The organism is Aquisalimonas sp. APHAB1-3 (assembly GCF_048323695.1).
Classification (GTDB): Bacteria; Pseudomonadota; Gammaproteobacteria; order Nitrococcales; family Aquisalimonadaceae; genus Aquisalimonas.
Genome location: NZ_JBLWFT010000012.1, coordinates 1 through 91790 on the forward strand (window position 1 = coordinate 1; position 91790 = coordinate 91790).

Annotated in this window: 85 protein-coding genes, 2 tRNA genes and 1 pseudogene; 45 read left to right on the plus strand and 43 right to left on the minus strand. The window is 67.0% G+C overall.

Annotated features, from left to right (window positions below):
• Positions 1–397 precede the first annotated feature (397 nt).
• On the minus strand, positions 398–1840 hold the full coding sequence (locus ACNSTU_RS14565; protein ID WP_418212545.1) for an O-antigen ligase family protein: 1443 nt from the start codon (positions 1838–1840) through the stop codon (positions 398–400).
• On the minus strand, positions 1780–2718 hold the full coding sequence (locus ACNSTU_RS14570) for a lysophospholipid acyltransferase family protein (RefSeq protein WP_418212546.1): 939 nt from the start codon (positions 2716–2718) through the stop codon (positions 1780–1782). The genes ACNSTU_RS14565 and ACNSTU_RS14570 overlap by 61 nt, the downstream gene beginning before the upstream one ends.
• A gap of 98 nt (positions 2719–2816) precedes the next feature.
• On the opposite strand from ACNSTU_RS14570, the gene hldE reads away from it, so the two are divergent.
• Entirely contained in the window at positions 2817–4247 is a 1431-nt protein-coding gene (gene hldE / locus ACNSTU_RS14575; protein ID WP_418212547.1) for a bifunctional D-glycero-beta-D-manno-heptose-7-phosphate kinase/D-glycero-beta-D-manno-heptose 1-phosphate adenylyltransferase HldE, read from the plus strand.
• On the opposite strand, the gene ACNSTU_RS14580 is transcribed toward hldE, so the two are convergent.
• Positions 4232–4942: a 3-deoxy-D-manno-octulosonic acid kinase gene (locus ACNSTU_RS14580; protein ID WP_418212548.1), complete on the minus strand. Its 711-nt coding sequence runs from the start codon at positions 4940–4942 to the stop codon at positions 4232–4234. The genes hldE and ACNSTU_RS14580 overlap by 16 nt on opposite strands.
• Here ACNSTU_RS14580 and ACNSTU_RS14585 point away from each other — a divergent pair.
• Together ACNSTU_RS14585 and waaA are read left to right on the plus strand one after the other, a co-directional pair.
• Positions 4934–6043, plus strand: a complete 1110-nt coding sequence (locus ACNSTU_RS14585) for a glycosyltransferase family 9 protein (RefSeq protein ID WP_418212549.1) — start codon at positions 4934–4936, stop codon at positions 6041–6043. The two genes, ACNSTU_RS14580 and ACNSTU_RS14585, sit on opposite strands and share 9 nt — an antisense overlap.
• Entirely contained in the window at positions 6043–7311 is a 1269-nt protein-coding gene (gene waaA, locus ACNSTU_RS14590) for a lipid IV(A) 3-deoxy-D-manno-octulosonic acid transferase (RefSeq protein ID WP_290635735.1), read from the plus strand. Before ACNSTU_RS14585 ends, waaA begins: the two co-directional genes overlap by 1 nt.
• 4 nt (positions 7312–7315) lie before the next feature.
• Here waaA and ACNSTU_RS14595 read toward each other — a convergent pair whose 3' ends face one another.
• Together ACNSTU_RS14595 and ACNSTU_RS14600 are read right to left on the minus strand one after the other, a co-directional pair.
• Entirely contained in the window at positions 7316–8503 is a 1188-nt protein-coding gene (locus ACNSTU_RS14595; RefSeq protein ID WP_290635737.1) for a UbiH/UbiF/VisC/COQ6 family ubiquinone biosynthesis hydroxylase, read from the minus strand.
• A gap of 15 nt (positions 8504–8518) precedes the next feature.
• Positions 8519–9181 carry a protein-L-isoaspartate O-methyltransferase family protein gene (locus ACNSTU_RS14600; RefSeq protein WP_290635739.1) on the minus strand — a complete coding sequence of 221 codons (663 nt, stop codon included), beginning with the start codon at positions 9179–9181 and terminating at the stop codon, positions 8519–8521.
• Positions 9182–9459: 278 nt separating this feature from the next.
• On the opposite strand from ACNSTU_RS14600, the gene ACNSTU_RS14605 reads away from it, so the two are divergent.
• Genes ACNSTU_RS14605 through ACNSTU_RS14620 form a run of 4 tightly spaced genes read left to right on the plus strand, consistent with a single transcriptional unit; the run spans position 9460 to position 11828 of the window.
• Positions 9460–10182 carry a MotA/TolQ/ExbB proton channel family protein gene (locus tag ACNSTU_RS14605; protein ID WP_290635741.1) on the plus strand — a complete coding sequence of 241 codons (723 nt, stop codon included), beginning with the start codon at positions 9460–9462 and terminating at the stop codon, positions 10180–10182.
• Positions 10172–10570, plus strand: a complete 399-nt coding sequence (locus tag ACNSTU_RS14610; protein WP_290637240.1) for an ExbD/TolR family protein — start codon at positions 10172–10174, stop codon at positions 10568–10570. The genes ACNSTU_RS14605 and ACNSTU_RS14610 overlap by 11 nt, the downstream gene beginning before the upstream one ends.
• 1 nt (position 10571) lies before the next feature.
• On the plus strand, positions 10572–10979 hold the full coding sequence (locus ACNSTU_RS14615; RefSeq protein ID WP_290637238.1) for an ExbD/TolR family protein: 408 nt from the start codon (positions 10572–10574) through the stop codon (positions 10977–10979).
• A 3-nt stretch (positions 10980–10982) separates the two neighbouring features.
• Positions 10983–11828 (plus strand): energy transducer TonB, encoded by an 846-nt coding sequence (locus tag ACNSTU_RS14620; RefSeq protein WP_418212550.1) that lies wholly within the window; start codon positions 10983–10985, stop codon positions 11826–11828.
• A 134-nt stretch (positions 11829–11962) separates the two neighbouring features.
• Here ACNSTU_RS14620 and ACNSTU_RS14625 read toward each other — a convergent pair whose 3' ends face one another.
• Entirely contained in the window at positions 11963–13321 is a 1359-nt protein-coding gene (locus tag ACNSTU_RS14625; protein ID WP_418212551.1) for a DegQ family serine endoprotease, read from the minus strand.
• A gap of 93 nt (positions 13322–13414) precedes the next feature.
• Positions 13415–14377, minus strand: a complete 963-nt coding sequence (locus ACNSTU_RS14630; RefSeq protein WP_290634280.1) for a DnaJ C-terminal domain-containing protein — start codon at positions 14375–14377, stop codon at positions 13415–13417.
• A 253-nt stretch (positions 14378–14630) separates the two neighbouring features.
• Here ACNSTU_RS14630 and rpmB point away from each other — a divergent pair, with 253 nt between their 5' ends.
• The 10 genes from rpmB to ACNSTU_RS14680 all read left to right on the plus strand — a co-directional run bounded on the left by rpmB (position 14631) and on the right by ACNSTU_RS14680 (position 23367).
• Positions 14631–14867, plus strand: coding sequence for a 50S ribosomal protein L28 (gene rpmB, locus ACNSTU_RS14635; RefSeq protein WP_091646059.1), 237 nt, complete (start codon positions 14631–14633; stop codon positions 14865–14867).
• Positions 14868–14877: 10 nt separating this feature from the next.
• Positions 14878–15033, plus strand: a complete 156-nt coding sequence (rpmG, locus tag ACNSTU_RS14640) for a 50S ribosomal protein L33 (RefSeq protein ID WP_091646057.1) — start codon at positions 14878–14880, stop codon at positions 15031–15033.
• Positions 15034–15270: 237 nt separating this feature from the next.
• Positions 15271–16485, plus strand: coding sequence for an EAL and HDOD domain-containing protein (locus ACNSTU_RS14645; RefSeq protein ID WP_290637230.1), 1215 nt, complete (start codon positions 15271–15273; stop codon positions 16483–16485).
• A gap of 41 nt (positions 16486–16526) precedes the next feature.
• Positions 16527–17462, plus strand: a complete 936-nt coding sequence (locus ACNSTU_RS14650) for an ABC transporter ATP-binding protein (protein WP_418212552.1) — start codon at positions 16527–16529, stop codon at positions 17460–17462.
• A complete protein-coding gene (locus ACNSTU_RS14655) occupies positions 17459–18217 on the plus strand; it encodes an ABC transporter permease subunit (protein ID WP_290637226.1) in 759 nt (252 codons plus the stop codon). The genes ACNSTU_RS14650 and ACNSTU_RS14655 overlap by 4 nt, the downstream gene beginning before the upstream one ends.
• A gap of 38 nt (positions 18218–18255) precedes the next feature.
• Positions 18256–19605, plus strand: coding sequence for a GldG family protein (locus tag ACNSTU_RS14660; RefSeq protein WP_290635120.1), 1350 nt, complete (start codon positions 18256–18258; stop codon positions 19603–19605).
• 1 nt (position 19606) lies between these two features.
• Positions 19607–20437: a DUF4340 domain-containing protein gene (locus ACNSTU_RS14665; RefSeq protein ID WP_290637224.1), complete on the plus strand. Its 831-nt coding sequence runs from the start codon at positions 19607–19609 to the stop codon at positions 20435–20437.
• Between the two features lie 4 nt (positions 20438–20441).
• On the plus strand, positions 20442–21257 hold the full coding sequence (gene mutM, locus ACNSTU_RS14670; RefSeq protein ID WP_290635117.1) for a bifunctional DNA-formamidopyrimidine glycosylase/DNA-(apurinic or apyrimidinic site) lyase: 816 nt from the start codon (positions 20442–20444) through the stop codon (positions 21255–21257).
• A gap of 180 nt (positions 21258–21437) precedes the next feature.
• Positions 21438–22118, plus strand: a complete 681-nt coding sequence (locus tag ACNSTU_RS14675) for a polymer-forming cytoskeletal protein (protein WP_418212553.1) — start codon at positions 21438–21440, stop codon at positions 22116–22118.
• Between the two features lie 115 nt (positions 22119–22233).
• Complete coding sequence (locus ACNSTU_RS14680) at positions 22234–23367, plus strand: hypothetical protein (RefSeq protein ID WP_418212554.1); 1134 nt, start codon at positions 22234–22236, stop codon at positions 23365–23367.
• Between the two features lie 48 nt (positions 23368–23415).
• Here ACNSTU_RS14680 and greB read toward each other — a convergent pair whose 3' ends face one another.
• Together greB and ACNSTU_RS14690 are read right to left on the minus strand one after the other, a co-directional pair.
• Entirely contained in the window at positions 23416–23916 is a 501-nt protein-coding gene (gene greB / locus ACNSTU_RS14685) for a transcription elongation factor GreB (RefSeq protein ID WP_290635111.1), read from the minus strand.
• 72 nt (positions 23917–23988) lie between these two features.
• Positions 23989–25146, minus strand: coding sequence for a YncE family protein (locus ACNSTU_RS14690; protein WP_290635109.1), 1158 nt, complete (start codon positions 25144–25146; stop codon positions 23989–23991).
• Between the two features lie 227 nt (positions 25147–25373).
• Between ACNSTU_RS14690 and ACNSTU_RS14695 the strand changes: the two genes are divergently transcribed.
• Entirely contained in the window at positions 25374–26120 is a 747-nt protein-coding gene (locus tag ACNSTU_RS14695) for a flagellar brake protein (RefSeq protein WP_290635107.1), read from the plus strand.
• Between the two features lie 559 nt (positions 26121–26679).
• Here ACNSTU_RS14695 and ACNSTU_RS14700 read toward each other — a convergent pair.
• Both ACNSTU_RS14700 and ACNSTU_RS14705 read right to left on the minus strand, forming a co-directional pair.
• Positions 26680–27300: a lysozyme-like domain containing protein gene (locus ACNSTU_RS14700; protein WP_290635105.1), complete on the minus strand. Its 621-nt coding sequence runs from the start codon at positions 27298–27300 to the stop codon at positions 26680–26682.
• Between the two features lie 6 nt (positions 27301–27306).
• A complete protein-coding gene (locus ACNSTU_RS14705; RefSeq protein ID WP_290635103.1) occupies positions 27307–27951 on the minus strand; it encodes an MlaC/ttg2D family ABC transporter substrate-binding protein in 645 nt (214 codons plus the stop codon).
• Positions 27952–28053: 102 nt separating this feature from the next.
• On the opposite strand from ACNSTU_RS14705, the gene ACNSTU_RS14710 reads away from it, so the two are divergent.
• A complete protein-coding gene (locus ACNSTU_RS14710) occupies positions 28054–28323 on the plus strand; it encodes a hypothetical protein (RefSeq protein WP_290635101.1) in 270 nt (89 codons plus the stop codon).
• An 11-nt stretch (positions 28324–28334) separates the two neighbouring features.
• Here ACNSTU_RS14710 and ggt read toward each other — a convergent pair whose 3' ends face one another.
• From ggt to ACNSTU_RS14735, 5 genes are all read right to left on the minus strand, one after another.
• The gene (gene ggt / locus ACNSTU_RS14715) at positions 28335–30011 is read right to left on the minus strand and encodes a gamma-glutamyltransferase (protein WP_290635099.1); all 1677 of its coding nucleotides are present in this window, start codon (positions 30009–30011) and stop codon (positions 28335–28337) included.
• 25 nt (positions 30012–30036) lie between these two features.
• The gene (gene coaD, locus ACNSTU_RS14720; RefSeq protein ID WP_290635097.1) at positions 30037–30525 is read right to left on the minus strand and encodes a pantetheine-phosphate adenylyltransferase; all 489 of its coding nucleotides are present in this window, start codon (positions 30523–30525) and stop codon (positions 30037–30039) included.
• A gap of 75 nt (positions 30526–30600) precedes the next feature.
• Positions 30601–31173, minus strand: a complete 573-nt coding sequence (gene rsmD / locus ACNSTU_RS14725) for a 16S rRNA (guanine(966)-N(2))-methyltransferase RsmD (RefSeq protein ID WP_290635095.1) — start codon at positions 31171–31173, stop codon at positions 30601–30603.
• A 53-nt stretch (positions 31174–31226) separates the two neighbouring features.
• The gene (locus ACNSTU_RS14730) at positions 31227–32585 is read right to left on the minus strand and encodes a M16 family metallopeptidase (protein WP_418212555.1); all 1359 of its coding nucleotides are present in this window, start codon (positions 32583–32585) and stop codon (positions 31227–31229) included.
• Between the two features lie 9 nt (positions 32586–32594).
• On the minus strand, positions 32595–33986 hold the full coding sequence (locus tag ACNSTU_RS14735) for a M16 family metallopeptidase (protein ID WP_290635091.1): 1392 nt from the start codon (positions 33984–33986) through the stop codon (positions 32595–32597).
• 152 nt (positions 33987–34138) lie between these two features.
• On the opposite strand from ACNSTU_RS14735, the gene ftsY reads away from it, so the two are divergent.
• The 4 genes from ftsY (at position 34139) to rpoH (ending at position 38232) form a co-directional block, all read left to right on the plus strand.
• A complete protein-coding gene (ftsY, locus tag ACNSTU_RS14740) occupies positions 34139–35146 on the plus strand; it encodes a signal recognition particle-docking protein FtsY (protein ID WP_290635089.1) in 1008 nt (335 codons plus the stop codon).
• Positions 35147–35155: 9 nt separating this feature from the next.
• Positions 35156–35836, plus strand: a complete 681-nt coding sequence (gene ftsE / locus ACNSTU_RS14745) for a cell division ATP-binding protein FtsE (RefSeq protein WP_290635087.1) — start codon at positions 35156–35158, stop codon at positions 35834–35836.
• Positions 35837–35840: 4 nt separating this feature from the next.
• Positions 35841–36815, plus strand: a complete 975-nt coding sequence (gene ftsX / locus ACNSTU_RS14750) for a permease-like cell division protein FtsX (RefSeq protein ID WP_290635085.1) — start codon at positions 35841–35843, stop codon at positions 36813–36815.
• Between the two features lie 550 nt (positions 36816–37365).
• Complete coding sequence (rpoH, locus tag ACNSTU_RS14755; protein ID WP_290630422.1) at positions 37366–38232, plus strand: RNA polymerase sigma factor RpoH; 867 nt, start codon at positions 37366–37368, stop codon at positions 38230–38232.
• A 259-nt stretch (positions 38233–38491) separates the two neighbouring features.
• Here rpoH and ACNSTU_RS14760 read toward each other — a convergent pair whose 3' ends face one another.
• Positions 38492–38725 carry a hypothetical protein gene (locus tag ACNSTU_RS14760; RefSeq protein WP_290630424.1) on the minus strand — a complete coding sequence of 78 codons (234 nt, stop codon included), beginning with the start codon at positions 38723–38725 and terminating at the stop codon, positions 38492–38494.
• Between the two features lie 54 nt (positions 38726–38779).
• Entirely contained in the window at positions 38780–39454 is a 675-nt protein-coding gene (gene radC, locus ACNSTU_RS14765) for a RadC family protein (RefSeq protein ID WP_290630426.1), read from the minus strand.
• 150 nt (positions 39455–39604) lie between these two features.
• Here radC and coaBC point away from each other — a divergent pair, with 150 nt between their 5' ends.
• From coaBC to argB, 4 genes are all read left to right on the plus strand, one after another.
• Entirely contained in the window at positions 39605–40816 is a 1212-nt protein-coding gene (gene coaBC / locus ACNSTU_RS14770; RefSeq protein ID WP_290630428.1) for a bifunctional phosphopantothenoylcysteine decarboxylase/phosphopantothenate--cysteine ligase CoaBC, read from the plus strand.
• A gap of 2 nt (positions 40817–40818) precedes the next feature.
• A complete protein-coding gene (dut, locus tag ACNSTU_RS14775; RefSeq protein WP_290630430.1) occupies positions 40819–41274 on the plus strand; it encodes a dUTP diphosphatase in 456 nt (151 codons plus the stop codon).
• A gap of 26 nt (positions 41275–41300) precedes the next feature.
• Positions 41301–43676 carry a phosphomannomutase/phosphoglucomutase gene (locus tag ACNSTU_RS14780; protein ID WP_418212556.1) on the plus strand — a complete coding sequence of 792 codons (2376 nt, stop codon included), beginning with the start codon at positions 41301–41303 and terminating at the stop codon, positions 43674–43676.
• Positions 43677–43914: 238 nt separating this feature from the next.
• Positions 43915–44811 carry an acetylglutamate kinase gene (argB, locus tag ACNSTU_RS14785; RefSeq protein WP_290630434.1) on the plus strand — a complete coding sequence of 299 codons (897 nt, stop codon included), beginning with the start codon at positions 43915–43917 and terminating at the stop codon, positions 44809–44811.
• Between the two features lie 19 nt (positions 44812–44830).
• Here the strand turns inward: argB and ACNSTU_RS14790 are convergent, their stop codons facing one another.
• A complete protein-coding gene (locus tag ACNSTU_RS14790; RefSeq protein WP_290637173.1) occupies positions 44831–45484 on the minus strand; it encodes a DUF4124 domain-containing protein in 654 nt (217 codons plus the stop codon).
• A 35-nt stretch (positions 45485–45519) separates the two neighbouring features.
• Positions 45520–46662: an RNA methyltransferase gene (locus ACNSTU_RS14795; RefSeq protein WP_418212557.1), complete on the minus strand. Its 1143-nt coding sequence runs from the start codon at positions 46660–46662 to the stop codon at positions 45520–45522.
• Between ACNSTU_RS14795 and ACNSTU_RS14800 the strand changes: the two genes are divergently transcribed.
• Complete coding sequence (locus ACNSTU_RS14800) at positions 46661–47488, plus strand: alpha/beta hydrolase (protein ID WP_290635287.1); 828 nt, start codon at positions 46661–46663, stop codon at positions 47486–47488. The two genes, ACNSTU_RS14795 and ACNSTU_RS14800, sit on opposite strands and share 2 nt — an antisense overlap.
• Before the next feature lie 59 nt (positions 47489–47547).
• On the opposite strand, the gene pyrE is transcribed toward ACNSTU_RS14800, so the two are convergent.
• The 3 genes from pyrE to icd form a co-directional block, all read right to left on the minus strand.
• Complete coding sequence (pyrE, locus tag ACNSTU_RS14805) at positions 47548–48189, minus strand: orotate phosphoribosyltransferase (RefSeq protein WP_290637169.1); 642 nt, start codon at positions 48187–48189, stop codon at positions 47548–47550.
• Between the two features lie 106 nt (positions 48190–48295).
• The gene (gene ppc / locus ACNSTU_RS14810; RefSeq protein ID WP_290635283.1) at positions 48296–50941 is read right to left on the minus strand and encodes a phosphoenolpyruvate carboxylase; all 2646 of its coding nucleotides are present in this window, start codon (positions 50939–50941) and stop codon (positions 48296–48298) included.
• A 140-nt stretch (positions 50942–51081) separates the two neighbouring features.
• Complete coding sequence (icd, locus tag ACNSTU_RS14815; protein WP_290635281.1) at positions 51082–52842, minus strand: isocitrate dehydrogenase (NADP(+)); 1761 nt, start codon at positions 52840–52842, stop codon at positions 51082–51084.
• Between the two features lie 709 nt (positions 52843–53551).
• Between icd and ACNSTU_RS14820 the strand changes: the two genes are divergently transcribed.
• On the plus strand, positions 53552–54736 hold the full coding sequence (locus tag ACNSTU_RS14820) for an acetyl-CoA C-acyltransferase family protein (protein WP_290635279.1): 1185 nt from the start codon (positions 53552–53554) through the stop codon (positions 54734–54736).
• A gap of 91 nt (positions 54737–54827) precedes the next feature.
• Positions 54828–55613 carry an exodeoxyribonuclease III gene (locus tag ACNSTU_RS14825; protein ID WP_290635277.1) on the plus strand — a complete coding sequence of 262 codons (786 nt, stop codon included), beginning with the start codon at positions 54828–54830 and terminating at the stop codon, positions 55611–55613.
• Here ACNSTU_RS14825 and ACNSTU_RS14830 read toward each other — a convergent pair.
• The 3 genes and pseudogenes from ACNSTU_RS14830 to ACNSTU_RS14840 form a co-directional block, all read right to left on the minus strand.
• Entirely contained in the window at positions 55589–55912 is a 324-nt protein-coding gene (locus tag ACNSTU_RS14830) for a glutaredoxin family protein (protein WP_290635275.1), read from the minus strand. The two genes, ACNSTU_RS14825 and ACNSTU_RS14830, sit on opposite strands and share 25 nt — an antisense overlap.
• A gap of 130 nt (positions 55913–56042) precedes the next feature.
• Positions 56043–56987: pseudogene (gene trxB, locus ACNSTU_RS14835) on the minus strand (thioredoxin-disulfide reductase); the annotation flags it as partial.
• Positions 56988–57035: 48 nt separating this feature from the next.
• Positions 57036–57170, minus strand: coding sequence for a DUF3096 domain-containing protein (locus ACNSTU_RS14840; RefSeq protein WP_290635271.1), 135 nt, complete (start codon positions 57168–57170; stop codon positions 57036–57038).
• Between the two features lie 225 nt (positions 57171–57395).
• On the opposite strand from ACNSTU_RS14840, the gene ACNSTU_RS14845 reads away from it, so the two are divergent.
• From ACNSTU_RS14845 to ACNSTU_RS14855, 3 genes are all read left to right on the plus strand, one after another.
• On the plus strand, positions 57396–60125 hold the full coding sequence (locus tag ACNSTU_RS14845; RefSeq protein WP_290635269.1) for a cation-transporting P-type ATPase: 2730 nt from the start codon (positions 57396–57398) through the stop codon (positions 60123–60125).
• Between the two features lie 66 nt (positions 60126–60191).
• A complete protein-coding gene (locus ACNSTU_RS14850) occupies positions 60192–61571 on the plus strand; it encodes an AmpG family muropeptide MFS transporter (protein ID WP_290635267.1) in 1380 nt (459 codons plus the stop codon).
• A 183-nt stretch (positions 61572–61754) separates the two neighbouring features.
• Entirely contained in the window at positions 61755–62159 is a 405-nt protein-coding gene (locus ACNSTU_RS14855) for a tetratricopeptide repeat protein (protein WP_290635265.1), read from the plus strand.
• Positions 62160–62166: 7 nt separating this feature from the next.
• Here the strand turns inward: ACNSTU_RS14855 and ACNSTU_RS14860 are convergent, their stop codons facing one another.
• The gene (locus tag ACNSTU_RS14860) at positions 62167–63867 is read right to left on the minus strand and encodes an NAD-binding protein (RefSeq protein WP_290637871.1); all 1701 of its coding nucleotides are present in this window, start codon (positions 63865–63867) and stop codon (positions 62167–62169) included.
• Positions 63868–63870: 3 nt separating this feature from the next.
• Positions 63871–64254 carry a DUF6394 family protein gene (locus tag ACNSTU_RS14865; RefSeq protein WP_290635261.1) on the minus strand — a complete coding sequence of 128 codons (384 nt, stop codon included), beginning with the start codon at positions 64252–64254 and terminating at the stop codon, positions 63871–63873.
• 195 nt (positions 64255–64449) lie between these two features.
• Between ACNSTU_RS14865 and ACNSTU_RS14870 the strand changes: the two genes are divergently transcribed.
• Entirely contained in the window at positions 64450–65667 is a 1218-nt protein-coding gene (locus tag ACNSTU_RS14870; protein WP_290635259.1) for a response regulator, read from the plus strand.
• Positions 65668–65675: 8 nt separating this feature from the next.
• On the opposite strand, the gene nfi is transcribed toward ACNSTU_RS14870, so the two are convergent.
• The 6 genes from nfi to thiS all read right to left on the minus strand — a co-directional run bounded on the left by nfi (position 65676) and on the right by thiS (position 69653).
• Positions 65676–66341 carry a deoxyribonuclease V gene (nfi, locus tag ACNSTU_RS14875; RefSeq protein WP_418212558.1) on the minus strand — a complete coding sequence of 222 codons (666 nt, stop codon included), beginning with the start codon at positions 66339–66341 and terminating at the stop codon, positions 65676–65678.
• Between the two features lie 36 nt (positions 66342–66377).
• Positions 66378–66680 carry a DUF6763 family protein gene (locus ACNSTU_RS14880; protein WP_290635255.1) on the minus strand — a complete coding sequence of 101 codons (303 nt, stop codon included), beginning with the start codon at positions 66678–66680 and terminating at the stop codon, positions 66378–66380.
• Between the two features lie 179 nt (positions 66681–66859).
• Positions 66860–67894 (minus strand): NADP(H)-dependent aldo-keto reductase, encoded by a 1035-nt coding sequence (locus tag ACNSTU_RS14885; RefSeq protein WP_290635253.1) that lies wholly within the window; start codon positions 67892–67894, stop codon positions 66860–66862.
• A gap of 21 nt (positions 67895–67915) precedes the next feature.
• The gene (gene trmB, locus ACNSTU_RS14890; protein ID WP_290635251.1) at positions 67916–68638 is read right to left on the minus strand and encodes a tRNA (guanosine(46)-N7)-methyltransferase TrmB; all 723 of its coding nucleotides are present in this window, start codon (positions 68636–68638) and stop codon (positions 67916–67918) included.
• A gap of 10 nt (positions 68639–68648) precedes the next feature.
• Complete coding sequence (locus ACNSTU_RS14895) at positions 68649–69431, minus strand: thiazole synthase (protein WP_290635249.1); 783 nt, start codon at positions 69429–69431, stop codon at positions 68649–68651.
• A gap of 21 nt (positions 69432–69452) precedes the next feature.
• Positions 69453–69653 (minus strand): sulfur carrier protein ThiS, encoded by a 201-nt coding sequence (thiS, locus tag ACNSTU_RS14900; protein WP_290635247.1) that lies wholly within the window; start codon positions 69651–69653, stop codon positions 69453–69455.
• Between the two features lie 143 nt (positions 69654–69796).
• Here thiS and ACNSTU_RS14905 point away from each other — a divergent pair.
• The 3 genes from ACNSTU_RS14905 to ACNSTU_RS14915 all read left to right on the plus strand — a co-directional run bounded on the left by ACNSTU_RS14905 (position 69797) and on the right by ACNSTU_RS14915 (position 73165).
• A tRNA-Gly gene (locus ACNSTU_RS14905) sits at positions 69797–69870 on the plus strand.
• A 134-nt stretch (positions 69871–70004) separates the two neighbouring features.
• Complete coding sequence (locus ACNSTU_RS14910; RefSeq protein WP_290635245.1) at positions 70005–71042, plus strand: TAXI family TRAP transporter solute-binding subunit; 1038 nt, start codon at positions 70005–70007, stop codon at positions 71040–71042.
• A gap of 98 nt (positions 71043–71140) precedes the next feature.
• Positions 71141–73165, plus strand: a complete 2025-nt coding sequence (locus ACNSTU_RS14915) for a TRAP transporter permease (RefSeq protein WP_290633625.1) — start codon at positions 71141–71143, stop codon at positions 73163–73165.
• On the opposite strand, the gene ACNSTU_RS14920 is transcribed toward ACNSTU_RS14915, so the two are convergent.
• Both ACNSTU_RS14920 and ACNSTU_RS14925 read right to left on the minus strand, forming a co-directional pair.
• Positions 73162–74748: a gamma-glutamyltransferase family protein gene (locus ACNSTU_RS14920; RefSeq protein ID WP_418212559.1), complete on the minus strand. Its 1587-nt coding sequence runs from the start codon at positions 74746–74748 to the stop codon at positions 73162–73164. The genes ACNSTU_RS14915 and ACNSTU_RS14920 overlap by 4 nt on opposite strands.
• 192 nt (positions 74749–74940) lie before the next feature.
• Positions 74941–75438 (minus strand): host attachment protein, encoded by a 498-nt coding sequence (locus ACNSTU_RS14925; RefSeq protein WP_290637874.1) that lies wholly within the window; start codon positions 75436–75438, stop codon positions 74941–74943.
• A gap of 191 nt (positions 75439–75629) precedes the next feature.
• Here ACNSTU_RS14925 and ACNSTU_RS14930 point away from each other — a divergent pair, with 191 nt between their 5' ends.
• From ACNSTU_RS14930 to ACNSTU_RS14950, 5 genes are all read left to right on the plus strand, one after another.
• Positions 75630–77804, plus strand: a complete 2175-nt coding sequence (locus tag ACNSTU_RS14930) for an AsmA family protein (RefSeq protein WP_290632246.1) — start codon at positions 75630–75632, stop codon at positions 77802–77804.
• Positions 77804–78871 (plus strand): A/G-specific adenine glycosylase, encoded by a 1068-nt coding sequence (gene mutY / locus ACNSTU_RS14935; RefSeq protein WP_290632248.1) that lies wholly within the window; start codon positions 77804–77806, stop codon positions 78869–78871. Before ACNSTU_RS14930 ends, mutY begins: the two co-directional genes overlap by 1 nt.
• A 3-nt stretch (positions 78872–78874) precedes the next feature.
• Positions 78875–79150: an oxidative damage protection protein gene (locus tag ACNSTU_RS14940; RefSeq protein WP_290632250.1), complete on the plus strand. Its 276-nt coding sequence runs from the start codon at positions 78875–78877 to the stop codon at positions 79148–79150.
• A gap of 64 nt (positions 79151–79214) precedes the next feature.
• Positions 79215–79290: transfer RNA gene (locus ACNSTU_RS14945), tRNA-Phe, on the plus strand.
• Between the two features lie 227 nt (positions 79291–79517).
• A complete protein-coding gene (locus ACNSTU_RS14950) occupies positions 79518–79733 on the plus strand; it encodes a hypothetical protein (RefSeq protein ID WP_290632252.1) in 216 nt (71 codons plus the stop codon).
• Between the two features lie 130 nt (positions 79734–79863).
• Here ACNSTU_RS14950 and ACNSTU_RS14955 read toward each other — a convergent pair whose 3' ends face one another.
• Entirely contained in the window at positions 79864–80055 is a 192-nt protein-coding gene (locus ACNSTU_RS14955) for a hypothetical protein (protein ID WP_290632254.1), read from the minus strand.
• Positions 80056–80521: 466 nt separating this feature from the next.
• Here ACNSTU_RS14955 and ACNSTU_RS14960 point away from each other — a divergent pair, with 466 nt between their 5' ends.
• Together ACNSTU_RS14960 and ACNSTU_RS14965 are read left to right on the plus strand one after the other, a co-directional pair.
• Positions 80522–81934, plus strand: coding sequence for an NAD-dependent succinate-semialdehyde dehydrogenase (locus ACNSTU_RS14960; RefSeq protein ID WP_366213538.1), 1413 nt, complete (start codon positions 80522–80524; stop codon positions 81932–81934).
• Positions 81935–82021: 87 nt separating this feature from the next.
• On the plus strand, positions 82022–84112 hold the full coding sequence (locus ACNSTU_RS14965) for a 3-hydroxyacyl-CoA dehydrogenase NAD-binding domain-containing protein (protein ID WP_290632258.1): 2091 nt from the start codon (positions 82022–82024) through the stop codon (positions 84110–84112).
• 132 nt (positions 84113–84244) lie between these two features.
• Here the strand turns inward: ACNSTU_RS14965 and ACNSTU_RS14970 are convergent, their stop codons facing one another.
• The 6 genes from ACNSTU_RS14970 to ACNSTU_RS14995 form a co-directional block, all read right to left on the minus strand.
• Positions 84245–84961, minus strand: coding sequence for a DUF429 domain-containing protein (locus tag ACNSTU_RS14970; protein WP_290637636.1), 717 nt, complete (start codon positions 84959–84961; stop codon positions 84245–84247).
• Between the two features lie 27 nt (positions 84962–84988).
• Entirely contained in the window at positions 84989–85960 is a 972-nt protein-coding gene (egtD, locus tag ACNSTU_RS14975) for an L-histidine N(alpha)-methyltransferase (RefSeq protein ID WP_418212560.1), read from the minus strand.
• A 55-nt stretch (positions 85961–86015) separates the two neighbouring features.
• A complete protein-coding gene (locus ACNSTU_RS14980) occupies positions 86016–87224 on the minus strand; it encodes an SUMF1/EgtB/PvdO family nonheme iron enzyme (protein WP_290637638.1) in 1209 nt (402 codons plus the stop codon).
• Positions 87202–87984 carry a class II glutamine amidotransferase gene (locus ACNSTU_RS14985; protein ID WP_290632266.1) on the minus strand — a complete coding sequence of 261 codons (783 nt, stop codon included), beginning with the start codon at positions 87982–87984 and terminating at the stop codon, positions 87202–87204. Before ACNSTU_RS14985 ends, ACNSTU_RS14980 begins: the two co-directional genes overlap by 23 nt.
• A 191-nt stretch (positions 87985–88175) precedes the next feature.
• A complete protein-coding gene (locus tag ACNSTU_RS14990) occupies positions 88176–88832 on the minus strand; it encodes a response regulator transcription factor (RefSeq protein WP_290632272.1) in 657 nt (218 codons plus the stop codon).
• Between the two features lie 5 nt (positions 88833–88837).
• Complete coding sequence (locus ACNSTU_RS14995) at positions 88838–91138, minus strand: PAS domain S-box protein (protein ID WP_290632268.1); 2301 nt, start codon at positions 91136–91138, stop codon at positions 88838–88840.
• Positions 91139–91252: 114 nt separating this feature from the next.
• On the opposite strand from ACNSTU_RS14995, the gene ACNSTU_RS15000 reads away from it, so the two are divergent.
• A partial coding sequence (locus ACNSTU_RS15000; RefSeq protein WP_418212561.1) for an AMP-binding protein occupies positions 91253–91790 on the plus strand: 538 nt, incomplete at its 3' end.

Below are 91790 nucleotides of genomic sequence, written 5' to 3' on the forward strand. Positions count from 1 at the left end.
TGCCCCGTTGGTGTTCACAGAAGATCACGGCGCGCTCTTCACTGCTGAGGTGTCGGTATCCAGTATTCATCGCAACAGCCTACCTCCGAAGGGGTCAGGTGTTGCACTTGAAAGTTGAGCCTAAGCGGTTTCCGGAAGAGGTTCTTCGGGTTGCCGTTATCGTCGGCTTTCAACGATGCCAAGGTTGCGATGATGGTGGTATTCGCGGCTTTGAGGACACGGTTGTAGAGGAAACCGAGTTCAAAGTCGATGGCGACCCTCGAGTCCAGGCTGGCTAGGCTGACGGGGCCACTATAAGGGTACGAGCAGTAGAACGGAGCCGCTTCGATGCGGCGAGACTTCGCCCGCCGCCTTTGGTCTGTGACGTAGCGTGAAACACGCTTGAATGGCGTTAGCATCATCTGCCTCCTTGGCTCGGATGAGTGAAGGTGCCAGCGCATGCAGGTCCAAAAACCGCCGCGAGGTAGAACCAGGTCACCTGCGACGTCCAGTAAGTCTGGGTTAGCCCAGCAACCAGGAAAAGTAGCAGCGCAAGCATGGCAAAGGGTGCGATTGGGGGGCTGGTGTCAGGGTTCGCATGCCTTATGGCGCGCAGGTACTCCACCGTGAACCAGCCAATTACCAGCGCTCCGAGTATGCCGAACCGGATCAGTACGTCGATGTAGATGTTGTGAAAGTGATGAGGTGCCGCCCTCGCAGAGCGCTCGGGCAACTCGGCATTGTCGCGTACGAAGCGTGAGCCGTCTGTTCCATGGCCAAGCAGGCTGTGATCAAAGAATGCACTCAACCCCACTTGCCACTGGTTGAGGCGGATACCCATGCTGCGATCCTGGAAGAAGCCAGTCTCGGGGTCAGGACCCGCCATCAGGGCCTCCACGTCTGTCTGCACCCGTCCAATCGAATGATCCACGACGCCGCTGTAGACGATCGCCGTCGCTATTCCAATGGTGATTGAGGCAGTGGCGAGAGCGTGGGGCCACCGCAGCGTACTGTGGTACAGAGTTCGCCAAGCAGTGAGGCCGCACCAGACTGTTCCCGCTACTGCCAAAGCAAGGAATGCGCCTCGCGCTAATGAAATGAAAAGTCCCTGGATCGCGGCAAGGGCGACGACACCCCAAAGCGTGTAGTGAGCGACCCGACGTGCAGTGGTGTAGACGTGGCGGTGTACCGCGCTGCCGAATACCATGGCGGCGATCAACGCCGTGGCGCTGAGCAGACCATAGAACTGTACGTTTTCCCCGGAAATGTCTGCGCGTCCGGAGTGCGTGAAGAACCAAGGCCACCCGGCTGCTGACATATGGTAGAGCGTCCCCAGGACGAACGCGGCGAACAGGATGACATAGGCGTTATGAGGCCCCAGTCTGCTTACGGCTACGCCCCAGGCCACCAGCGGTATCAGGAACAGGCGTGAGAAGCGCCAGAGATGAGTGGTCTGCTCTTCCAGCGGAACCCCGACAGCAGTGGCTGCGTAGATCATCGATGCAGTTATGGCAGCGATCCAGGCCAGAGTTGCCCAAACGATCCGGTGACGTAATGCTTCCCTCCAGACTTGGGCGCCCGCGGTGAGAAAAGCCAAGAGTAGCAGTCCGCCACCTATGTTCTGTCCGGCCTTGGAGACACTCACGGAGAGTAGCAGCAGGATGCACCCGGCCGTCGCGAGCCAGCCGGATACTCGTAAGAACAACGAATGATGTTCGGGTGTTGAGCAGGGGGTCGTGTTCGCCGATGCCGTCACATCATCTCCCTGTTTTCCATGCGTGTTATCCATAAGTGGAGTGGTTAGGTCTGATACAGATTGGTTTCGGGCGATGCCTGCCGCTTGAACCGCCGATGCATCCACAGATACTGCTCCGGATAGCGGCGCACGGCGTCTTCGACGATGCGGTTCATGCGGGTGGCGTCCTCGACGTCGTCCTCCGAGGGGAAGTTCTCCAGCGCGGGCTGGAACTCGATCAGGTAGGTGCCGTCGTCCTTGCGGAAGAAGAATAGTGGCACCACCGAGGCCTTGGTCATCTTCGCGAGCCGGCCGAGGGCCGTGATCGTCGCGGCCGGCACGCCGAAGAACGGGGCGAATACGCTGTGCTTGCGGCCGTAGTCCTGATCGCCGGCGTACCAGATGGGCAGGCCCTTCTTCAGAGAGCGAAGCAGGCCGCGGGTGTCGTCCTTGGAGACGGCGTCGTTCACGTTGCGGCGGCGGGCCTTGAGCATGGCGTTGTCCATGACCTTTTTCTTGTTCATGGGCTTGTACATGGCGACCATGGGAATATCATCCGGCAGCCGCCGCGCGGCCAGTTCTACGCTGAGAAAGTGCCCGGAGAGCATGATCACCGGTCGGCCCGTCGCCAGTGCACTGCGGATGTGCTCCTCGCCACGCACCTCGAACGGGATCCGCTCCACCTGTGGGCCGCCGAACCACCCCAGGGCCGTCTCGACAACGGAGCGGCCGGTGGCGCGGAAGTTATCCCGCACCAGGCGTTCGCGCTCATCCGCCGACTTCTCCGGGAAACACAGCTTCAGGTTGCGCCGGGTGATCTCACGCCGTTCCCGGGCAATGTGGTACGCCAGCCCGCCCAGGGCGCTGCCCACGCGAAGCCCGAGGCGATAGGGCAGCCGGGCGAGCAGCCACAGCGCCGCGACCGTGGCCGTCTGGCCCCAGTTGTACGGATGCGCAGGGTGCTCTGGGTAGTGCTGGCGCTTCTTGCGTTTGCGTTTCGCCACACAGGGCTCCGATTCAGTGCGTTCGGGGCGGGAGTATCGCCCAGCGAGGCGCTCAATTCTGTAAAATGCTGCGTATTTTCCACGGGCGGAAGACGCAGATGCAACTCACGTTACCGGATTTCTCACAGGCCCGGGTGCTGGTCGCGGGCGATCTCATGCTCGACCGCTACTGGCACGGCAGCACCGGCCGCATATCGCCCGAGGCCCCGGTGCCCGTGGTGCACGTGGGCGGTGTGGAGGAGCGGCCCGGCGGGGCGGCGAACGTGGCCCTGAACGTGGCGGCGCTCCAGGGGCACGCCCAGGTGCTAGGGCTTACCGGGGACGACGCCGCCGCCAACACCCTGGAAGCGCGCCTGGTCGAGCAGGGGGTGACCTGTCGGCTGCAGCGGGTGGCCGGTCACCCGACGATCTGCAAGCTGCGGGTGCTCAGCCGGCGGCAGCAGTTGCTGCGCATGGATTTCGAGGAGCCCTTTGCGCCGGCGGACCGCAGCGCCATGATCGCCCCGTTCGCGGAAGCGGTGCGCGAAGCGTCGGTGGTGATTCTCTCGGACTACGCCAAGGGCGCGCTGGCGGAGTCCCGCGCCATGATCGACACGGCCCGCGACGCCGGCTGCCGAGTGCTGGTGGATCCGAAGGGCACGGACTTCGCCCGCTACGCCGGGGCGGACCTGCTCACCCCGAACCTCGGGGAGTTCGAGGCGGTGGTCGGCCCCTGCCCGGACGACGACACTCTGGTGGAACGGGCCACGGGGCTGCTGGCGGAGTACGGTTTCGGCGCGCTGCTGGTCACCCGCGGTGAGCGGGGCATGACGCTGGTCACGCGCGACGCGCCCGCCCTACATCTACCGGCCCACGCCCGCGAGGTCTATGACGTCACCGGCGCCGGCGACACGGTCATCTCCGTGCTGGCGGCAGCGCTCGCCGCCGGGTCGGAGCTGCAGGTGGCCACCGCCCTGGCCAACGTCGCCGCCGGGTTGGTGGTGGCCAAGGTGGGCACGGCCACGGTCACCCAGGCGGAGCTGCGTCACGCCCTCCACGGCCTGCGCGAGGCGGATCAGGGGCCGGTGGACGAGCCCCGTCTGCTGGAGCTTGTGGCCGATGCGCGCGCCCGCGGTGAGCGGGTGGTGTTCACCAACGGCTGTTTCGATCTGCTCCACGCCGGCCACGTCGCCTATCTGCAGCAGGCCAGCGCCCTGGGGGATCGCCTCGTGGTGGCCGTGAACGATGACGCGTCCGTGTCGCGCCTCAAGGGGCCGGAGCGGCCGCTGACGCCCGTACAGCAGCGCATGGAGGTGCTCGCCGCGCTGGCGGCGGTGGATTATGTGGTGCCGTTCAGCGAGGACACGCCGGCGCGCCTGATCGGCGCGGTGGTGCCGGACGTGCTGGTCAAGGGGGGCGATTACGACCCGGAAGCCATTGCCGGCGCGGATGTGGTGCGGGCGAACGGCGGCGAGGTGGTGGTGCTGGATTTCGTCGATGGGGTGTCGACCACCGGGATTGTGGAGCGGATTCGTCAGTCCCGTCCGTAGCCATCCATCAGCGCCTCCCAGCCGCCCTGGGCCGCCGCCTCCACGGTGGGGTCCTTGGCGATGGAGCGGCGCAGCCGGTCGAGGTTGGCCTGCTGCCATCCGGGGTCGGGGCGCTTGAGCTGCCCCTGATCCCAGTCGATGAGCCAGGGCTGATCGCGGTCGTCCAGCAGGATGTTGCGCACGTTGAGGTCCGCATGAAAGGCACCGGCCTCGTGGCACTGGCGGATGGCAACGCCCACCCGATGCCAGGTGCGGGTGCCGGCCATGCCGGCGTGGATGCGCTCATCCAGTGGGGCGGCGCCGGGAATGGTGGCGGTCACCAGATCCGCCCGGTAGCCAGGGCCCGCGCGTACCGCGCGCGCCGCCACCGGTGCCGGCACGGGCAGGCCGCGGCGGCGCAGCTCCGCCATCAGCCGCCATTCCCGGAACGGCCGCGTGCGCTCGCGGCCCGTCCAGACATAGACATCCCTGGCGAAACGCGCGACGATGCCCCCGCGCCAGTAATGGCGCAGCACCATGGGTGTGTCGGCGCAGGTGAAGAACCACGCACTGTTGCGGCCGACGCTGCTGCCGGTGACCAGACCACGGGCGTGCAGCGTCTGCGGGTCGAACAGCCACGCCGGCAGGGGATCCACGAAGCGTGGATCATGGATGGAGTGCGTCGCCCCGGATTGTTGTACGACCTGATGGTTCATACCCCAGCCATATCCTTCGCCGAACCTCCGGAACGGCTGTGCCTGTTCCGGCTCTCCGCCATCGGTGACTGCTGTCACATGGTGCCCGTGGTGCGCACGCTGCAGGCGGCGTGGCCGCGCACGCGCATCACCTGGATCATCGGCCGTACCGAGGCGGCACTGCTCGGTGATCTGGACGGCGTGGAGTGTATCACCTTCGACAAGAAGGCCGGCCGCGCCGGGCGCCGCGCCCTGAAGGCCCAGCTCGCCGGCCAGCGGTTCGATGCCATGCTGCTCATGCAGGTGGCGCTGCGTGCCAGTCTCGCCTCCCGTGCCGTGCGCGCGCCGCTGCGGCTCGGATTCGACCGCGACCGCAGCAAGGATTTGCACGGGTTGTTCGTCAACCGCCGCATCGCCCCGCACCCGAAGGCGCACGTCATGGACGGCTTCTTCGATTTCCTGCGCGCCATGGGCCTGCACGAGCGCGTGCTGCGCTGGGACGTGCCCGTGCCGGCCGACGCCCGGGCCGCTGCCGAGGCCCTCATCCCCGACGACGCCCCCACGCTGGTGATTAGCCCCTGCAGCAGCCAGCGCTTCAACAACTTCCGCAACTGGCCCGCCGAGCGCTATGCCGCCGTGGCGCGCTGGGCCGTGCGCGAGCAAGGCATGCAGGTGCTCCTCACCGGCGGGCCCAGCGACGAGGAGCGCGCCTACGCCGAGGCCATTCAGCGGGAAGCGGGCGTGCCCGTCATCGACCGCATCGGCCAGACGTCGCTCAAGGAGCTGTTCGCCCTGCTGCAGCGGGCCACCGTACTGGTATCGCCGGACTCAGGCCCCGCGCACATGGCCGTGGCCGCCGGCACGCCGGTGGTCGGGCTCTACGCCACCTCCAATCCATGGCGCACCGGGCCATATCTCAGCCAGCAGTGGGTGGTGAACCGCTACCCCGAGGCGGTGCGCGCGGAGCTCGGCAAGCGTGTGGACGACATCGACTGGGGCCGGCGCGTGCGCAAGCCCGACGCCATGGAGCTGATTACCGTGGACGACGTCCTCGAGCGCATCGGTGCGCTGCTCGCCACCGCGCCGCAGGACCGTCTCACCCTGCCAGCGGAAGGTGCGTGATGCGGCACGTCTACAGCGCTTTGCTCTACCTGTTCACGCCCCTGTTGCTGGGCTATCTCGCCTTGCGCGCATGGCGGGAGCCGGACTACCAGGCCCAGTGGGCGCAGCGGTTCGGCCTGCGGGCGCCCGATGCGCCGCGCGACGCCATCTGGGTGCACGCTGCCTCCATGGGCGAGGTGCAGGCGGCGGCGGTGTTCATCCGCCAGCTTCGTGCCACCTACCCGGAGACGCCGCTGGTGGTCACCACCATGACCCCCACGGGCGCCGCCCACGTGGCGCGGCTGTTTGGCGAGGGCGTGCACCACGCCTATCTGCCGTTCGACTATCCCCACGCGGTGGCCGGTTTCCTCCGGGCGCTGCGCCCGCGCATGGCGGTGATCATGGAGATGGAGCTCTGGCCCAACCTGTTCGCCGCCGTCAATCGCCGCGGGATTCCGCTGCTGCTGGTGAACGCGCGGCTGTCGGCGGCCAGCGCGCGGGGGTACCGGCGCGTTCGGCGGCTGATGGCTGACGTGCTGACCTGTCCCACGGCCATCGCCGCCCAGACCCGCGAACACGCGCGGCGTCTGATCCACCTGGGGGCGCCCCCGGAGCGGGTGACGGTCACCGGTAATCTCAAGTTCGATATGACCGTACCGGCCAGCGCCCGGGAGCAGGGTGAGGCCCTGCGCGGCGCCCTAGGCAGCGAGCGACCGGTGTGGGTGGCCGCCAGCACCCGCGATGGCGAGGAGGAGCTGGTGCTCCAGGCCTACGACGAGGTGCGACGCCACCTGCCGGACGTGCTGCTGCTGCTGGTGCCGCGCCATCCGGACCGCTTCCAGCGCGTGGCCGCGCTGTGCCGTGACCGGGGCTACTCGGTGGTGCTGCGCAGTAGCGAAGCCCCCTGCGGGAGTGATGCCCAGATCCTGCTGGGCGACACCATGGGCGAGCTGTATGTGTTCTACGCCGCCGCCGATGTGGCCTTCGTGGGTGGCAGTCTGGTGCCCCTGGGCGGGCAGAACGTGCTGGAGCCCGCTGCCCTTGGCCTGCCGGTGCTGGTCGGGCCCCATACGTTCAATTTCGAGCAGATCGTCCAGCAACTGGTGGCGCGGCGCGGGCTCTATCAGGTGGCGGATCCGCACCTGCTCGCCGACGCGGTCATCGAACTGTTGGAGCGTCCGGAACAGCGGGCGGACATGGGGCGGCGGGCGCTGGGGCTGATGGAAGCCAACCGCGGCGCCACCGAACGGGTCATGGCGCTGGTCGACACGTTATGGGAAAAGGCCTGACCGGCTAGCCCCAGAGCGGCAGGCCCATGGCGTGGCGCATCACCTGTTTGCGGCCCGTGGGCGCCTTGTCGGCCAGCCTCAGCACGCCATTGCCGATGCGCGTCAGCATGCCCGGCTCGCGGGTGAACAGGCGATGGAACGCATCGGTGGCAACCATCATGGTCAGCGCCCGCGCGCGGTGGCGATGCTCGTATTCAGCCAGCACCGCCGCCGCGCCGGGATCCCGCCCGCCCGCATGGGCGGTGTGGATCACCTGCGCCAGCGTCTCCACCCCCTGCAGGCCCAGGTTCAGACCCTGGCCCACCAGAGGGTGGATGGCGTGGGCGGCGTCGCCCACCAGTGCCAGGCGGCTTGCCGTGTAACAGGCCGCGTGCTGGCGGCGGATGGGGAAGCTGGCGCGGCCGAGTACGGCGGTAATGCCGCCCAGGTCTTCCGGGAAAGTGTCGACGATCTCCTGGGCGAGCATGTCGTCGTCCAGGGATTCCAGGATGCGGATCGCGTCGGGTCGCCCGTACCACACCAGCGACGCCCGGTTGCCGGTCAGGGGCAGAAACGCCTGCGGGCCATCCGGGGTGAATCGTTGCCAGGTCTGATCCTGCTGCGGCAGCTCCGTGGCCACGTTGATGATGAGCGCGCGCTGGTCGTAGTCGGTGTGGTGCACGGCAATGCCCGCGTGCTCCCGCACCATGGAGCGGGCGCCGTCGGCGCCCACCAGCAGCCGCCCGCGCAGCGTCGTGCCTGATGCCAGCCGCACCGTGACGGCGTCACCGTCGTTGGTGATCGCTTCCGGCGTCTCCGGGGCCAGCCAGTGGACGTTGGGCTGTTCGGCCAGTGCCTGGTAAAGCCCCGCCTGGATGACGCTGTTCTCGACAAACCAGCCGAACCAGTCATGACCCGTCTCGCGGGCATCGAAACGGGTCTCGCCGCCGCCCTGATCCCACACCCGCAGCCGTCGGAACGGGCACACGCGCACGTTGGTCATGAACTCCCACGCGCCGATGCGCTTGAAGAGTTCCGCGTTGGCGATGTTCACGGACGACACGCGCAGATCCAGCGGCGCCTGCGCGTCTACGTGCGGAGCGGGCTGGCTTTCGACCACGGTGACTTTGATCCCGTCCCGGGCGAGCAGCCCGGCCAGGGTGGCACCAACCATGCCACCGCCGATGATGATGACGTCCGCATCGTCCGTCATGGCGATTCAGCCGTGCTAGAAGTCGAATGCGCGGGTGCGCGGGGCGTTCACCAGCGTTGGCAGCCAGGTATCGAACAGGCTCTCCGTGGACCACTGGTCCTCGGCTACGCGCGTGATCAGCAGCCCTTCCATGATCGGCGCCTCGCCGACGATCAGCACCAGTCGGCCGCCGATGGTCAGCGAGTGGTGGAAGCCCGTGTGCAGCTCCGGCAGGCCGCCGCTGACGATGATGGAGTCGTAGCGCTTGCCGTCGTCCCAGCCGGCGGCCGCGTCACCCTGCTTCAGGGTCACGTTGCGGATGGCCTCGCGCTGCAGCCGGTCGCCCGCCGTGTCGATGAAGTCCTGATAGTAGTCAACGCTGGTGACGTGATCGGCCATGTGGGCGATGCAGGCGGTGAGGTAGCCACTTCCGGTGCCAATCTCCAGCACCTGCTCGGATGGGTAGATCTCCGCGGCCTGCAGCAGCCGGCCCTCCTGCTTGGGGGAGAGCATGACCTCGTCGTGGCCGATGGGCAGGTTCATGTCGGAGAACGCCAGATTGCGCAGGTGATCCGGGACGAAGCGCTCCCGCGGCATGGTCTCCAGCACCTCCAGGACCCGCGGGTCCAGCACGTCCCAGGTCCGAATCTGCTGTTCCACCATGTTGAAGCGGGCCTGTTCCAGGTTCATCTCGCTCATCGCCATCTCCGCTGTGTCTTGTCCATCGTGGGGGTGGGCGGCGCGCATGTTGTGCCGCGCGCGCCCGGGCATCCGCTGTGCGTTATCATAGTAGTCTACGCTTCAGGCACGGGAATCCTAAGCAGATTTCCCCGGCCCGGCAAGCAGTTGAAGGGTGTCGTGGGCCTGCGTATTCCGGGTTATCCAGTTGCAAATGATTCGCAATTAGAATAGCCTTTTGACCCTCTTCATCCATCGAATTCCGCAAGGGATTCCGTGTTATTTCGAGGTGGTTTTCCATGGCAGACCCGGCCGCGGTGACGGCGCTATCGGATCGACTGGGCGTTCTGCTTGATCTCGGTGGGCCGGTCGTCGCTGTCCTGCTTCTGATGTCCGTGGTGGGCATTGCCATCGGCCTGCTGAAACTGTGGCAGTTCCAGCGCCTGCGCATCACGCGCCTGGGGTTCGTGAACGGCTGCCTGGACGAGCTGCGTCAGGGGCGTGACGACGCCGTGCTGGCGCGTCTGGCCGATGAGCGCAATCCCGCCGCACGGGTCATGGAAACCGCAATCCGCGGCCGCCGTGACCCGGACGTACCCATGGACCTGGTCCGCGAAGAGGTCACGCGCGTGGCCACCGGTTACCTGGACGCCCTGCGCAGCTACCTGCGCGGGCTGGAGGTGATCGGCTCCCTGGCGCCGTTGATCGGCCTTCTGGGCACAGTGCTGGGCATGATCGACGCTTTTCGGCAGCTCGAGGGTGCCGGCAGTCAGGTGGATCCGGCGCTGCTCTCCGGCGGTATATGGGAGGCGTTGCTGACCACCGCCGTCGGCCTGGCCGTGGCAATCCCGGCGGTCATCCTGCTCAACTGGTTCGAAGGGCGGGTCGACCGCTTCCGGCATCGCATGGAAGATGCGGTCACCCAGGTCTTCACCCAGGGCCTGCGTGCCGGCCACGCACCGGATGCGCAGGACCAGAGCGTGGCCAGCCTGCAGTCCAAACGCGCCGCTGATGCACATTGAGTACACAGACCGCCCGCGCCGCCGCAAACCGTCGCTGACACCACTCATCGACGTGGTCTTCATTCTGCTGGTGTTCTTCATGCTGGCGTCGACGTTTACCGAGTGGCGATCACTGGAGCTGAACGTTCCGGCGGAGGCCACTGCCCCCTCCGAAGAGGAGGCACCGCCGCTGGTGGTGCGTGTGGGTGACGACAGTGTCTCCCTGGACGGTGACGGCATGGCGCTGTCCGCCGTGGCTGACGCAATCGCGGACGCCATCAGCTCGGACCCCGAGCGGGTGGTGGTTGTACGCCCCGAGGGCGACGTGCCGCTGCAGCGGCTGGTGACCGTCATGGAGCGCCTCAACCAGGTCGACGGCGTGCGCATCAGCCTGCAGCGGGAGGACTGACATGCGCCTGCCTGCACCCAATCGCCGCGAATTCGGCGAGCCGGTCATCCCGCTGATCAACATCGTCTTTCTGCTGCTGATCTTCTTCATGCTGGCCGGTACCTTCACGACACCGGACCCGTTCGACGTGGATCCGCCCGAATCCCGTGCGGGTCAGGAAGCCGACGACGGCGAAGGGGTGCTGCTCCTTGGCGCCGACGGACAGTTGGCCTTTGAAGGCGAGGAACTCGAGGGCGACGACGCCCTGATCCGCGTGCTGGAGCAGCGGCTGGAGGAGGAACCCGAATTCGAGCTGCGCCTGAAGGCGGATGGCGCTGTCGGCTCCAGCCGCCTGCTGGACCTCATGGATCGATTGCGTGACGCCGGTCTGGAGCGACTGCTGCTCCTGACCACGGAGGGTGGTGACTGAGTCATGGGCGGCTTGCGTTGGCACCACTGGCTGATCGCGCTGGTTCTGGCGCTGGTGCTGCATCTGGCGGTGCTGGGGCTGTTCCGCGACGACGAGGCGGAGCCCGAGGACCAGCGCGCACCGGGTATCGAGATCACGCTGACACCCACGGCCGGTGAGCCGGACGGCGCGGAGGACGTGGAACCCGAACCGGAACCCGAACCGGAACCCGAACCGGAACCCGAACCGGAACCCGAACCGGAACCCGAGCCCGAACCCGAGCCCGAACCCGAGCCCGAACCCGAGCCCGAACCCGAGCCCGAACCCGAGCCCGAACCCGAGCCCGAACCCGAGCCCGAACCCGAGCCCGAACCGGAGCCCGAACCGGAGCCCGAACCGGAGCCCGAACCGGAGCCCGAACCGGAGCCCGAACCGGAGCCCGAACCGGAGCCCGAACCGGAGCCCGAACCGGAGCCCGAACCGGAGCCCGAACCGGAACCGCAGGAAGTGCCCGAGGGGCTCGAGGAGGCGGAGCTCGAAGCCGACGAAACCGAGGATCAGTCGGCCGTCGAGGGCGACCCCGAGGCCATCGCCTCCTACGGTGACGAGCTACGCACCTACCTGGATCGCCGCAAGAACTATCCCCGTCAGGCGCAGATGCGCCGTCAGGAGGGGGAGGTGATCGTGCGGTTCGTGGTCAACCGGGACGGCACGGTGGAGGAGTACGAAATTATCGCGTCCTCGGGCCACGACCTGCTGGACAGCGAAGTGGAAGACCTCCTGCGCCGCGCCTCACCGCTGCCCGCCGTGCCGGACGACCTCCCCGGCGAGCGCCACGAGTTCGAACTCCCGGTGCGCTTCAGCCGTTGAGCCGCCGGTCGCGCCGCTCGTGTCGGGGGGTGGCGGACCTGAAGGTCCGCCCTACGCCTGATGCGCCGCATCCGCCTTAGGCCGTAGGGTGGACCTTCAGGTCCACCACCCCAGGACAGGCGGAAACCTCCCGGTCACCGCAATACCAGGAACAACGCCCCGCTCCCGCGCTGGATGTGCAGCAGCAACTCCCGCTGACCGCTCGCCCGATCGCGGAACTCCGCCAGCGTGCTGACCGCCTGGCGATTCACCGACAGGATGACGTCGCCATCGCGTAGCCCCGCCCGGTGTGCCGGGCTGACCGGCTCCACGGACTGGATCACCACGCGCTGCTGGCTCTCGCGCCCCTCCCGCTGCTCGCTGACGCTGAACTGGGCGCCGCTGAGCCGTTCGCTGACGCGCTCGCCCTCCAGTATCACCAGCTCCGGTTCGGCGATGCGCACCTCCAGTTCCTGCACTTCGCCGTCGCGGCGGATGCGAAGGATCACTGTCTCGCCCACCCGCAGCAGACCGATGGCGTTGCGCAGGTCGGTCACTTGCTGCACGGAGCGGCCGTTCACCGAGAGAATGATGTCGCCGGTCTCGAGACCCGCTTCCGCGGCGGCCGAGCCGCTTTCGATCTGGGTAATGACCACCCCCGAGCGCTGGCTCAGGCCGAAGGCGTCGGCCAGCTCCGGCGTCAGGTCCTGGGCGCTCACGCCCAGGCGCCCGCGCTGGACTTCGCCGTGGGCGATGAGCTGGTCCATGACCGAGCGGGTCATGTTGGACGGGATTGCGAAACCAATCCCCACGTTGCCGCCGGCGGGGCTGAGAATGGCCGTGTTCACGCCCACCAGCTCACCGCGCAGGTTGACCAGGGCACCGCCGGAGTTGCCGGGATTGATGGAGGCGTCCGTCTGGATGAAATCCTGATAGCTGGTGAGCCGCAGCCCCGAGCGCCCCAGCGCGCTGACGATGCCGGACGTGACCGTCTGCCCGAGCCCGAATGGATTGCCTATGGCGACCACGAAGTCGCCCACGCGGAGGTTGTCCGAGTCGGCGAGGGTCAGTGCCTGGAGGTCGTCCGCCGGCACCTGGATCACGGCTACGTCCGTCTCGGAGTCGCTGCCCACCACCGTGGCGGCCAGTTCCCGACCGTCGGCGAGCGTGACCGTGATCTGGTCCGCGCGCCGGATGACGTGGTGGTTGGTCAGGATGTAGCCGGCTTCCGCATCGACGATGACGCCGGAGCCCAGGCTCTGGGTGCGGCGTTCCCTTGGCTGTTCGGGCGGGAGGTCAAAAAAGCGGCGGAAGAAGGGGTCCTGCAGCAGCGGGTTCTCTGCCACCAGCGCCCGGCCGGTGGTGGCGATGTTCACCACGGCAGGCGTGGTCTTCTCCAGCATGGGGGCGAGCGACGGCAGGGGCTCCCCGTCCACTGAGGCGGGGAGTTGCGCCCAGGTGCAGGTTGTTGCAGCAAACAGCATCGAAGCGGCGAACCACCGCAGTGCTTTCATCGGTCGCGTTCTCACGTTGGTGCGGCCCGGCCTTGGGCACCCCGTGCGCGGCGGCCGCACCAACCGCGCACGCCCTGTTCAGTCAGCGAGTCGTCATACCGACAGTTTCTCGCGCGGATTCACCGGCATTTCCTCGCGCATCCGCTCGTAGAGCTCCCGTGCCGCGTCCGTCTCCGGTTTCGGCGCAACAATGCTGAGCACCACGTACTGGTCGCCCGGCGGCTTGCCCGGCAGTCCCCGCCCCTTGAGACGGAAGCGCTTGCCGCTGCTCGACCCCGCCGGAATCTTCATGTCGATCCAGCCGCCAAGTGTCGGCACCTGCAGCTTGGCGCCCAGGGCGGCCTCCCACGGGGTAATGGGCAGATCCAGCTCCACGTCTTTGCCGTTCAGGCGGTACTGGCGATGGGGGGCGATGTTGACCTCCAAGTAGAGGTCGCCGCGCTCGCCGCCGCCCATGCCGGGCTGACCCTGCCCGCTGAGCCGGATCTGCCGGCCGTGGGTGATGCCCGCGGGGATTTTCACGCGGACCTGCCGCGGCTCCACCCGTCCGTCGTCGTGACGGGTCTGCAGATTCAGGTTGCGCGACGCGCCGTGATAGGCGTCCTCCAGGGTAATGGTGATTTTCGCGCTCTGGTCCTCCCCTCGCGCGCGAAAGCCGCGGCCGCGTGCCTGATAACCCCGAGCACCGCGGAAGCCGCCCCCTGCGAAGGGGTCTCCACCGCCGAAGATCGATTCAAAGAAGTCGCTGAACGCCGAATCCGCGCCGCCGAATCCGCCGTTGCCGGCGCGGCCACCGCCAAAGTCCCAGCCGGGCGGCGGCCGGAAATCGTCGCCCTGGTGCCAGCCGCTGCCGAGCTGGTCGTAGGTGGCGCGCTTGTCCTTGTCGCCGAGCACTTCATACGCTTCGCTGAGCTCCTTGAAGCGGGCCTCGGCGTCTTTCTCCTCGCTCACGTCCGGGTGATACTTGCGCGCAAGACGCCGGTAGGCCTTCTTGATGTCGGCCTGGCTGGCGTCCCGGTCAACGCCGAGCGTCTTGTAGTAGTCCTTGTACTCCATACGCCCTGTATCACCTTCCACGCATTCCCGGAAGGCCGGTTCGTGCGCCGGCTTCGGCGGGAGTGACAAACGGTTGATTTCGCGCCTAATGGCGCCTTTCCGGAATAGACATAGGGGCATTATCCGGGCTTTCAAGGGGTGACCGGAATGGGCCGATGGGTAACGGATGCCTTGATTGGCGGCGGCGTTACTGGTATAAAACGCGGCTCTCCGTCCCCGAGGACGGCACGAACGAATTCAGGAGGCGGACACCATGTCCAAGGTATGTCAGGTCACGGGCAAGCGCCCGGCCGTTGGGAACAATGTGTCCCACGCGAACAACAAGACCCGCCGTCGGTTCATGCCGAACCTCCAGTACCATCGGTTCTGGGTGGAAAGCGAGCAGCGCTGGGTGCGGCTGCGGGTCTCGACGAAGGGTCTGCGGACCATCGACAAGAAGGGCATCGATACGGTGCTCTCCGAGCTGCGCTCGCGCGGCGAAAAGGTCTGAGGAGGTCGGTATGCGCGACAAGATTCGGATGGTCTCCAGTGCCGGAACCGGTCACTTCTACACGACCGACAAGAACAAGCGGAACACCCCCGGGAAACTTGAAATGAAGAAGTATGACCCGGTTGTCCGCAAGCACGTGATGTACAAGGAAGCGAAGATCAAGTAATCCGGTTCGCCGGACGCCTCCTGACACACAGCGGGCCCGCATTCTCCGGGATGCGGGCCCGCTGTGTGTCTGCGGTTTGCGATGGCCATGATGGTTCGGGCTGAGAACTGGGCCCGTCAGTGGTAGTGTCGGCTTCTGATACCTACGCTAAAACGGCCGGTTGAGCAGAGTCATCAGGATGACCCAGGCACCGCACCATCGTTCTGTCGCAGAGGCCGGGAGGAGGCTCCCGCGCCCATGAGCACTGTCTTCGTCGCCCGGCAGCCCGTCTTCACCCGCGATCTCCGCCTGTATGGCTACGAGCTTCTGTTCCGGGCGGCGGAGGGCGTGCAGCGCGCCGAGGTGATCGACGATGATCTCGCCACCAGCAGTGTTCTGCTCAATACGTTCACCGCAATCGGCCTGCAGGAGGTGGTTGGGCGCTACCCGGCGCTGGTGAACGTCAGCCGTGACTTTCTCGTCCGCGAAGCGCGGGAGCGTACGCTGCCGGCCCGGCGTATCGTGCTGGAACTGCTCGAGAGTATTACTGCCGAGCCCCAGGTCCTGGAGGCCATGGACGCACTGCGCGCGGCCGGATTCACCCTGTGCCTCGACGATTTCGTGCCGTCATCGGAGACCCTGCCGCTACTTGACCACGCGGACATCGTCAAACTCGAGGTGGAGGGCCGGACGCAGGAGGAACTCGCGGCGCTGGTCGAGACGGTGGAGCGCCCCGGGCTGCGGATGCTGGCCGAGAAGATCGAGAACCGGCAGCGTTTCCAGGAGTGCCTGGCGCTCGGCTTCCACTATTTCCAGGGGTATTTTCTCAGTCGGCCGCGCATGGTGCGGGGCTCGTCGGTGCCCGTGCACCGATTGCCGACGGTGCGTCTGCTTGCGGCTATCCAGCGGCCACAGCTCGATGTCGCCGACTTGGAGCGCATCATCGCCACCGATGTGGGGTTGAGCTACCGTCTGCTCCGCTACATGAACTCCGCCTACTACCAGCTCCAGCGCCCCATGGACTCCATCCGCCAGGCGGTGCTCTATCTCGGCACCCAGGAAATGCGGCGCTGGGCGTCGCTGATGGCCATTTCCGCGATGGACGACAAACCGCCCGAACTCATTTCCATGCTCACCGTGCGGGCGCGCATGTGCGAGTTGCTGGGAACGCAGTTTCATAATGGCGACAGCGACACTTATTTCACCATCGGGCTGTTCTCCGGCCTCGATGTGGTGCTTGAGGCGCCACTCAAGGACGTATTGAAGGCGCTGCCCCTGAGCCGCGATCTGCGCGATGCCCTGTTGCGTCGCAAGGGCACCGGCGGCAAGGTGCTTGACTGCGTCCTCCACTACGAGACCGGCGACTGGGACTGGCTGGAACTCAGCGGCTATCCTGCGGCTCAGGTCATCCAGGCGTACCTGGATGCCATTGCATGGTCACGGGATGCCTTTCAGCACCAGTATCCGGACTGAGTGCAGTCGCACAGGACATCGACTCTTAAGGACGGAGCAGCATGACCACCGAACCATTGCTCGTCGCCACCGCACTGGAGCGGCGCTTTGGCCAGCGCGCGGCGGTGGCTGGCATCGACCTGACCCTGGAGCGGGGCGAGGTTCTCGGCCTTCTGGGCCTTAACGGCGCTGGCAAGTCCACCACGCTGGAGATGCTGTGCGGCGTACTCGCACCGAGTGCGGGCGGCATCCGCGTCGCCGGAGTGGATCTGCTGGAGTCCCCGCGGGCGGCCAAGCGCCATCTGGGCTATCTCCCGGAGGTGCCCCCTCTGCAGCCCGATGCCACGGTGCGTGGCTATCTGCGCTGGACGGCGCGCCTGCGGCGTGTGCCCACGCGGGCCGCCTGCGCGGCGGCAGCCGACACGGCTCTGGAGCGCTGTGGCCTCGAAGAGGTTGCCGGCCGGATCATCCGTAACCTTTCCAAGGGTTATCAGCAGCGTGTCGGCATCGCACAGGCCATCGTGCACGACCCGCAGTTGATCGTGCTCGACGAGCCAACGGTTGGCCTCGACCCCCGCCAGGTGCAGGCCATCCGTGCCCTGATTCAGGACCTGAGGCAGGCCCACGGCGTGATCTTCTCCAGCCACATTCTCGCGGAAGTCCAGGCCGTTTCCGACCGAGTCACCATTCTCCACGAGGGGCGTGTCATTCATTCCGGGCCGGCCAGAGGTGATGCGCCGGGGCCGCTGCGGTTCGTGGCGCGGTTCGCGGAGCGACCGGATTTATCGTTGCTGACGGCCATCAGGGGCGTCAGCAGCGTCGATGCCGCGGGCGGCGACGGCGTGCTGCTGGAACTCGACGGCGAGCACGCCCTGGACGGGCTGGTTGCCGCGTCCGTCGCGCGCGGCTGGCGGCTGCGTGAACTGCGGCGCGAGCAGCACACCCTGGAAGACGTGTTCCTGGAGCTGACCCGGGGTGGCGGGGAGGAGGCTGCATGATGGTCCTGCGCATTGCCGCGCGCGAACTGCGGCTGCTGTTCTGCTCGCCGTTGCCGTGGATCCTGCTCGCTGTATGCCAGGTGGTTGCGGCCTGGTGGTTTCTGTCGCTGGTTGAGCAGTTCCAGAGCACCTATCAGCCCATGCTGGTGCGCACCAACAGCCCCATGGGGGTCACGGATCTGGTGCTGATGCCGTTCTTCGGCAGCGTGGTCGTTCTGGGGCTGCTGCTACTTGCCGCGGCGCTGCTTGCCATGCGGCTGATTGCGGAGGAGCGGCGCAGTGGTGGCTTGCACCTGCTTTACGCAGCGCCGCTGAGCGTTACTGAGCTGGTGCTGGGCAAATATCTGGCTGCCGTGGGGTTTCTACTGCTGCTGGTGCTCAGTTGGCTGGCCATGCCGCTGACCCTCCTTGCGGGGACGGAGCTGGATCTCGGCCGCCTTGCCGCCGCCGGCCTGGCGCTTGCGCTGCTTGGCGCGGCGTTTGCCGGGGTCGCGCTGTTTGCGTCCAGTCTCGCCACGCAGCCGGCCGTGGCAGTGGCGCTGACGGCCGGAATTATTCTGGCCCTGGTGGGGCTGGATGCGGCGCTGGACACCGGCGATGCGGTCACACGGTACGTGGCACTGCTGCCGCACTACGAGACGCTCGTGCAGGGACGGGTCGTGTCCACGGACGTGATCTACTTTCTGCTGCTGATCACTGGCTTCCTCGGCTTTACCATCAAGCGCCTGGATGGCCTGCGGCTCCATGCGGGCTGAGTCTGCCGCCGTGGCAGGACGTGAACTGGGACTGATACATGCGGATTGATCGTCGAACGCTGCGCTGGCTGCGCCTCAACAGCTTCGTCATGGGCATAGGCTTCCTCGCCGTGCTTGTTCTCGCGGCATGGCTGAGTACGCGCTACACCGTCGCCGTGGAATGGTCCACCACTGGCGGCGGCGAGTTGTCGGACAGCAGCGTCGAGCTGCTGGAAGGCATGGATGAACCGCTGGAGGTGGTTGCCTTCGTTCGCCCGGACGACTTCCTGGCCGGTCACATCGAGCGCCTGGTCGAGCGGTACCAGCGCCACCACCCCGATCTGCGTTTTCGTGCCATCAACCCGGATGCCCGGCCGGAGCTGGTGCGCCAGTTCGGTGTCGAGGGGCAGGGCGAGATGGTGGTCGAGTACCGGGGGCGTCAGGAGCAGGTCGCCGCACCCAGCGAGCAGCGCCTGAGCGCAGCGATTGGCCGCCTCGCGCATGCAGACGGGCGGCCCGTGGTCTATCCCGTGGAGCACGGCGAGCGTGACCTCGCCGGTGATGCCAACCACGACCTGGGCAGTTTCGGTGGCTACCTGGATGAGCGTGGTCACGAGCTGTCAGCCCTCAATGCCGGCGATGGTGTGCCCGATGACGCCTCGTTGCTGGTGGTGGCCGGGCCCCGCAGTGACTGGGCTCCGCCCCTGCGCGACGCGGTGACCGACTGGGTGGATGCGGGCGGCAACCTGCTGTGGCTGGTGGATGAAGACGACCGCGAACGGCTGGACTTCCTCGCGGAGGCGCTCGGCATCGCCATTCTCCCCGGAATCATCATCGAACCCCAGGCCGAGGCGTTGCTGGGCGTGGACGATCCGCGGCTGCTGTTGCTCGCCGATTACCCTCGGCATCCGGCGCTGGACCGCCTCGACGGCATGGCGCTGTTCGTCGGCGCCCGCGCCCTGGAGCTGGGCGATACCGCTCACGAGCAGTGGCAGGTCAGCCAGTTGCTGCGGAGTGATGAACGCCACTGGATCGAGCTGCAGGACCCGGACAACCCGTCGTTCGACGCCGCGGCCGGAGAACGGCGCGGCCCCCTGAGCGTGGCGCTGACACTGAGCCGGACCGGCGCCAATGACGCCGAACAGCGCGTAGCCGTGGTGGGCGATGCGGATTTTCTCTCCAACGCCTATGTGGGCAACGGCGACAACCTGCAGCTCGGCATGCAACTGGTGGACTGGCTCACCGACGGCAGTGGCGCCGGCGCCATGCCCGGGCGTGCGGCGCCCGATCAGACCCTGGAGCTGACCCGTACGCACACCATCGCCATCGGCGTCGGCCTCCTGCTGGTGCTTCCGGGACTCTGGCTGCTCGGCGCTGGCTGGGCCTGGTGGCGCCGGGTGCGGGGCTAGCATGAGGCGCCGGCTGCTGATCAATCTCGCGGTGGTGGCCCTGGCCGGCCTGCTGGCCGCGGTGGCGTGGCTGGACCTGGAGCGCGGAGACCAGTCCCCGCGGCTCACGGGGCTGAGCCCGGACGAGGTTCGCGTGGTGCGCATCCAGGACGCCGACGGCGAGACGCTGCGCATGGAACGCAGCGGGGAGGGGTGGCTGATCACGGAACCGGTGGAGGCGCCTGCCAGCCAGTTTCACGTCGAGCAGCTGCTGGAGCTCGGCCGGGCGCCCAGTGAACGCCGTTACCCGCTGGATGACGTGGACGCCCGCGAACTCGGGCTCATTCCGCCGCAGATCAAGGTGGCGTTCAACGGCACCGGCATCGGCCTCGGCGATACCGAGCCGATGGACGGGCTGCGCTACGCGGTGGTGGACGACCGGGTCCACCTGATCCCGGATGGGCTCATGCCACTGCTGGACGGGCCGTGGTGGAATTTCCTTGATCGCCACCTGCTGCCGCGCGGTGCCACCGTAACCGCGCTGGAGACCCCGGCGCTGGCCGGGCGAACGGGGGATGACGATTGGCAAGTGGATCGTGGCGATCTGGACGCCGACGAACTCGCCGAACTGGCCGCCGCCTGGAGCGAAGCCGAAGCCCTTGTGGCGCGGCCCCTGGACGATCCGCCGGACGTCGATGCCCCGGACGTGCGCCTGTGCCTCGATGAGGGCAGAGAGCGGCGGTTCGTCGCCACGGAGGAATCGGGCGAGATCCGCCTGGTCGACATGGATTCCCGCGTCGCCTACGTGCTGCCCGAGCACGTCCGCGGTTACCTCCTGGACGGTCGCGAGTAGACGCATGCCGGAACTGCCCGAGGTTGAAACCACCCGCCGCGGCGTCGAGCCCCACGTTACCGGCCGCACCATTACCGATGTGGTCGTGCGCGACCCGCGGCTGCGCTGGCCGGTGGCGGCCGATCTGCCCGACGCCCTGCGCGGGCGGGTGGTCCGGCGCGTCGATCGGCGCGCCAAGTACCTGCTCTTTCGCGCCGCGCCGGACACGCTCATCCTGCATCTTGGCATGTCCGGAAGCCTGCGGGTCGTGGAGGCGGGCACCCCGGCCGAGCCGCATGCCCATGTGGATGTGCTGCTGGATTCCGGCCAGGTGCTGCGCTACGTCGACCCGCGCCGGTTCGGCAGCCTGCTTCTGGCGCCGGGGGATGGGGCGGCCCATCCATTGCTGGCCCGCCTCGGGCCCGAACCGCTGGGTGACGCATTCACCGGCGCCTGGCTCTACGCCCGCTCCCGCGGCCGTCGGCAGGCGGTGAAAGCGTTCATCATGGATGCAGCGACCGTAGTCGGCGTAGGGAACATCTACGCGGCTGAGGCGCTTTTTCGCGCGGGGATCCACCCGGCGCGGGCGGCGGGTCGCGTGGGGCGTGCCCGTTACCACCGACTTGCCGACGCCATCCGTGCCGTTCTCGGTGACGCCATCGAGGCCGGCGGCACGACCCTGCGCGATTTCGTGGGCAGTGGCGGCAATCCCGGTTACTTCCGGCAGTCACTGTCGGTCTACGGTCGGGCCGGGGAGCCATGCCCTGCCTGCGGGACGGTGTTACGGTTGATGCGGGTCGGCCAGCGGAGCACATGTTACTGTCCGGTCTGTCAGCGTTGACGTTGCGATCGAGGGTGCATGTGTCGCAAACCGCGAATGATTGGCCCGATAACCCGGGCCGCTGTGATCCATGCCACATTCCCGACCGGACGATAAGCGTAGGCTGACGAGTCTGGATAATCGGATGCGATCGTCGACGCGACCGCTTAAGCATAGAGACGAGTGAGGAGCCAGCGTGCCATGGGGCTTTTCGGCAAGAGCGGCAAAGAGACCAAACGCCGCGGCGGCGGGACGACAATCATTGCCACCGGGACAACCCTCGTCGGGGAGCTGAAACCGGAAGGCAACCTGCACATTGATGGCCGTATCGAGGGCAATATCCGCTCGGAGTACGACGTCTCCATTGGTTCGGATGGCAGCTTCGAGGGCGACATTCAGTCTCACCGCATGGTGGTCAGCGGCTTCGCCCGCGGCCGTATCGAGTGTGACAGCCTCGAAATCGTCGAGCAGGGCAAAGTGCTCGGTGAAGTCTCCAGCCGCGCCTTCGTGATCGAGCCCGGCGGTCAGTTCCTGGGCGAAAGCCGTTCCACGGATCAGGAGGCGGTTGCTGCGCTGAGTCACTGGAAACAGAAGAGCGGCGCGTCGGCATCGGAGGAGCGGGCGGACGTGGTTGCGCCCGGACCGGAGCCCGACCCGGAACCGGAGCCGCCGGTGGATATTTCACCGGAGCCCGAGCCGGACGTGGCCGCCGCGGTCCCGGAAAGTGAGCACGCGGCAGAGCCGGATATCGGCCCGGCCCTGGGGGATGAAGACCGGCAGCCAGGCGCCGATGACGGTGCCGAGCCCGGCCGCGCCCAGGATCGGGACGACCCGCGCCAGGGGCGTGACTGGGTCGCTCAGGGTGAACGGCGGTGGCGATAACGTCGTTTGAAGTTTAGGATCGGGGGGGCCGGGGCCTGTGACGGTTCGTCCGACGCGCAAACGTCGCTGAATGGAACCGCAGGCCAAACGGAAGCAGACAATCGGGGGTGACGCTGTGGAACGTGTAATTGGACTCGATATGGGTTACGGGTTCATCAAGGCCAACGATGGCCGCGATGGAGTCCGTTTCCCCAGTGTGGTCGGCCATGCCGGTGGCGGGGGGCCCATGTCACTGGGTTTCCAGAAGCCGGATCCGACCAGCGATCTCCGGATCACCGTGGGTGGCAAGAGCTTCTTCCTGGGGGATCTGGCCATCCGCCATTCGCGCATCGCCCACCGCGGACTGTCCGCGACGCGTGCCGAAGGCGACGACCTGCGCATCCTGTTCCTGGGTGCGCTGAGTATGTTCTGCCGGGAGTCAATGAACGACTTCCAGGTGGTCACCGGTCTGCCGCCAGGGCGCATGCATCTGGCCGACGACCTGGTCTCGCAGTTGCGCGGCGACCACACCGTCACCCGTCACGTGGGCCGCAACCGTCAGGATCTCAGTATCCGCCTCGACCAGGTGGAAGTGGTGCCCCAGCCGCTGGGCACGTTCTGGTCCGAAGTGCTGGACAGCCGCGGACAGCTGCGTGGTGATTCCAATCTCCTGCGCGGCCGCGTCGGCATCATCGACGTCGGCTTCCGCACCACGGACTTCGCCACGATCGTCGAAGGCGAGTACGCGCCGGCCTGGAGCCGGACCGTGCCGCTGGGCATCTCCACCGGGTATGACACGCTCGCCGCCTCCCTGGCTACGCAGTACGGCCTGGAACGCGAGCCGTACACGCTGGACCAGGCGGTGATCGATGGCGAAGTGAATGTCTCCGGCCGTCGGGTGGATATCACCGACCTGCGCGATCAGATCCTCGGTGAAGTGGCCACCAAGCTGATGGTGGAACTGCAGTCCCTGTGGCAGCTGACCGAGTACGATGCCGTGCTGCTGACCGGCGGTGGTGCCCACGTGCTGGAGCGTTATCTGCGTCCGCAGGTCCCCCAGAGCGTGATGGTAAGCGATCCGGTGACCGCCAATGCCCGTGGGTACATGGCCTGGGGCACCTACCAGAATCTCGACGTGCAGCCGGAAGCCCAGACCACCAGCGGTGGCGGGTTCAGTACCGATGCGGCGAACCAGCCGGCGTCCAGCAATTACGAGGCGTCGCGATTCCAGCCCGAAGAGCGCGCATCGGGCGATTTCCGCCGCGAGTAAGGACTTGGCTGACAGTGCCCGGGCCGCAGGCCGCTGCCCGGGTAGTTGCTATGGGGAGTACTGCACGTCGACGATGAGGTAGTGCGCTTCGCCGTCCGGCAACGGCACGGTGACCTCGTCATCGACGGTTTTCCCAAGCACTGCTCGTGCCACTGGCGCATCGACGCTGATGTAGCCGGCATCCGCATTGAATTCATCCGGGCCGACGATGCGGTAACGAACACGCTCGCCGTCGTCATCCTCAAGGGTGATCCAGGCACCGAAGTGGATCCGTGACGGGCTGGCTGGCGTCTCCTGCACCACCGTGAGCTCGTCCAGGCGCTTGCTGAGATAGCGCACGCGACGATCGATCTCGCGGAGCTGCTTCTTGCCGTAGATGTACTCCGCGTTTTCTGAACGATCTCCCATGGCGGCTGCTTCCTGCACGGCCCGGGTTACCTCCGGGCGACGTACGCGCCAGAGCCAGTTCAGTTCCCGCTCCAGTTCGCGCCAGCCTTCGCGGGTGATGTAGGGGGACTTGCGGTGCTGTGGTGGGCGATGGCGGCTCATGTCCACTCTTGGCGGTTGCCTGATGCAGGCGCGGGATGCCGGTCAGCGGCACCCCGCGTCCGGTTGGCGTAGTCAGTCGATGACTCGTACGCCGATGCCGTGGAAGTCGCTGTCCTCATTGCCCTCGGCGGGCTGGATGATATCAACGATTTCAAGGGTCTCCACGTCCAGGATGGAGAAGCCAGGGGTCGAGCCTTTGGCGATATGTGGCATGGACACGGGGTTGGGGCCGCGCAGGGTGATGAACGCGTACCGCGAGTCCGGGGAGAAGTCCAGGATGTCCGGCGTCTCGCCCGTGTCGGGGATGGTGTCCCGAATCTCCAGCGTGTCCGCATCGATCACGATACCGTCGGAGCTCGCCCGGTTGACCATCCAGATGGCGTCGCCGTTTGGCACGTTGCGCACGCCGTGGGCGTCGATGCCCTGGCTCACGTTCGAGGCGGCCACCTCCAGCGTGTCCACATCAAGCGCATACCACAGGCCGGTTGCGGCGCCTCCCCCGTTGACGATCATGTGCTGCTCGTCCGGTGTAAGCATGGTGCCGCAGTTGACCTGGAGTTCGTTCGGCGAGAACACCGCGTCCAGGGTCATGCTCTCCGTGTCCATGACCACCAGGCCGCCGTTGTCCAGGTCCGGGCCCAGAGTGATGAATGCCCGTGAGCCGTCGGCCGTGGTGTCGTGGCAGATGGCGGCGACGTCGTTGAAATCGCCCTCGCGTTCCTGAAAAGTCGGGTCGTCGGCGATGACCAGTTCGCGCTCGATGGCGAAGCGTTCATTGTCCAGATCAGAGGAAACCTCGACCACCTTTCCGTCGCGCTCCACGTCCGGTGAGCCGATGACGTCCACGAGAATGGCGCTGTCGTCGGGGAGGAAACCGGCCATGTGGCTGCGCGGCCCGGTTTCGATAATGTCGACAACGCGGTAGTCTTCCGTCCGGATCACGGCGATGTTGCCGGTGGCCACGTTGGCGACCGTCGCGTACCGGTAGTCGGAGCTGAAGTCGATCATGTGCGGCACTTCCATGCCGTGGGCGCCGAAGTTGATGCGAGCCACTTCCTTGAGGTCCTGATCGTAGATGTGCGCCTTGTGGGTCCCCTGGTCCAGGGCCCAGATCTCGTAGCGTGCACTGTCGGCGGATGCCGACTGGAGACCGGCACCAGCGACGATTGCCGCGAGCGCGAGTGAGCCCAGTCCTTGCTGAGCCAGTCTGGGGGGAGTGTAAGTGTGCATGCCCTCTCCTGTTGCGTGGTCTGGTTCGTTTATCATTGCCGGGCGGACTTCACGGAAATGTATCGTTCAAGCCACCAGAATACACGCGCTGAAGCGCTTAAACTGGTTTTTCAAGTATAGGTTCTGCGTCTGCTGACGATAAAGGGCCAGACGCGCCGCCGGATGCGCCATCGAAGCGCGCCAGGCATTGCACGGCGGGATGCATCACGAGATAGGGGGCAGAGGAAATGATTGAAGAGGGCAGCGCATCCGAGGACAGTGATCGGTTCACGCTCACGGAGCAGCCGGACATTGTCGCTGTATTGCGTCAGTTGGCGCGCCGGCCGGAGCTGATTACGGCCTGTTTCAATCAGGGCAAGGAGAGTTTCAATACCGCTGTGGTCCGCGTCGACGCCGATCGGGGCGAGATTGATCTGGATCCCGGTCCGGAGCCCGCAGTGAACCGGCGTGCGCTCGCGGCGGGCACACTGGTCTGCATGGCGCGGGAGAACAACGTCAGCGTGCGGTTCCGGCTCAATGCCGTGCGGGAGAAGGAAGGGCGGGATGGCACGGTCTTCCGCGCGGCGCTACCGGACAGCCTCTATCGTCTGCAGCGCCGGGAGTATTTCCGCGTGCCCACCGCCGTGGCGAAGCCTGTGACCTGCCGGATTCCGGCTCCGGATGGCGAGACACACACGTTCCGCGCCATGGACCTCAGTCTCGGGGGGGTTGGCATCATTGATGCTTCAATGGATCTGTCGCTGAGCATGCGCGATGTCTTCGGTCAGTGCGAAGTGGAGATTCCCGGGAGCAGCCCGCTGGTCATGGATCTGGAAGTGCGAAACATTTCGCGACACATGTTCCGTGACGGCACGGTCGGTCGCCGTGTCGGGCTGGCCTTTCGCAACCTCTCGACCAACGGCAGCACCCTGCTGCAGCGCTATCTGCAGCGACTCCAGATTGCCCAGCGGGGTGCGCAACCCGATTTCGACTGAAATGCTGTGACAGTCTGTCCGTCAGCCGAGCCGACATGTCTCCGTTTGGAGACAGTAAAATAAACAATAGAAACAGCTAGATATGCCACTGGCCCGGAAATGTGTTGCCAATACTTGACACTCCGGGCCATACCCTCCTGTCTGCCGCTATTCAAGTATCTGTTTTTGAGTGTCTTTTTTTTCTGGCACGCGATGTGCTTACCAGGTAAGTGCCATCGCCTGGTCGTCGTGGCCCGCCTCAGTGTATGCCCTGCTACCACGACGACTTTGTGACCTTCGGTGTCCCGCGCACCCATCACCGTTGGTCACCAGGCAGCGCGTCTGCCCACCCTGACGCGTGAACCTTGCCCCCGTCTCTCGACGGGGGTTTTTTTTGTCCGCGATCACCTGCTGTGATCCGTGAATGAATGTGACCTGCCCGCGTTTGATGGTGGACGTAAACGTCCACCTACGCCTTGTGAGGGGCGTGAAACGTCGATCCACGCCTATCACGAGGGGGGTACGTGTAGGGTGGACCTTCAGGTCCACCAATAATCGGCGCGGGCGATGGCGTATCCGTTCACGGATCGCAGAACGGTCCGATCTCCCAGAACCGCCGGCACTGGAAGCGCTCTTCGCAGGCCTGCAACTGCTGCTCGTACTGGATCGCCGTGCGTTCAACGCGATTGGCCGCGCGGTCCAGGGTGTCGTTGTGTTCCCAGTTCCGGCGGCGGTAACCGGCGTGACCCTCGTGGTAGGCGAGGTAGAGGTGGCGGGGGTTGTTCTTGCTGATGCCGAGCCGGTCCTGGGTGTTCTGGTTATACCAGCCGACGAAGTCGAGAGCGTGCCTCATGTTCGTGCGGCGCGAGAACAGCGTGCCCCGCTCCTCCTGATACTCGCCCCAGACGGGGTTCTGCGCCTGAGCGAAGCCGTAGGCGGTGCTCGGGCGGCGCCAGGGGATGAAGCCCAGCAACCGGGTCCGTGGCGGCCGGGCATCGTGCCGGAACGACGACTCCTGCCGGATAAAGGCCATCTGCGTGGCGATAGGCAGCCCCCAGCGCTCTTCCGACTCGCGCGCATAGTCATACCAGCGCGGCTGATGGTCGAAGATATGGCACAGGTTGTCCGTGCGGTCCGGGGGTGTGGTGCCGCAGCCGGCAAGCAGGAGCGTGACGGTAGCGACCAGAGCGGCTGCACGCATGAGGCCCTACCGGCGTCGCTCGTTTCGTGCCTCGAGCCGGCTGACCAGCCCCTCGACACCGTCCCGGCGGATGGCACTGCCGTACTCCTGCCGGTAGTTCGTGACAAAACTGATGTTCTCGATCACCACGTCGTAGACGAGCCAGCCGTGCGCCTCCGTCTCGATCATGCGGTAGTGGACGGGCACGGACGTACCGTCGAATCGCAGCGTGGTCCGCACAGTGACGCGCCCGTGCTGATCCGGCTCCGATACCCGATCGATGCGCAGGATGTCGCCAGCGCCGCGTCCGTCCACCATGTCCAGGGCTTCATCGATATTGTCCGCGAGCATCCGCGAGTACGTGCGGACCACGTGCTCCTGGAAAGCGGCGACGAACCGCTCCTGCTGTTGTTCGTCCGCGTCGCGCCAGTGCCGCCCGAGTATCAACCGGCTCATCAGCTCGAAATGCACCCGCGGGGAGAGCACCTCGTCGATGAGGGCCTCGCCCACCGATGGATCCTCGGCGATGGCCTCATGGTGCTCGAGCAGGCTGTTGAGCGAGGCGCGGAACGTCTCTTCGACAACGGATTCCGGGGACTTGGTCACCGCGATGGCGGGCCATAGGACAATGAGCAGAACGATCAGCGGCTTGAACAGGGGTCCGTGTTGCATCGGTGACTCCGTTGGGCGGTGGCCGGAGGCGAGGGCGGTTGATTTTCGCCATCGCCCATGCCGGTCTATACTGGATCCGGAAAGGCTGTCAGGTGCCTCATTATGCTCGATGTTTACGTTTACTACCCGCGCGGGCCGAATCTCTCGCCGCCGCGCCAGCTGGGGCAGGTGCAGCAGACCCTGCGCTACGCGGATGACGGCGTACTGCCCCGGGACCGGACGCCCGGGCGTGAGGCCATTGAAGAATGGAATCGTGCGACACGGAAATCGTTGTCACGTGGCGACGTGGTCGATGATGACGCGCCGCCGGACGCGTCCGGCGGCGGAGACGATGATCGCCAGGGTGGCGATCACATTGACACCTACGCCTGACGAGTCCTGGCTTACTCCCCGGTGACCCGCGCTTCGCCGCCGCCGCGGGGATCGCTGGCTGCGTCCATGACGCCGTCCACACGATTCCAGAAGACCACCTGCATGTCTCCGTACCGACGCAGCATGGGCCGCACGGTATGGCCCTTGGCGGTCAGGGCGCGACGGGTCTGCACGGAAATGGCGCCGGGCTCGTGCTCAATCTTGTCCGGCAGGTACTGGTGGTGGAAGCGGGGGCGGGCGACCCACTGCTCCGGCTCCAGGCGGTCCGCGAAGCTGATCACTCCCAGCAGCACCTGCGTGATGATACGGCTGCCGCCAGGACTGCCGATGACCGCAACCCGGTCGTCCGACTCGACGAAGGTTGGCGTCATGCTCGACAGCGGGCGCTTCCCCGGCTCGATGGCGTTCGCCTCACCGCCGACCAGGCCGTAGGCGTTGGGCTTGCCGGGCTGGCTGGCGAAATCGTCCATCTCGTTGTTCAGCAGCACCCCGGACCCCGGCGGCATGAAGCCGGAGCCGAACGGGTAGTTGATCGACAGGGTGGCACCGACGCGGTTGCCCTCGCCGTCAATGATGGAGAAGTGGGTCGTGTCCTCCCCTTCGCGGTCCGGGTCGGGCAGGTCCTCGCTGGGCGTGGCCTTGTCCAGTTGCAGATCGGCTCCGATCGCCTCCGCATGGGCCATGCTGGTCAGGCGGGCAACGGGAATGTCGACGAAATCCGGATCCCCGAGGAAGAGCTGTCGGTCACGGTAGGCGCGGCGCATGGCCTCCACCTTCAGGTGGATGCGCTCGGCTTCCGGTTTGTTGCGCAGCTCGTGCTGGGAGAGGATGTTGAGCATGGTCATGAGGCTGATGCCGCCGGCGGATGGCGGCGCGGCGGCCGTGATGCGCAGGCCCTGGTATGTGCCTTGGATCGGCTCCCGCTCGACCACCGCGTAGTCCGCCAGGTCGTCCATGCTCCAGATGCCGCCCGCCTCGTTGGTCCCCCGGACCAGCCGCTCGGCCACGTCTCCCTGGTAGAACCCCTCCAGCCCGTCGCGCGCGATCCGCTCCAGCGTCAGCGCCAGATCGGTCTGCACGATGGTGTGGCCTTCCTCCGGGACCTCGCCGTCGTCCAGCAGGACCGCGGCTGCGGCGGGGGAGTCACGCACGGCATCCAGGCGGAACCGCATCATGCGCCGGTAGTGCTCGCCCACCTCGAAGCCGTCACGCGCGTAGCGGATGGCGGGCTCCAGGTTGGTGGCCAGGTCCAGCTCGCCGTAGTCGTCGGTGATGTGCACCAGTGCGGCCGGGGTGCCTGGGATGCCCGCGGCCAGCGGACCGTCCAGGGAGTCGCGGCCGCGCACCTCGCCGGATTCGTCCAGGTACATGTCCCGTGTCGCCCGGCCCGGCGCGGTTTCACGGCCATCCACCATGGTCTGGAAATCGTCCGCTTCCCGGTGCAGGAGCCAGAAGCCGCCGCCACCGATCCCCGAGCCGTAGGGTTCCACCACGGCGAGGGCCGCCGTCGCGGCCACTGCGGCGTCAAAAGCATTGCCGCCCTGGTCGAGTATCTCCACTGCCGCCTGCGTGGCGAGCGGGTGCGCCGTTGCCACCGCTGCCCCCGGCGGCGTGGCGGCGAACGCCTGTGCGCTGGTGAAAAACAGTGCGGCAGTGGCAATGATCCCGGCCAGTCTGGCGCGTACCATGCAGTCACTCCTGGGGTTGTGAAATTCAGCGCCGCAGTCGGGCGATCAGCGCTTCGGCGACCTTGGGATGCACGAACTTCTCGATGTCGCCGCCCAGCGCGGCCACTTCGCGGACCAGGCTGGAGGAGATGTAGGCGTACTGTTCCGCGGGCGTCAGGAAGACCGTCTCCACGTCCTGGATCAGCTGGCGGTTCATGCTCGCCAGCTGGAATTCGTACTCGAAGTCCGACACGGCGCGCAGGCCGCGCAGGATGACCTGCGCGTTCTCGGCGGCGACGAAGTGGGCGAGCAGCGTATCAAACGCCTTGACCTCGATGTTCGGCACATGATCCAGGGCAATCCGGGCCAGTTCCAGCCGCTCATCGTTGGAGAACGCTGGCTTCTTGCTGGGGCTGGGAAATGCGGCGACGCCGATGATCAGGCGGTCGAACAGCTTGGACCCCCGCTCCACCAGGTCGATGTGACCGTTGGTGATGGGGTCGAAGGTACCCGGATAGATGGCTGTAATGGTCATGCGCTCGCCCTTTGTCCTGAAAAACTCGATCGCCGGAAAAATGGCCTCTCATCAAACCATCCGCCGCGCCCGGGATCAATTCCCGTTCGCCTGCAGCAGCACGAAGCGTACGTCCCCGGCTGTTCGCTCCCGCAGGACCTGCCAGTGGGGCGGCAGTGCCGGGGCCTGTTGTCGCGCATGTTCCATGTAGATGCGGGTGTCGGCGTGACTCCAGTTGCCGGTTGCCAGCGCCTGGCAGGCGGGCTGCAACAGTGCCTCGCGGAATGGCGGATCCAGAAAGATGATGTCGAAGGGGCGGGCGGTACCGCCTGAAAGCAGCGACAGGGCGTCGCCACCGTGGACGCTGACCCGGTCGTCGGCTGCCAGCAGCCGGACATTCTCCCGCAGGGCGGCGAGCGCCCGGCGATCACGCTCGACAAGGACCACCTCTGCCGCGCCACGGGATGCCGCCTCGAACCCCAGGGCGCCGCTGCCGGCGAACACATCCAGGCAGCGGCTGCCGGGGAGGACGGGCTGGAGCCAGTTGAACAGGGTCTCGCGGTTGCGGTCCGCCGTGGGGCGCAGCCCGGCTCCGCCGGCGAAGCGCAGCCGCCGGCCGCGCCACTCGCCACCGATGATCCGCAGTTCATTGCGTGCCCGTTTCGCCATGGCCACGCAATGTACCGCCAGCCGGTCATGAATGCCACGGCCGGGTTACGGCGTCAGTCCTCCTCGGGCTCCTCGCCGTCCTCGTCCTGGGGGCCGACGATGACCGTCGTGAAACGGTCCGGGTCGAGCCAGCGCTGCAGTGCATCGCGGATGTCATCCGCGGAGACGGCCTCGACGTTGTCCTGGAACGTGTCCAGGTAGTCCAGCGGCAGGCCGTGGAAGCCGATGACGGCGACGTAGCCGAGCATGCCGCGGTTGCTGTCGAGCTGCAGGGGGAAGCTGCCGGTGATGTTGCGGACCGACCGGCGCAGCTCGTCCTCCCCGGGGCCGTCGTCGCGCAGCGACCGGACGGTGGTGTCGAGCACCTCCAGCGCCTCCTCGGTCCGGTCGGCCCGGATCTGGGTGTTCACGAAAAACGGCCCGGAGCGGGTCATGGGCTGGAACCGGCTGCCGACGCTGTACGACAGCCCGCGCTCTTCGCGCATCTCCTCCGCGAGCCGGCTGACCAGCCCGCTGCCCCCGAGGATGTGGTTGCCCACGTACAGGGGGAAGTGGTCGTCGTCGCCCCGCTGGTAGCCGATCTGCCCTTTCAGCACGTGGCTCTGGTTGGTGCTGAACGGGATATGGATGGTCTCACCGGCCTTGTCCGTGGGTTCGGGCTCGGGGATCGGGTCGGGGCGCTCGCCCTGTCGCAGGCTGCCGCCGAGGTGATCGGCGATGGTCTCCGCTTCGGCGCGGCTGATGTCGCCGACGATTGCCAGCGAGGCAGTCTCCGCAACGTAGTAGCGCTCGAAAAAGGCGCTGACGGCGTCCCGGTTCAGCTCGCCCAGGCTGTCTTCGGTGCCGCCGGGGTTGCTGGCGTAGGGGTGATCGCCGTAGATGGCCTCCCAGAACGCTTCCCTGGCGATGGACCCAGGATCGTTGCGGCTGTTGCGCAGGCTGACCAGCATGCGCCGCCGCTCGCGGTCCACCGCCGCCTCGGGAAAGTCGGGCTCCCGCACGACCGTCGTGAGTGCCTCGACCGCGGCGCTCATGGTGTCCGGTTCATTCAGGGTCCGCAGGCTGACGCTTGCGGAATCGCGCCCACTGCTGGTGGAGAAGCGCGCCCCCTGGTCCTCGAAGCGGCGGGCGATCTCGCCGGCATCCAGGCCGCCGGCACCCTCGCTCAGCAGGTTGCTGGTGAGGCTGGCCAGTCCGGGTTGATCGCCGTCGCGCGCCGAGCCCGCGTCAAAGGTGAGCCGCAGGTCCACCATCGGCAGTGTTTCGCTCTGCACGAAGTAGACATCCAGGCCGTCATCGGAGGTCCAGTGCTGGATGTCCAGCGCGGCGTGGGCCGGCGCGGCCAGCGCCAGCGCGCCCAGCGTCACCGCGACGGCAAGGAGGTTGCGGAAGTGCGTGGAAAGGCTGCGCATGATCGCTCCTCAGTATCCGGTTGTGTCGTCGGTGGGCGCCGCGCCGGGTATGCTGCCCGGCAGCGAGGGGTCGTCGCCGTTCTCGGGCTTCAGGTGGCCGACGGTCAGACGGTCATCGATCAGGTAGCGTTGCGCCACGTCGTGGACGTCTTCCTTTGTCACCGCTTCCAGCTCCGTCTCGAAGTCGCGCATGGCCTCGTGGCCGATGCCGGCGGTCTCGAGCAGACCGATTTCCATCGCCTGACCGGAGAGGGAGTCCAGGCGATAGACGTAGTCGGCGCGAAGCTGCACTTTGGCCCGCTGCAGCTCCTCGTCGGTGATGCCGTCCTCGCGCACATCGCGGATCTGCTCCCGCAGCGCGGCCTCCACGTCGTCCAGGTCCGTCTCGCCGGTGGGACGGCCCTGCAGCGTGAAGTGCGTGTCCAGCCGCGCGATGCTGCTGTAGCGTGCGCTCACCCCCGCTGCAACTTCCTCGCCGCGCACCAGCCGGCTGGGCAGGCGCGCGCTGTCACCACCATCGAGCACCTGCGAGAGCACGCTGAGCGCGTATGCGTCGCGGCTCGATTCGGCGGTGGCGAGAGAGGGCACCTGATACCCCATCATGAGGTACGGGTTGGCGTTCTCGTGGTGTACCGTGAGGCGGCGCTCGCCCATGGGCTCCACTTCTTCGCGCACCTTCTGCTCCGGGGCGTCCCGCGGCTCCATGTGGCCGAAGTACTCGTCGACCAGATCGCGGACGGCGTCGGGGTCCACGTCGCCGACTACCACCAGGATGGCGTTGTTCACCCCGTACCAGTCGTCGTACCAGTCCTCGACGTCCTGCAGGGTGAACTGCTCGATGTCCCGCTCCCAGCCAATGATGGGCTGGCCGTAGGGGCTGCTGTGCCAGGCGACGGCGTTGAAGCGCTCGTGCAGAACGCCGACGGGGTTGTCGTCCACCCGCAGACGGCGCTCCTCCTTGACCACCTCGAGCTCCCGGTCGAACTCGTCCTGATCGAAGACGATGTTGTCCAGGCGGTCGGCGCCCAGCTCCAGGGCAATCTCCAGGCGGTCGGCGCCGAGTTCCTCGTAGTAGCCGGTGAAATCCCGCCCGGTGAACGCGTTGAGCCGGCCGCCTTCCTCGGAGATGGTGCGGGAGAAGGTGCCGGTCTCCCGGGTCTCCGTGCCCTTGAACATCATGTGCTCCAGCATGTGGGCGATGCCGGTGGTGCCGGGCTGTTCGTGACTGGAGCCCACCGGGAACCAGAGCTGGTTGATCACCACCGGGGCGCGTTCGTCCGGCTTGACGATAACCGTCATGCCGTTGTCCAGTTCGAAGCTGTGGATGTCCGCAGTGGCGGCGGCTGCGGTGCCAGCCGACAGGAGCAGGCTGGCGAACAGGGCGAGACATGATCGCATCATGGTGATTATCGCTCTCTGGTGCGTGTGTATGTCGTGGCAGCGTTGTTATGGTCCGGCTGTGATCGCGCGTTGCGACCGGATTCCCCCTGAGCAGGTTGCGCCGACAGTGCTAGGATACGCAAACCGCTCACCAGAGAGTGACCACCAAAGACATGTTCGGGTTCAGAAAAGGGAAACAGGACGAGACGCCGTCCACCTCCGAAACGCCGGATGACGGCGCCCAGCGCCCCGGTCTGTTCGGGCGGCTGAAGGAGCGGCTGGGGCGGACCCGCTCGGGGCTCACCGAGGGTCTGGCGACGGCGTTTCTCGGCCGCAAGACCATTGACGACGAACTGCTCGAGGAGCTGGAGACCCGGCTGCTCATGGCCGATGTCGGTGTCGAGGCGACCACGCGGATCATCGAGCGCATGACCGAGCGTGTGCGGCGCAAGGAGCTGGGCGACATCAACGCACTCATGCAGGCCCTGCGCGCCGACATGATCGAGCTGCTCGCGCCCTGTGAAGAAGCCCTTGTGCCGGAGAACGCGGACGGGCCGTTCGTGGTACTGACCGTCGGCGTCAACGGTGTGGGCAAGACCACCACCATCGGCAAGCTCGCCAGCCGCTATCGCGGTGAGGGGCGATCGGTGCTGCTGGCCGCCGGAGATACCTTCCGCGCGGCGGCCGTGGAGCAGTTGCAGCAGTGGGGCGAGCGCACGGGCATTCCCGTGATCGCCCAGCACACGGGGGCCGATTCCGCTTCCGTGATCTACGACGCTCAGCAGGCCGCCAAGGCGCGCGGGGTCGACGTGCTCATCGCCGACACCGCCGGGCGTCTTCATACCCAGGACAATCTCATGGACGAGCTGCGCAAGGTCCGGCGCGTGCTGGGGCGGCTGGACGAAACCGCGCCCCACGAGGTGTTGCTGGTGCTGGACGCCAGCACCGGGCAGAACGCGCTCTCCCAGGCGGAGCAGTTCCACAAGGCCGTGGGTGTCTCCGGGTTGATCGTCACCAAGCTCGACGGTACGGCCAAGGGGGGCGTGATTTTCGCCATCGCCCAGCGTCTTGGCCTGCCTATTCGCTACATCGGCGTGGGCGAGCGCCCCGACGATCTGCGGCCGTTCCACGCCGAAGAGTTCGTGGATGCGCTGCTTGGCGATGCCATGGATGTGCAGTAGCCGCTGGCGATGATTTTCTTCGATAGCGTCAGTAAACAGTACCCGGGCGGCCACGAGGCACTGCGCAGCCTGTCGTTCCAGGTGGATCGCGGCGAGATGGTCTTTCTTACCGGCCATTCCGGGGCCGGCAAGAGCACCCTGCTCAAGCTGATCCCGGTGCTGGAACGCCCCAGTCGCGGGCAGATCGTGATCAACGGCATCAATCTGAATCGCCTGTCCTCGCGCCGCATTCCCTACCTGCGCCGGCGAGTGGGCATGATCTTCCAGGACCACCGGCTGCTCCACGACCGCACGGTCTACCACAACGTGGCCCTGCCACTGGTCATCGCCGGCGTGCCCCATCGCGACATCGGCCGGCGTGTGCGCGCGGCGCTGGACAAGGTCAGTCTGCTCCACCGCGAGACGGCCTATCCCGTGACCCTCTCCGGCGGGGAGCAGCAGCGCGTGGGAATCGCCCGGGCGGTGGTGACCCGGCCGCCGATTCTGCTCGCCGACGAGCCCACGGGTAACCTGGACCCGGAGCTCTCCGAGGAGATCATGGGCCTGTTCGAGGCCTTCAACCGCGTGGGTGTCACGGTACTCATCGCCAGCCACGATCTGGACCTCATCCGCCGCCTCGGGCATCGCTACCTGAGCCTGGGGGATGGCCAGCTTACCGCCGACAGCGGGCGCACGGGCCGGGGAGGCTAGGGCGATGGCGGAGCGCAGCGAACAGCGCAGCAACCGCGCCAGCACGGGCATTGGCCCCATCGGCCGGCTTCAGGCATGGGGTGCCGACCACGCCCGCGCGGCCGTGGGTGCCCTGGGGCGGCTCGCGCGCACGCGCCTGGCCAGCGGCATGACCGCGGGCGTGCTCGGCATCGCTCTGGCACTGCCGGCGGCCTTTCTGCTGTTGCTGGACAATGTCGAACGGCACGCCGGGGACTGGGACGACGGGGCGCAGATCTCCTTGTTTCTGCAAATGGACATCGGGGAATCCGCCCACCGCGAGCTCGCCGATGAGCTTGCGGGCCGCCACAGCATCGAGCGCGCCGAGGTGGTCACCCCGGACGAGGCGTTGACCGAATTTCAGGAGCTCTCTGGCATGGATGCCGCGCTGGCTATGCTCGATGACAACCCGCTGCCGCCCGTCATTGTCATCCATCCGCGGCGCGGCACCGATGCCACCAGCCTCGAGACGCTGACCAACGAGCTGAGCGACCACGGCGCCGTCGATCGGGCCCGCCTTGATCTGGAGTGGGTGCAGCGCCTGCAGGCCATCATGGAGCTGCTGCGGCGTGCCGCGTGGATCGTGGCGGGGCTGCTGGGGCTGGCCGTGATCATGGTGGTCGGCAACACCATTCGCCTCGCCATCGAGAACCGCCGCGAGGAGATCGTGATCACCAAGCTCATTGGCGGCACCAACGCCTTCATCCGGCGGCCCTTTCTCTACGAGGGGGCGTGGTACGGCGTGATTGGCGGGTTGCTGGCCACGATCCTGGTGGAGGGCGGCCGGCTGATGCTGAGCGGGCCGCTGCACCGGCTGGCAGAGCTCTACCAGACCGGGCCGCTGTTGAGCGGCCTGGGGTTCCAGGGCATTGTCGCCGTCTGGGCCGTGGGCATCGGTCTTGGCCTGGCCGGGTCGTGGATCGCCGTGGGGCGCCACCTGGCCTCCATCGAGCCGCGTTAGGGTCGTTGGTTTGGTGGACCTGAAGGTCCACCCTACGACGGTCCGGTGGTCCGGTGGTCCGGTGGTCCGGTGGTCCGGTGGTCCGGTGGTCCGGTGGTCCGGTGGTCCGGTGGTCCGGTGGTCCGGTGGTCCGGTGGTCCGGTGGTCCGGTGGTCCGGTGGTCCGGTGGTCCGATGGTCCGGTGGTCCGGTGGTCCGATGGTCCGGTGGTCCGATGGTCCGATGGTCCGATGGTCCGATGGTCCGATGGTCCGATGGTCCGATGGTCCGATGGGGCGATGGGGCGATGGGGCGATGGGGCGATGGGGCGATGGGGCGATGGGGCGATGGGGCGATGGGGCCGGTCGAGGTTGGTCGAGGTTGGTCGAGGTTGGTCGAGGTTGGTCGAGGCGTAGGGTGGACGTTTACGTCCACCACCCGCCACATGATCCCCTTGGAACCCCCGTCCCGGAACCCCATCACCCCACCCGGGGTAGTGAACTTCTCCGCCGCTTAGCACTCAAAGGTTGTGACTGCTAAACTAGTCACGGAAGCAAGCAAGGGGGAAAGCAATGGGTACTGCCCTGTCCACGGTCACAGCCAATCAACTGCCGCTGCGCGCAGGCAGTGAAGAGGCCTATATTCAGGCGGTCAACCAGATTCCCGTGCTCAGCGCCGAGGAGGAGCAGGAGCTCGCGCTGGAGTACCGCGACCAGGAAAACATCGACGCCGCCCGGCAGCTGGTGCTCGCGCACCTGCGCTTCGTGGTGCACATTGCCCGCGGCTATAACGGCTACGGCCTGCCTCTGGCCGACCTGATCCAGGAAGGCAACATCGGCCTGATGAAGGCGGTGAAGCGGTTCGACCCGGACGTGAAGGTCCGCCTGGTGTCGTTTGCCGTGCACTGGATCCGTGCCGAGATCCACGAATACATCCTGCGCAACTGGCGCATCGTCAAGGTCGCCACCACCAAGGCGCAGCGCAAGCTGTTCTTCAACCTGCGCAGCTCCAAGAAGCGCCTGGGATGGCTCTCCAACGACGAAGTGAACAACGTCGCCCGCGATCTCGGCGTCAAGCCGGAGACAGTGCTGGAGATGGAATCCCGCCTCAGCGGTCAGGACATGGCGTTTGATCCGCAGCCGGACGCGGATGACGACGACGCCGTGGTGCGGTCGCCGGCCGCGTACCTGTCGGACAATCGCATGGATCCGGCATCCCAGATCGAATCCGACGACTGGGACGGGCACCAGATCGATGCGCTGCACTCCGCTGTCGACGGGCTGGATGAGCGCAGCCGCGACATTGTCCAGCGTCGCTGGTTGGTGGAGCAGAAGACGACCCTTCAGGAGCTGGCGGACAAGTACGGCGTTTCCGCAGAGCGTGTGCGTCAGCTCGAGAAAAACGCCATGAATAAGCTGAAGGCCGCCATGGCGGCCTGACGCCGCGCGTTACCCTGTGTTCCCCTGTTGATGACTTCGGCCCCGCTCTGCGGGGCCGTTTTTGTATGGTGCATTGCGTCGCGCCGGGGGGCGTTCCGCCATTGGTGGACCTGAAGGTCCACCCTACCCCGGGAACGGCAACGCCCACAGACCCGCGGCCCCGTAGGCGTCTTAGAAGGGTGGACCGTCAGACCCGTAGGGTGGACCTTCAGGTCCACCAGATGAGCCGGTGATCCAGCCGCATTCACCAGCCCCCAGGTCAATACGACGCGGTTTCCTCCCAAGGGACAGAGACCGCCAGCCGCTCCAGCAGTGCCGCCTCATCCAGCGCGTGCAGCTCCCGCTCGCCGTCCAGCCAGGTGTCGGCGGTCATCAGCGCCTTGCGCACCCCGCTGCCGTTCTGGGGCATGAACAGGAAGACCTGCATGCCGTAGGACTCCCGCCCGACCGTGACGTCCCACTGGTGTCCCTGTTCATCCGTAATCCTGCGCATGCCGTCTACCCGCGTGGTGGTGGAGATGGGGCAAGTCTGACACAGGCGGGGCGGCTACATGAGCCCCCGCTCCGCGAACGACACCGGTTCGCCGTCACCAACGATGAAATGGTCCAGCAGGCGGATATCCACGAGTCCAAGGGCGTCTCGCAGCCTGCGGGTAATCTGTTCGTCGGCCCGGCTCGGCTCGGCGACGCCGGAGGGGTGGTTGTGGGCCGCGATCACCGCGGCGGCGTTGTGCGCCAGCGCCCGGCGGACTACCTCTCGGGGATAGACGGCCGCTGCGTCGATGGTGCCCTCGAACAGCTCCTCGAAGTGCATCACCCGGTGTCGGTTGTCCAGGAACAGGCAGGCGAACACCTCCCGCTGCCGATGCCGGAGCCGCGACTGCAGGAACGCGCGGGTGGTCTGGGGTGTCGTGAGGGCGTCGCCGCGCTCCAGGTCCGCGGCCAGATAGCGGCGCGCCATGGCCAGCACCGCCTGGAGCTGGGTGTACTTGGCGTCGCCCAGGCCAGGGCCGGCACAAAAGCTGGCGCGGTCGGCTTCCAGCAGCCCACGCAGGCCGTTGTAACGCTGCAGGAGATCCCTGGCGAGATCCACGGCGCTGCGGCCGCGGCTGCCGGTGCGCAGGAAGATGGCAAGGAGCTCGGCGTCGGAGAGTGCGTCGGCGCCGTGGGCGAGCAGCCGTTCCCGGGGGCGTTCCGCCTCCGGCCAGTCGGTAATGGCCATTGGTGTTCTCCTTCCGTGGAGTGATCGCGAGTGGGTATGCGTGCCTCCTTTTAGCCATTTGTGCTCGCACTTGCAAGCATGCACAGTACCGACGGATTTCGTACACTTTCCACCGGTCCGCGGCGGTGCCGCGCGCAAGCAGGGGACATCATGGCCGACCTCACCGGCAAACGCATACTTCTGGGGGTCTCGGGCGGGATCGCCGCCTACAAGAGCGCTGATCTGGTGCGCCGCCTGGGCGATGCCGGCGCAGACGTGCGCGTGGTCATGACCGCCGGCGCGCAGGAGTTCGTGCGGCCGCTGACGTTCCAGGCGGTGTCCGGCAACCCGGTGCATACCAGTCTGCTGGACCCGGACGCCGAGGCCGCCATGGGACACATCGAGCTGGCCCGATGGGCGGACGCCGTGCTGATCGCTCCCGCCAGTGCCGATCTGATCGCCCGGCTGGCCCACGGCCACGCGGACGATCTGCTCACGACCCTGTGTCTCGCCACGGAAGCGCCCCTGGCCATCGCGCCGGCCATGAACCGGGTGATGTGGGCGCATCCGGCCACTCAGGCCAATGTGGCGCGACTGGTGGAGCGCCACGCCACCGTCCTGGGCCCGGGCGCCGGCGACCAGGCCTGCGGCGAGGTGGGCTCCGGCCGCATGCTGGAGCCCATGGAGCTGGTGGAAGGCGTGGCGACGCTCTTTCCGGTGCCGGTACTGGCTGGGGAGCACGTGCTCCTGACTGCCGGGCCCACCCGTGAAGCCATCGACCCGGTGCGGTACATCAGCAACCGCAGCTCCGGCCGCATGGGGTTTGCCCTGGCGGCGGCCGCAGCCAGGGCCGGCGCGCGTGTCACCCTGGTCAGCGGGCCGGTGGCGCTGCCGACGCCGCCCGGCGTCGCGCGAGTCGACGTGGAGTCGGCCGCGCAAATGCACGATGCCGTCACGGCGCACGTGGCGGACTGCACCATCTTCATCGCCTGCGCGGCGGTGGCGGATTACCGGGTGGCCACGCCGGCGGAAGCAAAGATCAAGAAGAACGACGCCGACATGGCGCTGGCGCTGGTGCGCAACCCGGACATTCTGGCCGATGTGGCCGGGCGGGCGCGGCCGCCGTTCACCGTGGGGTTCGCCGCGGAGACCAACGACATGCAGGCGCACGCAGAAGACAAGAGGCGCCGCAAGGGGCTCGACATGATCGCCGCCAACTGGGTCGGGCGGCCGGGCAGTGGCTTCGATGCCGAGGACAACGCCCTGGAGGTCAGCTGGGACGGCGGCTCCGTGGCACTGGGGCCGTCGCCCAAGACCCGCCTCGCCGAGGCGCTACTGGAGGTCGTTGAGCAGCGCCTCCGTGACAAGCAATCGCAGGAGTAGGCATGACGACCGTGGACGTGCGGGTGCTCGACGCCCGGCTGAACAACGAATGGGGCCTCCCCGGGTACGCCACCGACGGCTCCGCGGGCGTGGACCTGCGCGCCTGCCTCGAGGAGGAGGCGCTGCTGGCACCGGATGCGACGCTGCTCATACCCACCGGGCTTGCCATCCACATGGGTGATCCGACGCTTGCGGCAGTGATCCTGCCGCGCTCGGGCCTCGGTCACAAGCACGGCATCGTGCTGGGCAACCTGGTCGGCCTGATCGACTCCGACTACCAGGGCGAGGTGTTCGTCTCCTGCTGGAACCGCAGCCGGGAGACCTATACGGTGCAGCCCGGCGAGCGCATTGCGCAACTGGTCTTCGTGCCGGTTGTGCGTCCGGGGTTGCGCGTGGTCGACAGTTTTGAAGCCAGCGAGCGCGGGGCCGGCGGCTTCGGCCATTCCGGCCGGAGCTGAGTACGCGGGGAGGGGGGCCGTTGAGCGTGAGCGCCGGAAGGCGAGCCGGTCCCGTCCTGGCAACGGCAGGGTTGCTGGTGGTTGTGATCGTCGCCGCGGCGCTCTGGCTGATCCGGGACGCCGCCCAGGAAGCGCGCCAGGCTGAACGGCAGGCGCGGGCGGGCGAGATCGCCACCGAGCTGGCCGATCAGGTCGGCGAACGGGTGGAGCAGCTGCGGGCGCGCGCCCGCGCCGTTGCCGCCGAGGCGGAGGTTGCCGATGCGGCGGCGGACGGCGGCCGTGACGGCCTGCAGGCGGCCGCCGAGGGCGTCGCGGCGCGCTTCCCCGGCGCGTTGCGGGTCATGCTGTACCCGCCCGGGTACGACGAGCCGGCACTGGACACCGAGCCGCCGCTCGGTTACGCGGCGTTGGACATGCTGCGGCAGAGCGAATCCAGTGCGGCCGTGACCGGCCCGGAGGCCCACCTGCCCGGGCGGGCGCAGGCGCACGTGAATCTGGTGGCCCCGGTCATCCGCGACGACGCGGTCATCGGGCTGCTGCTCGTCTCCCTGCCGCCCGAGTGGTTGCGGGAGGCACTGGACCTCTCCGGCGGCGCGGACGGCAGGCGGGTGGTGACCCAGGGCGGCGATCCCGTTGTTGCCACCGGCACACCGCAGCCGGGGGCGATCGAACGGGCGGCCGGCGTGCCCGGCAGCCAGTGGCAGGTGCGTGTTGCCACCGACGGTGTCGGCGCCACGTACCGGCCGTTGGGCGACCCGTGGTTTTTGACCATTGCCGGGGTGGCGGGCACGCTGATGCTGCTGGTGGTTGTCGCGACCCTGCGCGTGCTGCGCAGGCCGGCGGCCGGGACTCGCTTGGTACCAGCGCAAGAACCGCCCTGCCGGGCGGCAGAGCCGGAGCCCGCGCCCGGCGCAGCGGAACCGGCCCCCGCCACCCGGGGTGGCATGATCGTGGAGGAGCTCGAGACTGAACCGCAGTCCGGGCATGATGCGCCGGCGGCGCATGCGGATCTGGAAAAGGAGAACGGTTTGAACGTGGATCCCAGCCTGTTTCGGGCGTACGACATTCGCGGCGTGGTGGGCTCGAGCCTGTCGGTGGACGTGGTGCGGCAGATCGGCCGCAGTATCGGCAGCGAGGCCGCGGCCAGGGGCTGCAACGAGGTGGTGGTCGGGCGCGATGGCCGGTTGTCCAGCCCGGATCTGGCCGCTGCGCTGACCGAAGGGCTCATCGCCGCCGGGCGGCAGGTGATCGACATCGGCCAGGTGCCGACGCCGGTGATGTACTTCGCCACGCACCACCTCGGCACCGGGACCGGGGTCGAGATCACCGGCAGCCACAACCCCCCGGACTACAACGGTCTGAAGATCATGGTCGGTGGCGAGACCCTGTCCGGCGACGCCATCAAGGATCTCCACCGGCGCATCGTCGAGGACGATCTGGTGGCCGGAGAGGGCGGTGTCCGCCGCCAGGATGTGGCCACCGACTACATCGACGCCATTGCCGGCGACATCACCCTGCATCGCCCCCTGCGGGTGGTGCTGGACGCCGGCAACGGCGTCGGCGGCGGCATCGCCCCGCAGGTGCTGCAGGCCATCGGCTGCGAAGTGGAGCCCCTGTACTGTGACGTGGACGGCACCTTTCCCAATCATCACCCGGACCCCAGCGACCCGCACAACCTGGAGGCGCTGATCAGCCTGGTGCGCCTGCAGCAGGCGGACGTCGGGCTGGCACTGGACGGCGACGGTGATCGTCTCGGCGTGGTGGATGCCGAGGGCAAGATCATCTGGGCGGACCGGCAGATGATGCTCTACGCGCGGGACGTGCTGAGCCGCAATCCCGGCGCGGATATCGTCTTCGACGTGAAATGCTCGTCGCAGCTGGCCCAGGTGATTACCGAGCACGCCGGCGTGCCGGTGATGTGGCGCACCGGCCACTCCCTGATCAAGGCCAAGCTCAAGCAGAGCGGCGCCCCCCTGGCCGGGGAGATGAGCGGCCACATCTTCTTCAACGACCGCTGGCCGGGCTTCGATGACGGCATCTACACCGCGGCGCGACTGCTGGAGATCCTGTCCATGGAGGATCGCTCCAGTACCGAGGTGTTCGCGGCGCTGCCCGAGGCCGTGAGTACCCCGGAGATCAAGGTGGACCTCTCCGAAGGGGAGCCGCCCCAGGTGATCGAGCGGCTGGTGGCGGCCGCCGATTTTCCCGAGGCGCGGGTGACGACGATCGACGGCCTGCGGGTGGACTTCCCCGACGGCTGGGGCCTGGTTCGGGCGAGCAATACCACGCCCTGCCTGGTGCTGCGCTTCGAAGGTGACGACGAGACGGCGCTGGAGCGCATCCGTGCGCGCTTCCGGACGCTGCTGGAACAGGCGCGGCCGGGGCTGGATCTGCCGTTCTGAGGCGGCCCGGCGCGTGCGGGCGTAGGGGGTACCGGATCGGAGGCGAACCGGTGGACCTAAAGGTCCACCCTACGCGGGCGTGATACCGCGGCGGTCAGATTTTTGCGTAGGGTAGCCTGTAGGGTGGACCTTCAGGTCCACCATTCACCGCAGACCGCGGCCGCAGCAACCGTAGGGTAGACCTTCAGGTCTACCATGTTGACCACCACCAACCAGACAACCTCATCACAGGAAAACCATGACCACCACCAAGACCCCAGCCGAAGTCGCCGAAGTCCTCACCGAGGCGCTGCCCTACATCCAGCGCTTCCACGGCAAGACCATCGTGGTGAAGTTCGGTGGCAACGCCATGGTCGACGAGGCGCTCAAGCGCTCTTTCGCCCGCGACATCGTCCTGATGAAGCTGGTGGGCTTCAATCCGGTGGTGGTCCACGGCGGCGGCCCCCAGATCGGCGATCTGCTGGACCGGATCGGCAAGGAGACCCGGTTCGTGGACGGCATGCGCGTGACCGATGCCGAGACCATGGACGTGGTGGAGATGGTGCTGGGCGGGCTGGTGAACAAGGAGATCGTCCAGCTCATCAACGCCCAGGGCGGCCGGGCCGTGGGGCTCACGGGTAAGGATGGTGGCCTGATCCGGGCCCGGCAGCTGCGGCTGGAGGGCAAGGGCGCCGAAACGCCGGACAGCGATCTGCCGGACATCGGTCATGTGGGCGAGGTGGCCAGCATCGACGCCTCGGTGGTGAACATGCTCGACACGGGCGAGTTCATCCCCGTGATCGCCCCCATCGGTGTGGGTGACGACGGACGCGGATACAACATCAATGCCGATCTGGTCGCCGGCAAGCTGGCGGAAGTGCTGGGTGCCGAGAAACTGATTCTGCTGACCAACACCGAGGGGCTGCTGGACAGGGACGGTCATCTGCTCACCGGTCTCGACGCCGAGCGGGTGGAAGAACTGATCCGGGACGGCACCATCCAGGGCGGCATGCTGCCCAAGATCCGCTGTGCACTGGAGTCGGTGCAGAATGGCGTGCGCGCGGCCCACATCATCGACGGCCGGGTCACCCATGCGGTCCTGCTGGAGCTGTTCACCGACCGCGGCGTGGGCACGCTGATCCACGGGCCGTCCTGACCGGCCGCGGGATTGTCGGTCAGCTGTCCCGGGCCCGGAGCTCCTGCAGGCGTTCCAGGTGCCCCTGAAAGGTCTCGCGCACGTCGGCCATCTCCGTTTCCAGGCGCTGGATCAACCGCTCCTGCCGGGCGATTCGCTCGCGTACCTCATTGATGCGCTCATGGGCCGGCGCCGGATCGCCACTGGCGCGCCGCTCCAGCCGGGCCGCTTCGTCCCGCAGGCGGTCCAGCTCCTCGCGGTAGCGCTCGATGCGGTTGTCGGCAAGGGACACCGCGGCCTCGAGGGTGGTGATGCGCTCGTCGCGGGCGGCCCGGATCTCGTCCGGGTGGGTGTAGGTCCTGCGCAGCATGCGGTCGTATTCCGCCTGCTCCGCCGCCCGTTCCTCGGCCAGGGCCTGCGCTTCGCGCTCCTGGGCCTCCCGCTCGCGCTTCAGCGCCCGCTCTTCGTCGGACAGGGCGGCGTCGATGCGCTCCAGGTGCCGGCCCGAGCGGTCGTACACGTCGCGCCCGTCCGGTGCGCGATCCGCCGGCAGCCGGTCGCTGTAGTGCACGTTGCCGTCATCGTCCGTCCAGCGGTAGAGCTGACCATCGGCGCCCGCGGGTGCGGCCAGCACGCTTGTGATGATCAGCGTAGCCAGGGCGCAGGCGCGGCGGTGTGGGAGCAGCGGTTTCATGGGGCGTTCCTGCCTCTCGGTACGACGTCTGGTGCTCAGTGCCGATCCGTCAGGCGGAGCACCAGGCGGCTGGCCCGCCAGAGCTGCCAGCCATCGCGCAGCCCCGGTGCCACATCCACATGGTACAGGCCGGCGGCGGGATACAGATGGGCCTGTTCGTCGCCGATAGCGGCCTGCAGGCGTTCACTGTGACCAATCGGGATGACGTTGTCATCCGTGCCGTGGACCAGGATCAGCTCTGCCTTCAGCCGGGACAGGTCCCGGCGCGCCAGGTCCAGTCCTTGGAGTTCGTCCCGCACCGTCGCGGGCAGGGCATCCAAATACTCGCCGACGCGATCGGGGTCGGTGTTGGTGATCAGCCCGTAGACGGCCTGTCCGTCCCCGCCCAGCGCGTCCACCTGGCCGTCGACCTGTGCACCCGGGTTCTCCAGGCGTGTCTCGGCGATCTCCCGCAGCAGCTCGCGATCGCGCGGGTCGTCGATGCGATCGAGCTGACTCAGCAGGACCACCCATTTGCCCTCGCGTCGTGGCTCGGGCACGGTATCCTGGCGCCCGGACCGGGGTTCCACGCCTGTGGTGACGTAGGTGATGGCGTCCTCGATGTCGTAATAGCCGCCCACGGCAACCAGGAATGCCACGTCCTCTGCCACGTTCGGCGCCTTCGCGGCGATCACCGCCGGCCCGACGGCGAAACTGAACGCCATCAGGCCCACCGGCTCGGTGGCGAAACCGTCCTGCTCCGCGACCACGTACTCCAGCGTGTCCTGGATGTGCCTGGCGTCGCGCAGCCCCACAGCCATGGTCATGGGCCCCTCCACATCGGGGGTGATCACGGTGAAGCCGGCGCGCGCCATGCTGGTGGCGAACTCCACCAGCCGCGGATCGCGGCGGCCGTGCTCGGTGAAGCCGTGTATCAGCACCAGCGTACCGCGCGGCTCGCGGTCCGCGGGTTGATAGACATCGGCAACGTGTTCCCGGTCGCCGACCGCGTAGGCTACGGTGGAACGCTCAGGCTTCTCGGTGATGTTCTTCAGCCGGCTGCTCTCGGCGCCGGACTGGACATCACCCAGAAGCAGCATGCTCTCGTAGCCGCGGTGGACGCTGCCGCAGCCGGCCAGTGCGGCGCCAAGCAGGGTGACAACCAGTATGAGTACAGCGCGCCGGAACAGGGGGTTCATGGGGACTATCACCGTCATTGCGCTTATGGGCGTCGGGATTTACCTCGGCCTGCTCCTGCTACTGTACGGGATGCAGTCGCGGCTGATCCATCTGCCTGGCGTACCCGGGCGCGAGCTGATTGCCACGCCGGCCGAAATCGGGCTCGACTGGGACGATGTTACCCTGGAAACCGAAGACGGCGTTCAGCTTCACGGCTGGTACCTGCCGGGGCCGGATGATACCCGCCATACGGTGCTCTTCTTTCACGGCAACGCCGGCAACATCAGCCACCGGCTGGACAGTCTGGAGATCTTCCACGACCTTGGAGCCGCCGTGCTGATCATCGATTACCGCGGTTACGGTCGTAGCGAGGGGAGCCCGTCCGAGGAAGGACTGTACCGGGACGGTCGCGCTGCATGGGACTATCTCGCGGAGCAACGGGATGTGCCGCCGGGGGAAATCATTGCCTTCGGCCGTTCCCTGGGAGCGGCGGTGGCCGCCCACGTGGCGACCGAGCGGGACGTGGGGGGCGTGATTCTGGAATCGGCGTTTACGTCGGCGCCCGACATGGCGGCCGAGCTCTATCCGATCTTCCCGGTGCGCCAGCTTGCCCGTATTCACTACCCGACGCGGAAGTTCGTGCAGGACCTGCAGGTGCCGCTACTGGTGGTACACAGCCCGGAGGACGAGATAATCCCGTTTCACCACGGCGAGGCGATCTACGAGGCCGCCCGGGAGCCGAAGCAGTTCCTGCGCATCCAGGGCGATCACAACACTGGGTTCATGCGCAGCGGCGAGACCTACACGGACGGGCTGGCCGACTGGCTTCGGATGCTGGAGCGGTAAGCGGACCTGTAACGGCATGCGCAACGCCCGTAGGAGCGGCGCAAGCCGCGACCGCCGACTCAGGCGCCGTACTGCTCCCGGTAGGCGCGGATGGCGGTGAGGTCCGCGTCGTGGTCGCCGCGCTGCTCCAGCCACTCCACCAGGTCGTCCAGGTCGACGATGGGCACCACCGGGGCGTTGTACTGGTCCCGAACCTGCTGCACCGCCGACAGCTCGCCGCTGCCGCGCTCCTTGCGGTCCAGCGCGATCGCCACACCGGCGAGCTCCGCACCGGCGGCGCGGATCATGTTCACCGATTCCCGCACCGAGGTACCGGCCGAGATCACGTCGTCGATCACCAGCACGCGGCCGGCCAGCGGTGCGCCGACAATGGTGCCGCCCTCGCCGTGATCCTTGGCCTCCTTGCGGTTGAAGGCCCAGGGCACGTCCCGGTCGTGGTGATCGGCCAGCGCCACGGCTGTCGTGCTGGCCAGGGGAATGCCCTTGTAGGCCGGGCCGAAGAGCATGTCGAAGCCGACCCCCGAGTTCGTGATCGAGCGCGCGTAGTAGCGCCCCAGGGCGGCGAGGGTGCCGCCGGTGTTGAACAGCCCGGCGTTGAAGAAGTAGGGACTGATACGACCCGATTTGAGCTGGAATTCGCCGAAGCGCAGCACGTTCTGCTCCAGGGCGAAATCGAGGAATTCCCTTTGGTAATCGTGCATAGCCGTTGTGTTCGTCTCCGATGCCTCGTAGGAGCGGCGCGAGCCGCGACAGCGGCCTGCCACAAGCTCTGCGAAATCGCGGCTTGCGCCGCTCCTACGGTGAATGCTATCCCGTGTTGCGCATGCCGGCGGCGATGCCGTTGATGCACACCTGCAGCGCCTTGCGCAGGTGCTCCTCGTTGCGGTGCCGGACCCGGTGCAGCAGCTCCACCTGTAGCCGGTTGAGCGGGTCCACGTAGGGGTTGCGCACGTCCACCGAACGCCGCACCACCGGGAAGTCGGCCAGCGGCCGTTCGTGGCCGCTCACGGTGAGCACGGCGTCCAGGGTGTGCCGGTAACGCTGCCGGAGGTCGTCGCCCAGGGGCTGTAGCTCGGCCGGGACGAGGCGACGGTCGTACTGCGCGGCAACGTCCGGATCGCCCTTGGCCAGCACCATTTCCACCATGTCCAGAAAGGCGTGGAAGAAGGGCCATTGCTCGAACATGGTGCGCAGGCGCTCTTCCTGGCCCTGTTCCAGCGCCTCTCGCAGCGCTTCGCCGACGCCCAGCCAGGCGGGCAGAAGCAGGCGGGTCTGGGTCCAGCTGAAGATCCAGGGGATGGCGCGCAGGCTCTCGACGCCGCCGCTCTGCCGGCGTTTCGCCGGGCGGGAGCCTATGGTGAGCCCGGCGATCTCCTGCTCGGGTGTGGCGGCGCGGAAATACTCCACGAAGTTGTCCGTATGCCGGACCATGCCGCGATAGGATGCCACGGCGGTACCGGAGAGGGTGTCCATGAGCTCACGCCACTCGGGGTCGGGCTCCGGTGGTGGCTGCAGCGTAGCTTCCAGCACGGCGGTGGTGTAGAGCTCCAGGTTGCGCAGGGCGATGCCGGGCAGGCCGAACTTGGCCTGGATGACCTCGCCCTGCTCGGTGGCGCGCAGGCTGCCGTTCACCGATCCGGGTGGCTGGGACAGAATGGCCGCGTGGGTAGGGCCGCCGCCGCGGCCGATGGAGCCGCCCCGGCCGTGGAACAGGGTCAGCTCCACGCCGTTGCGCCGGCAGCAGGCCAACAGCCGCTCCTGGGTCTGGTAGAGCGCCCAGGCGGCGGTGAGGTGGCCGGCGTCCTTGCCTGAGTCGGAGTAGCCGATCATGATCTCCTGCTGGCCCTGGATGCGCTGGTGGTACCAGTCGATCTCCAGCAGCCGGTCGAGACAGGCCTCGGCGCCTTCCAGGTCGTCCAGGGTCTCGAACAGTGGCACCACCCGGAGGTAGTGCTTCACGCCGGCCTCTTTCTGCAGCAGCTCCACCGCCAGGATGTCCGACGGCTTGGATGCCATGGAGATGATGTAGGCCCCAAGGCTGTCCGGCCCCTGTTCCGCGATGACCTGGAATGTGTCCAGCACTTCCTGGACGTCGTCGTCCGGGGCGAAACCGCGCGGGGTGAGTGGCCGTGGGTTGTCCAACTCGGCGATCAGGAAGCGCTGGCGCTCTTCCTCGCTCCAGTCGCCGTAGTCGCCCACGCCCAGCGCCCGGGTGATGGCGCCGAGGGCTTCGGTGTGACGTCCGGCTTCCTGGCGGATGTCGATGCGCATCAGGGTCAGGCCGAAACAGCTCACCCGACGCAGCAGGTCCAGCAGACGGCCGTCGGCCACCACGCCGGCACCGCAGCGATGCAGCGAGCGGTAGCAGTCCAGCAGCGGCTGCCGGAAGTCGTCCACATGCAGGTAGATCTCGCCTTCCGGCAGCTCCCGGCCGGCGAGCCGTGCCTCCAGCCACCGCAGGGTGAGCCGCATGCGGGCGCGCACGCGCTTGAGTACGACCCGGTAGGGCTCCCAGGCGTCGCCCACCTGTTCGCGCAGGTCGGCGTCGCGGCACTGCAGGGACAGCTCGGAGATCAGGCGGGTGAGCTCCTTGTCGTAGAGCTCCGCCGCCTGCCAGCGAGCCATGAGACAGACGTTGCGGGTGACGCGGCCGGTGACGCGCGGGTTGCCGTCGCGATCGCCGCCCATCCATGAGCCGAACTGGATCGGGGCCACGTCCAGCGGCAGGCCGCGGTTGGTGTAGTCCCGGAGCATGCGGTCCAGGCGCCGGGCGTGGCGGGGAATGGCATCCCAGAGGGTCTGCTCCACCACGGCGTAGCCCCAGCGGGCCTCGTCCTCGGGGGAGGGGCGACGCTGGCGGATCTCGTCGGTATGCCAGGCGGCGGTGACTTCCCGCTTGAGTTCCGCCTGCAGCTCGCCGGTCTCGTCGGGGGTGAGATCCTGGCGGTCCTGGGTCTCCAGCAGGCTGGCGATGCGGTTGTGTTTCTGCAGCAGCGACCGCCGCGTCACCTCGGTGGGGTGGGCCGTGAGGACCAGGCCCACCCGCATGCTGCACACGGCGTTGAACAGGTCATCCGGGTCGGTGCCCGCGGCCAGGCGCTTGAACCCTTCTTCCAGCGAGCCGCGCAGCGGGGTGGAGTCCGGCGCCAGCGCCCACGCCCGGCTGCGGCGGACGCGGTGATGCTGTTCGGCGATGTTGGCCAGGTTGAGGAAGTGGGAGAAGGCGCGGACGACGGGCATGATCATGTTGTCGTCCAGGCCGGTCAGCGTCTCTTCCAGCCGGGTGGCGGCCTGGTTGTCGCCGCTGCGTGCCTGCTTGGCCAGGCTGCGCACGGTCTCGACGGTCTGGTAGAGGTCCTGGCTGCCCTGTTCGCGCAGGATCTGGCCGAGCAGGTCGCCCAGTTCCCGGATGTCATCGCGAAGGGGTTGGTCTGTGGCGGATCGATCGGTCATGGCGACCTCGGTCTGTTCTGGGCCGGTCTGATTGCAGCGGGTGCGGTAACAGACGGGGCTGAAGCCCCTCCCACCGTCGGTGTGGGAGGGGCTTCAGCCCCGACCATGGTGTGACAAAGACACCCGAGTCCGTTCCGGTGTTACTCCGGCAGGCCAAACTGTTCGACGCTGGCGAAGATGTCCGTATCGGAGATGATGCCGATGGGCTCCTGATCCTTGTCGGTGACGGCACACCGGCGGATGTTGCTGCCACCCATCTTCTCCGCGCACTCCTGCAGGGTCATGTCCACCGGCACCGTCACCAGCGGTTTGGACGCCACTTCGCCAACCTTGACGGTGTTCGGGCGGCGGCTGGGCTGGACGATCCGGGCGAGCACGTCGCGCTGGGTCATGATGCCCCACTGGCCGTCGTCACCCGGGCGGACGATGACACTGCTGATCCGCTTCTCGCGCATCAGGTGCATGGCGTCTTCCACGTTGGTCTCGGCCGGAACGGAGACCGGGTTCGGGTTCATGAGGTCGGCCACGGTGTGGGGGATACGGCCGGAGGCCACCATCTCTTCCAGCGGCGAGGAGACACGACGCAGCTCGCGGGCTTTGCGATCTTTCTCGATGGCCTGGTCGCGCTCGGAGCGGAACTGGTCCAGGTCCAGGTCGCCCTGCATCTCGGCGATGATGGCGTCGGCGAACTGGCTGGTGCGTACTTCCGCCGCGCCCTCGATCTGGCGGGCGAAGTCGTAGGTGACGATCTTGCTCGTGACCACCTGCTCGTACGCGGCGGTGATGAGGTCCGCCGCTTCGGTCCACCCAATGTGGTGGAGCATCATCACGCCCGAGAAAAGCAGCGAGCCGGGGTTGACCTTGTCCTGGTTGGCGTACTTGGGCGCGGTGCCGTGGGTCGCCTCGAACACGGCGACGTTGTCGCTCATGTTGGCGCCGGGCGCGATGCCTACACCACCCACTTCCGCCGCCACGGCGTCGGAAAGGTAGTCGCCGTTCAGGTTCATGGTGGCCAGCACGTCGAACTCGTTCGGGCGCAGCAGCATCATCTGGAAGATGATGTCGGCGATGCGGTCCTTGATCACCACCTTGCCCTCGGGGCGCTTGCCGCCATAGGTGCTGTAGAGCTCTTCCTCGGTGATGGTGACGTCGCCGAACTCCTCGCGGGCCAGCTCGTAGCCCCAGTGGCGGAAGGCGCCTTCCGTGAACTTCATGATGTTGCCCTTGTGCACAAGGGTCACGCTTTCACGGTTGTTGTCGATGGCGTACTGGATGGCCTTGCGCACCAGACGCTTGCTGCCGAACTCGGAGATCGGCTTGACGCCGAGACCGGCGTCGTCAAAGAACCGCTCGCCCATCTCATTGCGCAGGAAGTCGGCCACCTTGCGGTTTTCATCGGAGCCGGACTGATACTCGATACCGGCGTAGACGTCCTCGGTGTTCTCGCGGAAGATCACCACGTCCACGTCTTCGGGGTGTCGCAGCGGGGAGGGCACGCCGTCGTAGTGGCGCACGGGCCGGACGCAGGCGTAGAGGTCGAGATCCTGGCGCAGCGCCACGTTCAGGGACCGGAAGCCGCCGCCAACGGGCGTCGTGAGCGGGCCCTTGATGGACACGAGGAGGTCTTTCAGCGCTTCCTTGGTCTCTTCCGGGAAGTAGTCGCCTTCGTACAGGCCGGCGGCCTTTTCACCCATGTACAGCTCGGCCCAGTGGATCTTGCGCTTGCCGCCGTAGGCTTTCTGCACGGCAGCGTCCCAGATGCGCATGGAGGCCCTGGTGATATCGGGGCCGATACCGTCGCCTTCCACGTAACCGAGAACGGGCTCGTCAGGGACCTGGATCTTGCCGTCCTTGACGGTAATCTTCTGGCCGCCGCTGGGGTATGAGATGTGTCCGGTCATGCGTCCTCCTCTTGTGGTTCATGCCAGCCCGAATGGACTTTTGGTCCCGACGTCCCAGGGTTGGCGGACGCCACGGGTCATGGCCGGGCAGCCTGGTTGTCAGGCCTGAGTATAACCCTTTCGCCGGAGGCCGGCGGGGCGGCGGGATGCTCCGCCGCCGGGAGAAACGGTCTCGGGCGGTCGATGCGCGCAGAGTCCCCGCAGGACACGCTGAGCCAAGCCCTCCGTGCGCCTTCTTGCGGCGCTTGCGGGAGGGGGCCGCTCGGTGGCTCGTCATTTTGCCCCGGGGCGGGAGCGCGTTCAAGGAAGCGCCTAGGGAAACACTGAACAATTCCCATGGGGCTCTGGTCTTCAGCCGTGCCCGCAGGCAAGGCGCGGCTCGCAGTCAATGGCCGTCGCCCTTGGCAAGAGACGCAACGCCGACTGCGGGCACGGCTGAAGACCCCGACGGGCGGGCCATGCGTTCGCAGTGGACTGTGTTGGCGTTCTTGCCAAGGGCGACGGCCATTGACTGCGAACGCCGCCTTGCCACTGCGAACGCATGGCTCCGCAGAGCCCCATGCGAATTGTTCAGTGTTTCCCTAAGTCGACACCCGCACGGGCGCCAACTACAATGCCTGTCCAGTATTCCACCGGTGCCGGACCGGGATGGCGCAGGCACGCGCCAGACCGCGCCAGGCAGGCCGGATTTCCAGCGAGGAGGCATGACATGACGCGCGAAGTTGTGGTGGTAAGCGGAGCCCGCACGGCGATTGGTACCTACGGTGGCGGGCTGAAGGATGTCTCTCTCGGCGATCTCGCCGCGGACGTTCTGCGCGAGTCCGTGCGCCGGTCCGGCGTGGACCCGCAGCAGGTCGGGCACGTGGTGTTCGGTAACGTCATTCACACCGAACCGCGGGACATGTATTTGGCCCGCGTGGCCACCATCAATGGTGGCCTCGCTCAGCAGACCCCGGCGCTGACCCTCAATCGCCTGTGCGGCAGCGGCCTGCAGGCGATTCTCACGGCCTCCGACTACATCCGCAACGGCGACGCCGAGGCCGTGGTGGGTGGTGGCGCCGATGCCATGTCCCGCGCGCCCTACTGGCTGCCGTCCGGCCGCTGGGGGCAGCGCATGGGCGACGGCGCCATGCTGGATGCCATGGTAGGGGCGCTGACCGATCCCTTCGACAAGTGCCACATGGGCATCACCGCCGAGAACGTGGCCGAGAAGTGGGGCGTGTCCCGGGAGGATCAGGATGCGCTGGCCGCCGAGAGCCACCGGCGGGCGGCCAACGCCATCGACGAAGGCCGCTTCAAGGACCAGATCATGCCGGTGGAGATCAAGTCCCGGAAGGGCACGAAGGTGTTCGACACCGACGAGGGTCCCCGCCGCGACACCGACGCGGACGCGCTCTCCGGCATGAAGCCCGTGTTCAAGCGCGACGGCGGCACCGTGACGGCCGGCAACGCGTCGTCCCTGAACGATGGCGCCGCGGCGGTGACCATGATGGAAGCGGGTGCGGCCGAGAAGGCCGGTCTCAAGCCCATGGGTCGCCTCGTGGCCGGCACGGTGGCCGCGGTGGATCCCAAGTACATGGGTATCGGTCCGGTGCCGGCGGTGCAGCAGCTGCTGGAGAAAACCGGGGTCAGCCGTGACCAGATCGACGTCTGGGAGATCAATGAAGCCTTTGCCGCCCAGGCGCTGGCCGTGTGCCGCGACCTGGAGCTGGACATGGACAAGGTCAACCCCAACGGCAGCGGCATCTCCCTGGGGCATCCCATCGGCGCCACCGGTGCCAACCTGACGGTTAAGGCGCTCTACGAGCTCCAGCGCGCCGGCGGCCGCTACGCGGTGGTGACCATGTGCATCGGCGGCGGTCAGGGCATCGCCGCATTGTTCGAGCGCATGTAACGCGCCTCGATCCGCGACTTGCATTCCGGGGCGGCCCAGCAGGGCCGCCCCGTTTGTTTCCGGTCCGTTGTTACCTGCAAGGCGATTGTCCATGCGCGTTATCAGCCTCAACTGCAACGGCATCCGTGCCGCGGCCCGCAAGGGATTCTTCGACTGGTTGCCGCAGCAGCAGGCCGACGTGGTCTGCCTGCAGGAGCTCAAGGCCCAGCCCGACCAGTTGCCCGCGGACCCGTTTCATCCCGAGGGTTATCACGTGGCGCTGCACGCCGCGGAGAAGAAGGGGTACAGCGGCGTCGGCATCTACGCCCGACGTGAGCCGGATGACGTCATCCGCGGGCTCGGCTGGCCGGACTTCGACGCCGAGGGCCGCTGGATCGAGGCGCGGTTCGGCGCGCTGTCGGTGGTGTCGCTGTATTTCCCGTCCGGCTCGTCCGGCGACCAGCGGCAAGGGGTGAAGGAAGGCTGGATGGGCGACTTCCTGGATCACCTGCGCGAGCTCATGGCCGACGGCCGCGAGTACATCATCTGCGGCGACTGGAATATCGCCCACCGCGAGCTCGACCTGCGCAACTGGCGCAGCAACCGGAAGAACTCCGGCTTTCTGCCCCATGAGCGGGAGTGGCTGGACCGCGTCTTCGACGAGGTGGGCTGGGTGGACGCCTACCGGGCGCTCTACCCGGAGCGGGAGCAGTACACCTGGTGGTCGAACCGCGGCCGGGCCTGGGACAACAACACGGGCTGGCGGATCGACTACCAGGTGATCACGCCTGGCCTGAAGCCGTCGCTGCGAGACGCGTCCGTCTATACCGACGACCGCTTCTCGGACCACGCGCCGTTAACCGTGGATTACGATCAGGCGAACCTGTCTTCCAGGTAGCCCATGATCGCGTCCGACTCATAGAGCCAGTCCAGCGAGCCGTCCTCTTTCTGGATCAGCAGACAGGGCACGGTGCTGCTGCCGCCACCCTGCAGGAGCTGCTCCCGGTAGGCGGGCACACGGCGGATGTCGCGCAGCTCGATCTTGAGGCGGAGGCGTTCGATGGTGCGCAGGACCCGGATGCAGAACGGGCAGGTGTCGTAGTAGTACAGCGCCAGGTTGTCCGTCTCCCGGTCCACATGTTCCTGCTCCTGGTCATTGCGCGTTACAACGGCTGGATTCTGAGGACTCGTCGCCATGGTTCTCTTCTTCAGGGGCTTCGGGTGAATTGCAGGGGCCTGTCTCCATAACCTTGAGGGCTTCCCTGCCTTTTCACAACCCCTGTCGAGCGGAGTGCCGCGGCCCCGGGGAGAGGCTGCGGCCCGCGATTTACGTGTTGCTGATGCGGTCCAGGTAGCGCTCGGCGTCGAGCGCGGCCATGCAGCCGGTGCCGGCGGAGGTCACTGCCTGGCGGTAGACGTGGTCCATGACATCGCCGGCGGCGAACACGCCCGGCACACTGGTGGCGGTGGCGTCGCCTTCCAGGCCGCTTTTCACGCGGATGTAGCCACCCTGCATGTCCAGTTGACCCTGGAAGATGTCGGTGTTGGGCTTGTGGCCGATGGCGATGAACACCCCGGCCACGTCCAGGTCCGTGGTCTCGCCGCTCTCCGTGGACCTGACCCGGGCACCGGTGACGCCAGTGTCATCACCGAGGATCTCGTCCAGGGTGTGGTTCCACTGCAGCGTGATCTGACCGGCTTCGGCCTTGGCGAATAGTTTGTCCTGGAGGATTTTCTCCGCCCGCAGCGAGTCGCGCCGATGCACCAGCGTGACGTGGGATGCGATGTTGGACAGGTACAGCGCTTCCTCCACGGCCGTGTTGCCGCCGCCGATCACCGCCACCTTCTGATTGCGGTAGAAGAATCCGTCGCAGGTGGCGCAGGCGGAGACGCCCTTGCCGGCGAACGTGGTTTCGGACTCCAGCCCGAGGTATTGCGCGCTGGCGCCCGTGGCAATGATCAGTGCGTCGCAGGTGTAGGCGCCCACGTCACCTTCGAGGCGAAACGGCCGCTGGGTCACGTCCACCGTATGGATGTGGTCGAAGATGATCTCGGTGCCGAAGCGCTCGGCGTGGGCCTTCATGCGCTCCATCAGCGCCGGGCCCTGCAGCCCTTCCACGTCGCCCGGCCAGTTGTCCACGTCGGTGGTGGTCGTGAGCTGACCGCCCATCTCGATGCCGGTGACCAGGACCGGCTCGAGATTGGCTCGTGCGGCGTAGACGGCAGCGGTGTAACCCGCAGGTCCGGAGCCCAGGATCAGCAGCTTCTGATGTTTCGCCTCGCTCATGGTCTCTCCTAGAAGTTGGCCGCGCCGGCGGCATCACATCAGGCCGATGACTCCCACCAGGATCAGGTAGGCGGCAATGATGTAGTTCAGCAGCTTGGGCACGATCAGGATCGCAACCCCGGCCAGCAGGGAAATCAGTGGCGTCAGCGGCAGTTCGGCTCCGGTCATGTCGGTTCCTCCGATCGGTTTTTCTTTCGGGAGGAGCATTGTCTACATTCACGGTGCCGAAAACAAAGTGCATTTGCCGCCAATGGCCTGCGCGTGAGCGTTTCTGGATCGGGGCGCCGGGTCGGGAATTCAAGGGCCGTGCGGACTTGATCCACGTCATGCGCTAGTCTGTTGCAGTGCGCAATACTTGTCACGGTCGAGCTCATGAGCGGAGGGACTGACGAAATGGCGACGGATCAGAGTCCTCGGGAGGACTGGCACGCGACCGAGGCGGGCGCCGTGGTGGAGCGCCTGGAGACGCACCGGGACGGCCTGAGCCGGGACGCGGTGGCCGAGCGGCTCGAGCGCCACGGGCCGAACCGCCTGCGCCCGCAGCGTCGCCACGGGCCGCTCATGCGCTTTCTGCTGCAGTTCCACAACGTGCTGATCTACGTCCTCGTCGCGGCCGCCGTGGTCACCGCCCTGCTGGGTCACTGGGTTGATACCGGCGTGATCCTGGGCGTTGTCGTGATCAACGCCGTCATCGGTGTGCTCCAGGAGGGCAAGGCCGAGCGCGCGCTGGATGCCATCCGCGACATGCTCTCGCCCCAGGCCACGGCCATACGCGGCGGCCGACGCGTCACCGTGCCCGCCGAGGAACTGGTCCCCGGGGATATCGTCGTGCTCCAGTCCGGCGACAAGGTGCCGGCCGATCTGCGTCTGCTCCGCGTGCGCGAGCTGCGCGTGGACGAGGCCGTGCTGACCGGCGAATCCGTTGCCGTGAACAAGCACGCCGACCCGGTTCCGGCGGATGCCGTGCTGGGTGACCGGCTGAACATGGCTTTCTCCGGCACCCTGGTGGCATACGGCCAGGCCACGGGCGTGGTGACTGCCACCGGCGATCACACGGAGATCGGACGCATCAGCAGCATGCTGGCCGACGTGGAGAAGCTCACCACGCCGCTGCTGCGCGAGATCGCCGTGTTCGGGCGGTGGCTGGCCGGCGCCATTCTGGTGGCGGCGGCGCTGACATTCCTGTTCGGTCTGGCGTTCCGCGATTACGCCTGGGGCGAGATCTTTCTCGCCGCCGTGGGGCTTGCCGTGGCGGCCATCCCCGAAGGTCTGCCCGCGATCATGACCATCACCCTGGCCATCGGCGTGCAGCGGATGGCGGGGCGCAACGCCATCATCCGCAAACTCCCCGCCGTAGAGACCCTTGGGTCGGTGACCGTGATCTGCTCCGACAAGACCGGTACGCTCACCCGCAACGAGATGACGGTCCAGGCGGTGGCAACGGCGGAGACCGATTACGCCGTCAGCGGTGTCGGCTACGCCCCGGAAGGGGCCATGGAGCGCGATGGCGCGCCGGTGGACCCGGAGGCCGAGGCGGTGCTGCCGGAGGTGCTGCGCGCGGCGCTGTTGTGCAACGACGCCGTGGTACAACGCCGGGAGGGAGGCTGGCACATGGAGGGCGACCCTACCGAGGGCGCCCTGATGACGCTCGCCCTCAAGGGTGGGTTGGACGCCTCCGACCTGCGGGCCGAGCTGCCGCGCACCGACGCCATCCCGTTCGAGTCCGAACACCGCTTCATGGCCACCCTCCATCACGACCACCACGGTGCCGGCGTGATCTATCTCAAGGGGGCGCCGGAGCGGGTGCTGGAGATGTGTGCGCGGCAACGCACCGCGGACGGCGATGAGGTCATTGACCGCGATCACTGGCACGGCGTCATGGACGGGCTGGCCGACCGCGGGCAGCGTGTTCTGGCCCTGGCTGCCCGCGCCGCCGACGCCGGCCAGCAGGAGCTGGCGTTCGAACATGTGGATGAGGGCCTGGTCCTGCTCGGGCTCGTCGGCATCATCGATCCGCCGCGGGAAGAGGCCATCGCCGCCGTGCGACAGTGCCAGGAGGCGGGCATCCGCACCAAGATGATCACCGGTGATCACGCCCTCACCGCCCGGGCGATCGGCCGTGAGCTGGGCATCGGCGACGGCAGCCGGGTGCTCAACGGCGGCGATGTGGAGTCCATGGATGACGCCGCGCTGCAGCGCGCGGTTGCGGAAACCGACGTGTTCGCCCGCTCCAGCCCCGAGCACAAGCTGCGGCTGGTGCAGGCGCTTCAGGCCAGCGGCGAGCGCGTGGCCATGACCGGTGACGGCGTCAACGACGCGCCCGCGCTCAAGCGCGCCGACGTGGGCGTGGCCATGGGGCTCAAGGGCACGGAGGTCTCCAAGGAGGCCAGCGACATGGTGCTCGCCGACGACAACTTCGCCTCCATCGCCCGGGCGGTGGAAGAGGGGCGGACGGTCTACGACAATCTGCGTAAGGCCCTGCTGTTCCTGCTGCCCACCAATGGCGGCCAGGCGCTGGTGGTGATCGCTGCCGTGCTGGCTGGCCTGCTGCTGCCCATCTCGCCGGTGCAGATCCTCTGGGTGAACATGGTCACCGCCGTGACTCTGGGCCTGGCGCTGGCCTTCGAACCCACGGAGGCCGGGGTGATGGCGCGGCCGCCACGGGCGCCGACGGAGCCCATCCTGTCCGGCTTTCTGGTCTGGCGGGTGGCGTTTGTCTCGGTCCTTCTGGTGACCGCCACGTTCGGGCTCTTTCTACTCGCCCACGCCGATGACGCCGCCATGGAATACGCCCGCACGGTGGCGGTGAACACCCTGGTGGTCTGCCAGATCTTCTATCTGGTGAGTGCGCGGTTCGTCCGTCGCCCGGCGTTGGCGGCGGGGCTCATGCGGGGTAACCCGTGGGTGCCGGGCTCCATTGCGGCGATCGTCGTCCTGCAGCTGCTGTTCACCTATGCGCCCCCGCTGCAGCTGCTGTTCGGCTCCCAGGCGCTCGCGCCCGCGGACTGGCTGCGGATTCTCGCCGCCGGCCTGACCGTGTTCCTGCTGGTGGAGCTGGAGAAGTGGCTGCTGAGCCCCGGGTCCGGCGAGGGTGTTGCCGAGATGGCAAGCACAACACGCTGATTGGGGCGTTTCCCTGACGCGCGATAACCGCTACAGTCCGGCCATCGCCAACGTCGCGGTATCACCATGTCCGGATCCGTCACCAGCACTGCCAGTCCGTCCCGGCTGGACGCCCTGCGCGTCTATGCGCACCCACGCGTGTTCGCCATGCTGTTCCTGGGGTTCGCCGCCGGGCTGCCGCTGCTGCTGGTGGGAGGAACGTTCACGGCGTGGCTGCGCGACCTCGGCGTGGAGCTGGCCGCCATCGGCTTTCTCAGCTGGGTGGGGTTGGCACACAGCATCAAGGTACTGTGGGCGCCGCTGGTCGACCGCCTGACCCTGCCGGTGCTGACGTCGCTGTTCGGGCGTCGGCGCGCCTGGATTCTTGCGGCGCAGTGCACCGTGGCCGCCGGCCTGCTCGGCATGGCGCTGACCGATCCGGTCGAGAATCTCTGGCTGGTGGCGTTCTGGGCGGTGATCACCGCCTTCGGCTCGGCAACCCAGGACATCTCCATCGACGCTTACCGCGTCGAGGCGGTGGGGCGGGAGCGCCAGGGGGCCATGGCCGCCACCTATGTCACCGGGTACCGACTGGCGATTCTCATGGCGGGCGCCGGTGCGCTGCACATTGCGGCGGTGGGCAACTGGAGCGTTGCCTACGGCGCCATGGCCGTACTGATGGGGGTGGGGCTGATCACCACCCTGATCGTGCGCGAGCCGGAAGTTCAGCAGGTCAGCGGGGATACCCGTCGCATGGAACAGCGGGTGGTGGAGTACCTGGACCGCACCACCCATCAGGGCGTGCTGCGCGACTTTGTGGCCTGGTTTCTGAGTGCGGTGGTCTGCCCGTTCGCCGATTTCTTCAAGCGTTACGGCTTGGCCGCCGTGGCAGTGTTGTTGTTCGTGGGCACGTTCCGCATCAGCGACATCGTCATGGGGGTCATGGCCAATCCCTTCTATCTGGATCTCGGCTTCACCAAGACCGAGATCGCCAACGTGGCCGCGGCCTTCGGGCTTGCCATGACGCTTGGCGGCGCAGCGCTCGGCGGCGTGCTGGTGCTGCGTTTCGGTATCGCAAGGATGCTGATCTTCACCGCGATCATGGCGCCGGTGACCAATCTCACCTTCTCGTGGCTGGCGCTGATCGGCCCGGAGCTCTACGGTCTGGTGTTCGCCATCATCGCCGACAACGTCACCGGCGGCATGGCGATATCCGTTTTTCTGGCGTATCTGGCCAGTCTCACCAATACGGCGTACACCGCCACCCAGTACGCCCTGTTCAGTTCACTCATGACCCTGCCGGGGCAGTTCCTCGGCGGCTTCACCGGGTGGCTCGCGGAGCAGGTGGACTGGGTCTGGTTCTTCATCATCGCCGCCGGTGCGGGACTCCCCGCCGTTGTCCTGGCGCTGCTGCTCCTGCGCTTTGCCCACCCCGACCGCATGCGGCAGCCGGGCAAGGACGACTGACGGTCCGCCACCCGGGTGACACTCCATGACCAGTTGTTGACGCAAGGCGACGACGCATCGCGTCAGTCGTGGTTTGTGATGTCCATAACGCGATGTTTTTGCAGAATATTAATAGTTGGCCCGCTTTGTGCTTCAACTGCCTGCAGAGGTAGCAGGACAACGCTGAGAAAGGCGGGCACAAAAATGACCATGAATAACGATATGGCGCAGGCGACCTATGCAATCGGTCGCCGGTACGAAATGGGTGATGGCGTGCCGATGGACATCGACACGGCGGCGCGGTTCTACCGGCAGGCGGCATTGCGGGGCCTGCCGGAAGCGCAGCATGCGCTGGGGTTCCTCCACGCGACCGGGCAGGGCGTGCCCCGGGATAACGAGATGGCGGTGGCGTGGCTGCGGTCTGCGGCCGAAGGCGGCCACGCCGAAGCCCAGCACAACCTCGGCGTGATGTATGCCGAAGGTCGCGGCGTGGAGGTGGACTACGAGGAAGCGGTGCGCTGGTTCTATCGGGCGGCGATCAACGGCTGCAGCCACGCCCAGGAATGGCTGGAGTCCCAGGCCATGGAAGAGGTCATCGCGGGGGAGTGAGGTGTGCTCACTCCCGGGCGCGTCGGGCGAGATAGCGCCAGACGAGCCCGTCCCCCCGGCTCTCGCCTGTGAGCATGTAGCGCAGGTTGTTGATGTGGCGAAGCGGCGTGCGCATGGCGCCCAGGGCGGCGTTGGTGCCGCAGAAGAGGATCCGGTCGCCGGAGGCCAGTGCCGTGTCTGCCGAGGGCAGCAGGACGGATTCGTTCTCCCGCAACAGCATCAGTGCAATGCAGTCCAGTGGCCGGTGCCGGTCGCGCGGGTGGTGCGTGAGGCCGGCAAGCGTCACCTCCATGCCCTGCTCCAGGGCCTCGATGACGGCCGGGCAGCGTGCGGTGCTGATCCGCAGCGTCCACGTTTCCGGGACCGTGCCGCCGGCGATCGCCTGAATCCGTTCCGCGAGGGCGGCGTGCCACTGCGCGTCGCGGGTGCGGGCGTGCGCCAGGAAGTCCTCCAGCAATGGCGCGTTCAAACGCGAGAGGATGCGGCTGGCGAGGATGTAGCTCGGCTCGACAGTGAGTTCGATGTCCGCTTCTCGGAACAGGGGTTTGTTCGACAGGTCGTTCTCGCGGGCGGCGATGTAAAGGCCGCCGTTGAGCTGCCGCGCCGTGATCACGATGGAGAGGTTGTCGGCGTCGTCCGCCGTGGCCGCGAGCAGCCCCGCCGCGGTGTCGATGCCGGCCCGGCGCAGGGTATGCGCCTCGGTGCCCTTGCCGCGGATGACGTCCGGCGGGCAGTCGTTGTGATCGGGGGCAGCGTCCACTATCACGGCGCGCACCCCGTGGCGGCGCAGTGCGTGGTAAACCGCCCGGCCGAGTCGGCCGAAACCGCAGATGATCCAGGTGCCTTCCGGCGGTTTCGGGCGGTCTGGCAGCTCCGTCGCCGGGATCCCCGTGAGCCAGTCCTGAATCCGGTGCATGTTCGGGGAGCGGATCGCGAGGATCAGTCGGTCGGCAAAGCCGGTGTAGGCGTCCACCACCGCGTCCGTACCGAACGATGTCATGTTGGCCGCGGTCTCGCTGCTGCCGGCCCGGGCGATCATGGTCGTGGATGGGCTCTGGAGCTTGCACGTCACCGCCACCTTCAGGTTGGCGTGATCATCGTCCATCACCGCGACCACGCCTGCACACCAGCGGTGGTCCAGCCCGGCGATGGTCAGGTTGGCCGGGATTTCCGCGTTCATCCGGAAGCCCGGCACGTCCACGCCCAGGTCCTTGAGGTCCAGGCTCTCGATGGACTCCTGCGCGTGGTCCACCACCACCACACGCCGGCGTCGTTCGGTGAGTGCGCGCGCCAGCAGCGCCCCGGTGTCACCGTATCCGCAGATCAGGTAGAACGGCTCGCTCATCTGCTGTACCGCCCGTCGCAGCCGGCTGCGCTTGACCGCGGAGCGGAACGCCGGATCCTGGATGAGCGAGATGATCGTTCCCACCGCATACAACCAGGCCAGCACCGTGATGTAGATGCTGATGGTCACCCACAGGCGCTGCGCGCCGCTGAATTCGTACGGGATCTCGCCGAAACCGATGGTGGGTGCGGTGTAGGTGATGACGTAGAAGGCGTGGAAGAAGTCCATCCGCCAGGGCGTGCCCTGATCGTCCTGCCCCGGCATCAGCGTCAGGCCCACAACGGCAACCGCGTAGGCGGTGATGAGCACCAGCAGCGGTGGCCGCATGCGCCGGAGGATCTGTGGGACGACGGATCTCACCATGGTTCAGCGCTGCAGGCTCGAGGTCTCGATGACCAGCAGGGTGGCGGAGACCATGTTAGCCAGCAGAGCCCCTCCGGAGAGCGACACAATGCTGGCCATGACGGCGGGGGTGAGTCCGGTGTCCGTGGCGTAGACGGCAATGCCCCAGACCAGCGCCGCCGCGATGAGCTGCAGGTCCGCCACCAGACTGGCGGCCAGGAGGACCGCGCCGATCTGCGTGCGCTCGCCCAGCTTGAGCACCGTGGCGATGAGGCTGACGACAATGGCGGCGAACAGCTCGTAGACATTGTGGTGGTCGGGGTTGTCGAACTCACCGAGGAAGAACCCGAAATTCAGGGTGAGGGCGAGCAGGATGAAAAAGCCGAAGACCACTTTCTCCAGATTCATGCGCCGGTGCTCCTGTTCCCTTCGCTGTCTGCAGGGTAAACGGTAGCATGGCCGCGCACCGACGCGGTGATGGCGGTATGTTGTGATGTGTGGCGCACAACGGCGCGGCGTCGTCGTGGGATAGTGGCGGAATCGGGTTTTTCACCTGTCATCGTCCCCGGCTGCGGGAGCGCAGGGCCGGGTGGAGGGAGCGCAATGGCATTGACCAGAGCCCTGGTAGTGGATGATTCACGCCTGGCGCGGGTGGCGCTGAGCAAGCTGCTTGGCCGCCGTGGAATCGAAGTGGACGTGGCCGGTTCCGGCGGCGAGGCGCTGGAATACCTGCGTACCCAGGCGCCGGATGTGGTCTTTCTCGACTACATGATGCCGGACATGGACGGCATGGAAGCGGCCCGGGCGATTCAGGCGCTCCCGGAGCGCGCGCCGTTGCCGCTGGTGATGTATACGTCCCAGGACACCGACGACGACCGCCTGCGTGCCCATGAGCTTGGGGTGTGCGGTTTTCTCCCCAAACCCACCAGCGAAAACGCGCTGGATGCGGTGCTGGCCGATGTGGAAGCCTGGTCGCCGCCAGCCATGGACGACCCGGCCGGCGAGCCGCCGCCGGCAACGGCCATGGACGCCTCGCCCGAACAGGGCACGGAGCCCGTGACCGGGGTGTCATCACCGGTGCCTCCCGTCGACTCCGCACCGACGGAGGCCACCAATGGCGCAACGCTGCCCGATGCCCGCGAGCTGGAGCAGCGCGCCGGCGAAGTGGCCGCGGCGGTCGCCCGGGAGACCCTGGATACGCAGCTGGACGAAGCGCGGGTTCACTGGCAGCACGAGCTGGACCGGGTGGGCGCGGAGTTGCAGGAAATGCTCCAGGAGAGCATGCAGCAGGCGCGCCGCGATGACGACACTCTGGGGGCCGCGAAGGCGGCTGCGGAGGAGTCCGCCCAGTCGGCGGTCAGCGACGCGGCCAACGGGCTGCGGCAGCAGGCGGAGGAAGCCGCCCGTCAGGCGGCGGCGAAGGCCGTGGAGCAGGCGCTAGCGGAGCGCGACATCCCGCAGCAGGATGCCCAACTGGAACAGCATGTGCATGCGCTGCTGGCCGAGCGGCTGGAGGCCCTGGGCGAGACGGACGCCTTTCGTGAGCAGCTGGTCGCAGCCCTGACAGATCACGGGGTGCCGGTGCTCAAGAACGCGCTGGATCAGTGGGTGCGGGAGCTGGCCGCGCAGGCGGCGCTGGATACGGTGGAGGATGCGCTGCGCAGCGCATCGGAAGTGATGTTCAAGGAAGCGGCCGCGGCCGCCGCCGAGGCCGCCGCCGAAGAGGCCAACGCCGCCCACGCTCGCACCCGGCGGTTCATGCTGGTGGCCTGTACGGTGCTGGCAGCGGGGGTGGTGACCGCACTGATTCTCGCCGTCTGACACGGTGGTCAGCGGCGGCGGGACGCCTCCCGATCCGCCGCACGGATCGGTTCCGGCAGGCGGTAACGGCTCAATGTGGCCATGACCCACGCCACCGCGCCATCATGGCTGACGCGATGGCCGGGCGAGACGAACACCGGTTTCACGCGGCTGCGTTTGCGCAGCACCGTGCCGATGCGGGTGTCGCCGTCCATCAGCGGTTGCTGGTCGCCACGCTGCTCGCCGACTTCCTCGTGGGATCCGCACAGGCGGCTCTTGCCGACGCCGATGGCGGGGCGATCCAGCCAGAGCCCCAGATGAGAAGCGATGCCAAGCCGCCGCGGGTGCGCAATCCCCTGGCCATCGCAGAGCAGCAGGTCCGGCAGCTGCTCAAGCCGCACCATTGCGTCGAGAATCGCCGGCATCTCGCGGAACGACAGATAACCTGGGATATACGGAAACGTCACCGGCGCGCGGCCGATCACCGTCTCCAGCGGAGTGAGGTCCGGCCACCGGAACCGGGCGACACAGGCGCGCGCTGTGTGTCCGCCTGCCTCGAACCCGGTATCGACGCCCGCCACGGTCGTGACACGCCCGGTGGCGTCGTCCAGCCGCACCCGCCCCGCCAGCGCCTGCTGGAGGCCGCGTGCGGATCGGACATCGCCGGGCCATTCGTGGAGGGCTGCCGTGACCATGGCGCCATGGTAGCAGCCGTGCGGGAGCCGCCGGGCTCAGCGCTCGAAGTCGAAGCCGTCCAGCGGGTTGCCGCTGAGACGATAGCGCGGCGGGCCATCGTCCAGATCCACCCCGTAATCCTCCCGGGAGATGTCCAGGGAGCCGGAGTAGTCTTCGGGCGGCTCGATGGGGATCAGATCCAGCTCCAGCCAGGTCTCCAGATCCAGTTCCTCGATGGCGCCATCAAAATACTGAATCTCCAGTGTCCCTTCCTCGGGATCCTGGGCCACCACTTCGAACGCTTCGCCGGTGGCGGTCTCGTACCAGTCACCGATGACCGGTTGGTAGTGCATTCCCATGCCTTCCACTCCTCCTGAGGCCGTCGTGCCCCGGTGGACGTCGTGTGCCCGTTGGTAACGGTGAAGCGTTTCCTCCTGTATAGAAGCTTCGGGGATGCGGGGCAAGCAGCGATGGGATGAACGGTCTCCAGGCGCTTAAGCCGGGAGACCGTGCACTGACAGGCAGGGCGTCGCCCGGGTTACGGACAGGGGTTGGGCATGCGGGCCTGGACCGCCTCCAGCGCCTCGATGACGGCATCGTCGAGGGTGACGTCGATGCTGGCGATGTTGCTGCGGAGCTGTTCCATGGACGTGGCGCCGATGATGTTGCTGGTGAGGAACGGCCGGGTGTTCACCCACGCCAGCGCCATCTGCGCCGGGTCCAGGCCGTGATCGCGGGCGATGGCGACGTATTCGGTCGTGGCCGCCTTGCCGCCGTCGTTCAGGTAGCGCTGAAACCGCTCGTAGAGGGTCAGGCGCGCCCCCTCCGGCCACTGGTCGTTGAGGTACTTGCCGCTCAACATGCCGAAGCCCAGCGGCGAGTAGGCCAGCAGGCCGCACTGCTCCCGGTGGCTCACCTCGGCCAGCCCTACCTCGTAGGTGCGGTTGAGCAGGCTGTAGGGGTTCTGCACTGTCTGTACACGGGGCCAGCCACGGGCCTCGGCGAGCTGCAGGAACTTCATCACGCCCCAGGGGGTTTCGTTAGACAGACCGATCCAGCGGATCTTGCCCTCGCGCACCAGCCCGTCCAGGGCCTCGAGGGTGTCCTCCATGGGCGTCATGATGTCGTTGTCCTTGGGGCGGTAGCCCAGCTTGCCGAAATAGTTGGCGCTGCGGGCCGGCCAGTGCAGCTGGTAGAGATCGATGTAGTCCGTCTGCAGGCGCTGGAGGGAGCCGTCCACGGCTTCTCGGAGCTGCGCCGGCGTGTGCCGGGACTTGCCGTCGCGGCAGTGGTCCAGGCCGGGGCCGGCGATCTTGCTGGCGAGAACGAGTTTGTCCCGGTCCTGCCGGCCCTTCAGCCATGTGCCGATGTACTGCTCGGTGAGACCGGCGGTGTCCGCCTTCGGCGGCACGGGATACATCTCGGCGGTGTCGATGAAGTTCACGCCCTGATCCACGGCATAACTCAGCTGCTCGTGGGCTTCCGCCTCGGTGTTCTGCTCGCCCCAGGTCATGGTGCCCAGGCAGATGGTGCTCACGTCGGCTCCGGTGGTGCCCAGCGGACGGTATTGCATGCTGTCTCTCCCCTTGATGGATTATTCTGCGCTTGGCGCGGCCCCGGCGGGTCGGCGCCGGTAGACGAGATCCCACACGCCGTGCCCCTTGCGGGCACCGCGCTCTTCGAACTTGGTGCGTGGCCGCTCTCCCGGCCCCGGGGCGAAACACCCGGCGCCATGGGCGTTGTCGAAAGCCGGGCTGGCCTCCATGACCTCGAGCATGTGCTCGGCATAGTTCTCCCAGTCCGTGGCCATGTGCAGCCAGCCGCCCGGCTGCAGCCGGCTGGCAGCGAGCTCCACCCAGTCCGGCTGCACGATGCGGCGCTTGTGATGGCGCTTCTTGGGCCACGGGTCCGGGAAATAGAGCTGGATACCGGCCAGCGACGCCGGCGGGATCTGGTGTTTCATCACCTCGACGCCGTCGTGGTCGATCACGCGGACGTTTCCGAGCCCCTGCTGTTCCACCAGATTGAGCAGCCGGCCGATGCCGGGACGGTGGACTTCCACGCCGATGTAGTCCCGCTCCGGGTGTGCGGCCGCCATGGCTGCCAGGGACTCGCCGTTGCCGAAACCCACCTCCAGGACCACCGGCGCCTCGCGGCCAAAGATCGCGGCATAGTCCAGAGGCGTCTCCCCGGCGGCGAGCCCGTAGCGGGCGAACAGGGCGTCGAGTGCCCGCTGTTGCGCCTCGGTCATGCGCCCTTCCCGGCGCACGAAACTGCGGACGTGGCGGTGGTGTGGGGTGTCTGTATCGGTGGTCATGGGCAACCAGTCAGAAGAACGTGCCGTCCAGGGGTGAGGAGGCGCTGGCATTGCGCCTGCGCGGAATGCGCCCGGCAAGGTAGGCCTCGCGTCCGGCGATGACGGCGTGGCGCATGGCCGTGGCCATGCGCACGGGTTCCCGGGCACCGGCGATGGCGCTGTTCATCAGCACGCCGTCGCAGCCCAGCTCCATGGCCACGGCGGCGTCTGACGCCGTGCCGACGCCGGCATCCACCAGCACGGGCACGCCGGCGTTGTCGATGATCTCCAGCAGATTGTACCGGTTCTGGATGCCCAGGCCCGAGCCGATGGGGGCGGCCAGCGGCATCACCGCCACGCAGCCGATGTCCTCGAGCTGCCGCGCGGCGATGGGGTCATCGGTCATGTACACCATCACCTCGAACCCATCGGCCACCAGCGTCTCTGCGGCGCTGAACGTCTCGCGCATCTCCGGGTAGAGGGTCTTCTCGTCGCCGAGCACCTCCAGCTTCACCAGGTTGTGTCCATCCAGCAGCTCCCGCGCCAGGCGGCAGGTCCGGACGGCGTCCTTCGCCGAGTAGCAGCCCGCCGTGTTCGGCAGGATCGTATAGCGCTCCGGCGGGATGGCGTCCAGGAGATTGGGCTGATCCGGGTCCTGGCCGATGTTCGAGCGGCGCAGGGCCACGGTGACGATCTCTGCGCCACTGGCTTCCGTGGCGGCGCCGGTCTCGTCCAGATCCCTGTACTTGCCCGTGCCCACCAGCAGCCGTGACTGGAACGAACGGTTTGCGATGACGAGGGGGTCGTCGGTCATGAGCAGGCGATTCCTGTTTGGTCAGCCGCCACCGATGGCGTGAATGATTTCTACCCGGTCATCGGGCTGAAGGTGCGTCTGTGCGAACTGGCTGCGCGGCACCACGTCTTCGTTGACCTCCACGGCAATTCGCCGTTCGCTCAGTTCCAGGTGGGCGATCAGGTCGGCCACGGACAGTGGCTCGGGCACGTTGGTGCGTTCGCCGTTGAGTTCGATGTGCATAGCGCCGGTCCGAGTCGGGTGTGGATGCTTACGACACCAGGAGCCGCATTCTACAACAACAACCGGCTTTGCTGTCCGCAACGGATGGTATCCGCGGACTTGCCAAGCCCCCGCCTTCGCGGCTACATTCACTCTCGCAGCAAGCGGGTGTAGTTCAATGGTAGAACGGGAGCTTCCCAAGCTCTTAATGTGGGTTCGATTCCCATCACCCGCTCCACTCTACTCTCCCCGGCCGTCTTGACCTCCCGCCACCCCCAAACCACACTCAAAACTGGCCCCGGACGCCTTGTGACCGTGGGCTGAACAATAAAAAGGGACAAATAACGCAAATAAAGAGAGAGGGGAGGAGACATGGTCAAGCGCTCTTCGTTCGTTACGCCCGGCGCTCTTGGTGCCGCGGCGCTGCTGACCTGCCTTGCAACGGCACCTGTTCACGCTGAAAGGGATCTCGCCTGGGCGACTTCGGCCACCGGCTCCGGTGGTCACGCCGTGAAGGTGGATCTCATGGCGGTGCTGAACCGGGAGTGGGAAGGCTACTCCATCACCGTGCTGCCGACGGCCGGCGCCATCGCGACGGTGCGAGGCTACGCCCTGGGCGAGTTCGACGGCTATTACGGCGCCGATGTGGCCTTCCAGGAGCTGGCCGATGACTCCGGCCGGTTCGAGGGTTTCCGAAGCGCCATGGAGCGTGAGCCGGTGCAGTCCTTCTGGGCCTACACCATGGAGGTGGGGCTGGCAGTGAGCGCGGACGATCAGGAGGCGTTCGATGGCTGGGGGGGTCTGTCCGGCAAGCCGGTGTTCACCGGGCCTGCCCCGTGGGATGTGCGTGCCCAGCTGGAGCGCGCCATGGCGGCTGCGGAGGTCTCCCACGAGTACACCGAAATCGATATCGATATCGCCGGTTCTTCTCTCAACGAAGGCACCATTCGCGGTTTCAACGCCTACACCACGGGTGAGTCCAGTCTGGCGCCATGGGTGAACGAGGCCATGCTCTCGTCCCGTGCCACCATCCTCAATCCCAGCGAGGACGAGCGGCGCATGATCGAGGAGGCGGGCATGGAGGTCGTTGCTATCGACCCCGACGTCTACGACACCGACGTCAACGTGGATACCGCATACGCAGTGCCGTTCTTCTACGGCTTTCATCTGGGGCCGGACGTACCCGAAGAGGACCTCTACGAGATGCTCACCATCATCGACGAGCACTCGGAGGAGCTCCGGGCGGCCAATGCCTCGTTTGCTCAGATCGATGACGACATCGTTGACCTCCAGCGGCGTGGCGTTGCGGCCTCCGGCGGCAGCGTGCCGGTGCATCCGGGTCTTGCCCGCTTCCTGAAGGATAACGATGCCTGGGACGACGCCTGGGACGACTGGATCTACGAGGACTGATCCACGCACGCCCGGCACCGGCGCCCGGTGTCGGGCCTGATCGGCCACTACGGCGCCCCTGAGGCGCCCGGGAGGATCAGTGCTGGAAGCCCGGATCCATGGCGCGTGAACAGGTCCAGGGCGCGGGGCAGCGCCCGCTGACCCGTACCCGCTACTGGTGCAACGTGGTGAGCCAGATCCTGTTCTACGGGATCTCACTCTACTTCTTTTCATACCTGACCACGTACTACCTGACGGGGGCGGGCGGGGCCACGCTGCTGGCCGTGACCATGGTGCCGGTCGCGGTCGCGCTGGCCTACCTCAACGACCTCCGCAAGGGTGAGCTTTATCCGGCCCTGGGTCCTGTGCTGGCGACGCTGGTGGGCGCGGCCTACGCGGCTGCCCTTCTGTATGCCTCCGCGTATCTCATCGCCGAGTTCGACAGCATCCGCATCTATCGCGTCGGCTTCTGGAATGAGGCGGACAAGCTGGCGGGTGGCATTGTCGCCGTGCTGGTGCTGGAGTACACCCGTCGGCGTTATCTGGCCCTGGCGCTGGTGATTCTGGCGCTGATCCTCTACACCGCGTACGGCTATCTGGTGCCGGGGGTGTTCAATCACCCCGGCATGAGCTGGGAACGGATTCTCACCGCGTCCAGTGTCGAGATCTCCACCGGGGTGTTCGAGCGGCTGTCCCAGCTTGGCCTCACGCTGATAGGTTCGTTCATGCTCGTACTGGCGGTGCTGCGGGCGTTCGGGTGTATCGAGTCCATCCTCGTGGGCAGCTCGCGCCTGGCCGCCCGGTCGCCGCGCCTGCTGCCCCAGGCCGCGGTGATTGGGAGCTTCTCCGTGGCCGCGGTCTCGGGCAGTGGAGCGGCAAACGCGGCCACGACTGGCTCGGCGACCATTCCGGCGTTGATCCGCGCGGGCTTCCCCAGGGTCAAGGCCGCCGCGGTGGAGACGGCGTCGTCCCTGGGGGGGCAGCTCATGCCGCCGCTCATGGGCATCGCGGCCTTTCTGATGGCCGAGTACATGCAGGTCAGCTATTTCGATGTGGTCGCGCGCGGCTTTGCGCCGGCGATTCTCTATTTCATCGGCGTCAGCCTGGCGGTGTATCTGCTGGCGGGGCATTACATGCACCGGGTGGTGAATCCGCGTCAGGAGCCGATGCAGCCCATGGATATGATCAACCTTGCCGCCTATGGGCTGGCGGTGGTGGCGCTGATCTGGCTGATGGGTGTGGAGCGCCGCGCCGCCATGTCGTCGGCGCAGCTGGTGTTCATGGGGTTGCTGCTGGCGCTTTCGGTGCTGTTCTTCGCGCGCCTTGTCTGGGCTGCCCGCGAGAAGCCCGCTGCACTGTTGCGACGGGAGAGTCTGCGGGAAGCGGGCGGGCCGTTCGTGCGCATGATCGAGACGTTCTCCACCAACACCGCGGAGCTGACGGTGCTGCTGGCGACGCTCGGCATTCTCACCGCCACGTTCACCATCACCGGCGTGCCGACCAAGGTTGGCATTCTGCTCATGGAGACTGCCGGCGCGCATCTGGCGCTGATGGTGCTGGTCGCATTCGGGTTCGGCTATCTGGTGGGCATGGGCCTGCCCGTTGCGCCCACGTACATCATCGTGGCCGTGGTGATCACGCCGTTCATGATCCGCGCCGGGGTGGACCCGTGGGTGGCGCATTTCTTTGCCTTCCTGGTGGCGGTATTCGGCGAGCTGTCACCGCCCACGTCCGTGGTCGCGGCGGTGACGTCCCGGATCGCGGAGGCGCCGTTCGTGCGCACCATGATCGCCGCGCTGGGCTTGTGCGTGCCGCTGTTGATCATGATGGCCGGGGTCTATACCCGGCCCGGGCTGGTGGTTGAGCCGGGGCTTGCGCAGGTGCCGGCATTCACGCTGTTGCTGATCGGCACCCTCGGCGTGATCTTCGCGTTGCAGGGGAATTTCGCACGAGCGCGGACACCGGATTGGGCGGCGCGCCTGGCGATTGCGCTGCTGAGCCTCGTGGTGATCCTGCACCCCGACGAACAACTGGCCTGGCTCGCCGCCGGGCCGGTGGTGGCGCTGGGCGCGTGGGGCTTCCTGCGGGCACGCCGGTCCCTGCGGGAGAAGCCGCTGCAGCCGGCGGTGGACGAGAGTGGCTAGAACGCCACCGCCTGCCCGTCCTTGCGCGGGTCGGAGCCGGCGACGTAGCCGCCCTCCAGGCGGTGAACGATCTGCGCCCCGCCGAAGCCGAACGCGGCCTCTGGCGCCTCAACCACCAGTTCATGTCCCAGCTCGGCCAGGGCGGCCCGGGTCGTATCCGCCATGGCGGTTTCCACGGCCACCCGGCATCCGGCCAGCACGCGCCACCGCGGGGCATCGCAGGCGGCCTGCGGGTCCTGTCCGAAGTCGGCCAGTCGCACGGTCATCTGCACATGCCCCTGCGCCTGCATGGGGCCGCCCATAACGCCGTAGCTGGTCAGTGGCGCGCCATCGAACGTGGTGAGAAAGCCGGGAATAATGGTGTGAAAGGGGCGTTTGCCGCCGTTGACCCGGTTCGGGTGCCCGGCCTCCAGGCTGAACCCGCCGGCACGGCCCTGCATGCTGATCCCGGTACCGGGCACCACGACACCGGAGCCGAACCCGAGATAGTTGGACTGAATGAACGACACCATGCGGCCGTCAGCGTCCGCCGTGGACAGGTAGACCGTGCCGCCGGGGCGTGGGTCGCCGTGGCCCGGGTCGCCCGCGCGGTGGCGGTCAATGAGGCTGGCGCGGTGGTCGAGGTAGTCCGGTGCCAGCAGATCGTCAGGGCTGACGGTCATGGTGGCGGGATCCGCGACGTGGGCGTGGGCGTCGGCCAGGGCGAGCTTGGTTGCCTCGATCTGCAGGTGAATGCCGGCAACACTCTCCGGCCCTACCTCACGAAGTTCCGTGCGATCGAGAATACCCAGGGCGATCAGGGCGGCGATGCCCTGGCCGTTGGGCGGGATTTCATGGGCCACCACGTTGCCGTAGGGGACGTGGATCGTGCCGGGCCAGTCCACCGCATGGCACGCCAGGTCCTCTGCGGAGAGCGCCGCGCCGTTGTCTGCGGCGGCGGCCGCGATGTGCTCCGCCAGTTCGCCTCGGTAGAACGCCTCGCCACGGCTCTCCGCAATGGCGCGCAGGGTCGCCGCCAGTGCCGGGTTGCGGAAGCGCTCACCGGCGACCGGTGGTCGGCCGCCCGGCAGGAAGGCTTCCGCGAAGCCGGGCTGTGTCGACAGCTCACTGGCGCCCAGCGCCCACAGCCGGGCGATGACGGGCGAGACGGGAAAACCGCCCTCGGCGTAGTCGATGGCGCGCTCGAACAATTGCTGGAACGGCAGCGCTCCGAAGCGCTGTGACAGGGCAACCCATGCCGATACGGCACCGGGCGTCGTGACCGACTCCCAGCCGCGCAGCGGCATGCTCTGGAACGCCTCGAACCGTTCCGGACGCCACGCCGCCGGCGAGCGCCCGCTGGCGTTCAGGCCGTGAAGGCGGGTGCCATCGTGGACGATGGCAAAGGCATCGCTGCCCACGGCGTTGCCCGTGGGCTCCACCACGGTCAGGGTTATGGCCGCAGCGAGGGCGGCGTCCACGGCGTTGCCGCCACGAGCCAGCGCGTCCAGGCCGGCCTGTGCCGCCAGCGGCTGGGATGTGGCAACCACGTTGTCGCCGAGCACCGGGCTGCGGCGTGAGGCGCAGGGAGTTTCAAACTGCATGATCGGGCCGGTCCTGATCCAGAGACGCGGTTCGACTATGGCACAGCGCCCGCGCGGGGCAAAGGAAGCCGCGGGGGGCTGGCATGGTTGGTGATGATGGACCTTCAGGTCCACCACCGGCTACGAACCAGAAGAAAGCCCCGCACGAGCGGGGCTTTGATGGTCAGCGCCATACGGGCGCGCGTTTCTGTTTCAGTGCCGGCGTCTGCCGCGACGTTTCGGAATGTGGCCGTCGTTGGCCAGGCGTTCCTGGAGCTTCCTGGGGGTCAGCTTGGCCAGGTCCTTGGGGACTTCATGCAGGTCCACCCCGTTGGGGATCGCGTTGTGGAGATTGGGGCGCAGAAACCCGAGCATGCGTTTTTCGGCGCACAGAACCACTCGGCGCGTGCCGTTGCTGCGCGCCATGGCATCGAGTTCCTGGGCGATTTCACGGGCGAAACGCCGTTCGCATTCCGCATCGTATCCATCGCGATGATCGTCATACCCATGGGCGGACCCATTGGGCGTACGATTGCGCCCGGCACGTAGCTCCGCCAGGATCTCCTCGCGGTGAGCCTGGTGGATAGGGTTCGCCATGGTTTTTCTTTCGATGAGGTCCGGTCCGGACTCGAGTTCTGGTACTTCTGGGTGTTCTACGGTGAAAAAACGGGCCTTCGATCCCTCGGCAACGACCACACAATAACGACTCATACGTGATCTCCTTGGTTCGCGGCGGGGAAGCCGCCGATCGTACGACAGACACCATGACCCGCCGTCCCGGCCGGGTGGCGCCGTCCGTTGTGGAGCCCATGTCTTATGGCGGCCGCGTTGCTGCGACTCTTTTTTCTGCGGGACTCCTGACTGCAGTATAGTTACTACATTCACAATTGAAGGGATTCGTCATGCCCCGGATCATCAAGTGGCTGCTCGTCGCGCTCGCCGCGTTTGCAGGGTTGGTGGCGCTGCTCGTCGCGGCGCTCATGCTGTTCTTCGACCCCAACGACTACCGCGAGGACATTGAGCGACTGGTCGAGGAGCAGACTGGGCAGGAACTGGTGATCGAAGGGGAGATCGGCCTGTCGTTCTTCCCCTGGCTGGGGCTGGATCTGGGGCGTACGCGCCTGGAGAACAGGGAGGAGTTCGGCGACGAACCCTTCGTCAGCATCGAGAACGCCGGCGTCGCCGTGCGCATCCTTCCGCTGTTCCGCCGGGAAGTGGTGCTGGACACCATCCGCCTGGACGGCCTGCGCGCCAACCTGATTGTCAGCGAGGCGGGCAACGCCAACTGGGAGCTGGATCTGCCCGAGGATCCGGACGAACCCGCCGAAACGCCCGTCCCGGATGAAGACGCCCCCGACGAGGTACCGGCCGAGCGTGACGGGCTGCCGTTCACCGTCGGCACGATCCAGGGTGTTCAGATCACCGATCTGCACGTGACCTACGAGGATCGCCAGACGGGCGCCCGCCACGAGGCTGGCCCGGTGAACGTCACCCTGGGCGAGCTGCGTCTGGACGATGACGTCACTCTGGAAGCGGACTGGGCCGTCAGCCTGGACGAAGACACCCGGCTCAGCGGTGATCTGAACGGTCTGCTGCGCGTCAGCAGCGATTTCCAGCGTTTCCGCGCCGAAGTGCTCGGCCTCAACCTCAACACCGAGGCCGAGGGCTTGCCCGACGGTGGCCTGGACGCGAGCCTGCGCGCCCTGCTGACTGCCGACTTGGAGGCGGACAGCGCGCAGCTCAGTGATCTGGTGCTGGAGACCGCCGGGCTGCGGCTGAATGCCTCTGCGGATGTGGCGTCGCTCACCGGAGAGCCGACGGTGAACGGCCGTTTCGACATCCCCGAGACCGACCTGCGGGCGGTGCTCGCCCGACTCGGTCAGGACGACTTCGAGCCCGCGGATGACGACGCCCTGCGCCGGTTCAGCTTGAACGGGGCATTCCGCGCGGACGCCGACCGTGCCGAGCTCACCGAGCTGCTGGTGGCGCTTGACGATACCGAGCTGAGTGGCACCGCCAGCGTCGCCGATTTCGACGACCCCATGGTCCGGTTCGATTTCGCCGGCACGCGGTTCAACGCCGACCGCTACCTGCCGGAAGGCGCGGACGAGCCCGGCGCCGGGGGCACCGCGGTGGCCGATGCGGATGAAGACGCCGAAGGGGCCGAGATCCCGCTGGAGCCGCTGCGGGCCCTGAACCTGGAGGGGCAGTTCACCCTGGAGGAGCTGATCGTCGCCGGTTTCGAGCTGGCGGACATCAACATCGAGGTGAATGCCGCTGACGGCCGCATCCGCATCCATCCCCTCACCGCCAACCTCTACGACGGCACCTACGCCGGCGACATCCGGCTCGACGCCACGGGGGATGAACTGCTCGTACGCGTGGATGAGCGCATGGAGGGCGTGCAGGCGCAGCCCATCGTGCAGCAGTTCCTGGGGCGGGATCTGCTGCGCGGCACCGCCAACATGCGCCTGCAGGGCGAGACCCGGGGCAACGAACCCATGGAACTGGTGCGCGAGCTCATCGCCCAGGTGGATCTCTCCTTCTCCGAGGGCAGCATCATGGGCATCAATCTGGAGCAGACCGTGCGCAATGCCGTCGCGCGGCTCCGGGACGAAAGCACCGACGATACGGAAGCCCCCCGCACCGCGTTCCAGGATGTGGATGCGCAGCTCAGTATCGACCGGGGCGTGGTCCGCAACGACGATCTGCGCATCCGCTCGGAGGTGTTCGACATCCGTGGGGTTGGGGAGGCCCACGTCTTCGACCTCACAGTGGACTACCTTCTGGAAACCGAACTGGTGGGTGGCAGCGGCTCCGAGATGGAGTGGTTGCGCGGCGTCACCCTGCCGGTCCGGTTCGACGGCTCCCTGCTCTCGCCCGATATCAGTCTCGATCTTGCCGAGGCCTTGACCGGTGAGCAGCGCCAGCGGTTGCGTGATGGTGAGGCGGCTTTGCGCGAGCGCGCGGACGAAGAGGCCGAGCGCGCCCGGGAGCGCCTCCGGGAAGAGCGCGAGGAGCGTGAAGGGGAAGTCCGCGAACGGGCCCGGGACGAGCTGCGCCGGTTGTTCGACTGATGGTGCCGGAGGCCGCCGAAGCGGAACGCTTCCAGGCGCAGCTGCTGGCGTGGTACGACCACAACGGCCGCCACGCGCTGCCCTGGAAGCAGCCCGCGACGCCTTACCGCGTGTGGGTGTCCGAGATCATGCTGCAGCAAACGCAGGTCAGTGTGGTCACCCCCTACTTCGAGCGGTTCATGGAGCGGTTCCCGGACGTGGCGGCGCTGGCCGCCGCGCCCCTGGACGACGTGCTCGCGCACTGGGCCGGGCTGGGATACTACGCCCGCGCCAGAAACCTCCATCGCGCGGCGCAGCGCATCGTCGACGACTACGGCGGTGCCATGCCGGAGCGCATCGAAGAGTGGGAAGCCCTGCCGGGTGTGGGGCGATCCACGGCCGGCGCCATCCTGTCCCTGTCCATGGGGCAGCGGCACGCCATCCTCGACGGCAACGTCAAGCGCGTCCTGGCGCGCTATGGCGCAGTCCCCGGGTGGCCTGGCCGCACCGCCGTGGCGCGGGAGCTGTGGGCGGTGGCCGAGACGCTGACTCCCGAGGCGCGCTGCGCCGACTACAACCAAGCCATGATGGATCTCGGCGCCACCGTCTGCACCCGCCGTAACCCCGCCTGTCTGTTGTGCCCGGTGAGCCAGGGCTGTCGTGCCCGTGCGCAAGGCGAAGAAGAGGCGTATCCCGAGCCAAAGCCCAGCAAACGCCTGCCCGTGCGGCAGACCCGCATGCTGCTCATCGAGTCGGATCAGGGCGTGCTGCTGCTGCGCCGGCCACCCGCCGGCATCTGGGGCGGGCTGTGGAGCTTTCCCGAGTGTCCCGTCGATGTGGATCCGGTGGTCCACTGTAGCGCCGAACTGGGCATCACAGTCGATGCCCCGGAGGCGTGGTCCGCATTCCGGCATACGTTCAGCCATTACCACCTGGATATCGAGCCGGTCCACGCCCGGCTCGCCGGTTCAGCCGGCCGCGTCATGACAGGTGCGGAGGCCGTCTGGTATAACGAGCACTCACCGCTTGGGCGCGGTGTGGCCGCTCCGGTTCACCGGCTCTTGCAGCACTTTCACCAGGGAGCATGACCCATGGCGCGAACCGTTCACTGTGCCCGGCTCGGCGAAGAGCTGGAAGGGCTTGAGAAGCCGCCGTACCCGGGTGAACTCGGGAAACGGATCTACGAGCACGTCTCCAAACAGGCCTGGCAGGAGTGGCTGGGCCACCAGACCATGCTCATCAACGAATACCGGCTCACTCCGGTGGACCCGAAGGCGCGCAAGTTCCTTGAGGGGGAAATGGAGAAGTTCCTGCTCGAGGGTGGTGCCGCCGTGCCACCGCCGGATTACCGGCCGCCCGAGGAGTGAACGCGCCCGTGGCCGGGCTTTGCCTTGACGCGCCCGGCCCGATGGGGTTCAATGTGCCGCCTCAGGCCGGGTAGCTCAGTCGGTAGAGCAGCGGATTGAAAATCCGCGTGTCGGCGGTTCGATTCCGTCCCCGGCCACCAGATACGCATAAGAGCCCGCAGCGCTTGGCGTTGCGGGCTTTCTTGTTGCATCACTCCCGGCATCAATCTCCAGCCGCACGATCTCCGGCCGTAGGGTCGACCTTCAGGTCCACCAATCCCGATCAATAACCACGCCCCGTCCCGCACCCCCTCCGACTATACTTCCGCCAGGGGCGCTGCGCCCCGGGACAGCAACGGTCTGATCGCCACTGAAGCGGGAGGTCGTCATGACACAGGCAGTAACCGCCGCATATGAGAGCGTTGAAGCGGCCCGGAACGTCGTCGATGAGTTGATTGCGGATGGTTTCGACCAGGAAAAGGTCTACCTGGACCGCGACACCTGTCAGGTCAAGGTGATGACCCCGGATCGTGGGCTGCGGGAGGTCGAAGAGATCCTCGGCCGTCATCGCCCACGGAAGCTCTGGTCGACCCACGTTCATTAGCATGGGTTTCTGGAAGGTGCCGTGTTCGTCGCGGCGCCGGACATGATCCGTTAGGCCAAAAAAAACACTGGCGGCATGAACATGCCGCCAGTGCAAGTGGGGGGAATGCTACATCCGTGTGTTGATCGAGTTATTCGATCTCGTCCCCTTCGTGCTCGTCTTCCTCGTCTTCGTCGCGATCCTCATCGTAGAGAACCACGTCGTTGGCATCGCCGGCGCTCTGCGCGCCGGTACCCAGCGAGCTGCCAAGGGGGGCCGCGGTGGCGGCGATGGAAAAGAGGAGAGCGACAAGCAGTGCAAGCGCGTATGTCGTGAATTTCATGACCTACCTCCTGGGACTGGTATCCCGAGCGCGCCCAGGCTCCATTGCCGGGCAGGATACTCGAAGCAAGTTCGGTGCCGCTTTTTTATGCGCTTAAAATCAACAGCCTGGAGGCGTTCTATCGGTTTGTAGTGTCGCCCGCCGGTGTCGTCTTTCGGTGACTCTGGCTCTAACCTCATGAACGCAATAGTAAACCTGCTGTCGTCGAAGCGAGACGTATCGCTTCGTTACGCTCTCCTGGACGTTGGGCATCCCCGATGTCGCCACATCCCCCCCAATAGATGCTAGTCTCCCAAGTCAGAAATGAAACGCTGTTTCGCAAAACGCAACTGTGTCGACGAGGCCGCCAGTTACGGACGACGAACAACGCGCGGGGTCGTGGATACCGCTTTCGTCACGCAGCACAGGAGGAATTGCCGTGAGTCTCTCGTTGAACGATTCCCAGCTACTCAAGACCCAGGCTTACATCGGCGGTGAATGGGCGCCCGCCGGCGCCGGTGCCACGTTTGATGTGATCAACCCGGCCACCGGCGATGTCCTTGCCAACGTTCCCGACATGAACGCGGCGGACGCCAGACAGGCCATCGCCGCTGCCGAGCAGGCGTGGCCCGAGTGGCGTGCCATGACTGCGCGCAAGCGCTCCAAACTGCTGCGCAAGTGGTACGACCTGATCACCGAGCACAGCGATGATCTCGCCCAGCTCCTGACTGCGGAGCAGGGCAAGCCCCACGCCGAAGCCAAGGGGGAAGTGCTTGGCGGTGCCGCCTACGTGGAGTGGTTCGCCGAGGAGGCCAAGCGTATCGAAGGGGATTTGCTCTCGCCCCAGGGGCCGGGACAGCGCGAGCTGGTGGTAAAGCAGCCCGTGGGTGTGGTGGGTGCCATCACGCCGTGGAACTTCCCCTCCTCCATGATCACCCGCAAGGTCTCCCCGGCGCTTGCCGCCGGCTGCCCTGTGGTGATCAAGCCCGCGGAAGACACCCCGCTATCCGCCCTGGCCCTGGCCGAGCTGGCCCACCGCGCCGGCATCCCCGCCGGTGTGGTCAATGTGGTCACCGCAAGCCACGGCGCCGATGTGGGCGGTGAGCTTGCCACCAATGCCACCGTGCGCAAGCTCTCGTTTACCGGCTCTACCGCCGTGGGCAAGCTGCTCATGAGCCAGGCGTCGGATACCGTGAAGAAGGTCAGCCTGGAGCTGGGCGGCAATGCGCCGTTCCTGGTGTTCGAGGACGCCGATCTCGACACCGCCGCACAGGCGGCCACCATGATGAAGTTCATCAACAGCGGTCAGACCTGCATCTGCGTGAACCGCTTGATGGTGCATGAGAACGTCTACGATGCCTTCATGGAGAAGTTCACCGCCGCGGTGGATCAGCTCAACGTCGGCAACGGCGCCGAGAAGGGTGTCACTACAGGCCCGCTGATCAATGACAAGGGCCTGGAGAAGGTCGAAGGGCTGGTGAAGGACGCCGTGGGCAGTGGCGCCAAAGCCGTTCGCGGCGGGCAGCGGCACGAGCTGGGCCGAACCTTCTACGAGCCCACCGTACTCGCCGACGTGAATCCGGACATGGCCTGTTTCGGCAACGAGATCTTCGGCCCCGTGGCGCCCGTCTACCGGTTCAGCTCCGAGGAGGAGGCGGTGCGCCTTGCCAACGATACCCCGTACGGTCTGGCCGCCTACTACTTCACCCGCGATCCCGGCCGCATGTGGCGCGTGGGCGAGGCCCTGGAGTACGGCATGGTCGCCTGCAACACCGCCCGCTTCGTGCACGAGGGCATGCCGTTCGGCGGGTTCAAGGAATCCGGCATCGGTCGTGAGGGCTCGAAGTACGGCATCGACGAATACCTGGAGATGAAGTTCCTGTGCATGGGCGGTCTTTGATCGCCCGGCGCATTTGTTAGCAACAAGCCAGTGCCGGCGGCGCGGTGCGCGCCCCGGCCACGGACGAATCAGATGAAGGAGGATCGCATGAGCGACGCAGTCAGTTACCAGTTGAAGGATGGCGTGGGCGTTATCACCGTGAACAACCCCCCGGTGAATGCCCTGGGCCAGGCCGTGCGTGCCGGGCTCAAGGAAGGGCTGGCGAAGGGCCTGGCGGATAATGGTGCCAAGGCGCTGGTGGTCATCGGCGGCGGGCGCACGTTCCCGGCCGGTGCCGACATCCGCGAGTTCGGCAAGCCGCCGCAGGACCCGAGCCTGCCGGACGTCATTGACGCCTACGAGAACAGCGACAAGCTGGTGGTTGCCGCGATTCACGGCACCGCCCTGGGTGGCGGTCTGGAAGTGGCCCTGGGTTGCGACTACCGGGTGGCGGTCAAGTCCGGCGCCGTGGGCCTGCCGGAAGTCAAGCTGGGCCTGCTGCCGGGCGCCGGCGGCACCCAGCGCCTGCCCCGTCTGGCCGGGCCGAAAGCCGCGCTGGAGATGATTACCGCCGGCAACCCGGTGAAGGCGCCCAAGGCCCAGGAAATGGGCATCATCGATGCCATCGTCGGTGACGACCTCGAGGCCGAGGCCATCGCCTACGCCAATAAGCTGGTGGCCGACGGCGCCCCGCGGCGGCGCATCTGCGACATGGACGCCAAGGCCGAATCCGCCAGCCTGTTCGAGGAATTCGAGAAGGGCCTGCAGAAGAAGGCGCGCGGCTTTCTGGCGCCGTTTCACTGCCTCAAGGCGGTCAAGGCCGCGGTGGACCTGCCCTTCCAGGACGGCCTCAAGCGTGAGCGCGAGCTGTTCCAGGAGCTGATGGAATCGCCCCAGTCCAAGGCCCAGCGGCACGTCTTCTTCGCCGAGCGCGAAGTGGCGAAGGTCCCCGGTGTGAGCAAGGACACCCCCAAGCGCGACGTGAAGAAGGTCGGTATCGTCGGCGCCGGTACCATGGGCGGCGGCATCGCCATGAATTTCGCCAACGCCGGCATCCCGGTGATCATCAAGGAAGTGAAGCAGGAAGCCCTGGACAAGGGCCTGGCCACCATCCGGAAGAACTACGAGAGCACCGCCAAGAAGGGCCGCATTTCCATGGACGACGTGGAGAAGCGCATGAGCCTGCTGTCCGGCACCCTCGACTACGATGACTTCAAGGATGTGGACCTGGTCATCGAGGCAGTGTTCGAGAGCATGGACGTGAAACAGGACGTGTTCGAGACCCTGGACAAGGTCTGCAAGAAAGGCGCGATTCTCGCCAGCAACACCTCCACCCTGGATGTGAACCGGATCGCCTCGTTCACCAGCCGGCCCGAAGATGTCTGCGGCATGCACTTCTTCAGCCCCGCCAACGTCATGAAGCTGCTGGAGAACGTGCGCGGCGACAAGACCTCCGACGACGTGGTCGCCACGATCATGGACATCGGCAAGAAGATCGGCAAGGTGGCCGTGTGCGTCGGCGTGTGCGACGGCTTCGTCGGCAACCGCATGCTGCACAAGCGCCAGGCCGAGGCCGTGGCCCTGGTGGAAGAGGGTGCGAGCCCCGAGCAGGTGGACAAGGTCATCTACGATCTGGGCTTCCCCATGGGACCGTTCGCCATGTCCGACCTGGCCGGCCTGGACATCGGCTACAGCATCCGCCTGGAGCGCCGCAAGGCCGGTGACCCGGACGCCCAGGAGCTGACCTGGCTGGACAAACTGGCCGAGAAAGGCCGCTACGGCCAGAAGACCCAGGCGGGCGTCTACAAGTACGAAGAGGGTGACCGGACGCCCAAGCCGGACCCGGTCACCGCCGAGGTGATCGAGCAGCACCGCAAGGACAAGGGCATCACGCCGCGCGACGTGAGCGACCAGGAAGTCCTGGAGCGGTGCATGTACGTCATGGTCAACGAAGGCTCCAAGATCCTGGAAGAGGGCATCGCCGCCCGCGCCCTGGACGTGGACATCGTCTGGATCTACGGCTACGGCTTTCCGGTCTACCGCGGCGGCACCATGTTCTGGGCCGACCAGGTGGGCCTCAAGGAGATCCATGATCGCGTCAGCCAGTTCTACAAGGAACAGGGCGGCGAGCAGTGGAAGCCGTCGCCGCTGCTGGAGCAGCTGGCGAAGGACGGCAAGGGCTTTCACGACGCCAAGTAAGCGGTGATTGCCGAGCCCGGGGCGGGACTGCCCCGGGCCTGGCGTCGCGGCTTGCGCCGCTCCTACGCGTGGATCGTAACCGTAGGGTGGACCTTCAGGTCCGCCACACGCCGTGTATCCGCGTAACCCCCGTCAAGCCCGAATCACCATCGGCAACCCGCACTCGTCCCTCTCCACCGTCTCGGGGAAAAACACAGCCTCGCCCCGCGCAATGCGTGCCGCACTCCAGAACGCCGCGAGTGCATCCAGCAGATCGTCCCCCGCGTACCGCTGGCCTGACAGCGCGTCCTGCGTCGCCTCCAGCGCGCCCGGAAGGTCCCGTTCGATAAGGGCGATCCGCTCCTGTCGGCCCAGCGTGCGCTTCTTGTTGTGGCGCATGGGTGTGTTCGCGTTCCAGAGAGTGAAACTGACTTCCGGGTGCACTTCGTACACCCGTTGCCGCCAATCCAGGTGCTCCAGCAGGAACGAGTCCATGGCGCGGATCAGTGGGACGATGTTCCACGCCTGTCGCGACAGCGCCCGCCCGGCCAGGGCGCGGCCGATCTCGCAGGCGGCCTCGTAACTGTTCGCTGTCAGCATGGGGCGGATCGGGGCCGGGAACACGCTGCTGCCGCGCGGACGTCCCAGGTGCGCGCGGGCGGCGATGTCGCAGCCACGAGGCCCTTGTTCGGCGAGGCCGATGGGGATGTCGGCACCGACCACAACGGGAACCGGTGTCATGGCTGTAATGGTGTCCGGGTGCTCAAACCACGCCGCCCGGAGCGACGCCGGCTGGTCCGCCGGCCCCCAGACACACAGCCATCCGCCACGGCAGCCGTCCATGCCGGCGATGACGGGCTGTCCCGTCATGCGGCGTCTGCCACCGGCTGCGCGCGGTCAGGCTTCAAGGTACTGGATGCTGAACCAGCCATGGGTGTCCAGCCATGTGGCGCCGACGCGAAGCCCGGCCTCCGCCGCCAGGGCGTCGATGCCCGACTGCGAGTACTTGTAGCTGAACTCGGTGATGATGAAATCGTCCGCCTCGAACCAAAAGGTGCTGCCGCCCACCTCGATGGATTGCCGGTGGCGGCTGACCAGGTGCATCTCGATCCGGCTCTCCGGCGCGTTCCATACCGCGCGATGACCGAAACCGTCCGCGTCCAGCACGGCCCCGAGTTCCTGCTGCATGCGCGTGAGCAGGTTGCGATTGAATGCGGCGGTGACGCCGGCCGCGTCGTTGTAGGCGGCCTCCAGAACGCCGGCGTCTTTGTGCAGGTCCACGCCCAGAACAATGGCACCACCGGCACCGACGAGCTTACGGAACTGCGCCAGCAGCGCCGCCGCGTCTTCCGGCGGGAAGTTGCCGATGGTCGAGCCGGGGAAAAAGATGGCGCGGCGGGCGACCGGTGCGCCCACCGCGGGGATTGTGAAGCCCGCGGTGAAGTCCGCGCAGACCGGGATGATCTCGACATTCGGAAACTGCTGCCGCAGCGGCGTGAGACTGCTCAGCATGTGCTCGCCCGAAATCTCCACCGGGACGTAGGCCACGGGGTGGTGCAGGCTTTTCAGCAGCAGGCTGACCTTCGCGCTGCTGCCACTGCCGGGCTCCACCAGAACGATCCGCTCGCCAAGCCGTTTGCCGATATCGCCAGCGCTCTGTTCAAGGATCTGCATTTCCGTCCGGGTCGGGTAGTACTCCGGAAGTTCGCAGATGCGATCGAACAGGCGGGATCCCGTGTCGTCGTAGAAATACTTCGGCGGTATCAGGGGCTGGGGCTGAGCCAGTCCGGCGAGCACGTCCGCCATGAACTCCCCCGCGGCGTCGTCACTCCGGTGGTCGTGGGCGAGATGGTTCGCTCCCGGTGTCATTGCGGTCTCCCTGACGGCAGGCATGCACGGTGGTCGTACTGCCGTCCATTGATGATCATTGGGTCAGGTCCCAGGCCAGCCTGAGGCCGGCTTGCTGGTGCCGGACGTGGGGTTCGAAGAAGTTCCGGAAACTCGGGCGCTTCAGTCCCGGTTCGGTGAAGCGGCTGCCGCCGCGGAGCACGAAATGCCGGCCATCGAACCAGGGCATGGAATAGCCGTCGTAGGGAAACGGCTGAAACCCCGGGTAGGGTGCCAGGGCGTTGCCGCACCATTCCCAGACGGTCCCGGCGCCGTGCAGGTGGCCCTCGACCGCCGCCGCTTCCCACTCGAACTCATGGGGCAGGCGCGCCCCCGCCCAGCGCGCGAACGCCAGCGCTTCATGGTGATTGACGCCGCTCACTGGAGCGGACGGCTCCAGGGCGTCGCGGCCACGGGGGCCGTTCCAGAGATAGTGGCCTGGCTCGACCTCGTGCCAGGTCCAGGGCTGCCGGGCGGCGGAGGCCCGACGCCAGGCATCACCTGTTTGCGTCCAGTAATCCGGGGTGTGGTAGCCGCCGTCCACCATGAACGCCAGCCATTCCGCGTTGCTGACCGGATTCCGCCCCAGCCGTGCGCCGTCGAGCGGAACGGTGTGCGCCGGTCTTTCATTGTCGTAACCGCGCACGTGGTCGGTGCCGATGGTGTAGACGCCGGCTGCCACCGTCACCGTCTCCCGGGCGGGAGCGCACGGGTTCAGCCGCTCGAGCGGGGCGGACGCCACCTCGCTGTCGTCCCGGGATGCGGTAATGGCGCTGAGGCAGTAGGCCAGCGTCTCGTGATGCTGGGCGTAGTGCTGTTCGAGGAAATGGGCCAGGTAGTCATCGCGCATCAGCGGGTGGCTGGCCAGTGGCTCGGGCGGTTCTGCCAGCAGGGCGCGGGTGCGTTCGTGGGTGGCCGTCGTCCAGGCGGCGAGGGCCTCGCGTTCCGGCAGCCGCGCCGAGCGCCCCCGCTTGTCGCTGAACTCAGGGAAATAAAGGGCGTGGATGGAGGCGTCCGCCGGCTCCCCGAGAATCCGTTCGCCGATCCAGTGCTGCTCCACCAGTGCACAATGCCCCAGATGCCAGCCGACAGGACTCAGGTCCGGATGGTGCTGCCCGAAGAGGTGGGGCTCTGGCAGGTCCGCTGCCAGCTGTTGCCCGGCCGCATGGTGTTGCGCAAGTGTCTCCAGGGGCGACGCCTCCGGCCCGCTGACAGGAGTCTGATCAAAGGGGGGCTGTCTGGGCATGGCTGCCGGGCTCCAGAATTACCAGATGATGAGCGGGAACGGCGTTCCACTCGGCGTGGTCGTCCAGGGGTTCCGACGCCGCCAGCTGACCGCCGGAAAAACCGGGGTGACCGGTGTGGGTGTACAGACTCGGACAGTCCAGACCGTGCGAGTGGCGGACCACGATCAGCCGTGGGCCCTGGGCGATGAGCAGATTCAGTAGCGCGGGGCGGCCGGCCTGCGACAACCGCTCCCGCAACTCGCTCATGGTGGCCCGGATCGCCCCCGGCAGATCGCCATCGGTCGCGCGCAGGTGTTCGCGCAGCAGGGCGAACAGATACTCGGAGTCGGTGGTGCCGTTGATGTCTGCATCCAACTCCGGACTGAGTCGGGCGCGCAGGTGCGGCCGGATGTCTCGCGCAAAGGCCTCTATGAAGCCGTTATGCAGGAACAGCAGGCCGTCACCCTGGAACGGCTGGGTGTTGGCGTGGCTGTGGGAGAGCGGGTCGGTTGCGCTGCGCACATTGGCGATCCACATCGGGCGCTCCAGAGAGCGTCCCAGCGCGTCCAGATTGGGGTCGGCCCAGGCCGGGAGCGGTGAACGGTACACGGCAGGCTCGCCATGGTCGTCGTACCAGCCGAAGCCGATGCCGTCCGCATTGACCGTTGCCGACAGGGTCTCCCGTGGTGCATGTGCCTGCACCACCAGGCTGTGCGGCGCATCCAGAAGGAACGCCCGCAACCGCAGTGCCGGACCTGTATACGCTGCCATTCTGCACATGCTCGAGATCCTTGAGTCCGCAAGTCCGGCGAGCATTCAGTCTGCCCGCAAGGGAGCGGCTCGCCTACTGTCTCCAAAAATAGTAGACGAAATCGATGCAATAACGATACAGGAATTTTATCTCTCTTGTGTGTGGTCAGATGGTCAACCTGAGAGAGGCCCGGCGGCGGCGCAACGCGTTGTCGTCTGCGTCAGCTGTCTTCGGCGGTGGTGGCCGGAGCGGCGTCGTACGGGTCGATCACACCGGCCACTATGCAGAGCTGAACCAGCTCCGCCAGGTTGTTCACCTGCAGCCGCTGGAAGACACGGCTGCGATACAGCTCCGCCGTGCGGGCGCCGATGTCCAGCTCGGCGGCGATCTCCCGGGCGCGCAGGCCGCGTGCGAGCGGTTCCACCAGGTCACGTTCCCGCGGGGTCAGGGCCTGGAAGCGCTCGGCGACGGCGCGCTCCAGGGCCCGCCGCTCGTGAACACGGCGGTCCTGCTCCAGGGCCTGCTGCACCACGTCCAGCAGCTCCTGCTCGTTGAACGGCTTCTCGATGAAATCCGTGGCGCCGCCGCGGAAGGCGCGCTTGACCATGGGCACGTCGGCGTGGCCGCTGATGAGGATGACCGGCAGCGGGCACTGTTGCTCGCGCAGGGCCTGCTGGACGTTGAGCCCGCCCATGCCGGGCATGCGGACGTCCAGCAGGATGCAGCCGAGCATGTCCGGGTGGACGGCCTCCAGGAACCGGGCGCCGTCGGCGAAGGTCCGGCACTGGATATCCATGGATTCCAGCAGCCAGGCCGTCGATTCCAGCATGCCGGTGTCGTCGTCGATGACATACACCACCGGTTGATACTCGGTCATCGCGTTCACGCCTCTCTCCCCCGCGTCCACACAGCGAGTGTGACATTGAACACCATGCCGCCGTCCGCGTCTGCCTCTCCACTGAGCGTGCCGCCGAGCTGCTCCACGATGGAGCGGCTGATGGTCAGCCCGAGACCCACGCCCTCGGGTTTGCTGGACCGGAACGGCTCGAACAGGTTCTCCACCGCCTGTTCGTCGAGCCCCGGGCCGTTGTCGCGCACGTGGATGATGACCGTGTCTGCGCCATCGTCGTGGCTTGCGTCGATCCACACGTGCGGGGCGGTGTCGTCGCCGCGGTCGCGGCTGGCCTCGATGGCGTTGCGGATCAGGTTCACCAGCACCTGTTCGAGGAGTACCTGGTCAGCCACCACCGGGGGGAGGTGCGCGGGTGGGCTCCATTCGAGGTGAACCCCGCCCCGCCGCGCTTCCCAGGCCACCATGTCCATCACCGAGCGGATGGCCGGCTCTACCGCGACGGCGGTGATCTGGCGACGGTCCTTGCGGATGAAGGCGCGCAGGCGCTGAATGACCTGAGCGGCGTGCTGAGCCCGGTCATCGATGCGTTTGAGGCCGTCCTGAAGGTGGTCACGATCGGGGGTGTCCGCCCGGTCCAGGTGGTTTCTGCAGGCGCGGGCGTAGTTCATGATCGACGCCAGCGGTTGATTCATCTCGTGGGCGATACCGGATGCCAGCTCGCCCATGGTGCTGAGCCTGGCGGCGTGGGCCAGCTCATCCTGGTGTTCGCGGGCCTGGGCCTCGCGCATCTCGCGGTCGGACATGTCCCGGGCGATCACGGAGACGTACTGCAGGGCGTCATCATCGCCGGGGTGGGACATGACCACCATGGAGACCGGGAACGACGCGTCGGGCCCGCAACCGGCCAGCCGCAGGTCGCCACGCCAGACGCCCTCTTGCAGGGCCGTGGGCAGTGCGTCGCGGATGAACGCCTGCCGCGAGTTCTCGGCCACCAGATCGGCCACTTCGATGGTGGTGTGCAGCGGATGCTGTAGCCCCAGGTAATCACCGGCGGCGCGGTTGAAGTGTAGCACCGAGCCCTGGGCATCGGAGAACAGCACCAGATCCGTGGTGGCGGCGACGATTGCGGCGAGTCGCCGGGTCTCTTCTTCCGCGCGATGGCGTTTGGTCACGTCCCGGGAGATACAGACCCATTCGGCGATTTCGCCGCTGTAGGTATCGCGGATGGCGCGCATGGCGATCTCGAACCAGCGGTAACCGCCCTGGGCGTCACGCAGGCGGCAGGTCATGGTGTGAAAGCCGCGCTCGATCAGCGCCGCCTTGGCGTCGGCATCCTGCTGTTCCCGCTCCGCCGGCGCCATCAGATTGCTGAGGGCGGTGCCCTCCAGTTCCCCGGGCATGCGCCCAAGCAGCTGCAGCGATGCGGGCGAGGCGTAAAGGAACGTGCCGGCGCGGTCATGTCTCGAGATGAGGTCCGTGGTGTTCTCGGTGATCAGCCGGTGGATGCGGTCCACCCGGCTGGACCAGCGCGACGCGCGCCGCTGCTCGGTGGCGTCCCGGGCCCGCAGGGCGAGCCGTTGCCCGTCGGCGACGGGGATGTAGGTCCACAGAAGGATGCGGTCCGCCACATCGGTTTCCACCTCGGCGATGGGTCGGACGCCCCGGATCGCTGAGCGGAACAGGGCCTCATGATTGGCAGGGAGCAGGCCGTGTGCGCCGGGCAGGGCGAGCTGTGACGCAAGCGCGCTGGCCGCCGGGTTCTCCAGTACCAGGTCACCGTGGCTGTTGAACAGCAGGCTCGGGCAGGGATCTCGCCACAGCAGGGGCGCTTCCGGCAGCGTCGGGGTATCCCCGGGATCGTTGCTGATGTGCTGCAGCAGCCCGGCCAGTATCACGGTCGCCGCCAGGGCGTCGGGGCCTGCGGGCTCCATGAGGGCGAACAGCGCGTCGCCGCCGTCGGGGAGCCCGGCGCGTATCAGTTGCCACTCCGTGCCCGGGGCCGCCGCCCGGAGCCGGGTGAGTACCGGCGTGTCCGGGCAATGGCCGGTAGCGGTTCCGAGGGCCGTGGGTGTACACGCCGTGAGGCGGGTCGAGAGGCCCTGGTCGCTGCCCTTGCTGAAATGCCTGGTCTGCCCGTGCTGCAGTCGGCGCATCCCGGCGACCGGCTGCAGGAAATCGCCGTCCGGCGGGCGGAGGAACGCGGCGTACGCCTGGTCGGGACACAACGCTTCAAGCAGTCCGATCATGGCCAGGACGCGTGTTCGCTGGTCCGGGGCCAGCGCTGCCGCCCCGGCAGCGCTGGCGAGGGCGTTCGGGATGCTGTTCGTCATGGGTATAGTATTTATACGATAGTTTCTAAGTGATTTTGCAATGTCTGACAACTGTTGCTACGTTCTTCCACCATAAAACATCCAATCAAGCAACCGTTGTGCGGAGGAGACGCAATGCACCAGCCTGCAGCATCCATCTTTGAGCAGCACCTCGGGCAGACGCCCGCCAACTATACGCCGCTGTCGCCCCTTACCTTCATCGAGCGCACCGCCAGTGTCTACCCGGAGCGCACTGCGGTGGTTCACGGCAGCATCCGCCGCAGCTGGGCCGAGACCTACAGCCGCTGCCGGCGTCTCGCCGGTGCGCTGCACAACCGCGGCATCGGCAAGGGCGACACCGTGGCCGCCATGCTGCCCAATATCCCGGAGATGCTGGAGGCCCACTTCGGTGTGCCCATGGTCGGTGCCGTACTGAATGCGCTCAACACGCGGCTGGATGCCGACGCCATCGCCTTCATGCTCGGCCATGGTGAAGCCCGGGTCCTGATCGCCGACCGCGAGTTCGCACCGGTGATCCGCGAGGCGCTGAGCCGTGTCGATCGCGACATCCTGGTGATCGACGTGGACGACCCGGAGTACGGGGAAGGCGAGCCGCTCAGCGATCTGGACTACGAGGCGCTGCTGGCCGAGGGCGACCCGCAGTTCCAGTGGC

Bases quoted from the DNA above. Each gene is read 5' to 3' on its own strand.
- ACNSTU_RS14930 (WP_290632246.1), top strand. From the start codon at position 75,630: ATGCCCCGGATCATCAAGTGGCTGCTCGTCGCGCTCGCCGCGTTTGCA.
- ACNSTU_RS14895 (WP_290635249.1), bottom strand. From the start codon at position 69,431: ATGACCGACGACCCCCTCGTCATCGCAAACCGTTCGTTCCAGTCACGG.
- ACNSTU_RS14600 (WP_290635739.1), bottom strand. From the start codon at position 9,181: ATGAGCGAGATGAACCTGGAACAGGCCCGCTTCAACATGGTGGAACAG.
- rpmG (WP_091646057.1), top strand. From the start codon at position 14,878: ATGCGCGACAAGATTCGGATGGTCTCCAGTGCCGGAACCGGTCACTTC.
- ACNSTU_RS14990 (WP_290632272.1), bottom strand. From the start codon at position 88,832: ATGACCGAGTATCAACCGGTGGTGTATGTCATCGACGACGACACCGGC.
- ACNSTU_RS14605 (WP_290635741.1), top strand. From the start codon at position 9,460: ATGGCAGACCCGGCCGCGGTGACGGCGCTATCGGATCGACTGGGCGTT.
- ftsX (WP_290635085.1), top strand. From the start codon at position 35,841: ATGGCGGAGCGCAGCGAACAGCGCAGCAACCGCGCCAGCACGGGCATT.
- ACNSTU_RS14920 (WP_418212559.1), bottom strand. From the start codon at position 74,748: ATGCAGTTTGAAACTCCCTGCGCCTCACGCCGCAGCCCGGTGCTCGGC.
- radC (WP_290630426.1), bottom strand. From the start codon at position 39,454: ATGGCCATTACCGACTGGCCGGAGGCGGAACGCCCCCGGGAACGGCTG.
- ACNSTU_RS14610 (WP_290637240.1), top strand. From the start codon at position 10,172: ATGCACATTGAGTACACAGACCGCCCGCGCCGCCGCAAACCGTCGCTG.
- ACNSTU_RS14705 (WP_290635103.1), bottom strand. From the start codon at position 27,951: ATGCAACACGGACCCCTGTTCAAGCCGCTGATCGTTCTGCTCATTGTC.
- coaBC (WP_290630428.1), top strand. From the start codon at position 39,605: ATGGCCGACCTCACCGGCAAACGCATACTTCTGGGGGTCTCGGGCGGG.
- ACNSTU_RS14700 (WP_290635105.1), bottom strand. From the start codon at position 27,300: ATGCGTGCAGCCGCTCTGGTCGCTACCGTCACGCTCCTGCTTGCCGGC.
- ACNSTU_RS14970 (WP_290637636.1), bottom strand. From the start codon at position 84,961: ATGACGGGACAGCCCGTCATCGCCGGCATGGACGGCTGCCGTGGCGGA.
- ACNSTU_RS14980 (WP_290637638.1), bottom strand. From the start codon at position 87,224: ATGCCCAGACAGCCCCCCTTTGATCAGACTCCTGTCAGCGGGCCGGAG.
- ACNSTU_RS14845 (WP_290635269.1), top strand. From the start codon at position 57,396: ATGGCGACGGATCAGAGTCCTCGGGAGGACTGGCACGCGACCGAGGCG.
- ACNSTU_RS14885 (WP_290635253.1), bottom strand. From the start codon at position 67,894: ATGCAATACCGTCCGCTGGGCACCACCGGAGCCGACGTGAGCACCATC.
- dut (WP_290630430.1), top strand. From the start codon at position 40,819: ATGACGACCGTGGACGTGCGGGTGCTCGACGCCCGGCTGAACAACGAA.
- ACNSTU_RS14630 (WP_290634280.1), bottom strand. From the start codon at position 14,377: ATGGAGTACAAGGACTACTACAAGACGCTCGGCGTTGACCGGGACGCC.
- ggt (WP_290635099.1), bottom strand. From the start codon at position 30,011: ATGGTACGCGCCAGACTGGCCGGGATCATTGCCACTGCCGCACTGTTT.
- ACNSTU_RS14760 (WP_290630424.1), bottom strand. From the start codon at position 38,725: ATGCGCAGGATTACGGATGAACAGGGACACCAGTGGGACGTCACGGTC.
- waaA (WP_290635735.1), top strand. From the start codon at position 6,043: ATGCGGCACGTCTACAGCGCTTTGCTCTACCTGTTCACGCCCCTGTTG.
- greB (WP_290635111.1), bottom strand. From the start codon at position 23,916: ATGAGCCGCCATCGCCCACCACAGCACCGCAAGTCCCCCTACATCACC.
- rpmB (WP_091646059.1), top strand. From the start codon at position 14,631: ATGTCCAAGGTATGTCAGGTCACGGGCAAGCGCCCGGCCGTTGGGAAC.
- ACNSTU_RS14580 (WP_418212548.1), bottom strand. From the start codon at position 4,942: ATGAACCATCAGGTCGTACAACAATCCGGGGCGACGCACTCCATCCAT.
- pyrE (WP_290637169.1), bottom strand. From the start codon at position 48,189: ATGCACGATTACCAAAGGGAATTCCTCGATTTCGCCCTGGAGCAGAAC.
- ACNSTU_RS14595 (WP_290635737.1), bottom strand. From the start codon at position 8,503: ATGACGGACGATGCGGACGTCATCATCATCGGCGGTGGCATGGTTGGT.
- ACNSTU_RS14955 (WP_290632254.1), bottom strand. From the start codon at position 80,055: ATGAAATTCACGACATACGCGCTTGCACTGCTTGTCGCTCTCCTCTTT.
- ACNSTU_RS14615 (WP_290637238.1), top strand. From the start codon at position 10,572: ATGCGCCTGCCTGCACCCAATCGCCGCGAATTCGGCGAGCCGGTCATC.
- ACNSTU_RS14965 (WP_290632258.1), top strand. From the start codon at position 82,022: ATGAGCGACGCAGTCAGTTACCAGTTGAAGGATGGCGTGGGCGTTATC.
- ACNSTU_RS14695 (WP_290635107.1), top strand. From the start codon at position 25,374: ATGATTGAAGAGGGCAGCGCATCCGAGGACAGTGATCGGTTCACGCTC.
- ACNSTU_RS14925 (WP_290637874.1), bottom strand. From the start codon at position 75,438: ATGAGTCGTTATTGTGTGGTCGTTGCCGAGGGATCGAAGGCCCGTTTT.
- mutM (WP_290635117.1), top strand. From the start codon at position 20,442: ATGCCGGAACTGCCCGAGGTTGAAACCACCCGCCGCGGCGTCGAGCCC.
- ACNSTU_RS14850 (WP_290635267.1), top strand. From the start codon at position 60,192: ATGTCCGGATCCGTCACCAGCACTGCCAGTCCGTCCCGGCTGGACGCC.
- trmB (WP_290635251.1), bottom strand. From the start codon at position 68,638: ATGACCACCGATACAGACACCCCACACCACCGCCACGTCCGCAGTTTC.
- ftsY (WP_290635089.1), top strand. From the start codon at position 34,139: ATGTTCGGGTTCAGAAAAGGGAAACAGGACGAGACGCCGTCCACCTCC.
- ACNSTU_RS14880 (WP_290635255.1), bottom strand. From the start codon at position 66,680: ATGGGAATGCACTACCAACCGGTCATCGGTGACTGGTACGAGACCGCC.
- ACNSTU_RS14950 (WP_290632252.1), top strand. From the start codon at position 79,518: ATGACACAGGCAGTAACCGCCGCATATGAGAGCGTTGAAGCGGCCCGG.
- ftsE (WP_290635087.1), top strand. From the start codon at position 35,156: ATGATTTTCTTCGATAGCGTCAGTAAACAGTACCCGGGCGGCCACGAG.
- ACNSTU_RS14800 (WP_290635287.1), top strand. From the start codon at position 46,661: ATGGGGACTATCACCGTCATTGCGCTTATGGGCGTCGGGATTTACCTC.
- thiS (WP_290635247.1), bottom strand. From the start codon at position 69,653: ATGCACATCGAACTCAACGGCGAACGCACCAACGTGCCCGAGCCACTG.
- argB (WP_290630434.1), top strand. From the start codon at position 43,915: ATGACCACCACCAAGACCCCAGCCGAAGTCGCCGAAGTCCTCACCGAG.
- ACNSTU_RS14730 (WP_418212555.1), bottom strand. From the start codon at position 32,585: ATGCGCAGCCTTTCCACGCACTTCCGCAACCTCCTTGCCGTCGCGGTG.
- rpoH (WP_290630422.1), top strand. From the start codon at position 37,366: ATGGGTACTGCCCTGTCCACGGTCACAGCCAATCAACTGCCGCTGCGC.
- ACNSTU_RS14830 (WP_290635275.1), bottom strand. From the start codon at position 55,912: ATGGCGACGAGTCCTCAGAATCCAGCCGTTGTAACGCGCAATGACCAG.
- ACNSTU_RS14985 (WP_290632266.1), bottom strand. From the start codon at position 87,984: ATGTGCAGAATGGCAGCGTATACAGGTCCGGCACTGCGGTTGCGGGCG.
- ACNSTU_RS14675 (WP_418212553.1), top strand. From the start codon at position 21,438: ATGGGGCTTTTCGGCAAGAGCGGCAAAGAGACCAAACGCCGCGGCGGC.
- ACNSTU_RS14690 (WP_290635109.1), bottom strand. From the start codon at position 25,146: ATGCACACTTACACTCCCCCCAGACTGGCTCAGCAAGGACTGGGCTCA.
- ACNSTU_RS14710 (WP_290635101.1), top strand. From the start codon at position 28,054: ATGCTCGATGTTTACGTTTACTACCCGCGCGGGCCGAATCTCTCGCCG.
- ACNSTU_RS14915 (WP_290633625.1), top strand. From the start codon at position 71,141: ATGGCGCGTGAACAGGTCCAGGGCGCGGGGCAGCGCCCGCTGACCCGT.
- ACNSTU_RS14865 (WP_290635261.1), bottom strand. From the start codon at position 64,254: ATGAATCTGGAGAAAGTGGTCTTCGGCTTTTTCATCCTGCTCGCCCTC.
- ACNSTU_RS14735 (WP_290635091.1), bottom strand. From the start codon at position 33,986: ATGATGCGATCATGTCTCGCCCTGTTCGCCAGCCTGCTCCTGTCGGCT.
- ACNSTU_RS14620 (WP_418212550.1), top strand. From the start codon at position 10,983: ATGGGCGGCTTGCGTTGGCACCACTGGCTGATCGCGCTGGTTCTGGCG.
- ACNSTU_RS14650 (WP_418212552.1), top strand. From the start codon at position 16,527: ATGACCACCGAACCATTGCTCGTCGCCACCGCACTGGAGCGGCGCTTT.
- ACNSTU_RS14655 (WP_290637226.1), top strand. From the start codon at position 17,459: ATGATGGTCCTGCGCATTGCCGCGCGCGAACTGCGGCTGCTGTTCTGC.
- ACNSTU_RS14660 (WP_290635120.1), top strand. From the start codon at position 18,256: ATGCGGATTGATCGTCGAACGCTGCGCTGGCTGCGCCTCAACAGCTTC.
- rsmD (WP_290635095.1), bottom strand. From the start codon at position 31,173: ATGGCGAAACGGGCACGCAATGAACTGCGGATCATCGGTGGCGAGTGG.
- ACNSTU_RS14995 (WP_290632268.1), bottom strand. From the start codon at position 91,138: ATGACGAACAGCATCCCGAACGCCCTCGCCAGCGCTGCCGGGGCGGCA.
- ACNSTU_RS14910 (WP_290635245.1), top strand. From the start codon at position 70,005: ATGGTCAAGCGCTCTTCGTTCGTTACGCCCGGCGCTCTTGGTGCCGCG.
- ACNSTU_RS14795 (WP_418212557.1), bottom strand. From the start codon at position 46,662: ATGAACCCCCTGTTCCGGCGCGCTGTACTCATACTGGTTGTCACCCTG.
- ACNSTU_RS14790 (WP_290637173.1), bottom strand. From the start codon at position 45,484: ATGAAACCGCTGCTCCCACACCGCCGCGCCTGCGCCCTGGCTACGCTG.
- ACNSTU_RS14940 (WP_290632250.1), top strand. From the start codon at position 78,875: ATGGCGCGAACCGTTCACTGTGCCCGGCTCGGCGAAGAGCTGGAAGGG.
- ACNSTU_RS14825 (WP_290635277.1), top strand. From the start codon at position 54,828: ATGCGCGTTATCAGCCTCAACTGCAACGGCATCCGTGCCGCGGCCCGC.
- nfi (WP_418212558.1), bottom strand. From the start codon at position 66,341: ATGGTCACGGCAGCCCTCCACGAATGGCCCGGCGATGTCCGATCCGCA.
- ACNSTU_RS14860 (WP_290637871.1), bottom strand. From the start codon at position 63,867: ATGGTGAGATCCGTCGTCCCACAGATCCTCCGGCGCATGCGGCCACCG.
- coaD (WP_290635097.1), bottom strand. From the start codon at position 30,525: ATGACCATTACAGCCATCTATCCGGGTACCTTCGACCCCATCACCAAC.
- icd (WP_290635281.1), bottom strand. From the start codon at position 52,842: ATGACCGGACACATCTCATACCCCAGCGGCGGCCAGAAGATTACCGTC.
- hldE (WP_418212547.1), top strand. From the start codon at position 2,817: ATGCAACTCACGTTACCGGATTTCTCACAGGCCCGGGTGCTGGTCGCG.
- ACNSTU_RS14585 (WP_418212549.1), top strand. From the start codon at position 4,934: ATGGTTCATACCCCAGCCATATCCTTCGCCGAACCTCCGGAACGGCTG.
- ACNSTU_RS14840 (WP_290635271.1), bottom strand. From the start codon at position 57,170: ATGACCGGAGCCGAACTGCCGCTGACGCCACTGATTTCCCTGCTGGCC.
- ACNSTU_RS14870 (WP_290635259.1), top strand. From the start codon at position 64,450: ATGGCATTGACCAGAGCCCTGGTAGTGGATGATTCACGCCTGGCGCGG.
- ppc (WP_290635283.1), bottom strand. From the start codon at position 50,941: ATGACCGATCGATCCGCCACAGACCAACCCCTTCGCGATGACATCCGG.
- ACNSTU_RS14855 (WP_290635265.1), top strand. From the start codon at position 61,755: ATGACCATGAATAACGATATGGCGCAGGCGACCTATGCAATCGGTCGC.
- mutY (WP_290632248.1), top strand. From the start codon at position 77,804: ATGGTGCCGGAGGCCGCCGAAGCGGAACGCTTCCAGGCGCAGCTGCTG.
- ACNSTU_RS14645 (WP_290637230.1), top strand. From the start codon at position 15,271: ATGAGCACTGTCTTCGTCGCCCGGCAGCCCGTCTTCACCCGCGATCTC.
- ACNSTU_RS14665 (WP_290637224.1), top strand. From the start codon at position 19,607: ATGAGGCGCCGGCTGCTGATCAATCTCGCGGTGGTGGCCCTGGCCGGC.
- ACNSTU_RS14820 (WP_290635279.1), top strand. From the start codon at position 53,552: ATGACGCGCGAAGTTGTGGTGGTAAGCGGAGCCCGCACGGCGATTGGT.
- egtD (WP_418212560.1), bottom strand. From the start codon at position 85,960: ATGACACCGGGAGCGAACCATCTCGCCCACGACCACCGGAGTGACGAC.
- ACNSTU_RS14625 (WP_418212551.1), bottom strand. From the start codon at position 13,321: ATGAAAGCACTGCGGTGGTTCGCCGCTTCGATGCTGTTTGCTGCAACA.